Annotated in this window: 103 protein-coding genes, 1 other RNA gene and 2 riboswitches (1 of these 106 running past the window's edge); of the genes, 43 read left to right on the forward strand and 61 right to left on the reverse strand. The window is 60.9% G+C overall.

The features are described from left to right. Positions 1 to 59: 59 nt before the first annotated feature. Together pyrC and M3P88_RS12050 are read right to left on the reverse strand one after the other, a co-directional pair. On the reverse strand, positions 60 to 1091 hold the full coding sequence (gene pyrC / locus M3P88_RS12045) for a dihydroorotase (protein ID WP_249616261.1): 1032 nt from the start codon (positions 1089 to 1091) through the stop codon (positions 60 to 62). A gap of 141 nt (positions 1092 to 1232) precedes the next feature. Then, a complete protein-coding gene (locus M3P88_RS12050) occupies positions 1233 to 1463 on the reverse strand; it encodes a sulfurtransferase TusA family protein (RefSeq protein WP_124734928.1) in 231 nt (76 codons plus the stop codon). 60 nt (positions 1464 to 1523) lie between these two features. On the opposite strand from M3P88_RS12050, the gene M3P88_RS12055 reads away from it, so the two are divergent. The 3 genes from M3P88_RS12055 to M3P88_RS12065 all read left to right on the forward strand — a co-directional run bounded on the left by M3P88_RS12055 (position 1524) and on the right by M3P88_RS12065 (position 3770). After that, positions 1524 to 2318: an NRDE family protein gene (locus tag M3P88_RS12055; protein ID WP_249616262.1), complete on the forward strand. Its 795-nt coding sequence runs from the start codon at positions 1524 to 1526 to the stop codon at positions 2316 to 2318. Continuing rightward, complete coding sequence (locus M3P88_RS12060; RefSeq protein WP_249616263.1) at positions 2299 to 2814, forward strand: CNP1-like family protein; 516 nt, start codon at positions 2299 to 2301, stop codon at positions 2812 to 2814. Before M3P88_RS12055 ends, M3P88_RS12060 begins: the two co-directional genes overlap by 20 nt. A 71-nt stretch (positions 2815 to 2885) precedes the next feature. After that, positions 2886 to 3770, forward strand: coding sequence for a DMT family transporter (locus tag M3P88_RS12065; RefSeq protein WP_249616264.1), 885 nt, complete (start codon positions 2886 to 2888; stop codon positions 3768 to 3770). Between the two features lie 8 nt (positions 3771 to 3778). On the opposite strand, the gene M3P88_RS12070 is transcribed toward M3P88_RS12065, so the two are convergent. The 20 genes from M3P88_RS12070 to gatC form a co-directional block, all read right to left on the reverse strand. After that, positions 3779 to 3961 (reverse strand): hypothetical protein, encoded by a 183-nt coding sequence (locus M3P88_RS12070; RefSeq protein ID WP_249616265.1) that lies wholly within the window; start codon positions 3959 to 3961, stop codon positions 3779 to 3781. 3 nt (positions 3962 to 3964) lie between these two features. Beyond that, positions 3965 to 4876, reverse strand: coding sequence for a UDP-3-O-acyl-N-acetylglucosamine deacetylase (gene lpxC, locus M3P88_RS12075; protein ID WP_249616365.1), 912 nt, complete (start codon positions 4874 to 4876; stop codon positions 3965 to 3967). A gap of 100 nt (positions 4877 to 4976) precedes the next feature. After that, positions 4977 to 6149, reverse strand: a complete 1173-nt coding sequence (gene ftsZ / locus M3P88_RS12080) for a cell division protein FtsZ (protein ID WP_249616266.1) — start codon at positions 6147 to 6149, stop codon at positions 4977 to 4979. A 50-nt stretch (positions 6150 to 6199) separates the two neighbouring features. Then, positions 6200 to 7414, reverse strand: a complete 1215-nt coding sequence (gene ftsA / locus M3P88_RS12085) for a cell division protein FtsA (protein WP_249616366.1) — start codon at positions 7412 to 7414, stop codon at positions 6200 to 6202. A 59-nt stretch (positions 7415 to 7473) separates the two neighbouring features. After that, positions 7474 to 8190 (reverse strand): cell division protein FtsQ/DivIB, encoded by a 717-nt coding sequence (locus M3P88_RS12090; protein WP_249616267.1) that lies wholly within the window; start codon positions 8188 to 8190, stop codon positions 7474 to 7476. Next, a complete protein-coding gene (locus tag M3P88_RS12095) occupies positions 8180 to 9091 on the reverse strand; it encodes a D-alanine--D-alanine ligase (protein WP_249616268.1) in 912 nt (303 codons plus the stop codon). Before M3P88_RS12095 ends, M3P88_RS12090 begins: the two co-directional genes overlap by 11 nt. A gap of 51 nt (positions 9092 to 9142) precedes the next feature. After that, on the reverse strand, positions 9143 to 10540 hold the full coding sequence (gene murC / locus M3P88_RS12100; protein WP_249616269.1) for a UDP-N-acetylmuramate--L-alanine ligase: 1398 nt from the start codon (positions 10538 to 10540) through the stop codon (positions 9143 to 9145). Between the two features lie 68 nt (positions 10541 to 10608). Beyond that, positions 10609 to 11682: an undecaprenyldiphospho-muramoylpentapeptide beta-N-acetylglucosaminyltransferase gene (gene murG / locus M3P88_RS12105; RefSeq protein WP_249616270.1), complete on the reverse strand. Its 1074-nt coding sequence runs from the start codon at positions 11680 to 11682 to the stop codon at positions 10609 to 10611. 100 nt (positions 11683 to 11782) lie between these two features. Next, positions 11783 to 12940, reverse strand: a complete 1158-nt coding sequence (ftsW, locus tag M3P88_RS12110; protein WP_249616271.1) for a putative lipid II flippase FtsW — start codon at positions 12938 to 12940, stop codon at positions 11783 to 11785. Further along, complete coding sequence (gene murD / locus M3P88_RS12115; protein ID WP_249616272.1) at positions 12937 to 14298, reverse strand: UDP-N-acetylmuramoyl-L-alanine--D-glutamate ligase; 1362 nt, start codon at positions 14296 to 14298, stop codon at positions 12937 to 12939. Before murD ends, ftsW begins: the two co-directional genes overlap by 4 nt. A 3-nt stretch (positions 14299 to 14301) precedes the next feature. Next, on the reverse strand, positions 14302 to 15387 hold the full coding sequence (mraY, locus tag M3P88_RS12120) for a phospho-N-acetylmuramoyl-pentapeptide-transferase (protein WP_249616273.1): 1086 nt from the start codon (positions 15385 to 15387) through the stop codon (positions 14302 to 14304). Further along, positions 15388 to 16755, reverse strand: a complete 1368-nt coding sequence (locus M3P88_RS12125; protein WP_249616274.1) for a UDP-N-acetylmuramoyl-tripeptide--D-alanyl-D-alanine ligase — start codon at positions 16753 to 16755, stop codon at positions 15388 to 15390. Then, positions 16739 to 18229 (reverse strand): UDP-N-acetylmuramoyl-L-alanyl-D-glutamate--2,6-diaminopimelate ligase, encoded by a 1491-nt coding sequence (locus M3P88_RS12130; RefSeq protein ID WP_249616275.1) that lies wholly within the window; start codon positions 18227 to 18229, stop codon positions 16739 to 16741. Before M3P88_RS12130 ends, M3P88_RS12125 begins: the two co-directional genes overlap by 17 nt. Next, positions 18226 to 19977 (reverse strand): peptidoglycan D,D-transpeptidase FtsI family protein, encoded by a 1752-nt coding sequence (locus M3P88_RS12135; RefSeq protein WP_249616276.1) that lies wholly within the window; start codon positions 19975 to 19977, stop codon positions 18226 to 18228. Before M3P88_RS12135 ends, M3P88_RS12130 begins: the two co-directional genes overlap by 4 nt. Further along, positions 19977 to 20249, reverse strand: coding sequence for a cell division protein FtsL (gene ftsL, locus M3P88_RS12140; protein WP_249616277.1), 273 nt, complete (start codon positions 20247 to 20249; stop codon positions 19977 to 19979). Before ftsL ends, M3P88_RS12135 begins: the two co-directional genes overlap by 1 nt. After that, positions 20246 to 21208 (reverse strand): 16S rRNA (cytosine(1402)-N(4))-methyltransferase RsmH, encoded by a 963-nt coding sequence (gene rsmH, locus M3P88_RS12145; protein WP_249616278.1) that lies wholly within the window; start codon positions 21206 to 21208, stop codon positions 20246 to 20248. Before rsmH ends, ftsL begins: the two co-directional genes overlap by 4 nt. Then, complete coding sequence (gene mraZ / locus M3P88_RS12150; RefSeq protein WP_249616279.1) at positions 21205 to 21651, reverse strand: division/cell wall cluster transcriptional repressor MraZ; 447 nt, start codon at positions 21649 to 21651, stop codon at positions 21205 to 21207. Before mraZ ends, rsmH begins: the two co-directional genes overlap by 4 nt. Before the next feature lie 289 nt (positions 21652 to 21940). Beyond that, positions 21941 to 23368, reverse strand: coding sequence for an Asp-tRNA(Asn)/Glu-tRNA(Gln) amidotransferase subunit GatB (gene gatB, locus M3P88_RS12155; RefSeq protein ID WP_249616280.1), 1428 nt, complete (start codon positions 23366 to 23368; stop codon positions 21941 to 21943). 70 nt (positions 23369 to 23438) lie between these two features. Beyond that, positions 23439 to 24890, reverse strand: coding sequence for an Asp-tRNA(Asn)/Glu-tRNA(Gln) amidotransferase subunit GatA (gene gatA, locus M3P88_RS12160; RefSeq protein ID WP_249616281.1), 1452 nt, complete (start codon positions 24888 to 24890; stop codon positions 23439 to 23441). A gap of 70 nt (positions 24891 to 24960) precedes the next feature. Beyond that, the gene (gatC, locus tag M3P88_RS12165) at positions 24961 to 25248 is read right to left on the reverse strand and encodes an Asp-tRNA(Asn)/Glu-tRNA(Gln) amidotransferase subunit GatC (protein ID WP_249616282.1); all 288 of its coding nucleotides are present in this window, start codon (positions 25246 to 25248) and stop codon (positions 24961 to 24963) included. A 194-nt stretch (positions 25249 to 25442) separates the two neighbouring features. Between gatC and M3P88_RS12170 the strand changes: the two genes are divergently transcribed. The 6 genes from M3P88_RS12170 (at position 25443) to M3P88_RS12195 (ending at position 31967) form a co-directional block, all read left to right on the forward strand. Then, positions 25443 to 26486: a rod shape-determining protein gene (locus M3P88_RS12170; protein WP_124734905.1), complete on the forward strand. Its 1044-nt coding sequence runs from the start codon at positions 25443 to 25445 to the stop codon at positions 26484 to 26486. A gap of 47 nt (positions 26487 to 26533) precedes the next feature. Next, entirely contained in the window at positions 26534 to 27421 is an 888-nt protein-coding gene (gene mreC, locus M3P88_RS12175) for a rod shape-determining protein MreC (protein WP_249616283.1), read from the forward strand. 6 nt (positions 27422 to 27427) lie between these two features. Then, a complete protein-coding gene (mreD, locus tag M3P88_RS12180; RefSeq protein WP_249616284.1) occupies positions 27428 to 27928 on the forward strand; it encodes a rod shape-determining protein MreD in 501 nt (166 codons plus the stop codon). 12 nt (positions 27929 to 27940) lie between these two features. Next, positions 27941 to 29929, forward strand: a complete 1989-nt coding sequence (gene mrdA / locus M3P88_RS12185) for a penicillin-binding protein 2 (protein ID WP_249616285.1) — start codon at positions 27941 to 27943, stop codon at positions 29927 to 29929. After that, on the forward strand, positions 29910 to 31007 hold the full coding sequence (gene rodA / locus M3P88_RS12190; protein WP_249616286.1) for a rod shape-determining protein RodA: 1098 nt from the start codon (positions 29910 to 29912) through the stop codon (positions 31005 to 31007). The genes mrdA and rodA overlap by 20 nt, the downstream gene beginning before the upstream one ends. A gap of 90 nt (positions 31008 to 31097) precedes the next feature. Further along, complete coding sequence (locus M3P88_RS12195; protein WP_249616287.1) at positions 31098 to 31967, forward strand: sterol desaturase family protein; 870 nt, start codon at positions 31098 to 31100, stop codon at positions 31965 to 31967. Between the two features lies 1 nt (position 31968). Here M3P88_RS12195 and M3P88_RS12200 read toward each other — a convergent pair whose 3' ends face one another. Together M3P88_RS12200 and M3P88_RS12205 are read right to left on the reverse strand one after the other, a co-directional pair. Then, complete coding sequence (locus M3P88_RS12200; protein WP_249616288.1) at positions 31969 to 34464, reverse strand: putative bifunctional diguanylate cyclase/phosphodiesterase; 2496 nt, start codon at positions 34462 to 34464, stop codon at positions 31969 to 31971. After that, entirely contained in the window at positions 34451 to 35593 is a 1143-nt protein-coding gene (locus M3P88_RS12205; RefSeq protein WP_249616289.1) for an FIST signal transduction protein, read from the reverse strand. The genes M3P88_RS12200 and M3P88_RS12205 overlap by 14 nt, the downstream gene beginning before the upstream one ends. Positions 35594 to 35903: 310 nt before the next feature. Here M3P88_RS12205 and M3P88_RS12210 point away from each other — a divergent pair, with 310 nt between their 5' ends. Beyond that, complete coding sequence (locus M3P88_RS12210) at positions 35904 to 37220, forward strand: sodium-dependent transporter (protein WP_249616290.1); 1317 nt, start codon at positions 35904 to 35906, stop codon at positions 37218 to 37220. A 211-nt stretch (positions 37221 to 37431) separates the two neighbouring features. Then, a complete protein-coding gene (locus tag M3P88_RS12215; protein WP_249616291.1) occupies positions 37432 to 38745 on the forward strand; it encodes a sodium-dependent transporter in 1314 nt (437 codons plus the stop codon). A 28-nt stretch (positions 38746 to 38773) separates the two neighbouring features. Here the strand turns inward: M3P88_RS12215 and M3P88_RS12220 are convergent, their stop codons facing one another. Then, positions 38774 to 39070: a hypothetical protein gene (locus M3P88_RS12220; protein WP_249616292.1), complete on the reverse strand. Its 297-nt coding sequence runs from the start codon at positions 39068 to 39070 to the stop codon at positions 38774 to 38776. Positions 39071 to 39233: 163 nt separating this feature from the next. Between M3P88_RS12220 and M3P88_RS12225 the strand changes: the two genes are divergently transcribed. Then, positions 39234 to 39635, forward strand: a complete 402-nt coding sequence (locus M3P88_RS12225; protein WP_249616293.1) for a VOC family protein — start codon at positions 39234 to 39236, stop codon at positions 39633 to 39635. 10 nt (positions 39636 to 39645) lie between these two features. Here the strand turns inward: M3P88_RS12225 and M3P88_RS12230 are convergent, their stop codons facing one another. Next, positions 39646 to 40290, reverse strand: a complete 645-nt coding sequence (locus M3P88_RS12230) for a MarC family NAAT transporter (protein ID WP_124734886.1) — start codon at positions 40288 to 40290, stop codon at positions 39646 to 39648. A gap of 186 nt (positions 40291 to 40476) precedes the next feature. Between M3P88_RS12230 and M3P88_RS12235 the strand changes: the two genes are divergently transcribed. Then, complete coding sequence (locus tag M3P88_RS12235) at positions 40477 to 40941, forward strand: copper chaperone PCu(A)C (RefSeq protein WP_249616294.1); 465 nt, start codon at positions 40477 to 40479, stop codon at positions 40939 to 40941. Between the two features lie 50 nt (positions 40942 to 40991). Here the strand turns inward: M3P88_RS12235 and M3P88_RS12240 are convergent, their stop codons facing one another. Further along, a complete protein-coding gene (locus M3P88_RS12240) occupies positions 40992 to 42146 on the reverse strand; it encodes a glycerophosphodiester phosphodiesterase (protein ID WP_249616295.1) in 1155 nt (384 codons plus the stop codon). 490 nt (positions 42147 to 42636) lie between these two features. Between M3P88_RS12240 and M3P88_RS12245 the strand changes: the two genes are divergently transcribed. Together M3P88_RS12245 and dinB are read left to right on the forward strand one after the other, a co-directional pair. Beyond that, the gene (locus M3P88_RS12245) at positions 42637 to 42930 is read left to right on the forward strand and encodes an Rdx family protein (RefSeq protein ID WP_249616296.1); all 294 of its coding nucleotides are present in this window, start codon (positions 42637 to 42639) and stop codon (positions 42928 to 42930) included. A gap of 4 nt (positions 42931 to 42934) precedes the next feature. Next, positions 42935 to 44002: a DNA polymerase IV gene (gene dinB, locus M3P88_RS12250; protein WP_249616297.1), complete on the forward strand. Its 1068-nt coding sequence runs from the start codon at positions 42935 to 42937 to the stop codon at positions 44000 to 44002. On the opposite strand, the gene M3P88_RS12255 is transcribed toward dinB, so the two are convergent. The 4 genes from M3P88_RS12255 to bioH all read right to left on the reverse strand — a co-directional run bounded on the left by M3P88_RS12255 (position 43999) and on the right by bioH (position 47489). Then, positions 43999 to 44664 (reverse strand): glutathione S-transferase family protein, encoded by a 666-nt coding sequence (locus M3P88_RS12255; RefSeq protein ID WP_249616298.1) that lies wholly within the window; start codon positions 44662 to 44664, stop codon positions 43999 to 44001. The genes dinB and M3P88_RS12255 overlap by 4 nt on opposite strands. Before the next feature lie 103 nt (positions 44665 to 44767). Then, complete coding sequence (locus M3P88_RS12260; protein WP_249616299.1) at positions 44768 to 45748, reverse strand: patatin-like phospholipase family protein; 981 nt, start codon at positions 45746 to 45748, stop codon at positions 44768 to 44770. Positions 45749 to 45783: 35 nt separating this feature from the next. Continuing rightward, positions 45784 to 46677, reverse strand: coding sequence for a malonyl-ACP O-methyltransferase BioC (bioC, locus tag M3P88_RS12265; protein ID WP_249616300.1), 894 nt, complete (start codon positions 46675 to 46677; stop codon positions 45784 to 45786). Beyond that, positions 46674 to 47489: a pimeloyl-ACP methyl ester esterase BioH gene (gene bioH, locus M3P88_RS12270; protein ID WP_249616301.1), complete on the reverse strand. Its 816-nt coding sequence runs from the start codon at positions 47487 to 47489 to the stop codon at positions 46674 to 46676. Before bioH ends, bioC begins: the two co-directional genes overlap by 4 nt. A gap of 293 nt (positions 47490 to 47782) precedes the next feature. On the opposite strand from bioH, the gene M3P88_RS12275 reads away from it, so the two are divergent. Beyond that, the gene (locus M3P88_RS12275; RefSeq protein WP_249616302.1) at positions 47783 to 49342 is read left to right on the forward strand and encodes a CHASE4 domain-containing protein; all 1560 of its coding nucleotides are present in this window, start codon (positions 47783 to 47785) and stop codon (positions 49340 to 49342) included. A gap of 89 nt (positions 49343 to 49431) precedes the next feature. On the opposite strand, the gene M3P88_RS12280 is transcribed toward M3P88_RS12275, so the two are convergent. The 3 genes from M3P88_RS12280 to bioB all read right to left on the reverse strand — a co-directional run bounded on the left by M3P88_RS12280 (position 49432) and on the right by bioB (position 54563). After that, positions 49432 to 52275 carry a putative bifunctional diguanylate cyclase/phosphodiesterase gene (locus M3P88_RS12280; protein ID WP_249616303.1) on the reverse strand — a complete coding sequence of 948 codons (2844 nt, stop codon included), beginning with the start codon at positions 52273 to 52275 and terminating at the stop codon, positions 49432 to 49434. Positions 52276 to 52323: 48 nt separating this feature from the next. After that, a complete protein-coding gene (gene bioF, locus M3P88_RS12285; protein WP_249616304.1) occupies positions 52324 to 53463 on the reverse strand; it encodes an 8-amino-7-oxononanoate synthase in 1140 nt (379 codons plus the stop codon). Between the two features lie 116 nt (positions 53464 to 53579). Beyond that, a complete protein-coding gene (bioB, locus tag M3P88_RS12290; protein WP_249616305.1) occupies positions 53580 to 54563 on the reverse strand; it encodes a biotin synthase BioB in 984 nt (327 codons plus the stop codon). 66 nt (positions 54564 to 54629) lie between these two features. Here bioB and M3P88_RS12295 point away from each other — a divergent pair, with 66 nt between their 5' ends. From M3P88_RS12295 to M3P88_RS12305, 3 genes are read left to right on the forward strand one after another with little or no spacing between them, the layout of a single operon-like run. Beyond that, entirely contained in the window at positions 54630 to 55325 is a 696-nt protein-coding gene (locus tag M3P88_RS12295) for a ComF family protein (protein WP_249616306.1), read from the forward strand. Positions 55326 to 55364: 39 nt separating this feature from the next. After that, positions 55365 to 55829, forward strand: a complete 465-nt coding sequence (gene trmL / locus M3P88_RS12300) for a tRNA (uridine(34)/cytosine(34)/5-carboxymethylaminomethyluridine(34)-2'-O)-methyltransferase TrmL (protein ID WP_249616307.1) — start codon at positions 55365 to 55367, stop codon at positions 55827 to 55829. A 36-nt stretch (positions 55830 to 55865) separates the two neighbouring features. Then, positions 55866 to 56738: a septal ring lytic transglycosylase RlpA family protein gene (locus M3P88_RS12305; RefSeq protein ID WP_283773198.1), complete on the forward strand. Its 873-nt coding sequence runs from the start codon at positions 55866 to 55868 to the stop codon at positions 56736 to 56738. A 49-nt stretch (positions 56739 to 56787) separates the two neighbouring features. Here M3P88_RS12305 and pgi read toward each other — a convergent pair whose 3' ends face one another. Together pgi and zwf are read right to left on the reverse strand one after the other, a co-directional pair. Next, positions 56788 to 58437 carry a glucose-6-phosphate isomerase gene (gene pgi, locus M3P88_RS12310; protein ID WP_249616308.1) on the reverse strand — a complete coding sequence of 550 codons (1650 nt, stop codon included), beginning with the start codon at positions 58435 to 58437 and terminating at the stop codon, positions 56788 to 56790. Between the two features lie 211 nt (positions 58438 to 58648). Then, positions 58649 to 60106, reverse strand: a complete 1458-nt coding sequence (gene zwf, locus M3P88_RS12315; RefSeq protein WP_249616309.1) for a glucose-6-phosphate dehydrogenase — start codon at positions 60104 to 60106, stop codon at positions 58649 to 58651. Positions 60107 to 60239: 133 nt separating this feature from the next. On the opposite strand from zwf, the gene edd reads away from it, so the two are divergent. Next, a complete protein-coding gene (gene edd, locus M3P88_RS12320) occupies positions 60240 to 62075 on the forward strand; it encodes a phosphogluconate dehydratase (RefSeq protein ID WP_249616310.1) in 1836 nt (611 codons plus the stop codon). 10 nt (positions 62076 to 62085) lie between these two features. Further along, positions 62086 to 62715 (forward strand): bifunctional 4-hydroxy-2-oxoglutarate aldolase/2-dehydro-3-deoxy-phosphogluconate aldolase, encoded by a 630-nt coding sequence (gene eda / locus M3P88_RS12325; protein WP_249616311.1) that lies wholly within the window; start codon positions 62086 to 62088, stop codon positions 62713 to 62715. 3 nt (positions 62716 to 62718) lie between these two features. Here the strand turns inward: eda and M3P88_RS12330 are convergent, their stop codons facing one another. After that, on the reverse strand, positions 62719 to 64080 hold the full coding sequence (locus tag M3P88_RS12330; protein WP_249616312.1) for a sensor histidine kinase: 1362 nt from the start codon (positions 64078 to 64080) through the stop codon (positions 62719 to 62721). 10 nt (positions 64081 to 64090) lie between these two features. Further along, complete coding sequence (locus tag M3P88_RS12335) at positions 64091 to 64768, reverse strand: response regulator (protein WP_249616313.1); 678 nt, start codon at positions 64766 to 64768, stop codon at positions 64091 to 64093. Positions 64769 to 64837: 69 nt separating this feature from the next. Here M3P88_RS12335 and M3P88_RS12340 point away from each other — a divergent pair, with 69 nt between their 5' ends. From M3P88_RS12340 to M3P88_RS12365, 6 genes are all read left to right on the forward strand, one after another. Then, positions 64838 to 65941: an ABC transporter substrate-binding protein gene (locus M3P88_RS12340; RefSeq protein ID WP_249616314.1), complete on the forward strand. Its 1104-nt coding sequence runs from the start codon at positions 64838 to 64840 to the stop codon at positions 65939 to 65941. An 81-nt stretch (positions 65942 to 66022) separates the two neighbouring features. Beyond that, on the forward strand, positions 66023 to 66976 hold the full coding sequence (locus tag M3P88_RS12345) for a Bug family tripartite tricarboxylate transporter substrate binding protein (RefSeq protein ID WP_249616315.1): 954 nt from the start codon (positions 66023 to 66025) through the stop codon (positions 66974 to 66976). Between the two features lie 3 nt (positions 66977 to 66979). Then, positions 66980 to 67459, forward strand: coding sequence for a tripartite tricarboxylate transporter TctB family protein (locus M3P88_RS12350; protein WP_249616316.1), 480 nt, complete (start codon positions 66980 to 66982; stop codon positions 67457 to 67459). Continuing rightward, positions 67459 to 68961 carry a tripartite tricarboxylate transporter permease gene (locus tag M3P88_RS12355; protein ID WP_249616317.1) on the forward strand — a complete coding sequence of 501 codons (1503 nt, stop codon included), beginning with the start codon at positions 67459 to 67461 and terminating at the stop codon, positions 68959 to 68961. The genes M3P88_RS12350 and M3P88_RS12355 overlap by 1 nt, the downstream gene beginning before the upstream one ends. A gap of 152 nt (positions 68962 to 69113) precedes the next feature. After that, the gene (locus M3P88_RS12360) at positions 69114 to 70790 is read left to right on the forward strand and encodes an AMP-binding protein (protein ID WP_249616318.1); all 1677 of its coding nucleotides are present in this window, start codon (positions 69114 to 69116) and stop codon (positions 70788 to 70790) included. Between the two features lie 353 nt (positions 70791 to 71143). Next, the gene (locus M3P88_RS12365) at positions 71144 to 72847 is read left to right on the forward strand and encodes an AMP-binding protein (RefSeq protein WP_249616319.1); all 1704 of its coding nucleotides are present in this window, start codon (positions 71144 to 71146) and stop codon (positions 72845 to 72847) included. Positions 72848 to 72983: 136 nt separating this feature from the next. Here the strand turns inward: M3P88_RS12365 and M3P88_RS12370 are convergent, their stop codons facing one another. Continuing rightward, the gene (locus tag M3P88_RS12370) at positions 72984 to 74861 is read right to left on the reverse strand and encodes a ribonuclease catalytic domain-containing protein (protein ID WP_249616320.1); all 1878 of its coding nucleotides are present in this window, start codon (positions 74859 to 74861) and stop codon (positions 72984 to 72986) included. Positions 74862 to 75025: 164 nt separating this feature from the next. Continuing rightward, positions 75026 to 75793, reverse strand: a complete 768-nt coding sequence (locus M3P88_RS12375; RefSeq protein ID WP_124734867.1) for a DeoR/GlpR family DNA-binding transcription regulator — start codon at positions 75791 to 75793, stop codon at positions 75026 to 75028. Positions 75794 to 75887: 94 nt separating this feature from the next. Between M3P88_RS12375 and glpK the strand changes: the two genes are divergently transcribed. Next, complete coding sequence (gene glpK, locus M3P88_RS12380; protein WP_249616321.1) at positions 75888 to 77366, forward strand: glycerol kinase GlpK; 1479 nt, start codon at positions 75888 to 75890, stop codon at positions 77364 to 77366. Positions 77367 to 77417: 51 nt separating this feature from the next. Here glpK and M3P88_RS12385 read toward each other — a convergent pair whose 3' ends face one another. From M3P88_RS12385 to M3P88_RS12395, 3 genes are all read right to left on the reverse strand, one after another. Continuing rightward, positions 77418 to 78968: an EAL domain-containing protein gene (locus tag M3P88_RS12385; RefSeq protein WP_249616322.1), complete on the reverse strand. Its 1551-nt coding sequence runs from the start codon at positions 78966 to 78968 to the stop codon at positions 77418 to 77420. A 170-nt stretch (positions 78969 to 79138) separates the two neighbouring features. After that, positions 79139 to 80518 carry an argininosuccinate lyase gene (gene argH / locus M3P88_RS12390; protein ID WP_249616323.1) on the reverse strand — a complete coding sequence of 460 codons (1380 nt, stop codon included), beginning with the start codon at positions 80516 to 80518 and terminating at the stop codon, positions 79139 to 79141. 102 nt (positions 80519 to 80620) lie between these two features. Continuing rightward, entirely contained in the window at positions 80621 to 81871 is a 1251-nt protein-coding gene (locus tag M3P88_RS12395) for a rhodanese-like domain-containing protein (protein WP_249616324.1), read from the reverse strand. A gap of 153 nt (positions 81872 to 82024) precedes the next feature. On the opposite strand from M3P88_RS12395, the gene M3P88_RS12400 reads away from it, so the two are divergent. Then, positions 82025 to 82828 (forward strand): mechanosensitive ion channel family protein, encoded by an 804-nt coding sequence (locus M3P88_RS12400; RefSeq protein WP_249616325.1) that lies wholly within the window; start codon positions 82025 to 82027, stop codon positions 82826 to 82828. Positions 82829 to 83114: 286 nt separating this feature from the next. Next, positions 83115 to 84515: a DEAD/DEAH box helicase gene (locus tag M3P88_RS12405; RefSeq protein WP_249616326.1), complete on the forward strand. Its 1401-nt coding sequence runs from the start codon at positions 83115 to 83117 to the stop codon at positions 84513 to 84515. Between the two features lie 54 nt (positions 84516 to 84569). Here M3P88_RS12405 and rpoS read toward each other — a convergent pair whose 3' ends face one another. Continuing rightward, positions 84570 to 85496: an RNA polymerase sigma factor RpoS gene (rpoS, locus tag M3P88_RS12410; RefSeq protein ID WP_249616327.1), complete on the reverse strand. Its 927-nt coding sequence runs from the start codon at positions 85494 to 85496 to the stop codon at positions 84570 to 84572. Positions 85497 to 85870: 374 nt separating this feature from the next. Here rpoS and M3P88_RS12415 point away from each other — a divergent pair, with 374 nt between their 5' ends. Together M3P88_RS12415 and M3P88_RS12420 are read left to right on the forward strand one after the other, a co-directional pair. Further along, positions 85871 to 87163, forward strand: a complete 1293-nt coding sequence (locus M3P88_RS12415) for a GGDEF domain-containing protein (RefSeq protein ID WP_249616328.1) — start codon at positions 85871 to 85873, stop codon at positions 87161 to 87163. A gap of 19 nt (positions 87164 to 87182) precedes the next feature. Then, a complete protein-coding gene (locus tag M3P88_RS12420; protein WP_249616329.1) occupies positions 87183 to 87893 on the forward strand; it encodes a pseudouridine synthase in 711 nt (236 codons plus the stop codon). A gap of 146 nt (positions 87894 to 88039) precedes the next feature. On the opposite strand, the gene M3P88_RS12425 is transcribed toward M3P88_RS12420, so the two are convergent. The 5 genes from M3P88_RS12425 to leuS form a co-directional block, all read right to left on the reverse strand. Continuing rightward, entirely contained in the window at positions 88040 to 89242 is a 1203-nt protein-coding gene (locus tag M3P88_RS12425) for a heme biosynthesis HemY N-terminal domain-containing protein (protein WP_249616330.1), read from the reverse strand. Further along, on the reverse strand, positions 89239 to 90273 hold the full coding sequence (locus M3P88_RS12430; protein WP_249616331.1) for a uroporphyrinogen-III C-methyltransferase: 1035 nt from the start codon (positions 90271 to 90273) through the stop codon (positions 89239 to 89241). The genes M3P88_RS12425 and M3P88_RS12430 overlap by 4 nt, the downstream gene beginning before the upstream one ends. Positions 90274 to 90737: 464 nt before the next feature. Further along, on the reverse strand, positions 90738 to 91742 hold the full coding sequence (gene holA, locus M3P88_RS12435) for a DNA polymerase III subunit delta (RefSeq protein ID WP_249616332.1): 1005 nt from the start codon (positions 91740 to 91742) through the stop codon (positions 90738 to 90740). Next, a complete protein-coding gene (locus M3P88_RS12440) occupies positions 91723 to 92268 on the reverse strand; it encodes an LPS-assembly lipoprotein LptE (RefSeq protein WP_249616333.1) in 546 nt (181 codons plus the stop codon). Before M3P88_RS12440 ends, holA begins: the two co-directional genes overlap by 20 nt. Positions 92269 to 92364: 96 nt before the next feature. Next, entirely contained in the window at positions 92365 to 94983 is a 2619-nt protein-coding gene (leuS, locus tag M3P88_RS12445) for a leucine--tRNA ligase (protein WP_249616334.1), read from the reverse strand. Between the two features lie 126 nt (positions 94984 to 95109). Beyond that, positions 95110 to 95323: riboswitch (cobalamin riboswitch) on the forward strand. 156 nt (positions 95324 to 95479) lie between these two features. Between leuS and M3P88_RS12450 the strand changes: the two genes are divergently transcribed. From M3P88_RS12450 to M3P88_RS12480, 7 genes are read left to right on the forward strand one after another with little or no spacing between them, the layout of a single operon-like run. Continuing rightward, positions 95480 to 96490, forward strand: coding sequence for a FecCD family ABC transporter permease (locus M3P88_RS12450; protein ID WP_249616335.1), 1011 nt, complete (start codon positions 95480 to 95482; stop codon positions 96488 to 96490). Next, positions 96484 to 97254 carry an ABC transporter ATP-binding protein gene (locus tag M3P88_RS12455; protein WP_249616336.1) on the forward strand — a complete coding sequence of 257 codons (771 nt, stop codon included), beginning with the start codon at positions 96484 to 96486 and terminating at the stop codon, positions 97252 to 97254. Before M3P88_RS12450 ends, M3P88_RS12455 begins: the two co-directional genes overlap by 7 nt. Then, a complete protein-coding gene (cobO, locus tag M3P88_RS12460) occupies positions 97251 to 97865 on the forward strand; it encodes a cob(I)yrinic acid a,c-diamide adenosyltransferase (RefSeq protein ID WP_249616337.1) in 615 nt (204 codons plus the stop codon). The genes M3P88_RS12455 and cobO overlap by 4 nt, the downstream gene beginning before the upstream one ends. Beyond that, a complete protein-coding gene (gene cbiB / locus M3P88_RS12465) occupies positions 97859 to 98815 on the forward strand; it encodes an adenosylcobinamide-phosphate synthase CbiB (protein ID WP_249616338.1) in 957 nt (318 codons plus the stop codon). The genes cobO and cbiB overlap by 7 nt, the downstream gene beginning before the upstream one ends. Next, positions 98812 to 99804: a threonine-phosphate decarboxylase CobD gene (gene cobD, locus M3P88_RS12470; protein WP_249616339.1), complete on the forward strand. Its 993-nt coding sequence runs from the start codon at positions 98812 to 98814 to the stop codon at positions 99802 to 99804. The genes cbiB and cobD overlap by 4 nt, the downstream gene beginning before the upstream one ends. Continuing rightward, the gene (locus M3P88_RS12475) at positions 99801 to 100673 is read left to right on the forward strand and encodes a cobalamin-binding protein (RefSeq protein ID WP_249616340.1); all 873 of its coding nucleotides are present in this window, start codon (positions 99801 to 99803) and stop codon (positions 100671 to 100673) included. The genes cobD and M3P88_RS12475 overlap by 4 nt, the downstream gene beginning before the upstream one ends. After that, positions 100670 to 102118 (forward strand): cobyric acid synthase, encoded by a 1449-nt coding sequence (locus M3P88_RS12480; RefSeq protein WP_249616341.1) that lies wholly within the window; start codon positions 100670 to 100672, stop codon positions 102116 to 102118. Before M3P88_RS12475 ends, M3P88_RS12480 begins: the two co-directional genes overlap by 4 nt. 13 nt (positions 102119 to 102131) lie before the next feature. Here the strand turns inward: M3P88_RS12480 and M3P88_RS12485 are convergent, their stop codons facing one another. Continuing rightward, positions 102132 to 103715 carry a methyl-accepting chemotaxis protein gene (locus M3P88_RS12485; RefSeq protein WP_283773199.1) on the reverse strand — a complete coding sequence of 528 codons (1584 nt, stop codon included), beginning with the start codon at positions 103713 to 103715 and terminating at the stop codon, positions 102132 to 102134. Positions 103716 to 104049: 334 nt separating this feature from the next. Between M3P88_RS12485 and M3P88_RS12490 the strand changes: the two genes are divergently transcribed. Further along, positions 104050 to 105678 (forward strand): methyl-accepting chemotaxis protein, encoded by a 1629-nt coding sequence (locus M3P88_RS12490; protein WP_249616343.1) that lies wholly within the window; start codon positions 104050 to 104052, stop codon positions 105676 to 105678. 92 nt (positions 105679 to 105770) lie between these two features. Here the strand turns inward: M3P88_RS12490 and M3P88_RS12495 are convergent, their stop codons facing one another. The 10 genes from M3P88_RS12495 to M3P88_RS12540 form a co-directional block, all read right to left on the reverse strand. Next, positions 105771 to 106151 carry a hypothetical protein gene (locus tag M3P88_RS12495; RefSeq protein ID WP_249616344.1) on the reverse strand — a complete coding sequence of 127 codons (381 nt, stop codon included), beginning with the start codon at positions 106149 to 106151 and terminating at the stop codon, positions 105771 to 105773. A 10-nt stretch (positions 106152 to 106161) separates the two neighbouring features. Beyond that, positions 106162 to 106968: a sulfite exporter TauE/SafE family protein gene (locus tag M3P88_RS12500; protein ID WP_249616345.1), complete on the reverse strand. Its 807-nt coding sequence runs from the start codon at positions 106966 to 106968 to the stop codon at positions 106162 to 106164. Then, on the reverse strand, positions 106968 to 107432 hold the full coding sequence (locus M3P88_RS12505; protein ID WP_249616346.1) for an EVE domain-containing protein: 465 nt from the start codon (positions 107430 to 107432) through the stop codon (positions 106968 to 106970). The genes M3P88_RS12500 and M3P88_RS12505 overlap by 1 nt, the downstream gene beginning before the upstream one ends. A 78-nt stretch (positions 107433 to 107510) precedes the next feature. Further along, complete coding sequence (locus tag M3P88_RS12510; protein WP_249616347.1) at positions 107511 to 107963, reverse strand: anti-virulence regulator CigR family protein; 453 nt, start codon at positions 107961 to 107963, stop codon at positions 107511 to 107513. Positions 107964 to 108003: 40 nt separating this feature from the next. Beyond that, positions 108004 to 108615, reverse strand: a complete 612-nt coding sequence (locus tag M3P88_RS12515; protein WP_249616348.1) for a 5-formyltetrahydrofolate cyclo-ligase — start codon at positions 108613 to 108615, stop codon at positions 108004 to 108006. A 10-nt stretch (positions 108616 to 108625) separates the two neighbouring features. Beyond that, positions 108626 to 108812: non-coding RNA, 6S RNA (gene ssrS, locus M3P88_RS12520), on the reverse strand. A gap of 25 nt (positions 108813 to 108837) precedes the next feature. After that, positions 108838 to 109143, reverse strand: coding sequence for a cell division protein ZapA (locus tag M3P88_RS12525; RefSeq protein WP_124734841.1), 306 nt, complete (start codon positions 109141 to 109143; stop codon positions 108838 to 108840). Continuing rightward, positions 109136 to 109378 carry a hypothetical protein gene (locus M3P88_RS12530; protein WP_235930066.1) on the reverse strand — a complete coding sequence of 81 codons (243 nt, stop codon included), beginning with the start codon at positions 109376 to 109378 and terminating at the stop codon, positions 109136 to 109138. Before M3P88_RS12530 ends, M3P88_RS12525 begins: the two co-directional genes overlap by 8 nt. A 24-nt stretch (positions 109379 to 109402) precedes the next feature. Further along, positions 109403 to 109930, reverse strand: a complete 528-nt coding sequence (gene cobU, locus M3P88_RS12535) for a bifunctional adenosylcobinamide kinase/adenosylcobinamide-phosphate guanylyltransferase (RefSeq protein ID WP_249616349.1) — start codon at positions 109928 to 109930, stop codon at positions 109403 to 109405. Positions 109931 to 109933: 3 nt separating this feature from the next. Next, a complete protein-coding gene (locus M3P88_RS12540) occupies positions 109934 to 111772 on the reverse strand; it encodes a TonB-dependent receptor domain-containing protein (protein ID WP_249616350.1) in 1839 nt (612 codons plus the stop codon). A 124-nt stretch (positions 111773 to 111896) separates the two neighbouring features. Then, positions 111897 to 112084: riboswitch (cobalamin riboswitch) on the reverse strand. Between the two features lie 81 nt (positions 112085 to 112165). Here M3P88_RS12540 and cobT point away from each other — a divergent pair. From cobT to cobS, 3 genes are read left to right on the forward strand one after another with little or no spacing between them, the layout of a single operon-like run. Continuing rightward, positions 112166 to 113203, forward strand: coding sequence for a nicotinate-nucleotide--dimethylbenzimidazole phosphoribosyltransferase (gene cobT, locus M3P88_RS12545; RefSeq protein WP_249616351.1), 1038 nt, complete (start codon positions 112166 to 112168; stop codon positions 113201 to 113203). Next, positions 113200 to 113802, forward strand: coding sequence for a histidine phosphatase family protein (locus M3P88_RS12550; protein WP_249616352.1), 603 nt, complete (start codon positions 113200 to 113202; stop codon positions 113800 to 113802). Before cobT ends, M3P88_RS12550 begins: the two co-directional genes overlap by 4 nt. After that, positions 113790 to 114515: an adenosylcobinamide-GDP ribazoletransferase gene (cobS, locus tag M3P88_RS12555; protein ID WP_249616353.1), complete on the forward strand. Its 726-nt coding sequence runs from the start codon at positions 113790 to 113792 to the stop codon at positions 114513 to 114515. The genes M3P88_RS12550 and cobS overlap by 13 nt, the downstream gene beginning before the upstream one ends. Positions 114516 to 114561: 46 nt before the next feature. Here the strand turns inward: cobS and speB are convergent, their stop codons facing one another. Beyond that, a protein-coding gene (gene speB / locus M3P88_RS12560) for an agmatinase (protein WP_249616354.1) crosses the window boundary here: on the reverse strand, positions 114562 to 115343 show its 3' portion. The gene runs 184 nt beyond the window's last position; only the last 782 of its 966 coding nucleotides appear in the window; its start codon lies off the right edge, out of view; it ends in the stop codon at positions 114562 to 114564.

Below are 115343 nucleotides of genomic sequence, written 5' to 3' on the forward strand. Positions count from 1 at the left end.
ACTCCCTACTCCCTACTCCCTACTCCCTACTCCCTACTCCCTACTCCCTACTCCCTAAATCAAGCCATCTTCCACGCGATGGTCTCGCCGGCACGCAGCGGCACCAGGGTGTCGTCGCCATAGGCTAGTGCCGCCGGTACGGTCCAGGCGTCTTTCACCAGGGTAATGCTGTCGCTATTGGCCGGCAGACCATAGAAGGCTGGGCCGTTCAGCGAGGCAAAGGCTTCCAGCTTGTCCAGTGCGCCGGCGGCTTCGAAGGCTTCGGCATACAGCTCGATCGCGGCATGCGCGGTATACATGCCGGCGCAGCCGCAAGCGGCTTCCTTGGCATGGCGCGCATGCGGTGCGCTGTCGGTGCCGAGGAAGAATTTGCTGCTACCCGAGGTCGCCGCCTTGATCAGCGCCTGGCGGTGGATCTCGCGCTTGAGCACCGGCAGACAGTAGTGGTGCGGACGGATGCCGCCGACAAACAGCGCATTGCGATTCATCAGCAGGTGATGGGCGGTGATGGTGGCGGCGATATTGGCCGGTGCGGCGGCCACATATTCGGCGGCCTGCTGCGTGGTGATGTGCTCGAACACCACTTTCAGCGTCGGCAGGCGTGCGATCAGCGGCGCGAACACCTGCTCGATAAACACCGCCTCGCGATCGAAAATATCGATATCCCCATCGGTCACCTCACCATGCACCAACAGCGGCAAGCCGACTTCGGCCATGGCTTCCAGCGCCGGCATGGCCTTGTCTATCGACGACACGCCGGCATCGGAATTGGTGGTGGCACCGGCCGGATACAGCTTGACCCCGTGTACGAAACCGCAGGCCTTGGCGCGACGAATTTCATCGGGCGAAGTGTTGTCGGTCAGGTACAGCGTCATCAAAGGCTCGAAATTCGAGCCGGCCGGACGCGCAGCCAGAATGCGCGCGCGGTAGGCAGCAGCCAGTTCAACCGTGGTCACCGGCGGCTTGAGGTTGGGCATGATGATGGCGCGGCCCATCTGGCGGCAGGTGTCAGGCAAAACGGCGGCCAGTCCTTCGCCATCGCGTACATGCAGATGCCAGTCGTCAGGGCGGATCAGGGTCAGAGTGTGCATGGGGGCTCTTTTGTTTAGAGGGAATGAGGGTGGAGAGTCGGGAGAGGTAAGTCGTGAGTCGTGAGTGGGGAGTGGGGAGTGGGGAGTGACACTCCCTACTCCCTACTCCCCACCCCCTAATTTCTACTCCCGTTTCTCCCTTTACTTCCTGCGCAATACCATACGGAACTTACCCTCGGGCGTGGTTTCCGAGCTTTCCAGCGCATTGCCGGTCTGGCGGCAGAAGGCTTCGAAGTCGCGCGGGGCACCGGGATCGGTGGCGATCACTTCCAGCAGGGTGCCGGACTCCATATCGGCCAGCCCTTTTTTGGCGCGCAAAATGGGCAAGGGGCAATTGAGGCCGGAGAGGTCGAGCGATTTGGCTATCGGCATAAGGCGGTCCCTGAGGCATTCACGGTACAATGAGAACGCCATTTTAACGCGAGCCCCGCCATGTGTGTCATTGCTCTTGCCTACCAGACCCGCCTGCTCGGCCCGCTGGTGCTGATCGCCAACCGCGACGAAGCCTATGCGCGCGCCTCGGCACCACTGGCATGGTGGGAGGATGCGCCCGATATTTTAGGCGGCCGCGATCTGGTGGCCGGAGGCAGCTGGCTGGCGCTGGACAAGCGCGGGCGCTTTGCCGCCATTACCAATGTGCGCACCGGCCGGCCGCACACCGGCATGCGTTCGCGTGGCGAGCTGGTCACGCGCTTTATTTCCGGAACGCATAGCGCACCGGCTTTTGCCCGACTGCTGTCACAAGAGCGCGGCAACTATGCGCCTTTCAATCTCTTGTTTGGCGAAGTACGCGATCTCTACCACTACAACAGCCAGCACGATAGGCTCAGCCGGCTGACTCCGGGCATTCATACCCTGTCCAATGCCACGCTGGACACGCCCTGGCCCAAGTGCCGGCGTCTGGCACAAGCCCTGACCGAGGCGATGCACCCGCCCGATGCCGGCACGGCCTTTAGCTGGCTGGCCAACCGCGACATACCGGCTCATGCCGAGTTGCCCAATACCGGCGTGGGTCTGGCACTGGAAAAAATGCTGGCGCCGGTGCTGATTAGCGGTCGCGACTACGGCACGCGCAGCTCGACCCTGCTCGTAGCCCAGCCGCGTGGTGATATCAGCCTGAGCGAATTGACACGCCTCCCGGGCGGCAGCGCGGGACAGACCCGCCATTTCACGCTGCGCCCCGACCCGAACTACAGGAAACCCGTTTGTGAAGAAAACCCTGCTTAGCCTGATGCTACTGACCCTGAGCGCTACCGCTGTTGCCGGTAGCGACAATAATGCCCACTTCCAGCGCGCCACCGCCAATGCCTTCGATGACGAAACGCCATGGGCCGAACAAGAAGAAGCCCTGCCCGCCTATCCGCAGGCCCCCGAGTGGCTGAACTTCAGCGGCGGCAATCTGGAACGCAATCAGCTGGCACTGGATGCCCAGTCCCTCACGCTGGGCAAGGACGGCGTCGTGCGCTACAGCTTGCGCGTACTCACGCCCGGCGGCGTCAGCAATATCAGCCGCGAAGGCATGCGCTGCCAGACGCAGGATGTACGCAGCTACGCCTTTGCCGACACCATCGCCCAAAGCTGGATCGCGTCAATGAAGCCGGTCTGGCGGCCGATACGGCGCGAAGACAATATCAGGCGCGCCCTGAAAGACCTGCTGTGTGATGGCGGCACGCCGCGCCGCTCGGTAGACGCGACGCTGGACTACATCCGCAAACACCCATAAAGCGGCAATAAAAATGCATATGGGGTAAATAGGGTTTAGAATCCGCCTCACATTTTGCTGAACGGATGGCTATGCTCCCCTCCCGAAAAGGCGCTTTGCTGGTGGTACTGGCCGGTGCCTGCTATGGTGCCATCCCGGTTTTTGCCCGGATGGCGCGAGCAGATGGCGTCGACAGCGCCAGCATGGTGTTTCTGCGCTTTGCCCTGTCCGCCGCCGCGCTGATGCTGTGGATGCACTGGCAAAAACTGGCGCTGCCGCGCGGACGTACCCTGCTGGCGCTGATCGCCATGGGTGCCATCGGCTACAGCGGCATGTCGCTGTGTTTCTTTGCCGCACTCAAGACCGTACCGGCCGGTACCGTATCGCTATTGCTCTATCTTTATCCTGCGCTGGTGCTGCTGCTGTCCGCCTTGCTGTTCGGCGAAGCATTAAGCCGCACGCGCATGGCGGCGCTGCTGCTGTCTTCGCTGGGCATGATCATTACCGTAGGCGCCGCATTTTCCGGGGCGTTGTCAGGGTTGTTGCTGGGCGTGGGGTCGGCGCTGTTTTACGCCGCCTATGTCATTACCGGCGGACGTTACGCCTGGCGCGTCCATCCGCTTGCCGCCACCACCGTGGTCATGGCCTCGGGGGCAGTCAGTAATGCGCTGCTGCAACTGATGGGGCAGGATTTTCACTTGCCGGCGTCTGCCGGCGGCTGGCTGGGCGTATTGCTGCTAGCCGGCGTCTCGACCGTCGCCGCCACCGCGCTCTTTCTTGCCGGCATGGCGCGGGTCGGTGCCAGCCGCGCGTCCTTGCTGTCTACCAGCGAACCGCTGTTTACCCTGCTGCTGGCGGCCGCCTTTCTGGGCGAGGCGCTCAACGCCACCCAAATCGTGGGCGGCGCGCTGATTATCGGCGGGGTCGTACTGGCAGCGGCGGAGAAGGCAAAAAAGCTGCAGCCGGTGAGCGGGTAAGCGCCTGCTTATCTCAATAGCCTAAGCAGCAGCCAGATGGCAAAAATGGCGCCGGCAAGGTAGAGCGAGCCGCGCCAGGCAGCGCGGGCTTTCATCAGATAGCCACGGTTGCCCGTCAGCTTATAGCTCAGGATGGCCCAGCCCAGAAACAGGATCAGGCCGATCAGCCACAGGCGCAGCAAACCGAACACGGTTTACTCGGCCAGCGGCAGGCGATGGAAGCTGGAAGGCACATCGATGGCGTCGGCAAAGCTGACAAACTCCCAGGCTCTCGGTGTGGCCAGCAGTTTGCGCAGCAAGGCATTATTCATCGCATGGCCGGACTTGTGGCCGGAAAAGGCCGCGATCAGCGGGTGGCCGACGATATACAAGTCGCCAATGGCGTCCAGAATCTTGTGGCGCACAAACTCGTCGGGAAAGCGCAAGCCTTCCGGGTTAAGCACATATTCGTCATCAATCACGATGGCGTTATTGAGGTTGCCGCCCAGTCCCAGACCCTGGCTCTTCATATACTCGACTTCATGCATGAAACCGAAGGTACGCGCCCGCGAGATTTCATCGATATAGGAATGGCCGGAAAAATCTATCTTGACCTGCTGCGGCGCACGGTTGAAAGCCGGATGGTTGAACTCTATCGACAACTCGACCGAAAAGCCCGCATATGGCTCGAGCTTGACCCACTTATCGCCCTCGACCACCTCGATCGGCTGCTTGACGCGGATAAAGCGCTTGGGCTTAGCCTGATCGACAATGCCGGCGCTTTGCAAGAGATAGATAAAGGGCGCAGCGGAGCCATCCATGATGGGCATTTCCGCCGCGGTGACTTCAATCACCAGATTGTCTATGCCCAAGCCGGCAAAAGCCGACATCAGATGCTCGATCGTGCCGATACGCACGCCAGCATCGGTCACCAGCGTCGAGGAGAGACGCGTATCGTTGACCAGCGCAGGCTCGGCACGTACATCGACCACCGGATCAAGATCGGTACGGCGAAACACGATGCCGCTATCCGGCGCGGCCGGGCGCAGAGTCAGCTTCACCCGTTCACCGGAATGCAGACCGACGCCGGTCGCCGTGACCGCTTGCGCCAGCGTTCTTTGCAAGATCATGTTTCGCCTTTTATTGCAGTTTGGACGGGCGAAAGTCTAGCACAGCGACTCGCGCCGGCCAGTTGATTCCTCCACACCGTCCAATAGGCTAACGCTATCAGTCTGCCTGCTTGCGCAAAAAGGTCGGGATATCGTAGCTGTCGCCGACTTCGGGATTAGAGAAGTCGGTCGAGGCCGGTGCACGGCGGGTACGGCGGCTCACGCCACCCAAAGGATCGCTATCCGCATACGGGGCAAAATCATCGGTGCCGGTCTTGACGATCTTGAGGAATTCCGGACGCTCTTCGCGCTGCACCTTCTTCTGGCCCAGGCCGGTGGCGATCAGCGTGACGCGGATCGCGTCTTCCGGCATATCGTCGACTTCGGCGGTGCCGAATTTCACCTGTGCGTCTTCATCCGCATACTGGCGCACGATGGCCATGATTTCGCGGTACTCGCTCATTTTCAGGCAGCCCGGTGCGGTCGAGATATTGACCAGTACGCCGCGCGCGCCGTCCAGCGTGATATTGTCCAGCAGCGGGCTGGCGACCGCCTGCTCGGCCGCGATGCGTGCACGGTCCAGGCCGGAGGCGCTGGACGAGCCCATCATGGCCAGACCCATCTCGCCCATGACCGTACGCACGTCGGCAAAGTCGACGTTAATCACGCCGGGGCAGGTAATCACTTCGGCAATACCGGCTACCGCGCCTTTAAGCACATCATCGGCGGCACGGAACGCTTCGCGCATGGTGATGTCCTCACCCAGCACTTCCATCAGCTTTTCGTTCGGAATCACGATCAGCGAGTCGACATGCTTTTTCAGGTCTTCGATCCCCTGCTGCGCGACCTTGGTACGCTTGCCCTCGTGCTCGAACGGACGGGTCACCACACCAACGGTCAGAATACCCAAGTCCTTGGCCACTTCCGCGACCACAGGCGCGGCACCGGTGCCGGTACCGCCGCCCATGCCGGCGGTGATAAACACCATATGTGCGCCCTTGAGCATTTCGGTAATGCGGTCGCGGTCTTCCAGTGCGGCATTGCGGCCCACTTCCGGATTGGCACCCGCTCCCAGACCCTTGGTCAGACTCAGACCCAGCTGCAGTTTCTGTGGTGCCTGATTGCGCTTGAGGGTTTGTGCATCGGTATTGGCACAGATGAATTCGACGCCGATCACCTTATTGCTGATCATATTGTCGATGGCGTTACAACCACCCCCACCCACACCGATCACCTTGATCACGGCATCGGATGCGGAATCCTGGATCACCTCAAAAACCATATTGCTCATTTCTCTCTCCTCGAACTCAAAGATGAGCGTATTAAAACCGTGGACCCGGTTCAGAAGCTATTCGCGAACCAAGCCTTCATTTTTCCGAAAAACTGTCCTACGCCTGCGTTCTCCAGCTTAAGCGGAGAGCGCGTCAGCGATAGCTGCTCCTTGCCGTACAGCAGCAAACCGACGCCGGTAGAGAATCGTGGCGTTTTAACCACTTCAGCTAACCCACCTACATATTTTGGCACACCGACACGCACCGGCATGTGGAAAATCTCTTCGGCCAGTTCGACCATGCCCGGCATCAGGCTGGCGCCGCCGGTCAGAACGATGCCGGACGACAAAATATCTTCGAAGCCGGAGCGGCGCAATTCCTGCTGTACCAGCTGGAACAGCTCCTCCACCCGCGGCTCGACCACTTCGGCCAGCGTCGCGCGCGACATCTGGCGCGGCCCGCGTTCACCCACGCCGGGCACTTCTATCATTTGTGCAGGATCCGCCATGGAAACCAGACACACACCATGCTGAATCTTGATTTCTTCGGCTTCTTTGGTCGGTGTGCGCAGCGCCATGGCGATATCGTTCGTCACCTGATCGCCGGCAATCGGAATCACCGCCGTGTGGCGGATCGCGCCATTGGTATAGACGGCGATATCGGTGGTACCGCCACCAATATCGATCAGGCACACGCCCAGGTCTTTTTCGTCTTCCGACAAAACGGCAATTGCCGAAGCCATAGGCTGCAACACCAGATCCGATACTTCCAGACTGCAGCGGCGCACGCATTTGGCCACATTCTGCGCGGCAGACACCGCGCCGGTGACGATATGCACGCGCGTCTCCAGACGCACACCACTCATGCCCAAAGGCTCGCGCACGCCTTCCTGGCCGTCAATACTGTATTCCTGGGTCAGGATGTGCAGCACCTGATGGTCGGGCGGGATCGTCACCGCACGCGCAGTCTCGATCACGCGATCGATATCCATCTTGGTGACTTCTCTATCCTTGATCGCCACCATACCGTGCGAATTGACGCTCTTGATATGGCTGCCGGCGATACCGGTAAAGACTTCATTGATCTTGCAGTCGGCCATCAGTTCAGCCTCTTCCAGCGCACGCTGGATCGCCTGCACGGTATGCTCGATATTCACTACCATGCCGCGCTTGAGGCCTTTGGATGGCGTCTGCCCCATCCCGATAATATTCAGCTGGCCATCATCCAATACCTCGGCCACGATCGCGACGATCTTCGATGTCCCGATATCCAGGCCGACCAGCATGTTCTTGCTCTCTTTGGGTTTACTCACCTAATAAGCTCCGCGGGACTGCTATGGCTGTTTTACTTTGCCGCAGGTGCCTTGTAATCAGGCATTTTTACGGCATATCCGTTAGGGTAACGCAAATCTACGGTGTCTACCTGATAAGGTAAGACAGACAGCGTAGTCTTCCAGTTTTGGGCGAAACGATGTATCCGTTCGTCCACAGCGCCGCGCCCCAACTCCAGCACAACGCCGTTATCCAGCTCGACGCGCCAGGCGCGACGCTCGTTCATCCACAGGCGCAGCGGCTTCAAGCCGCTGGGTGCCAGCGCTGCAGTGAAGCGCGCCAGTGCCTTCGCCATTTCGCCTTCGCTGCCTTGCGGCCCGAACAACACCGGCAGGCTCTGGTCGCTGGCGGCATCAAACCACTGGCCATCGGTACCGATCAGGCCGTTTTCACCCCAGCGCGCCAGTGCCTTATGCTCTAGCACCATAATATCGAGCTGATCCGGCCAGCGCCGCCTCACCTGCGCCTCGCGCACCCATGGCAGTTTGCCGAAAGCGGCGCGCGTCTGATCAATGTCCACGGTAAAAAACGTGCCGCTTAGCTCGTTTTCAGCGATATAACGCAACTGCACCGGCGTCACACGCGCCATCTGCCCCTGAATATTGATCTTGCGCACCGGAAACAGCGGCGAATGCACCAGATAAAATAGCCCGGCAAACAGCAGCGCCAATACGGCAAGCCAATTCAGACAGGTTGCGATGAACCCCAACGCCCGGTGATTATCCCACATGGGCCGCTGCTAGGATTTGCACGCACAAATCCTCGTACGACAAGCCCTGCACCCGTGCCGCCATCGGCACCAGACTGTGGCTGGTCATGCCCGGTGCGGTATTCACTTCCAGCAAATAGATGCCGCCAGCCTCATCCATCAGAAAATCGACCCGCCCCCAGCCACGACCGCCCAGTACACGGAAAGCCTTCTGGCACAGCGCACGAGCCTGAGCCTCGGTCGCCTCATCCAGACCCGACGGGCAGCGATAAACGGTGTCATCGCGGAAATACTTGGCCTGATAATCGTAAAACTCGGTCGCCGGCTCGATCTTGATGGTCGGGTAGGCTTCGCCATCGATAATGGCGCAGGTGTACTCGCCGCCACCGATAAACTGTTCGGCCAACACCAGTGGATCGAATTTCTGCGCTTCGCGGAAGGCCGCTTCCAGCTCGCCCGCCTGCTTGACCTTGATCACGCCGATACTGGAGCCTTCGGTCGCCGGCTTGACGAACAGCGGCAGCCCCAGACGCACTTCGACCGCGGCAAAGTCGCTGGCCTCATCCAGCATCTCGAATGCAGGAATGGGCAGGCCGGCACCCTGCCACAGCAGCTTGGTGCGCCATTTATCCATGCCGATGGCCGAAGCCATCACGCCGCAACCCGTGTAAGGGAGATGCAGCGTTTCCAGCGCGCCTTGCAGCGTGCCATCTTCGCCAAAGGGGCCGTGCAGGGCGATGAATACCCGGGCAAAGCCCTCATCCTTAAGCGCCGACAAGGGTTTGTCGGCCGGATCGAAAGCATGCGCGTCCACGCCGCGCGACTTCAGTGCGGCCAGCACGCCATTGCCGCTCATCAGGGACACTTCCCGCTCGGAGGACTTGCCTCCCATCATCACTGCTACTTTGCCAAACTGCTGCATGTCTTTAGATCCTGAATACTGACTTTTAGCCCGTCGTTAAAACAGGCACGTTTACTTGCAAGCGGCAACCAGCTTGCCTGGCACCGCACCGATGGAGCCTGCCCCCATGGTGATCACCACGTCGCCATCACGGGCAAAAGAGGTAATGGTTTCCGGCATATCGGCAATATCGGCGACAAACAAGGGCTCGACCTTGCCGGCGACACGCACGGCGCGTGCCAGTGCACGACCATCGGCCGCCACAATCGGCGTTTCACCGGCGGCATAGACCTCCGCCAGCAACAGTGCATCCACACCAGACAGAACGGAGGCAAAATCTTCGAACAGGTCGCGGGTACGGGTATAGCGGTGCGGCTGGAAAGCGAGCACCAGACGCTTGGTCGGGAAGGCACCTCGTACGGCAGCAAGGGTTGCGGCCATTTCCACCGGATGGTGGCCGTAATCATCGACCAGTGTGTAACTGCCGCCGCCTTGCGCCGGAACTTCACCGTAGCGCTGGAAGCGGCGACCGACACCGGCAAAACCGGCTAGGCCCTGCTGAATGGACTCGACGCTGGCGCCGCATTCTAGCGCGATCGCGATCGCAGCTAAAGCATTCAGCACATTATGGTGGCCCGGCGTATTGAGCTCGACGGCAAAGCGCTGTCCGCCCTCGCCTTTCACCACCACATCGAAGTGCATGCAAGGACCCGCCGCACGCACATTTTCAGCGCGGATATCGGCGTCACAGCTCTCGATGCCATAGGTTGTGACCGGACGCGTCACCCGCGGCAGGATCTCACGCACATTGGCGTCGTCTATGCACAGCACGGCACGGCCATAGAAGGGCAGACGCGACAAGAAGTCGATAAATGCCTGCTTGAGCTTGTCGAAGCTATGGTCGTAAGTGTCCATATGGTCGGCGTCGATATTGGTGACGACCGCCATCTCGGGCGACAGATAGAGAAAAGAGGCATCCGACTCGTCGGCCTCGGCGACCAGATAGTCGCCCGAACCCAGACGCGCATTGGTGCCGGCGGCGGTCAGCTTGCCGCCGATGACAAAAGTCGGGTCAAGACCGGCCGCACCCAAAATGGAGGCGGTCAGACTGGTCGTCGTGGTCTTGCCATGGGTGCCGGCAATGGCGATGCCCTGTTTGAAACGCATCAGCTCGGCCAGCATCAGCGCGCGCGGAATGACCGGAATATGGCGCGCCTTGGCCGCCAGCACTTCAGGGTTGTCAGCCTTGACCGCGGTCGAAGTCACCACCACATCCGCATCGGCCATATGCTGCTCATCATGACCAAAGAAAATACGCGCGCCCTGCTGGCTCAGGCGCTGGGTCGCACTATTCTCGGCCATATCCGAACCGGTCACGGCATAACCGAGGTTAAGCAAAACCTCGGCGATACCGCACATCCCGACGCCACCGATACCCACAAAATGAATGTGTTTGACCCTGTGTTTCATCTTCTATTTCTCAGTCTATTGCATTGAATCCGCCGCTACGGCCAGCCGTGAGCGGCAAAAGTCCACCATTAATCCTCGCGCACCAGCTGCTCGCACACATCGGCCACCTGACGCGCGGCATCAGGCAAGGCCAGCACGCGTGCAGCTTCGGCCATCAGCAGGCAATCGGCCCGCGTCAGCGATTGTAACAAGCTTGCCAGCATGGCGGCATCCAGCGTGTCTTGCGGCAGCAGGCGCGCCGCGCCAGCATCGCTCAAAAACCGGGCATTTCCCGTCTGGTGGTCATCCACCGCATGCGGGTAAGGCACCAGAAGGCTGGCGACACCAACGGCCGCCAGCTCGGCCACGGTCAGGGCGCCGGCACGGCACAGCACCAGATCGGCAGCGGCATATTCGCCAGCCATATCATCGATAAAGGCACGGCAATCGGCCTGAACCCCGGCCTTGGCGTAATTGTCGCGCAGCGCGTCTATCTGCTTGGCGCCTGCCTGATGCACCACCTGCGGGCGCTGATCTTCCGCCAGCAAAGCCAGCGCCGCCGGCACGGTATCATTGAATACCTTGGCCCCCAGCGAGCCGCCGACTACCAGCACCCGCAAAGGCCCGCTGCGCCCGGCAAAACGAGCCGCCGGCGCAGCCTGCGCCACAATTTCACTACGCACCGGGTTGCCAACCAAGCCGTCCTTAGCGGCAAAAGCGCCGGGAAAGGCATACAGGGTACGGCTGGCAATATGGGCGAGCAGACGATTAGTCAGGCCGGCCACCGAATTTTGCTCATGTATTACCAAGGGCTTCAGGCATAGCCGCGCCATCACCCCGCCGGGAAAGCCGGTATAACCCCCAAAGCCTATGGCTATGTCCGGCCGGTGACGGAAAATCACCCCGGCAGCACCGGCAAACGCCGAAGCCAGCATCAGGGGCAGGGACAACCAGCGCTTAAGGCCGTTGCCACGCATACCACGCATGCTAATGGTTTCAATGGTAAAGCCGTGTTGCGGCACCAGCCGCGTTTCCATCCCACCCTCAGCCCCCAGCCAGACGACTTTCCAGCCACGCGCCTGCAATTCACGCGCCACCGCCAAGCCCGGGAAGATATGCCCCCCGGTTCCGCCGGCCATGACCATGATGGTTCTGTTTTTCATGCTATCCATTTCGCTTTTAATGGGGGGAGGAGACTCCCTACTCCCTACTCCCTACTCCCTACTCCCTACTCCCTACTCCCTACTCCCTACCCCGCCCCAATCACGCCTTGTAGCCGCGAATGACGCGTCTGTTTTCGTAATCGACCCTGAGCAGCACCGCCAGCGCGATGGTATTCATCAGCATGGCCGAGCCGCCGAAAGACATCAGCGGCAGGGTCAGCCCCTTGGTTGGCAACATGCCCATATTCACGCCGATATTGAAAAAGGTCTGGATACCCAGCCAGATACCGACGCCCTGTGCCACCAGCGACGGGTAATAACGTTCCTGCTTCTTGGCCGTCATGCCGATCTGAAAAGCGCGCACCACAATCCAGGCATACAGCCCAATCACCACGCAGATGCCGACAAAGCCAAACTCTTCGGCGATGACCGCCATAATAAAGTCGGTATGCGCCTCGGGCAGGTAGAACAATTTTTCTACACTGGCACCCAGACCGACGCCGAACCACTCGCCGCGGCCGAAAGCAATCAGGCTGTGGCTTAACTGGTAGCCCTTGCCATAAGGGTCATCCCACGGGTCCATAAAACCGGTCACCCGCTTTAAGCGGTAAGGCGACAGCACAATCATCGACACGACCGCCAGCACGGCTGCCAGTGCCATGCCGGCAAAAATGCGGATATTGATGCCGGCCAGAAACAAAATGGCCATGGCAATCACCATCACCACCATCAGTGCGCCAAAGTCCGGCTCCAGGAGCAGCAGGCCAGCCACGACCACCATCACACCGAACATGGGCACAAAACCCTGCCAGAAGCTGTGCAGCTTGTGCGCCTTGCGTACGGTGTAGTCGGACACATAAATAATGGCCGCCAGCTTCATCACTTCCGATGGCTGCAGATTCACCACAAACAGGTTGATCCAGCGGCGCGAACCGTTGACCACCCGGCCGATGCCCGGTATCAGGACCAGTACCAGCAACACCAGTGCCAGCAAGAAAAATTTGCCCGCGTATTTCTGCCAGATGCTGCTCGGCACCTGGAAAGCAACAAAACCGGCCGCCAGCGCCACCACCATAAAGATGGAATGGCGCACAAGATAGAAGCTCTGGCTTTGCGTCGCCGCATCGGCTTCGGCATAAGCAATGGAGGCCGAGTACACCATGACCAGACTGATGGACAAAAGCAGCGCCACCGCCCACATCAAGGCCTCATCCAGCACCGTGACCGTCTGATAGCGCTCACGCGAGCTCTCTATCATGCGCCGCGCTCCGCCTTGACGCAGGCGACCGTGTCGACAAACACCTGGGCGCGGTGGGCATAATTTTTAAACATATCGAGGCTGGCACAGGCCGGCGACAGCAACACCGCATCGCCCGGGCAAGCCAGCGCCGTCGCCTGGCGCGTGGCCTCTTCCAGCGTGGCGCAGTCATGCAGCGCCACACCACTGGCCGCCAGCGCCGCACGCAGCGCCGGCGCGTCGCGTCCGATCAGCAAGACCGCACGGCAGATGCGCGCAACAGCAGGGGCCAAAGGCGAAAAATCCTGCCCCTTGCCATCACCACCGGCAATCAGGACGACCGGTTGCGTCATGCCGTTCAGCGCCGCTTCGGTGGCGCCAACATTGGTGCCTTTGGAGTCGTCGATAAACAGCACGCCGGAAAATTCGCTGATTTTTTCTACCCGGTGCGCCAAACCGTGAAAACTTTTTAGGCCGGCAAGCAAGGCGCTACGCGCCAAACCGGCGGCCTCACAGAGCGCCAGCGCCGAGAGCGCATTGGCTGCATTGTGCAGGCCGGTGAGCTGCATGTCGGCAAAGTCCAGCAGCGGCTCGCCAGCGGCACACAGGCGGTAATGCGTGCCATCCTGCTGCAAAGCATAATCGGCGCGGCCATCCTGCAGCGAGAACCAGCGCACCGCCCTGCCCTCGCGCCGCATGGCGCGGCAAAATACATCGTCGCGGTTCAACACCTGCACGCCTGCGCCGCTAAAAATCGCGCTCTTGCTGTGCGCGTAGTCGAGCAGGTCGTGGTAGCGGTCAAGATGGTCTTCGGAAATATTCAGTACCGTCGCCGCGTCGGCGGCGAGGCTACGGGTGATCTCCAGCTGGAAGCTGGACAATTCGACCACCCAGATGTCGGGTGCGCGCCCCTGGCGCTGGGCCAGTGCATCCAGTACCGGCAGGCCGATATTGCCGGCCACCACGGTGTCAAGACCTGCGCTCGCGCACAGATGGCCAACCAGACTCGTGACCGTGGTTTTGCCGTTGGAGCCGGTAATGGCGATGACTTTCGCGCCGCTGCCGGCAATGGCACGCGCCCACAGCTCGACGTCACCCACCACCTCGCCCCCTTTTGCCTGATACGCAGCAATGGCGGGGTGGCGACTGGAGACGCCCGGGCTCATCACCACCATATCGGCATCGGCAAAGGTCGCTGTGGAAAACGCCCCCAGGCGCAGACCGGCGTCCGGCAGCGCCGCCGCAAGTGCCGCGCGTTGCGGCGGGGCCTCGCGGCTATCGGCCACCGTGACCCGTGCGCCCTGTGCGGCACAGTAACGCGCGGCAGACAGGCCCGAATCGCCCAGGCCGACAACAATGATATGGCGGTCGCGCAACATGGCTTATCTCAGTTTCAGCGTGGAGAGGCCGGCGAGCACCAGCATCATGGTCACAATCCAGAAGCGCACCACCACCTGCGTTTCTTTCCAGCCCTTCAGTTCATAGTGGTGATGCAAGGGCGCCATGCGGAACACGCGCTTGCCGGTCAGCTTGAAACTGCCGACCTGTATCATCACCGACAGCGCTTCCACTACAAACAGGCCGCCCATGATAAACAGCACCACTTCCTGGCGCACGATCACCGCGACCGTGCCCAGCGCCGCGCCCAATGCCAAAGCACCGACGTCCCCCATAAACACCTGGGCCGGATAGGCGTTGAACCACAAGAATCCCAGACAGGCACCACAAATCGCCGCACAGAACACCACCACCTCATGCGCACCCGGCACGAAAGGCATGCCCAGATACTTGGCGAACACCGCATGGCCGGCTACATAGCCGAATACCGCAAGGCCCCCAGCCACCAGCACGATAGGCATGGCCGCCAGACCATCAAGACCATCGGTCAGATTGACCGCATTGCTGGTGCCGACAATCACCAGATAGGTCAGCACGCAAAAACCGATGGCACCCAAGGGGTAAGCTACATGCTTGAAGAACGGCATGATGAAGGTGACCGTGGCCGGCAATTGCGCAGTCGTCAGCAGGAAAATACCGGCGGCGATGGCGATACTGGACTGCCACACCATCTTGAAACGTGCCGATACGCCTTTCGGGTCCTTGTACACCACCTTGCGCCAGTCGTCGTAAAAGCCCAGCGCGCCGGTACCAAAGGTCACCCCCAACAGCAGCCATACATATTTGTTCGACAGGTCAGCCCACAATAAGGTGGTGACCCCGATGGACAGCAGAATCAGCGTACCGCCCATAGTCGGGGTGCCGGTCTTGACCAGATGGGTCTGCGGGCCGTCGGAGCGCACCGCCTGGCCGACCTTGAGTGCGGTCAGCTTGCGGATCACCCATGGCCCCAACAACAGGGAAATGCCGAGCGACGTCAGCGCCGCCATCACCGCACGCAGCGTGACATAGTTGAAAACATTAAAGGCGCGGACGTACTCGCCGAACCACTCTGCCAGCCATAACAGCACTTAAAACCCCTTTACATTCTTGTTATTGTTGGCCGAAAGCGCCGCGACCACGCGCTCCATGCGCATAAAACGCGAGCCCTTGACCAGCACGGTGCCGTTCTGATCCAGCGTCGCGTCCAGATACGCCAGCAGCGCATCGATATCGTCAAACGCCTGAGCCCCCTCGCCAAAGGCCGCTACCGCATGGCGCGACAATTCGCCCAGCGTCAGCAAAGCCTCGATGCCTGCCGCGCGCGCGGCCGCGCCTACTTCGCCGTGCAGGGCCGGTGCATCCTCGCCCAGCTCGCCAATGTCGCCCATCACAAAGATGCGCGGCGCGGGGTAGCCGGCCAGCACACGAATGCCGGCCTTCATCGAGTCGGGGTTGGCGTTATAGCTGTCGTCGATCAGGCGCGCGCCGCAAGCGGCACGCCCCAGCTGCAAACGCCCTTTAACCCCGCCAAAGGCGGCAAGGCCGGCGGCAATGGCAGGCAAAGGAACGTCCAGCATTAAAGCCAGCGCCGTGGCCGCCAAGGCGTTGCGCACATTGTGCTCTCCGGCCGCCGGCAGATCGATGACCGCCTCGCCTTGCGGCGTCAGCAGGGTAAAGCGGCTGGATTCCACCCCCAGCACCACGTCGCGCGCACCAATATCGGCATCGGCAAGGCCGAACGACAGGGTATGGCGGCCGGCGGCCGCCTCGCGGAACAGGCTGCAGTTTGCGTCATCGGCATTCACGATGGCCGTGCCGTCATCGCCCAGCCCCTGGAAAATCTCGGCCTTGGCGCGCGCCACTTCCAGCGTGGAGCCGAAATGGCCGATATGGGCACGCATGGCATTATTAACCAGCGCCACTTCCGGCCGCGCCAGACGCGTCAGATAAGACAGCTCGCCGGCATGATTCATCCCCAGTTCGAGCACCGCATAACGGTGGGCCGGCGTCAGCCCCAACAAGGTCAGCGGCAGGCCGATATCGTTATTGAAATTGCCGGCGGTCGCATGCACGGCGGCTTCGCCGGCGTAGCTGCGCAAAATGGCGGCGACCATTTCCTTGACCGTGGTCTTGCCGTTGGAGCCGGTAATGGCAATGCGCCGCGCCGGCAACTGTGCCGCCCACGCGCCAGCGAGTTGCCCCAGCGCCAGACGGGTGTCGGGCACTTGAATAAGCGCGGCACCAGGCAGGACAAAGTCCTCGCGCACCATGGCGCAAGCGCCCTTGGCTACGACCTCGGCGACAAAATCATGCGCATCGAAGCGCTCGCCTTCGAGCGCGACAAACAAGTCGCCCGGCCCGGCCGCGCGGCTATCGGTCACCACACGCAAGACGCGCTGATCATCCCCAATCAATACACCGCCGGCGAGGCGGGCCGCTTCAGACAGCATCAGCATGCGCTTGTCCCCACACCGTCAGTGCGTCTTCTGCTACGCGAAAATCGGAGAAGGCATGCTTGACGCCCATTACATCCTGATATTCCTCATGCCCCTTGCCGGCGATCAGCACGATGTCACCGGCGCGCGCCTGCGCCACCGCCCAGGCAATGGCTTGGGCGCGGTCGATTTCGATATGGCCGGGCGAGCGCATGCCGGCCACAATGTCGTCCAGAATCCCTTGCGGGTCTTCGGTGCGCGGATTATCGCTGGTCACCACTGCCACATCGGCTACGCGCTCGGCGATGGCCCCCATCATCGGACGCTTGCCACTGTCGCGATCACCGCCGCAGCCGAACACCACAAACAGGCGCGAGCCTTGCGGGCGGATTTCTGCCAGCGTAGTGGCGGCCTTGTCCAGCGCATCCGGCGTATGGGCGTAATCGACCACAATCAGCGGCTCGTGCTCGCCGCCTACGCGCTGCATGCGCCCGCGTGCCGGCTTGATCCGGCCCAGCACATCGCAGGCATCGGCCAGGCTGACGCCGCCGGCACACAGAGTGGCAAGACAGGCCAGCATATTCGACGCATTAAAACGCCCCAATAGCGGCGAACGTATTTCACCCTCGCCCCATGGCGTGGTCACGCGCATCTGCAGGCCGTCAAGATTGGCGGCCAGCGACAGCGGGCGCACATCGCCCTGCTCCAGCCCAAAGCAGATCACGCGGGTACGCGCCGCATCGATGCCGGCAGCCAGCTCGCGACCGAACTCGTCGTCGGCATTGATCACCGCATGCTTCAGACCCGGCCAGTGGAACAGGCGCGCCTTGGACGCGCCATAGGCCGCCATCGAGCCGTGATAATCGAGGTGGTCACGCGTCAGGTTGGTAAACACGGCGGTGTCAAACTCGACACCATTGACGCGAAACTGATCGAGGCCATGACTGGAGACTTCCATGGTCACCACATTCGCCCCCTGGCGCTGGTACTCGGCCAGACGCTGCTGCACTGTCACCGGGTCAGGCGTGGTATGGGTGGTTTCAGTCAGCTCGCCATAAAAACCATTGCCGACGGTGCCGATCAGTGCGGCCTTCTGCCCCAGCAGACTGTAAGCCTGCGCCAGCCAATGCGAAATCGAGGTTTTGCCATTGGTGCCGGTAATGCCGACCACGCTTAGCGCACGGCTAGGCAAGCCATAGGCGTAAGCCGCCACCATGCCAGCGCGTTCGCGCAGTGCCGGCACCGCCAGGTTGGGCACAGCCCATTCGTCTTTCCACACAAAACCGTCGGCCGGATCCCACAGCACGGCCGATGCGCCGCGCGCCAAGGCGTCAGCAATATAGTTGCGTCCGTCGGCATACTCGCCACGGCAGGCAAGGAATACATCGCCCGCGCCCACACGGCGGCTATCGGTTTCAACCCGGGTCAGCTGGATGCCGGACCCGGCCAGTGCCGCCGGATCCCAGTCCGGCAGCGGTGTCAGCAAGCTATTCATGTTTCTTCTCGTATTTCCGGAATCTGGTTGACCGGTATCAGCGTGTTATTGGCCGGCGCATCGGGCTCGACGCCCAGCACCCGCAAGCCCCCCCCCATCACGGCGGAAAAAGCCGGGCCGGCGACGGTGCCGCCGTAATAACTGCCCCCCTTGGGCTCATCCACCATGACCGCCACAATCAGGCGCGGCCGGGTTGCCGGTGCAAAACCGACAAACAGGCCGATATGCTTGTCCGCCGCATAGCGGCCATCCACCAGCTTGCGCGCGGTGCCCGACTTGCCGCCAACATTGAAGCCCAGCACTTGGGCGCGTACGCCGGTACCGCCGATCTCGGTCACTCTGGTCATCATGTCGCGCATTTTTTGCGCAGTATCCGGCGTGATCACCTGCTGGCCCGCCGGCGGTGCCGGCACGCGGCTAAACGACACCGGCAGTAAATGGCCATCGGCGGTAAACACCGTATAGGCCCGCGCCAGTTGCAGCAGGCTGACCGATACCCCATAGCCGAAAGACATGGTGGCCTGTTCGAACGGGCGCCAGTTTTTCCATGCCCGCAAACGCCCGCTGACCTCGCCGGGGAAGCCGGCACGCGGATTGCGGCCGAAACCGACCGCGTCATACATGGTCCACATCTGTTCCGGCGGGAACAGCAGCGCCATCTTGGAGGTGCCGACGTTGCTCGACTTCTGGATCACTTCGGTGACCGTCATCACCGGTTTGGGATGCGTGTCACGCACCGTGCCCGAGCCGACCTTATAGGTATGGGTGTCCATCACCGTAGTCGGCTTGACCTTGCCGCTTTCTATCGCCATGGCGACCGGAAACGGCTTCATGGTCGAGCCCGGCTCAAACATATCGATCACCGCGCGATTGCGGCGCATTTCCGGGTCCAGACGCATGCGGTTATTCGGGTTGAACGACGGATAATTGGCCAGCGCCAGAATCTCGCCGGTCTTGCCGTCCAGCACCACAATGCCACCGGCCTTGGCCTTATTCACCTCGACTGCGTTTTTCAGCTCGCGGTAGGCCAGATACTGGATACGGCGGTCGATCGACAAGGTCATGGTCTGACCGTCCTTGGGCGGCTCGATCGCGGCCAAATCGTCGATGATGTAACCGCGGCGGTCGCGCAGCACCACCCGTTTGCCATGCTTGCCCGACAACATGGTGTCGCGTGCCAGCTCCAGCCCTTCCTGCCCCTTGCCGTCTACACCGGTAAAACCGACGATATGCGACAGCATCTCCCCTGCCGGGTAATAGCGGCGGAATTCCTGCTGTTTGGCCACGCCGGGAATACCCAGCTCCATCACGGCATTGGCCTGCTCCGGACTGATCTGGCGTTTGAGATAGACAAATTCGCGTTTCTTGTCGGCCAGCCGGCTGCGAATTTCAGCGGCCGGCACTTCCAGCAAGCGCGCCAGCTGAGATAGCTGGGCTTCGCTCACCTCAGGCATACCGGCAGGACTGGCCCAGATGGTCTGCACCGGCGTGCTGATGGCTAGCGGCTCGCCATTACGATCGGCAATCACACCGCGGGTCGCCTCCAGCGTCATGGCGCGGCGAAAACGCGCATCGCCCTGGTTCTGCAGGAAATCCTGCTGGGCAACCTGCAGATACAGCGCGCGCAACAGCAGCAGCAAGAATAGAAAGCCCAAACCGCCCAGCACCACCGACACCCGTCCCGGCGCGATGCGCATGGCGGGCTTGGATGCGGCACGGTCATGCAGCGAATAGGCACGGGGCGACATCACTGCCCTCCCTTGCCGAAGACAACCTGTATTTCACGCGGCTCGGGCGCATGCATGCCCAGGCGCTCGGACGAGACTTTCTCGATCAGCGCCTGCGCCCCCCAAGTACTTTGTTCCAGCAGCAGCTGGCCATACTCAACGCCATACATCTTGGTCTGCTTCTGTTCTTTTTCCAGCTCGCTATACAGCTTGCGCGCCATATGCTGCGAGCTCACCACCGACATGGCACACAACACCAGCACCAGCAGCAAAATGGCGTTCAAGCGATTCACGCATCGCGCTCCGGCCAGGGCGTTGCCGTACGCAGCGCAGTGCGCATGATGGCGCTACGCGAGCGCGGATTTTCGGCAATCTCGTCGCTGCTGGCACGCACCGGCTTGCCGATAATCTTCAACGGCGCCTCGCCGATATCGACCGCCCGCACCGCCACCCAGGCAGGCAGCTTATCGGCGGTCGCCGCATCGCGCATAAACAGTTTGACGATACGGTCTTCCAGCGAATGGAAACTGATCACCGCCAGACGCCCGCCCTCGGCCAATACCCGGCCAGATTGTGGCAACACGCGGTTCAGCTCTTCCAGTTCGCCATTGATATGGATGCGGATGGCCTGGAAGGTTCGCGTCGCGGGGTCCTGGCCCGGTTCGCGAGAATGGACGTTTTTCGCGACGAGCAAGGCGAGCTCACGCGTCGTCGTGAGGGGAGACTCATCCCTTTGCGCAACAATGGCTGCTGCGATCTTGCGAGCAAACCGCTCTTCACCATAAGTTTTGATGACCTCCCTGATTTCGGTTTCATCGGCACTGGCCAGCCACTGGGCGGCGGTAAGGCCGCGGCTGGTATCCATGCGCATGTCCAGCGGCGCATCGAAGCGGAAACTGAAACCGCGCCGGCCATCGTCTATCTGCGGCGAGGAAACGCCCAGATCCATCAATACGCCATCGACGGCAGCAATATTCAGCCGGGCAAGCTCGCGCTCCAGCGTCTCAAAGCCCTCGTGCACGATGGTAAAACGGCTGTCCTGCTGCGCCAGCTGTTCCGCTTCGCGGATGGCTTCGGGATCCTTGTCAAAAGCAATCAAACGGCCGTCAGGGCCGAGCTTGGACAGAATCAGCCGGCTGTGCCCACCGCGCCCGAAGGTACAGTCGACATAAACGCCATCCGGGCGGACGGCAAGCGCGTCGACAGCTTCGGCAAGCAGCACCGTGCGGTGCGTAAATACGGTTTGGGTCACAACGTAAAATCTCCAAGATGCTGGGCAAGGTCCGCCGGATTCATATCCAGCGCCTCGCGGGTCTGTTCTTCCCACTTGGCCGCATCCCACAACTCAAAGCGGTTACCCATGCCGACCAGCGTCACACCCTTATCCAGCTGGACCAGGGCACGCAGGTGGGCGGGCAGCAAAATGCGGCCTGCACTATCCATTTCGACCGGTTCGGCATGACCGAGCACCAGACGCTGATAGCGCTGCAATACGGGGTTGCCTGCCGGCATGGCAAGCAGGCGGGCTTCAACTGTGCGCCAGTTCTGTTCCGGGTAGAGCAATAAGAAACGCGCAGAATCCAGGGTCAACATCAGGCGCTTGCCAAAAGCGGACAACAAGGCCTCGCGATGCCGGGCAGGAATCGCCAGACGTCCCTTATTGTCCAGCGACAGGCAGCTGACACCATTGATCATGCTTACGCTTACTCCTTGGCATTCGATGCCGGTTTTGCCCCACTTTTCCCCACTTTACCCCACCTTCCGCCACTATAAAGACTACAGACGGAAACGGTCAATATCACCTTCAAGTAATTCACCTTTTGCGACAATGACTTAGGCAATGTTTGTCCTACTATTTTCTTATCGAATCAGGGAGTTAAAACAGGGACATTCAATAAAGTATTAACAACAAGAGCGGCGCACACAAAACAATAGCGGCCAGATAGTGATCACTCACCATCTGGCCGCTTAAAAGGCAAAACAATCAGGCTAACTTCTGGCGCAGGATTTCCTGTACCTGGGCAGGATTGGCCTTGCCTTTGGAAGCTTTCATCACCTGCCCTGCCAGCGCATTCAGTGCTTTTTCCTTGCCGGCGCGGAACTCCTCCACCGCCTTGGGGTTAGCCGCCAAGGCGTCGTCCACCATTTTCTCGATGGCACCGGCATCGGACACCTGCTTCAGGCCGTCGCGTTCGATAATGGCATCGACCGACAGCTCGCTAGTCCACAAGGCCTCGAATACCTGCTTGGCCAGCTTGCTGGACAGGGTGTTGTCGCTAATACGCCGCACCAGCTCGGACAAGCGTGCCGCCGAAATAGGGCAATCGGCAATGGCCAGGCCTTCCTTGTTCAGGCGCGCGGCAATTTCACCATTGACCCAGTTCGCCGCCAGCTTGCCTTCGCCGGTCGCCTGAGCGACCGCTTCAAAGTAAGCCGCCAGCTCACGGCTGGAGGTCAGCAAGGCCGCGTCATAGGCCGATACCGCGAACGCCTCGACAAAGCGTGCCTTCATCGCCCCCGGCAACTCCGGCATCTCGCCGCGCACGCGTTCGATCTGTTCTTCGCTCAGGCAGATCGGCAGCAGGTCCGGATCGGGGAAGTAGCGGTAATCATGCGCGTCTTCCTTGCTGCGCATCATGCGCGTCTCGCCCGAGTCCGGATCGAACAGCACCGTGCCCTGCACGATGCGCCCGCCGTCTTCCAGTGTATCGATCTGCCACTGGATCTCGTACTCGATCGCCTGTTGCAAGAAGCGGAAGGAGTTGAGGTTCTTGATTTCGCGCCGCGTACCCAGCTCGGTCTGGCCTTGCGGGCGCACCGAGACGTTGGCATCCACGCGGAAGCTGCCTTCCTGCATATTGCCGTCGCAAATACCCAGCCAGGTCACCAGCGTATGCAGGGCGCGGGCATAGGCGACCGCCTCGTCGGCCGAGCACATGTCCGGCTCGGATACCACTTCCAGCAAAGGCGTGCCGGCACGGTTCAGGTCGATGCCGCTCATGCCGACAAATTCTTCATGCAAGCTCTTGCCGGCATCTTCTTCCAGATGCGCGCGCGTCACCCGTACCCGCTTTTCGCTGTCGCCGACCTGAATGGCCAGCGTACCCGGCCCGACGATGGGGTGATCCATCTGGCTGATCTGGTAGCCCTTGGGCAAATCGGGGTAGAAGTAATTTTTGCGCGCAAACACATTCTTGCGGTTGATCTGGGCATCCAGCGCCAGACCCAGGCGAATGGCTTTTTCCACCGCCGCCTTATTCATGACCGGCAATACGCCGGGAAAGGCCAGTTCGACCACCGAAGCCTGCGTATTCGGCTCGGCACCGAAAGCCGTGCTGGAGCCGGAGAAAATCTTGGAGACGGTGTTGAGCTGCACATGCACCTCAAGACCGATAACGACTTCCCATTTCATCTTGTCTTTATCCCTTTATGCGGTCGCGACCAGCGCCCAAGCGGGCACCCGCCGCGACACGGCTATCATTTCACAGGGCCGGCACGCGCTGGTGCCAGTCGGTCGCCTGCTGGAACTGGTGCGCCACATTCAGCATCTTGGCTTCGGCGAAGTAGTTGCCGATGATCTGCAAGCCGACCGGGCGGCCATTGTCGGCAAAACCGGCCGGCACACTCATCGCCGGCAAACCGGCCAGATTGACCGACAGGGTGTAGATATCAGACAGATACATCTGCACCGGGTCACCGGACTTCTCGCCGATATTGAAGGCGGCAGTCGGCGCCACCGGCCCCAGAATCACATCGCAATCGCCAAAGGCGGCGGTGAAGTCATTGGCAATCAGGCGGCGTATCTTCTGCGCCTTGAGATAGTAGGCATCGTAATAGCCGTGGCTCAGTACATAGCTGCCGACCATGATGCGGCGCTTGACCTCGCTGCCAAAGCCTTCGGCACGGGTCTTCTCGTACATCTCGACCAGATCCTTGTACTCGGTCGCGCGGTGCCCGTAGCGCACACCGTCATAGCGCGACAGGTTGGCCGATGCTTCAGCCGGCGCAATCACGTAATAAGCCGGTATCGACAACTCGGTATTGGGCAGGGACACGTCCACTACGCTGGCACCCAGCTTTTTCAGCTCGGCCACCGCCGCGCTAATCACCCGCGCCACATCGGCCGACAGGCCTTCGGCGAAATACTCGCGCGGCAGGCCGACCTTAAGCCCGGCCAAGGGCTGGTTCAGTTCACGGCTGTAGTCTTCTTTGGCGCGCTCGAGACTGGTCGAATCGCGCGCATCAAAGCCCGCCATGACATTAAGCATCAGCGCGCAGTCTTCGGCGGTCTGTGCCAGCGGGCCACCCTGATCCAGCGAGCTGGCGTAAGCCACCATGCCGTAACGGCTGACGACGCCATAAGTCGGCTTGATGCCGCTAATACCGCAATGGCTGGCCGGCTGACGGATGGAGCCGCCGGTATCGGTGCCGGTCGCCACCGGCGTCATGCGCGCGGCAACGGCAGCCGCCGAACCGCCCGAACTGCCGCCCGGAATCGCCGCCAGATCCCACGGGTTTTTGACTGCACCGTAGTAGCTGTTTTCATTGGACGAGCCCATGGCAAACTCGTCCATATTGGTGCGCCCCAGGGACACCATGCCGGCGGCGTCGCACTGCTCGATCACATTGGCGCTATAAGGCGCGATGAAATTGTCGAGCATTTTGGAGCCGCAACTGGTCTTCCAGCCCTGCTGGCAGAAGATGTCCTTATGCGCGACCGGCACACCGACCAAGGCGCCGGCATCCCCGCCGGCGCGGCGTGCATCAGCCGCCTGCGCGGCGGCCAGGGTTTTTTCACGGTCAACGGTAATGAAGGCATTGAGCGCAGGGTTCAATGCCTCGATACGGTCGAGATAGGCGGCAGCAAGCTCGACGGCAGACACTTTTTTGTCTGCCAGCTGCTGCGACAATTGCTTGAGCGTGGCTTGAATCATGTCTTTTTCTAAATCCGGTTAGCATGCATGGCGCACAGGCCATGCGGATCAGACGGCTTTTCGCCTGCGTTTATTCGATCACCTTGGGCACAAGGAACAGGCCCTTTTCCACCAGCGGTGCAACCGCCTGATAAGCATCACGGTGGTTGGTCTCGGTCACGGCATCCTCGCGCAGACGCAGACTGACATCCTGCGGGTGGGCCATAGGCTCGATGCCGTCGGTGTTCACGGCCTGCATCTTCTCGATCAGGCCAAAAATATTATTAAGCTGCGCGCCAACCGCCTCGATTTCCGCTTCGGTCACTGCAATGCGGGAAAGCTGGGCGATACGCGCGACGTCCTGATGCGTCAGCGACATGGCAACCTCGGTCAAAGTCTTTAATTTTTCAAGCGTAATAGGGTATCATAGGCGGTTAGTTTCACCCAAGATCGACGGCGGCGCGGGGCAGTGGAAAATACGCCGGAATAGCAACCCGCCCCTCCGCCTTCGGCATATACAGAATTCATGGGTGCGCCGACACAGGCGTGCCCACACAGATTGCAGGATGACCCATGTTTCGCTCCCTGACCGGCTATTTCTCCAACGATCTCGCCATTGACCTTGGCACCGCCAACACGCTGATCTACATGCGTGGCAAAGGCATCGTACTGGACGAACCTTCCGTTGTGGCCATCCACAGCGACGCGCCCACCAATAAAAAATCCATCCTCGCCGTCGGCATCGAAGCCAAGCGCATGCTGGGCCGTACACCAGGCAGCATCCAAGCAATCCGCCCGATGAAGGATGGCGTAATCGCCGACTTCACCGTGACCGAGCAGATGCTCAAGCAGTTCATCAAAAAAGTGGCACCGAGCCGCTTCTTCTCGGCCAGCCCGCGCATCGTGATCTGCGTGCCTTGCGGCTCGACTCAGGTTGAGCGCCGCGCAATCAAGGATTCGGCACTGGCCGCCGGTGCGCGCCGTGTCGAGCTGATCGAAGAGCCGATGGCGGCCGCCATCGGTGCCGGCCTGCCGGTGGAAGAGCCGACCGGCTCCATGGTGGTGGATATCGGCGGCGGCACCACCGAAGTCGGTGTGATCAGCCTGGGCGGCGTGGTGTACTCCAACTCGGTACGCGTGGGTGGCGACAAATTCGACGAAGCCATCATCAACTACATCCGCCGCAACTACGGCATGCTGATTGGTGAAACCACCGCCGAAGAAATCAAGAAAACCATAGGTTCGGCCTTCCCCGGCGCCGAAGTGCGCGAAATGGAAGTCAAGGGCCGCAATCTGGCCGAAGGCATCCCGCGCGCCTTTACCGTGTCCAGCAACGAGATTCTCGAAGCGCTGACCGAGCCTTTGAACCAGATTGTCTCCGCGGTCAAAATCGCACTGGAACAGACTCCGCCGGAACTGGGCGCCGATATCGCCGACAAGGGTATGGTGCTGACCGGTGGCGGCGCGCTGCTAAAAGACATTGACCGCCTGCTGGCCGAAGAAACCGGCCTGCCTGTGTTCGTCGCCGAAGAGCCACTGACCTGCGTGGTGCGCGGTTCGGGCAAGGCGCTGGACAAGATGGACAAGCACGGCACTATTTTTACCAGCGTACCCTGAGCGAAGCCGGAACAGGGCGCACTCGCTGAGCGCGCCCGCCTTGCCCTATGGAATTTTCCAATACGCCCAGCTTTTTCCATCACGGACCTTCACCGGCGACGCGTCTTGCCATCAGTGTCACCCTGTCTCTCGCCCTGCTGGTCGGCGACAGCCAGTTCGGCCTGATGGAACGCAGCCGCGAAGGGCTGTCGGTCGTGCTTTATCCGCTGCAACAGGCTGTCAATCTGCCTCTGTCAGCGGCACGCCATGTCGGAGATTTTTTTGTCCGTCAGGCCGAGCTCAAAACGGAAAATGACGCACTGAAAAACCGCCAGCTGGCACTCGCGGCGCAAATCGTGCGTCTGCAAGCGGCCGAGCGTGATCTGAACGAGCTCAAAAACACCAATCAGCTGCGCATCAGCCGTAACGACCAGGGCCAAATCGCCGAGGTGCTCTACACCGGACGCGACCCGTTCTCGCACAAGATCATTATCGACAAGGGCGAAGATGCAGGCTTGGCCAACGGCCAGCCCGTCATCGACGAGGCAGGACTGATCGGCCAGATTACCCGGGTACAGCCGCTGTCAGCCGAAGTCACGCTGATTACCGACAAGCACCAGATGGTACCGGTCATGATCCAGCGCACCGGCGTACGTGCCATTCTGTATGGCTACGGTGGCGGCGTAGAAGTACGCTATCTGCCGCCGGCCGCCGATATTCGTGCCGGCGACCTGCTGCAAACGTCGGGTATAGACGGCCTGTACCCGTCCGGCCTGCCGGTCGCCCGGGTCAGCGCTGTCGAGCGCAGTTCGGGTGCATCCTTTGCCCGCATTACCAGTAAACCATTAGGCGGTATCGATCACGGCCGCTTTGTACTGGCGTTACCGGTACGCGCCGTGCCGGCGGTGATACAACCTGCCTCGGCACCGGCCACCGCCACACCGCCTCCAGGATAATGCCGCATGTCGCTTGACCACCCGCAAGAACTGCTCAAACCAGTCAGTCTGCGTCTGATCTATCTGAGCTTTGCGCTGGCCATCATGGCCGAACTGATTCCGCTGCCGGTCGGCTCCACGCGCTGGATGCCCGATTTTATCGGCTTGCTGCTGATTTACTGGGCGATCAACCAACCGCGTCTGGTCGGTGTTGGCACCGGTTTTACCATCGGGCTGATTGCCGACATTGCCACCGCCGGTCTGTTCGGCCAGCATGCGCTGGCCTACTCCATCAGCTGCTATCTGGCACAGATGCGCCAGCGTCAACTGGTGATGTTCAACCTGGGCCAGCAATCGCTGGTCGTGCTCGCACTCTTGCTGACCAACCAGATCATTATGGTGCTGGCACGCATGGCCACGGGTGCCGCTTTTGTCGGCTGGCATTATTTCCTGCCGCCACTGATCGGTGCCTTGCTCTGGCCCTTGCTGACCAAGGTTCTGCTCGCCCCTTACCGCCAGAAGCACTAGGTTACGCGCCACATGCCCCGCCCTACCCGTTTGAAAACACCACGCGCCGACGATAACCAGTTCCAGTTGCGCCTGGTCGTCGCCTACCTGTTCATGCTGTTGATGTTTCTGGTGTTGGCCGGGCGTTTCGTCTGGTTGCAGGTCATGCAGTACGACCACTATTCGACGCTGGCACAAAACAACTCGATCTCGCTGGTACCGGTACAGCCCAACCGCGGCCTGATTACCGACCGCAATGGCGTCGTACTGGCACACAATTATTCGGCCTATACGCTGGAAGTCACTCCGTCCAAAACCGGAGATCTGGAAGCGATGGTGGCCGAACTGGGCAAGCTGGTCGAACTGACCCCGCGCGACATGAAGCGCTTCAGAAAATTTCTCAGTGAAAACAAGAAGTTCGAGCCTTCGGCGCTGAAGATGAAGCTATCGGACGAGGAGGCGGCGCGCGTAGCCGCCAACGGCTACCGCCTGCCCGGTGTCGAAGTCAAAGCCCGTCTGTTCCGCGACTATCCGTATAAGGAGCTGACCAGCCATGTGCTGGGCTATATCGGCCGCATCGGCCCGCGCGACAAAGAAAACATTGCCGAAGAAGAAAAGACCGCCAACTATCGCGGCGCCACCCATATCGGCAAACTGGGGCTGGAAAAAGTCTATGAAGACGAACTGCGCGGCACGCCGGGCTTCGAAGAAGTCGAAACCGACTATCTGGGCCGCGCCATCCGCAGCCTCAAGCGCACCCCGCCCAAAAACGGCAATGACCTCAAGCTGGCACTGGATATCCGCCTGCAGGACGTCGCCGACAAGCTGTTCGGCCAGCGCCGTGGCGCGCTAGTCGCAATAGACCCGCAAACCGGCGGCGTGCTCGCCCTGCTGTCCAAGCCCGGCTTCGACCCCGGGCTGTTTATCGACGGCATCGACACCCAAAGCTGGAAGAACCTCAACGAAGACTGGCAAAAGCCGCTGATCAACCGTGCGCTGCGCGGCCTGTATCCGCCCGGCTCCACTTTCAAGCCGTTTATGGGCATGGCGGCGCTGGAAACCGGCGCCATCGGCCCGAATGAAGTACGCGGCGCGCCCGGCTACTTCACCCTGCCCGGCTCCAGCCACCGCTTTCGCGACAGCAAACCCGCCGGCAACGGCTCGGCCAACCTGGCCAAGGCGATCGCCGTTTCCAGCGATACCTTTTTCTACAAACTGGCGTGGGATATGGGCATAGACCGCATCCATCCGGTACTGGGCCAGTTCGGCCTTGGCAGCCGCACCGGCATCGATCTGGATGGTGAAGCGCCGGGCATCCTGCCCTCCAAGGAGTGGAAAGCCAAACGCTTTGCCAAGATGAAACCGGAGTACCAGCGCTGGATACCGGCCGACGTGGTCAGCATCGGCATAGGCCAGGGCTACAATGCCTACACCCCCCTGCAAATGGCCAACGCCACGGCGATACTGGCCGCCGACGGCAAGGTATTCAAACCCCATCTGGTGCAGACCATCACCGATAGCAAAAGCGGTAAGGTACAGTTGGTCGAAGCGCATCCGCAACGCCAGCTCGCTTTCAAGCAGCAAAACTACGACTACATCAAGCAGGCCATGGAAGGCGTGCTCAAGCCTGGCGGCACCGCCTGGCGTCTGGGGCAAAACCTGAGCTACCGCATGGCCGGCAAGACCGGCACCGCCCAGGTGGTGCAGATCAAGCAAGGTGCCAAATACAATGCCTCCGCGCTGGCCGAGCAGCACCGTGACCATTCATGGTTTATCGCCTTTGCCCCGGCGGAAAAGCCGACCATTGCCGTCGCGGTGATTGTGGAGAATGCCGGCTTCGGTGCCGCCGCCGCTGCACCAGTGGCGCGCGGCGTGATCGACTACTATCTGACCGGCAAAGTACCGGCCGATATCAACGCCCTCCTGCAAACCATGGCACAGCCAGAAACAGCGGACAGCGGCGCAGCAGACGCCAGTGCGCCCGTCGCAAATAAGAAACCCCATGCATCCCCATCCCCTTAAACGCCTGTGGCAGAACATCAGCCAGCCGCTGGACGGCTGGCTGACCCTGTTTCTCGGCCTGCTGTTTGTCCTCAGCCTGCTGGTGCTGTACTCCGCATCCAACGAAACCTTCGGCAAGATAGACAACAAGCTGGTCTATAGCGCGCTGTCGTTCGGCATCTTGTGGCTGCTGGCCTGGAGTCGGCCGCAAACGGTGATGATGTTCGCGCCGCCGGTCTATCTGGTCGGCGTGCTGCTGCTGGTCGCCGTCGAGCTGTTCGGCATTACCGTCAATGGCTCGACCCGCTGGCTGAATCTGGGCTTTATGCGCATCCAGCCCTCGGAAATCATGAAGATCGCGCTGCCGATGATGGTAGCCTGGTACTTCCAGCATAATGAAGGCCAGATCCGCTGGTGGCATTACCTGGTTGGCTTGGCCATTGTGCTGGTGCCCGGCGTCCTCATTCTCAAGCAGCCGGACCTGGGCACCGCCACGCTGATTATGACCTCCGGCCTGTTTGTGCTGTTTTTTGCCGGCCTGTCGTGGAAAGTCATTCTTGGTGCCGGCACCGCGTTTCTGGGCAGCCTGCCCATCGTCTGGAACCTGATGCACGACTATCAGCGCCGCCGCGTGCTGACCCTGCTCGACCCGACCCAGGACCCGCTGGGTGACGGCTACCATATCATTCAGTCCACCATCGCCATCGGTTCCGGCGGTGCCTGGGGCAAGGGCTGGCTGTCCGGCACCCAGACCCACCTCGAATTCATTCCCGAGCGCACCACCGACTTCATCTTCGCGGTATGGTCGGAGGAGTTCGGCCTGGCCGGCAATATCCTGCTGCTGGTGGTGTATATGGCCATCCTCAGCCGCGGTCTGATGATTACCGCCCGCGCCCAGACGCTATACGGCCGGCTGATGGCCGGCTCGATCACGCTGACCTTCTTTATGTATGCCTTTGTCAATATGGGCATGGTGGCCGGCATCCTGCCAGTCGTTGGCGTGCCGCTGCCCTTTGTCTCCTACGGCGGTACCGCGACGGTGTCGCTGGCGGTCGGCATGGGCATGCTGATGAGCATAGGCAATATCGATAGGCGCTAAAGCCGCCCTTCCCACGGCAACCCTTACGTCATACCATGTAGCCAGACCGGCCACCCACGCATGGTGGCCGGCAGACATGAGGAGATGGCCATGGGGTTTGATATCGAGTTGCTGCTACTGGGGCTGACGCCGGTCTTTTTGCTGGCGGTGGCGTGGGAAGTGCGCTACTGGCAGCAACAGGGTCGCGGCGATGTCTACGCTTGGCGCGACAGCCTGTGCAATGCGGCGCTGGGCCTGATGCACCAGGGCGCGGACAAGCTGGCATGGATGCTGGTGATTCCGCTGTATGCCTGGGTCTACCAGCACCGCCTGTTCCATTTCGAGCTGTCGTGGCCGGCATTTTTCGCGCTGTTTGTCGCGCAGGACTTCCTTTACTACGGGTTCCACCGCGCCAGCCACCGCGTGCGCTGGCTATGGGCGGCGCACAGCGTGCACCACAGCTCGACGCGGATGAACTTCAGCACTGCCTTCCGCCAGAGCCTGATGTATCCGGTCGCCGGCATGTGGGCGTTCTGGCTGCCGCTGGCATGGCTGGGTTTTCCGCCACAGGCAGTCGTCGGCATCGTGCTGATCAACCTCGCCTACCAGTTCTATATCCATACCCAGGCCATCCCGCACTTGGGCGCTTTCGAGAAACTGTTCAACACCCCGTCCATCCACCGCGTACACCACGCCAAAAATCCGCGCTATATCGACCGTAACTTTGCCGGTGTGCTGGTGGTGTGGGACAGGCTGTTCGGCAGTTTTGTAGCCGAAGACCCGAGCGAGCCGTGCGACTACGGTACGGTCAAGCCGGTCATGAGCTTCAACCCGATCACGGTCAGCCTGACGGAATGGCGCGATATGCTGCAGGAAGCCTGGTGCGCCCGCCACTGGCGCGACCGTTGGGTCGCCCTGTTCGGCTCGCCGGAGGCGGCCGAAGCGCGGGCCTCAGCGCAGGCACAGCAAGCCGAAGCCTGACTCAAGCATGACTGGCCAGAAAGGCCGCCAGCGCATCTGCCGGAAATGGCCGGCTGATAAAATAGCCCTGGAAAATGTCGCAGCCCTCGCTTTGCAACAGTGCCTGCTGATCCGCCGTTTCTACGCCTTCCGCCACCACCGGCAGGCCCAGGCTATGCGCCAGCGCAATCATGGCGCGCACGACGGGGTAGCCGTTGGCATCGCGGGACAAGTCATGCACAAAGCTGCGGTCTATCTTGAACTGCGTCAGCGGCAATTGCTTGAGATAGGAAAGCGAAGAGTAAGCGGTACCGAAGTCGTCCAATGCCAAGCGTATGCCGGCATTTTGTAACAGCGCCATCCGTTCTATGTTCGCAGGTATATCATCCAGCAACAGCACTTCGCTCAGTTCCAGTTTGAGTCTGGCCGGATCGGCACCCTGTGCCGCCAGCGTAGCCAATAGCTGTACCGCAAAGTCGGGTTCACGAAACTCGCGCGCACTGACATTCACCGCCAGCACCAGTTCCGCCGTCTCCGGCTTCTGTGCCCACGCAGCCAGCAAGACGGCCGCCTGCGTCAACACCCATTGCCCCAGCGGCAAGATCAACCCGGTGTCTTCGGCGAGCGTAAGAAAACTGTCAGGTGCCAGCAGACCGCGCAACGGATGCTGCCAGCGCAGCAAGAGTTCGGCAGCGACCATCTTGCCGGCCATATCTACTTGTGGTTGCAGATAGATGCGAAACTGCCCGTCTTGTATGCCACGGCGCAGTTCCTGCTCGAGTACCACGCGCGCAGCCACCACCGCCTGCATCTCGGCAGCAAAAAAGTGCAGGCAATTACGCCCGGCAGATTTGGACTGGTACATGGCAAGATCGGCTTGTTTCAGCAGCTCGTCCACATCGGCATTTCCACGGCCAAACAGCGTCGCGCCTATGCTGGGCGTCGAGTGGAACGACAAGCCGGCCAGATCATAAGGCGCATTCAGTGCGGCCAGTATCTTGTCACCCACGGTTTCTGCCGCCAGTGCCGCGGCCTCGACCTGTGCCGGCAAATCCTCCAGCAAGACCACAAACTCGTCGCCGCCAAAACGGGCGGCACTGTCGCGCTTACGCAGGCAGGCGCTCAGGCGCGAGGCCACCTGCTGCAATAGCAAGTCGCCCATATCATGACCCTGGGTGTCGTTGAGATTCTTGAAATGGTCGAGGTCGATAAACAGCAAAGCGCCATACCGGCCACTACGCTCGCTGGCCAGTAATGCCTGCCCCAGCCGGTCCAGCAACAGGCGGCGATTGGGCAGGCCGGTCAGCACATCATAAAAAGCCAGCCGGCGGATCTCGTCCTCGCTTTGCTTGCGCAGGGTAATGTCGGATAGCGATGCCACATAGTGCGTCACCCGCCCCCCGCTATCGCGCACCGCACTGACCGACAACCAGGCCGGGAACACCTCGCCATTTTTGCGCCGGTTCCAGAGTTCCCCCTGCCAGAAGCCTCGCCCGGCCATGCTTTCGCGCATGGCACGGTAAAAATCATCATCGTGGCACCCTGACTTGAACAAAGTCGGGGTCTTGCCTATCAGTTCTTCGGCGCTATAGCCGCTGATGCGGCAAAAGGCATGATTGGCCTGCAAAATGGTTTGCGCCGCATCACAAATAAACATGCCCTCTTGCGACTCGAAGGCAATCGCGGCAATGCGTAGCTGCTGCTCGGTTTCCAGGCGCTGGCTGATATCGAAGAAGGTGGTCACCTTGCCCACCATTCGGCCATGCTGCGTCAGATTATGCGACCAGTACTCGACCGGAAAGGCGCTGCCGTCACGCCGCCAAAACCACTCGTCATCCACATGATTGCGCGCCTCGTTCTGGCAAGAGGGCATACTGAGGCATTCATGCGCCGGATAAGGGCGATCATCGGGATAATGGTGATGTATCCGTTCATGGATGGGCTGGCCGACCAGCTCGTCCATATGCTCGTAGCCCAGCAAGCGCAAAGCCGAAGCATTGATGAAGGTACACAGTCCTTGCGGATCGGTACCGAAAATGCCTTCCTCGGCTGAGTCCAGCAGTAACTGGGTGCGCTCGCTGGCGGCGGCCACTTGTTCGGCCTGCTCGCAAGCAAGACAGGCTAGCGCCAGCTTGCCGGCGATGCGCATCATGCCGCCTTGCATGCTGCGCGACAAGGGTAGGCCGGCCTTGCCCAGCAGCAAGAAACCAAAGCCGGGCAAGGGAAAAGCCAGCAGCTTGCGATCACCGAATGCCAACATGCGCGGCAGCGCATCGGAAAATGATTCCCCCCGCAGCGCCTGGCACGCCTGCAGGAATTCCGGCCAGGCATGTGCCGATAGCGGGATGGCCGCCATCAGCCGGGCCTCGTCGCCATACATGCGCACGACTACGCCGCTATGGCAGCCCAGTTTGCTCACCATGATCCACAGGCTGTTTTGCAGCATGGGCACCAATGCCATGCCCTTGCCAACCTCCATAACGATTTCAAAGAGCGTCTGCTGTTCAAGTGCTTTCACTTGGGTCTCCCAGCGCACTCAATACGATCGTCTTGTTATGAAACTCGAGGTATTCCTGACCACGGTTGGCAATTTCGCCCAAGGTAAACGCACCGATCTGCTCACGCGCAGGGGTATGCAGGCAGACCAACTCCTCCGCTATGCGCCCCCCGAGAAAGCTGGCGCGCGAAATGCAATCCACGACAAAGTCGATACCGTGCCAAGACCCGGCAGGCAAGGCTGCATCAGCTTGCCGGCGCAATGTTGCCGCGGCCGCCAGCAGCGTATCGGGATTGCCCTGCATGATATGCAGCAAGATGCCGTGCGGAATATCACCCACACAGCGCAAAGCACCATCCGCTATTAACGCAACCGGGTCGCGCACGACAAACTCGCCGCTTAAGCGGCCGATACCGAAAGGATGGGCGGCGGCATGAGCATAAAAACCCTCCCCCTCGTCCAGCTCCAGTCCTTGCCGCGCCAGCACCTGCCGGTAAACCGCCAAGGCGCTCTCTCCCTCCAGGCTCTCAAGCAAATTACCGTGCGACCGTGTCACCTCGAGGGGGCCGGCTAGACGCTGCCAGCCATGTGCAACATAAACCTGACTCTGCAGCGTGCCGGCGCAAACCACCGCTGCGTCACACAACACGCCTTGCGGCGTAATCAGGCTGGCCGCGCCGGGTAAACCCAAAGCACCGCTGCCCCCTCCCAGATAATTGCTTTGCAAACCGAATACATGAAACAAGGCTTCGACTAACGCCCCCATCCCGGGCGACAGGCCATCGGCAAACACCATCACTGTCCGGCTGTCATGCTGGCGCTGCGCGGAAAAACCGCCAACCAAGTCCTTAAGCAAGGCATGCGGCCGCGCACCGATATCACGCAACACGCACACCTCAAGCTCGAATGCCAGAGGCAGGATGATGTAGCCGCTATCCAGCCTGTGCCCGGCGGCGATCAGTGCCGGAAAAATACCGCCAAATGCCGGAATGGCCAGCTGCTGCAGGACAGGATCCAGGCTGACAGGTGCGGCTCCCATCTGCTCGCTGGCGAGTACCAGCAAGCCCTTGACGCCAGGGCGTGAAGCCAGGGCGGCAAGCGTTGCCGACAGCGCATCCCAGCTACCGTTGGCATCAACGAATGCATGCATCGTGATCTCCCATTACTTTTCCCGTGCTGGGTGCGCGTTTTTGCATCGCCGGATCCTGCCCATAAAAAAGGAAGTGAAATATATCAAACATTGACAATACACGCCCTATCCCTGCATAGTAGCCAAACCATGACAAACACCCATCCTGCCGCGCTGTGCGCTACTTATTATTATCCGGTCTGCGACTTAGCGGCCGGAAGGATTGTGTGCGTCTGATACACCAGAGCATCATGCTACTTAGGCCGCCGCCCAGGCGGCCTTTTTGTTTTTGGCAGCGCGGGTGGTGGCCACTTCTGACCTAGGGGCCATCATGTCTACACGTTCTGCCTGGGGCTCGCGCCTCGGTTTTATTCTTGCCTCCGCCGGCTCGGCCGTCGGGCTTGGCGCCATCTGGAAATTTCCCTTTGTGACCGCCATGAATGGCGGCGGCGCCTTTATCCTGCTGTTTTTACTATTCAGCTTTACGCTGGGCTTTGCCCAGCTCTTGATCGAATTCACACTGGGGCGCGCCGCCCAGACCGGGCCGGTCGGCATGTTCCGCCAGCTGGCCGGCGGATTATGGCCACTAGCCGGCCTGATGGGCATCTTCGCCGCCTTCGTGCTGTACAGTTTCTACAGCGTAGTCGGCGGCTGGACGCTGGGCTATGTCGCACTCGCCATCGAAGGCTCGATGCTGACCACTGATGTAAAAGTCCTCAGCAGCACCTTTACCGGCTATGTCGAACACCCGCTGTGGCCACTACTCAGCCACGGCGCTTTTGCCCTGCTTACGCTGGCTATCGTGCTGGGCGGGGTAGAAAAAGGTATAGAGCGCGCCAGCAAATTCTTGATGCCCTGCTTATTCCTGTTGATGCTGGGGCTGATCGCACGCTCCTTAACCCTGCCCGGAGCCTGGGCCGGTGCGCTCGCTTTTTTTACCCCGGACTTTTCCGCCGTTACCCCGGCCATGGTGGGGGATGCACTGGGCCTGGCCTTTTTCTCGCTGTCGCTGGGTACCGGCGGCATGATTGCCTACGGCTCCTATGTAAAACAGGAAACGCCGGTGATGCACTCGGCCGTCTGGGTGGTGGGCTTGTCCTGTCTGATCGCGCTTCTGGCCGGACTGATGATTTTCCCGGCGCTGACCGCCTTCGGTCTGGACCCGGCGGCCGGCCCCGGCCTCACCTTTATGACCATGCCCATCGTGTTCGCCAGCCTGCCCTTTGGCCAGCTGTTTGCCATCGCCTTTTTTGCCTTGCTGGCCGTGGCGGCACTCACTTCGTCGGTATCGATGCTGGAGCTGATCGCCACGCTATTCCTCGACGAATTCAAGCTGCCACGGCGCAAGGTCGTACTGGGGCTGAGCCTGGCGGTCTTCCTCTGCGGGGTGCCGGCCTCGCTGTCGCTTGGACCATGGTCGGACATCACCCTGTTCGGCAAGAATATCTTTGATGCGATGGATTACAGCGTCAGCAATGTCATGATGCCGGCCTCCGGCATTCTGGTCGCGCTGTTTGCCGGCTGGCGCGTATGGCCCTTGCTGCGCGAGCATGCCGGGCTAAGTGGCCTGCCCTTGTTTGCCCTTAAGTGGAACTGCCGCCTGATCGCGCCGTTGGCCATTGGTGCCATCCTGCTCAAGAATCTTTAATACAGACGATTGTATCCAGCCCTTGACGAATGACGCGCCGACAAGGCATGCTAAAGCCATGAATCCGATGACCGTGACTTTTTCCTGCAACTGGTGGCGCCTCTTTTAAGCGGCGCCCAGGGTCACGACTATCTCCCACAGGCCGCCGCCAAGGCGGCCTGTTTCATTTCCCCTCCTTGTGCGGCGCTTTATTGCAAAACAAGGAGCAAGCATGCAGCGATCACAATGGGGCTCCCGCCTCGGTTTCATCCTCGCCTCGGCAGGTGCCACGGTAGGCCTGGGTTCGATCTGGAAATTTCCCTACGTCACCGCGATGAATGGCGGCGGTGCCTTCTTGCTGGTCTTTATCGCACTGACCTTCACGCTGGGACTGACCCTGCTCCTGGCCGAGTTTGCCATCGGCCGCCATGCCAAGGTCGGCGCGGTCAGTGCCTTTAAAAAGCTGGGCGGCGGTGCATGGCCGCTCATCGGCTACGCCGGCGTGCTGGCCGGTTTTCTGGTGCTGAGTTTTTACAGCGTGGTCGGCGGCTGGACGCTGGGCTATTTGCTGCGGGCCTTTGATGGCCGGGTGATGACGAGTGATCCGGCCGCACTGGCTGCTCTTTTTGGCCAGTATGTTGCCAGCCCGACCGAACCCTTGCTCACCCATGCCGTGTTTATGGCACTGACGCTGGGGGTGGTCATGGCCGGGGTCAAAGGCGGTATCGAGCGCGCCGGCAAGGTACTGATGCCGGCACTGTTTACCCTGATGCTGGTGCTGATGGTGCGTGCGCTGACCCTGCCGGGTGCCGCTGCCGGTGTGGCCGAATTTCTTGCGCCGGACTTCTCCAAGGTGTCGCCGGCCATGCTGGTCGATGCGCTGGGGCTGGCCTTTTTCTCGCTATCGGTGGGCGCCGGCTGCATGCTGGCCTATGGCTCCTATCTCGGTGACGAGATCAAGCTGACCGGCTCGGCCTTGTGGATCACCGGCCTGACGACACTGACCTCCATCCTCGCCGGGCTGATGATTTTCCCAGCAGTCGCAGCCTTCGGCCTTGAGGCAGCCGCCGGGCCGGGCCTGACCTATATGACCATGCCCATCGTATTCAACCACCTGCCCTTCGGTCAGGGCTTTGCCATCGCCTTCTTTGCACTCTTGCTGTTTGCCGCCCTGACCTCGTCGGTGTCGCTGCTGGAACTGATCGTCGTGCTACCGATAGACGAGTGGGGCTTCAGCCGTAAACAGGCGACCCTGACCGTCGCCGCCCTGGTCTTTGCCGCCGGCGTGCCCGCCTCGCTCTCGTTCGGGCTCTTGGCCGACTACACGCTATTCGGACGCAATGTGTTCGAATTGATGGACTACAGCGCCAGCAACATCCTGCTGCCTATCGGCGGCATCGGCACCGCACTGTTTGCCGGCTGGAAAGTGTGGCCGGCCATGCGTACAGAACTGGCCCTGTCGCGCAGGCAGCAACAAGCGATGCGCGCCATGTGCTGCCTGATTGCGCCGGCTCTGATCGGGCTGATTCTGGCGTGGAATCTGTAAGTGAAAGACGGCTAGACTAGGGCCGCCGTCAACCGGAGCCGGCATGCGTCTGCGTGCCCGCCTCCAGTACGAGATGCAGTTTATAACTGCGTGGAAACTCCAGCTTGATGACCGGCTTCAGCTCGGCCTCCAGATGACACACCGCGATCATGCGGCAGTCTGAACGAAAGCCAAACTCGCTTAGGCGGCAGTGGCCATCCGCGAGCTTCTCCAGCCAGAAGCCCCGGTCTTTCTTGAAACTGAATACGCCTAAGCGCCCCCGCTCGGGCAGCCGGCGATAACGCAACTGGACAATAGTCATGACTTGGGAAAATAGAATCAGCACGGCAACCGCTCTCTGACAGCAAGCAATGCACTCACCATAGACGGGTGCGCGCATCCTGCGCCTGTCGACAGGAAAACGGAGGGGGCTCTAGCGCGGAAGCGGTGGCCGCTCGCGGCGCGCGCGCGTATCATCGCCCTCCCGCCCAGATCTGGAAAAATCCGCCATGAAACAGCATATCGCCCAATTCGCACTGCTCGTCGACGACTACGACCGTGCCATCGCCTATTACTGCGACGTCCTCGGCTTCGATCTGGCCGAGGATAGCGACTTGGGCGGCGGCAAACGCTGGGTGCGGGTTACGCCACCCGGTGGTGAGACCAGCTTGCTGCTGGCGCGCGCCAGCAATGCCGAACAGGCGCAAGGCATCGGCCATCAGGCTGGCGGCCGGGTATTCCTGTTTTTACATACCGATGATTTCTGGCGCGACTACGCAGCCTACCGCGCACGCGGTGTGACATTTGCCGAAGCGCCACGCGAAGAAGACTATGGCACGGTGGTGGTATTCACCGATCTGTATGGCAACCGCTGGGATCTGCTGCAACTGGGCTGCGCCAAGCGCGGCTAAGGCGATGGCTTCAGGAACCGGCCATAAAAGTACGGATACCGGAGCCGACAAACTGCACGCCGACACAAATCAGCAAAAAACCCATCAGCCGCCCCAGAACTTCGCGTCCGGCGCGGCCCAGCTTTTCCGCAATCAGCGTGGATGAGCGCAGCATCATCCACACTCCGACACTGGTACCGGCAATGGCCAGCAAGGTCATAAACATGGCGGCCGCCTTGGCAGGCCAGCTGGAAAGCTCGGCAATTTCGGTCGACAGGCCGATCACCACCGCAATGGTGCCCGGCCCGCTGATGCCAGGCATGGCAATCGGGAAAAAGGCACAGTCCTCTTCCTCCACCATTTTGTGATTGTGGCCGCTGTCCGGCGGCAAAAACAGCATGCGATAACCAATCACCGCCACCACCAGACCACCGGCAATACGCAAAGCACCGTAGGAAATACCGAAGAACTCGAGAATCAGGTTACCCGCCATCAGCGACACCGCCATGATGGCGGCGGCGTAAACGCAAGCCATGCGCGCCTGCTCGGCACGCTGGGTCTCGCTCATGCCGCGTGTCAGGCTGATAAAGAGCGGTATCTTGGACAGCGGATTAGTAATCACAATCAGGCTGACCAGACCACCGAACAGATACTGCAGGTAAAATTGCTCAAGCATTTGCTTGCACGGGTTGAGACTAAGCCGGCATTCTATCCGTATTACACGTCCTGCCCAGCCTGGCGTCGTTGTCGCGAAAGCCGCTGTCGCCCCCGCAACAAAACACCCCTGCGACATTGTGTCGCATCATTTTTGATGACAAATGTGATAGTTTTCTTCTCATCTTTGCCCTCAGACAAAATCGCCATGAACAAGCTGCTGCTGACCGCCCTGCTCGCTACCCTGCCTTTTACCGCCACCGCGCACGAAACCCGCAGTGCCGACCTGACCATCCAGCACCCATGGAGCCGGGTGATGCCGGCAGCCTCGGTCAATGGTGCCGCCTATTTCCTTATCGAAAACACCGGCAAGCAGGCTGACCGCCTGCTTAGCGCCCAAACCCCGCGCGCCAAAAAGGCCGAGCTGCACACCCATATTCACGACAACGGTGTGATGCGCATGCGCGAAGTCGAAGGCGGCGTGGCCATTCCTGCTGGCCAGAGCGTGAAGTTCGCCCCCGGCGGCCTGCATGTCATGCTGATGGGGCTGAATAGCCCGCTGCAAAAAGGCGAGCACTTTCCGCTAACGCTGAAGTTTGAGCGCAAAGGCGAAGTAAAACTGGATGTGGTGGTGGAAGACGGCATGCCCGCTGCCATGCCCATGCAGCACTAAAACCCAAAAGGGGAAGCAGCATGCTTCCCCTTGGCGATCACCCCGCTAGCTTATTTCAGGCTGCGCGCCTTGAGCGCGGTATCGGCAAAGTCGCTGAAGACCCCGTCCACACCCAGCGCGTAATACGCCTTATATTCTTCCAGCGGATCATTCATGAAATTCGCCGCCAGATATTTTGGCTCGTTGCGGAAGGTATAAGCGTGAACAAATAGCCCGGCCTTGTGCGCATCCCTTACCAAAGTACCAGGCTCCAGCAAGGTACGGTCCTGCATATCGACCACCTTGTCGCCATTCACATCGGCCGCCTGTCCGGTTTTCTTGTCCGCCATGCCTTCGCTGGCCATGATGTAAGGCTTCCACGGGCCAATACCATCGGCAAAGCGGCGGATTTCCTTGAGTGCAGCCGGCTTGGTCAAATCGACAAATGTCCGGCTATCTCCGGACAATACAAAATCATACGGCCGGCCGGCCTGCATCTTGCCATCCACCGTCACATCGTTGCCGTCCAGCAGAAAGACCAGTTTAACCGGAGTCTGTTTACGCAACGCCTTGAGGTTGGCACTCTCGAATGACTGGATAAACACCGGTGCATTCTTGCGGTTCAGGCCATGCTTTTTCAGACCCGCCAGCAAGGCCGGTTCCAGTGCCAGCTGCTGGGCCGCATGCCAGCTTGGATGCTTGGTTTCCGGATAGATGCCAACCTCGCGCCCAGCCTGTTTGCTGAGTTTTTCACGCAGCACGAGAATTTCTTCGAAAGTCGGAATCGGGAACTGGCCGTTGAATTCCTGTGGCCGGTCGGCGCGTTGCTGGACGGCACGCAGGGTCTTGATTTCGGCCAGGGTGAAGTCGGGGGCAAACCAGCCCTCCTCCTCCACCCCGTCAACCAGCAACTTCTTTTTGCGGTCGGCAAACTCGGGCCGGCTCGCCACATCGGTGCTGTCTTTCAGATTGGGCTCATGGCGGGCAATCAATACGCCATCCTTGGTCGAGACCAGATCCGGCTCGATATAATCGGCCCCCAGCTCGACGGCGCGGGCATACGCTTCCAGCGTATGCTCGGGCAGGTAACCCGAAGCGCCGCGATGGGCAATGATTAGTGGCGCCTTGCCGCTCAGCGTCGGATAGGCCGGCGTTTGCGCAGCATAAGCAGGCAGGATCAAACAGCTGGCCAGCAGGCTGGACAACAAGGCTGGGGTTTTCATCATGCACTCCATCGTGGTTTTTGATGGCACGAGTATCCGCATGGAATGTTACGTTAACGTGATGAAAAGATGACAGATTCGTGCTGCTTGCCATTATCCAAGTTCTGGCCTCGACACTGGTGCATGCTACATTTGCCCTGCTTCATCTGCTCCGCCGGCGGATAAACACCCCGACAAAGATCCATAGAACACAAGGCTTTAGCGCCCATTTTCATAGGCGTTGCATGAAAGTAACATCGTGCAACGCAGCATCGTCCGACAACATACAAACTTCTTTACCCAAATACTAATGGCATGCAGACTGCAAAGCGTCGGCGCCTAGCCAGCCCGATCGCGTCGCCCGAGGCCTTGTCTTTACCCTTCGCCAGGTTTTACCTGAATAATAAAGTCGATGGAGGGGCTCCTGCCATGCAGGATGCAAAGAGTCAGGGAAGGGCATGCCCGGCGACGCGCAATCGGCTACCATCGTGCTTTACCCTGACACTGCCGCACGATGACCGCCTCCCCGCTCCCCCGTATTGAAATCCACTATTGCACCGGTTGCCGCTGGCTGTTGCGTGCAGCCTGGATGGCGCAAGAACTGTTGACCACCTTTGAAAAAGAACTGGGCGAAGTTGCGCTCTTGCCCGGCAATGGCGGTGTATTCCGCATCCTGTGCAATGGCGAGACGCTATGGGATCGCACGCGCGATGACGGCTTTCCCGATATCAAGCTGTTAAAGCAGCGGGTGCGCGATGCCATCGCACCGGACAAGGCGCTGGGCCACAGCGATTCGGCTTCCGCGTAAAGTCATGACGGCACCACAACGCAAGATCATTCATGTCGATTGCGATGCTTTTTACGCCTCGGTCGAAATGCGCGATCACCCCGAATGGCGCGATATTGCGCTGGCCATAGGCGGCAGGCCGGAAACCCGCGGCGTGATTGCCACCTGCAATTATCTGGCGCGCCAATACGGCATTCACTCGGCCATGGCTTCGGCCACCGCGCTCAGGCTATGCCCGCAACTATTGATCGTCCGCCCGGATATGGCACGCTACCGCGCTGCCAGCCAACAGATCCATGCCATCTATCAGGCCTTCACCGAACGCATCGAGCCGCTGTCGCTGGACGAAGCCTATCTTGACGTGAGCGGCGTCACCCTGTGTCAGGGTAGCGCCACGCGCATAGCCACGGCCATACGCACGCGCATACGCGAGGAGGTCGGCATTACCGCCTCGGCCGGCATCGCGCCGAACAAGTTTCTGGCCAAGGTCGCCTCCGACTGGAACAAGCCGGACGGGCAGTTTGTGGTACGTCCGCAAGATACGGCCGCCTTTGTCGCGGCCTTGCCGGTGGCCCGCTTTTTTGGTGTCGGCAAGGTGACTGCCGCCAGGCTAAAGGCCTTGGGCATTCATCATGGTGCCGACCTGGCCGCCGCCGATCCGCTGCTGCTGACGCAAGAATTCGGCCGCTTCGGCGAACGCCTGCACCAGCTTGCCCATGGCATTGATAAGCGCGAGGTCGAGCCGGAGCGGGAAAGAAAATCGGTGAGTGTGGAAGAAACCTATGCGCGCGACCTGCCGGATCTTGCCGCCTGCCGCGCCGAATTGCCTGAGCTGCTGGCACAACTGAAGTCGCGCATCGCCCGCGCCGGCGAGCCGCCGCTACGCGCGCTGGTGGTCAAGGTGAAATTCGCCGACTTCAGCCAGACCACGGTCGAGCATGCGGCCAGCACGCTGATGCTGAACGCCTTCGGCCGCTTGCTGGAAACAGGCTATGCCAGAGGACAGGGGCGCGCGGTGCGCCTGTTGGGCCTGGGCGTGCGCCTGGGTCATGGCGACGCCCGCCAGCTTGAGTTTGAATGGGAAGAAGATTAAGCCTGCGCGGCCTTTTTACGCCGTGCCATAAAAGCAGCAACGGCGGCATCACGCCCAGCCCAGCTCTGCGCAATACTGGTGCGTTGACCCAGACGTGCCATATAGCCGGTCTCGTCCAGCAATGGCGCCAACAAATCCTCGGCCAGCACCGTCTGCGTCATCTGCGACACCAAGGGGAAAAAGCTGGCCGCGGCAATATCGGCATAGCTGAAATCTTCACCTGCCAGCCATGGCGAAAAGCGGGTCAGCCGGGTCAGCGCCGCCACCGCGCGGCGGATATCGCTACGCGCCTGCTCGCGGGCATCCTCGTCCAGGGGCGCGCCAAACAACACATGACGCGTCAAAGGCACGCAAGGCGCGGCCAGATACAGCTCTATCATCTGCAGGATTTCGCGGGCGCGGCTGCGGGCATTGGGTGAAGGCGGCAATAGCGCGGCGGTCGGATAGGCATCTTCCAGCCATTCCAGAATGGCGGTGGACTCGGCCAGGGCAAAGCCATTGATCTCGACATAAGGGATCTTGCCCATCGGGCTTTTAGCCAGAAACACTTCATCTTGGGCTGGCGGCGTGAACACCTCTTCGTAATTCACGCCCTTTTCGATCAGGGCAATCTTGACCTTGGTGTAATACGGGGACAGCGCGACGCCATGCAGGATAATCATGCCTAAGCCTCCGGGGCTTGAAATAGGAATAGCATAGCCCCTTCAGGGCAAAATCCGTTGGCCACCCAAGATAGTCCAAAGGAATATTTGGCCGATTATGCCATTATTTGGCAAGCGCCTGCGCTTTTAATGACAAAGCTCTTTTTATTGCCGGCAACGCCATCCGTGCCACACGTTCACCCTCCAGAATGGCGGTATGGCGGTTCTCAAAATCGGTAGCGCCTATTTTGCCTACGCTGGGGCGCAAGGTGACATCCGCATTCTTGAGTTCGGCCTTCAGCGCACTCTGGCTCATAATGTTCAGGCTCTGATCAAGCCGCGAAAAAAAACCGGAACTCCCGCCGCTAGGGCGCGCCGAAATGTCTACCGCAATCACCACCTCTGCCCCCATCTCGCGCGCGGCACTCACCGGCACCGGGCTCACCAGACCACCATCGACATAGCGCTTGCCGTTCATGGATACCGGCTGAAAAACATTAGGAATACTGGCCGAAGCACGTACGGCCGAACCGGTATTGCCACGCTGAAATACAATGCGCTCCCCCGTATCCAGCTCGGTCGCCACCGCGCCAAAGCGTTTGGAGAGTTTTTCCAGCGGCTTGTTGCGCACCTCGCGATTAACAAACTCGGCCAGTTTTTCACCCTTGATCAGACCGGACGTCGACAGGGTGTAGTCGGCGAGCGAACTCTCGTCCAGTTTCATCGCCTTCAGCTGCAACTGGTAAGGACTGATGCCCGAGGCGTATAGCGCGCCCACCACCGCACCGGCACTGGTACCGGTCACGATGTCGGCCTTGATGCCGTTCGCTTCCAGCACCTTGATTACGCCGATATGGGCAAAACCCTTAGCCGCTCCCCCACCCAGCGCAAGGCCTATTCTGGGCTTGCGCACGACTTTGGCCTGCTCCGGCGCAGGCGATACCGTGACAGACGGAGGCACCGACACGGAAGTAGACGGCTTGGCCGCATGACTAGCCGATGGTGGACTCGCGGGAGACACAAGAGGGGAGGTAGGACTGACACTGCTGCAAGCACTTAACAGCAAGACTGCCAACAGGCCGGTACAACGTGAAGGATAAAACATGTTCGGGAACGACTCTTTCTTAAGCGAAATACGGCTCAGGACTTTTTAAATTCAATAACCTGAAGGCCATCGGGCAAATGCCCGGCTTTAGCCTTGGGCTCGCCGCGCCAGGCATGGCCATAGACCACTTCATAAGTAGCTGGCAGGCTGCCATCACGCCGGTAGGCTTCGTACGCCGCTTCGACACGCTGCCAGAAATGCTTGCCGGTCAGACCAGCCTTGCGCCCGGCGGTGACATTATGCGCGCCGATGGACTTGAGGTCTTGCATCACATCACGCACCCGGCCATAAGTCAGCACGATTTTTTCCATATCCATCACCGGCAGGGCAAAACCGTTACGCACCAAGACATCGCCCAGATCATGCATATCGATGAAATGGTTAACATGGGTCGCGGAATCCTGCCCGGCAAAAGCGGCCCGCAATTCAAACAGCGTATCCGGCCCCAGCGTGGAAAACATCAGCAAGCCGTCCGGTTTGAGCACACGGCGGAATTCGGCAAAAACGCCATCCGGCTCGTTCAGCCACTGAATGGCCAGATTCGACCACACCATATCCACACTGCCATCCGCCAGCGGCAGCGCCTCGATATCGGCACACACCTGCCAAGGCTGGGCTCGCCCCAGCAAACGGCCAAAAAAGCCGGCGCCCTCCTGTTGCTTGGCCTTGGATGCCTTAAGCATAGAGGCGGCAATATCCAGCTCGATCACGCGCGCCTCCGGGTAGCGGCGGCGCAATTCGGCGGCGCCATAGCCGGTGCCGGAGCCGGCATCGAGTATCGTCAGCGGTGCATTCTTGATGACATCCAGACGCTCGGCCATGCGGTCGGACACTTCGCGCTGCAAGACGGCCGCGCCATCGTAGCTATGAGCAGCACGCTCGAAAGCAGCGCGGACTTTGGCCTTATCGGTATAAAACGCTTCACTCATGCGTGTCGGTCCAGGTGGGAAAGCAACAGGGTCAGGAAATCATGCTCGTGCGACAAAAACGGCGCATGCGAGGCTTGTTCGAATAGATGCAAGCGGGCATCCGGCAGCATCTGTGCCAGCCAGCGACCGGCGCCGATAGGGGTAATACGGTCACGCGCACCGAAAAACAGCGCCGTGGGCGCATGAATCTGTGCGGCCAGTGCACGGGCATCCGCCTGCAACAGGCAGTCCAGCGCCGGCAACAGGCCATGCGGGCGGCCATGGGCAAACAATTGGCTACTCAGCGCCTTGAGCGTATCACGCGCATGCGGCGCACCCAGCATTTGCAGGGCCAAAAAGTTTTTCAGGGTCAGCTCGAAAGCCTTATGCAGATTCGCGCCGACCTCTGCGATGGCTGCCGCACTCTGCCCGAACGCCCAGTCTGGGCCTTGTACAAAGCGCGGACTGGTCGACACCAGCGCCAGGCTGCGTATCTGGGATGCAGGCTGCACCGCCCAGTGCTGCGCCACCAAGCCACCCAGCGACCAGCCCAGCACATGCACCGGCAGGGGAAATTGCCGCGCCAGGTCCGCCGCCACTTCGGCAGCATCAAAATATTCAACGGCCGGCGAGGCGCCATGGCCGGGCAAATCCACCATGTGTACACAGTAATGCGCGGACAGCGCCGCCGCGACACGCTCGAATACGCCACCATGCAGGCCCCAGCCATGCAGCAAAACCACATCCGGCCCGCGCCCTTGTGTCTCGACGTAACAGTTCATATCGGCATGGCCATCGGCAAAGGGCGCCATTTTCGCAAGAGTGTCGGCCAAAGGAAAGCCCACATTGTTTTGACATAGAAAGGCAGGCGAAATAAGCACTGATACATGGCAGCTATGTGCTTCTTCTATCGGCCAATCAGGACTCGAATTTGGCGTATCTGCCACCGGTTTTGCTTGTACGCCACAATCGGCCAACTTTGATGAGGTTTGAACATGCACTTACTGGACTCTCGGTGGCATCCTCCTTTACATTCACCCAATGCACATAAGATGCACATAATTCAAATTATAAAAGCATGCCTGATGATATATACATCACCGGCTATTGCGACGGGGGAGAGGCTTTGTCAATTTTTACCAGATTCCTGCCTAGCAGGCTCGCGCACCGTATCGCGCTCATTCTGACCATGCTGTCGCTGCTATTAGCCGGTTCGGTCTGGCTTTATGGGCGGCTTACACTGATCCCGTCCATTGAGCAGTACGAGCAAACGGCCGCACGCACTCAGGCTGCCGGCACACGCAACGCTTTTCTGGAGAGCGCCGCGACAGTTGAACGTCTCGCCTTGAGTTGGGCCAACTGGGACGATACATACAACTATGCAACCGGTGGCGATACATTGCGTCTGGATGCGTACTTGCAAGGACAAAAAGTCAACACGCTGGGCATCGACTTTCTCGCCATTTTTGATCGCAACGGCGGACTGCTGACCACCGCGGAGTGGGATGGCATGTCGGCGCAACGCGACGATCTGGCGCTGGTACGCGAGCTTTCCCCCGCCACCGAATTTGGCCGTCAACTATCCAGCGCCATCGAACACCGCGTCAGCACAACCTCCGGCATCGTCCGTCTGGCGCGCGGCCCACACTTCGTCACCATTATTCCTATCCGCACAACCAACCGCACCAGCCCTATTGGCGGTTATCTGGTCATGGGGGTTTCGGCAGACAAACTGCTACTGCAAGGAAAAGGCCCGTTTAGCGCCGCGCAGTCCAGTGCCCTGTCTATTACTTCGCGCGATCTGCCGGATGCCGTGCAACGCTGGATAAACAAAGGCATCGAGAATGAAGACCTGCTGATTCTGGGCAGTGACGACAAAATCGAAAGCTGGGGGGTCGTAAATAGCCTGAGCGGCAAGCCGGCGCTGCTACTGGGCAGTAACCAGCCACGCGACATGAGCCGTCTGGCTTCGTCCTCTTTGCAACAACTGGCCCTGTTCTCCGTGATTGGCACCCTGCTGCTTGGCCTGCTGGCCTGGTGGGTTGTGCATGCCAATATCAGCACCCGTCTGGGTTGGTTGCTGCAAAGCATACATGGCATGGTACGCCCCGGCCGCGTCGCCGTGATCGAAACCCACGGCAACGATGAAGTCTCCTATCTGGCGCGAGCGATCAACCATCTGGCCATGGGCAAGAATGCCTCGATCGAGGCGCAGCGCACGGCCGAACAGCAACTGGACATGGTGTTCTCACAGGCACCAGGTGCCATGATGCAACTGCGTGATGGTCAGGTCACCGACCTGAATGCTGCCGGTGCCGCCCTATACAAGGCACCACACGCAGCGACGCTGGTTGGCTTGCATCTGTCCGAGCTATTGGAAACCAACGATGCCACGGCCAAGCGTTTGCTACTGCTGACGCAATCGAAGAAAGCCATGGCCCAGAGCGTGCGCTTACTGTGCCGCATACGCTGCCGCGACGGCAGCCAGCGCCCATGCGAAATCACCGCGCTGAGCATGCCTCAGGCCGGCCTGCCGATTGTGCACCTCTATATCACGCCGCTGTCCTCAGCAGACGAAGATACGCGCCCGGATAGCACAGTAAGTGAAACGAATACGCAGGCCGATAAAACGGAAAGCAATCCGCGCCTGATTTCCATCAAACGCGCAAGCTCGAAGCACGCCTGACCTAGAGCGGAAATACCAAGCACAAGCCCCGCTATGCGCGGGGCTTGTGCTTTTTCAGCCCGCAAACGGCGGCGATATGACCAACCGGGTCAGTGGCAATAATCACTTTCTTGCGCCAAAGCCTGTAAAGACGCCCATGCAATAGCAGCCGCAGGCTGTGGCCGGGCAAAATAATAGCCCTGCAACTTGGGACAACCCAGCTCGCGCAAGGCCGACAGCTGGCTGAGCGTTTCTACCCCCTCAGCCACAACATCCAGATGCAGGGCCTGCGCCAAGGCCAGAATGGCCCGCACAATGGCGCGGGACTCGGTATGGACATCCACTTCACGCACAAAAGCCTGGTCTATTTTCAGCACGTCAAACTGGTAACGATGCAGATAGGCCAGAGCCGAGTAGCCGGTACCAAAATCATCCAGCGCAAGGCGTACGCCCAGCTGATGCAGGGCATGCATCACTTGTGCGGCGACTTCAGGCATATCGATCAGCGCGCTTTCTGTTACCTCCAGATAAAGCAGCGCCGGCGGCAGCGCCAATCGAGTCAGCAAAGCCTCAAGCCAGGATGGCAAGCTCATGTCGCGCAGATTTTCAGACGACAGATTGATATGCAAGGACAAAGAATCGCCGCCATAGCCCTCATCATGCCAAGCCGCCAGCTGGGTACAGCCCTGCTCTATCATGTAACGATCCAGCCGCCTGATCAGACCCGACTCCTGCGCCATGGGCAGGAACTCGGCCGGAGAAATCATCCCCCGCTCGGGATGATGCCAGCGCACCAGCGCCTCGAAACCGGTCAAGTGCTGGCTATGGCTATCGATGAAAGGCTGGTAGTACGGGATCAACTGGTCATCGACATCCAGCGCCCGGCGCAGATCAGCCTCCAGCGCCAGCAAATCGGCCTGATTCTCGCGAAAATGGTGGTTAAACAAGGTATAGCCATGGCGGCCGCTTTGCTTGGTGCGGTACATGGCCAGATCCGCATCGCGCAGCAAATCCTCCGCACTCTGATAATACTGGCTGTCGGCCAGCACCGCGCCGACACTGACCGTCGCAAACACTTCACGCCCGCCCAGCAGCATGGAGCGCTCAAATTCATCCACGATACGCTGCGCGATCTGTTCACAACGCGCGGTCGACTCTACCCGCTGCAAAATCAGGGCAAACTCGTCCCCGCCCAGCCTGGCCAAAAAATCATGCGGCCGCAGACAATGGCATATACGGGCACCGGCCTCATGCAGCAAGGCATCCCCAGCCTGATGTCCCAGGGTATCGTTAATCAGCTTGAAACGATCCAGATCGATAAACAAGACGGCAAAACACTGGCGCCCATCACGGCTATAAGCCTGCCAGTTGGCCTGCAGCGTCTGATTGAAATAAGCGCGATTGGGCAGGCCGGTCAGTACATCATGCAATGTATCGTGCTTGAGCCGGGCATTGACGGTATCCAGCGCCAGTGTTCGCTCGCGTACGCGTTCTTCCAGCGCACTATTGGCCAGTTGCAAGGCCTCGCTCGCCTGTAGCTGGGTCAGGGCGCCGCCGATATGATCGGCCACACTCTCCAGCAACTCCTGCTCGCGATAGCTGTAACGCAAATTACTGTCGCGGCTGAACACCGCCATCACGCCCTTAAGCTCCCGGTTGCTATATACCGGCACACCCAGCCAGCTCACCAAGCCTTCTCCGGCTTTGCCGGAAATAGACCTTAACAAGGCGCTGCCATTGAGCAACAGCGTGCGGCCGCTATGCAGGACCTGCTCGACCGGGCCTGCCCGCAGCGTCATCATGGGATCATTCGGGACGAAAGCATCCGCACCATAAGGGAAGGTGAGCCTATCCTGCTCGCCATCATACAGGGCGACCATACAGCCGCTGCAACTGAGCAAACCCTGCAGCTCCCGATGTACTCCGGCCAGAAAAGCCGACAGCGACAAGCTGCTATTGGATAGGTTGGCGATGGCAAACAAAGCCCGCATCAATTTTTGTGCATGATGGCGCTCGCCCTGCTCTGCATGCAGGCGCAGACGGTTGGCTTCCAGCTCATGCTCAAAGCAGCGCGCCGTCCGAAGCAGGCGGTGGCGTTCGCTGACATGGCCGAACAATGACGCAATATGCCGCGCCAAACGCAAAAACAGGCTTAATGACTGCCGGTCGTAACGCTGCGCCGGATCGAAAACCTGTACGGTTACCACGCTATACGCCTGATCGCCGGCAATGAGCAGGGGCAGACAAAGACAGAAGCGCGGCAGGCGAGCAAGCGATGGCAGACCTGCTTCAGCACAAAATGCCAAGATGCGGCGCGTATCCAGCAATCTGGGCTTGGCAGCTTGGCACACGACTGCGGCCAAGGCACCCGCCAACTCTGCAGGTCGTGCGGCAAAGGCCTTTGGCCTGAGCTCATCCAGCGCCGGTAACGGTGCCAGATACTGCAAGCCACCACCCTCATCGGACAGGGTCAATAGCAGATCACAAGCGGGAATCAGGGGGGATAGCAAACCTGGCAGGCGGGCAAGAAAGGTCTCCATACTTTGGGCATGGCTGGCTAGCGCCGCCACATCCAGCAGGATGTGCTGCTCCAGGCGCGACTGTGCCAACGCCAGATCCAGCACGGCGCCCTCAAGCCGGCTCAGCAACAGCTGGCCCGCCATCCGGCACAAGGGTGACTGCAGCAGATGCGCGCCACCATGCCACAACAACATGACACCATAGCGACTGTTCAGCGAAAGCTCATGCCGCACCGTGCCTGCGGGCAAGGATGCCTGTGCGGGGTGGGAACATAATGCCCCCGCACCATCGCCGGCCAGGCAATGCCAGTAGCGCCCTTGCCTGAGCCAGATGGCCGCCGTATCCAGCGGGCCGGCCTGACGCAATAAAGCCAAGGCTTCCCCTGCTCCCTCGATGAGCCGCCCATTGTTTTCCAGCGCATCCATCATTCGCATTATTCTCGTTATCTATCTGCTGCAGAAGGGTCATACATTCACCGCCGGCTAAGGCCGGCACAGCGCCGCCAGCAGCGCCTCAATATCCTGTTCGCTATGTGCAGCCGACAGCGAAATACGCAGCCTGGCCGTGCCTGCAGCCACCGTTGGCGGGCGGATGGCAGGCACCCACACGCCAGAACCAGCCAGACGCGCGGCCAAAGCAAGCGCGGCACTATTCGTGCCAACCATCAGCGCCTGTATGGCAAAGCGGGAAGGCAGGACGGGATAAGGCAAACTGGCCGCCTGCACCCTGGCAATATGCCCAGCCAGACGCGCACGCCGCCAAGCCTCATCCCGGATCAGGCCGACCGCACGGCTGACCGTCACCGCCAGTGCCGGCGGACTGGCCGTGGTGTAGATATAAGCGCGCGCGCGATTGACAAGCCAAGCACACAGCTCACGGCTGCCGGCCACCACCGCGCCGGAGACCCCCGCCGCCTTACCCAGCGTTGCCATATAGATGACCCGCGGGTCATGCAGGGCATACTCGGCAAGCGCCCCGCGCCCGCCACCGCTGATGCCGAAACCGTGCGCATCATCGAGAAACAGCCAGGCATCGTAACGGCGCGCCAGATCAAGCAAGGCAGGCAGAGGCGCCTCATCCCCATCCATGCTGTACACCGCATCGACCACAATCATGCGGGTGCGGGCACGGCTGTTCTGCAACAGGCTTTCCAGCTGGGCAAGATCGTTATGGCGAAAGCGGCGTAAACGCGCCCGCGACAACAAAGCACCGTCATTCAGCGAGGCGTGATTAAGCTTGTCGGCAAACACCTCGTCATCCCGGCCGAGCAGCGCCGTAATCACCGCCTGATTGGCCAGATAACCGCAACCGAACAGCAGTGCATCCGGCGTACCTATCCAGTCGGCCAGCACCGCCTCGGCGTCCTCATGCGCCGCGCTATGCCCGGTGACCAGATGCGATGCCCCCGCCCCGACCCCCCAGCGCAGCATCGCGTCACGCGCGGTGTCAACCAGCACTGGATGATTGGCCAGCCCCAGATAATCGTTGCTGGCAAAAGACAGCGTCTCGCCCCCGTTCAGGCTGACATGCACACCCTGGGGGCTATCCAGTCGCACGCGCTGCCGGTATTGCTGCCGCTGCTGCAACGCCGCCAACTGGGCAGCTAACTCATGGTGTTGCATAAAAGGATACTCTCCGCACGGCACGCAATACAATGCAATAGCTTTAAGCTTATCAATACTCGCCTATCTTATAAACAAAATACCGAAAATCGGCAAGCGCCGCCATATTCTGCGGCCTATAGGGCAGACAGATCCAGCTTGTCCATCAGCGCACGATCTGCGGCCACATCCGGGTTACCGGTCGTCAGCAGCTTGTCGCCATAGAAGATGGAGTTGGCACCGGCAAGAAAGCACAGCGCCTGCATCGCCTCCGGCATGCCGCGCCGCCCGGCCGACAGGCGGACATAACTCTTGGGCATGGTCAGGCGTGCCACCGCAATCGCCCGCACAAACTCGGTCCAGTCTATCTCTTCGGCGTCCGCCAGCGGCGTGCCGTCCACCTTGACCAGATTATTGATCGGCACCGACTCCGGCTGCGGATCGAGGTTGGCCAGCTGGGCAATCAGGCCGGCACGATCCTGACGCGTCTCGTCCATGCCGACAATGCCGCCACAGCACACATTCAGCCCGGCCTTGCGCACCTTGCCCAAGGTATCCATGCGGTCTTGGTATTCGCGGCTGTGGATAATATCGCCGTACTTGTCGGGCGAGGTATCGAGATTGTGGTTGTAGTAATCGAGCCCGGCAGCCTTAAGCTGCTCGGCCTGACCGTCGGCCAGCATGCCGAAGGTGGCGCAGGTTTCCAGCCCCAGTGCTTTAACTTCGCTCACCATGGCTAGCGTCTTTTGCAGGTCGGCATCCTTGGGACCGCGCCAGGCAGCGCCCATGCAGAAGCGGCTGGCGCCGTTTTCCCTGGCGATACGCGCCACCTCAACCACCTGCTCGGCACTGAGCATGGGCTGGTTATCGACCGGCGTTTCGTGATGCACCGATTGCGGGCAATAGCCGCAGTCTTCCGGACAGCCACCGGTCTTTATCGACAGCAAGGTAGACAGCTGCACCTTGTTCGGGTCGAAAAACTGGCGGTGAACTTCGGCGGCGCGAAACACCAGCTCCATAAATGGCAGGGCAAACAAGGCTTCGATCTCTTCGACCTGCCAAAGCGCACTTTGTGGATGCGGGCTGGCCGGACGCTGGAAAACAATCGTGCTGTGGGTCATGGCGATGAAATCTATCTTGATGGAATCAAGGCATCATCAGCGGGGGCATCCATGCCGTCAAACTTCATGGCCCATATTATTGACAATTGCCTACCGTTTAAGCAGGTTTGTCTGTTTTGTGCCGCACCCGGCACCCGCCACGGCGTTTGTGCTGCCTGCCTGGCCGATCTTGTCCGCCTGCCGGCCGAAGTCTGTCCGCGCTGTGCCCAAGCCTCGCCCTTTGCCCAGATCTGCGGCCGCTGTCTGCGCCAGATGCCCGCCTTTGATGCCTTGCACGCCGCCTTGTTATACGACTATCCGCTGGATGGCGTGATACAGGCCTTCAAGTACGGCAAACGCCTGGACTTGGCCGGTAGCCTGGCATTTTTGCTGGCCGAACTGGCACCGCCCGCCATCGTGGCACCGGATCTGGTCGTACCGGTGCCGCTGGCCGATGCAAGACGCATGGAGCGCGGCTTCAACCAGAGTCTGGAGCTTGCCCGCGCGTTCGCTGGTAGAATAAACGCCCCGCTCAACAGCACGCTATGTGAGCGGATACGCAACACCCCGCCTCAGGCCCGTCTGAACCAGCGCCAGAGACGACACAATGTCAGTCATGCTTTTCGTGTAAAGCACCGTGTAGACGGGCTTTGCGTCGCCATTGTCGACGATGTCGCCACCAGTGGCGCCACGCTTTCCGAGCTGGCCCTCAGCCTCAAAAAACAGGGGGCAAAGCGGGTCGAAGCGTGGGTACTGGCTAAGGTTTTTTACTCGAAAACTTGACCAACCTTTTGAATTCTTGGAACAATCCAGGTCGCAACGATGTTTACTGTTGTTCTTTACCAGCCGGAAATACCGCCCAATACGGGCAATGTGATCCGTTTATGTGCCAATACCGGTTGCGAATTGCACCTGGTCAAACCGCTGGGTTTCCCCCTCGATGACGCGAAATTGCGCAGGGCCGGACTCGACTATCACGAGTACGCGCGCATGGTCGTGCACGAGGATTGGGAAGCCTGTCAGGCAGCCTTGCACGGGCGGCGAATTTTCGCCGCCACCACCAAGGGTGCCACGCGGCACGACCAGGTGGCTTTCGAAGCAAATGATGTGCTGTTGTTCGGCCCCGAGTCGCGCGGTTTGCCGGAAGACCTGCTTGCAGGCTTCCCGACCGAGCGCCGGGTGCGATTGCCAATGCGGCCCGAGTCACGCAGCATGAATCTGTCCAATGCCGTCGCCGTTATGGTGTTCGAGGCGTGGCGGCAGATCGATTTTGCCGGAGGAAGTTAAGATTCGCAGCTAGGCACTCCGCATAAAGGAGCTCCGATGCAATCTGTTCTTCGATGGTTGTGGCTGACAATTGTCAGCCTGGTGCTGGTGGCTTGTTCCACTACACAACCAGCCAACGCCAAACTTCAACACGTGGCCAAAACGCCACAAAAAACCAGCAACAAGGGCGGGGCCTATTTCCAGAACGACGGCCCGGCCAGAATCATCCCGGCCAACCTCAACCTGCTACCCAATGCCGTACCGCAGGATGAACCGCTGATACGTTCGGCCAATCTGCCTTATAGCGCGCTGGGCATGCGTTTCCGCCCGGATACCAGCCACGAAGCCTTTCAAACCCGCGGCAAAGCGTCGTGGTATGGCAAGCAGTTCCACGGTCGCAAGACCTCGTCCGGCGAACGCTACGATATGTTCGCCATGACCGGCGCCCATCCGACGCTGCCGATTCCGTCTTACGCCAAGGTGACCAACCTGAAAAACGGCCAGTCGGTGATTGTGCGCATCAATGACCGTGGTCCTTTTCACAAGAACCGGGTGATGGACCTGTCGTATGCAGCAGCACACCAGTTGGGCTACATCAAGTCTGGCAGTGCCGACGTGCTGGTCGAGCGCGTATTCCCGGCCGGTGACGGCGAGCGTATCGCCACCCGCCCGGCCAAGCAGCTGGCCAAGTCGGACAAACCCATCTATCTGCAACTGGGCTCCTATGCGACCAAGGTCAAGGCCGAGGCACGCATCAAAAAGCTGATGGCCAAGTTGCCGGATCAGCATGACGAGAAGCTGACCATCGTCAAGCAGCTGGGCGCTTACCGCGTGCAGATGGGGCCGTTCGAAACCCCGGCGGCGGCGCAAAAAGCCGCCAGCGATACTGCCAACCGGCTTAACACCGGCAAAAAGATCGTCATGACCTGAGCCTGATCCATTCAGCCACAAAAAAGCGAAGCCTCAGGCTTCGCTTTTTTCATGCCTGTTGCCGGCTTTGCAAATAGAGCCGGATCAGGCGTTCGGTCGAACTATCGTGCATGCCTGCCGGCCCCTGTCCGGTCAACTCGCCATGTATGGTGCGCGCCAGCTGTTTGCCCAGCTCCACCCCCCACTGGTCGAAACTATTGATGCCCCAGATCGTGCCCTGCACGAAAATCTTGTGTTCATACAAGGCCACCAGCGTGCCCAGATTGCGCGGATTCAGCTGCGCCAGCAGCAGCGTATTGCTCGGGCGGTTGCCGGCAAACACCTTGTGCGGCAGCAAGCGCGCCAGCGCATCCTCCGGCAGGCCTTGCGCTGCCAGCTCGGCACGCACTTCCTCCGCCGTCTTGCCGCGCATAAAGGCCTCGGCCTGGGCAAAGACATTGGCCAGCAGGATTTCATGATGCCCGGGCAGGCCGGCCCTATTTTCCAGCGTCGCGATCAAATCGATAGGCGAGATATGCGTGCCCTGATGCAGCAGCTGGAAAAAAGCATGCTGGCCATTGATGCCGGTCTCACCCCAGATAATGGGGGCGGTTTCCACCCCGACCGGGCAGCCGTCGCGGCATACCTGCTTGCCGTTGGACTCCATGTCCAGCTGCTGGATAAAGGCCGGCAAGCGATGCAGATATTGGTCGTAAGGCGCGATCACATGGCTGCCGCCGCCGTAGAAATTGATATACCAGATGCCGATCAAGGCCAGCAGCACCGGCATATTGGCACCCAGCGGCGCATGGCGGAAGTGTTCATCCATCAGGTGGGCGCCATCCAGCAACTCGCCGAAATTTTCCTCGCCCAGATATAGCATGATGGGCAAACCGATGGCCGACCACAGCGAAAAACGCCCCCCCACCCAGTCCCAGAACTCGAACATATGCGCAGGATCGATGCCAAACTCGGCCACCGCCTGGCGGTTGGTCGACACCGCAACAAAATGCTGTGCCACCGCTGCCGGGTCGCCGGCATGCGCGACAAACCACTCGCGCGCGGTGAGCGCGTTGGTCAGCGTCTCCTGCGTGGTAAAGGTCTTGGAGGCCACCACGAACAGCGTGGTTTCCACATGCACCTGCCGCAACGTCTCCTTGAGCTGCGCACCATCGACATTGGACACAAAGTGCATGCGCAAGCGCGGATGACCGAAAGGCTTGAGTGCCGAACACACCATCAGCGGCCCCAGATCGGAGCCGCCTATGCCGATATTCACCACATCGGTAATCGGCTGGCGGGTATAGCCCAGCCAGTCGCCACAGCGCACCGCATGGCAAAAGCGCCCCATGCGCGAGAGCACGGCATTGACGCCCGGCATCACATCATGCCCATCGACAGCGATCGGGCGGTTGCTGCGGTTGCGCAGCGCCACATGTAGCGCCGCACGCCGCTCGGTGCTATTGATCTTGTCGCCACGAAACATGGCGGCAATCTGCTGCGGCACACCCGTCTGCCGGGCCAGCGCCAGCAGCGCCGCCAGAATCGGATCGTTGATGCGGTTTTTGGAATAGTCGAGGAAGAGCCCGCCCACATTCAGCGCATAGCGCTCGGCCCGCGCCGGGTCCTCGGCAAACAGCGTACGCATATGTACATGCTGGCTGTCATCAAATAGCTGCCACAGAGCAGCCCAGGCCGGCAGCTTGGTCAGGTGGGTCATGGCGTATTCCTTTGGTGGACTCGGAAATGGGGACTCGGGACTCGGGACTCGGGACTCGGGAGTGGAGAGTGGAGAGTGGAGAGTGGAGAGTGGAGAGTGGAGAGTGGAGAGTGGAGAGTGGCGAGTGGCGAGTGGCGAGTGGCGAGTGGCGAGTGGCAGGATCTTACTCCCTACTCCCTACTCCCTACTCCCCACTCCCGTTCTATCCACATCAGCACTCCTCATGCCAGGTCACGCCATCGCGCGCCGGCAGGGCGCTCGCCGCAGGCGGCCCCCAGGTGCCGGCTGGATAGGGTCGTGGCAGCGCCTTGCCCTGCTGCCAGGCATCCAGAATAGGCTCGACCCAGCGCCAGGCTTCGATCAGCTCTTCGCGGCGCATAAACAGCGCCAGACGCCCGCGAATCACATCCAGCAGCAGGCGTTCATAGGCATCAACCCGGCGCACGCGGAAGGTTTCGTGAAAATCGAGATTGAGAAAAACCGGCTGCAGATTCATGCCATCGCCCGGCTCCTTGGCCTGAAACCACAAGCGCACGCTTTCCTCCGGTTGCAGTTCGATCACCAGCCGGTTGCCGCTGCGGCAAGTCGGTGCCAGCGGAAACAGCTTGTGCGGCACATTGTGAAAGGTGATGACGATTTCGGCCACGCGCTGCTGCATGCGCTTGCCGGTACGCAGGAAAAACGGCACGCCGGCCCAGCGCCAGTTATCGATCTCGGCCTTGAGCGCGACAAAGGTTTCGGTATGGCTATGCGGTGCAATCCCCTCCTCGGCCTGATAGCCCGCCACCAGCTGACCGGCCACCGCACCGGAACCATACTGGCCGCGCACCGTCTTGGCGGCGACGTCTTCGGGGCTGAACGGCCTGAGCGCCTTAAGCACCTTGAGCTTCTCGCCGCGAATGGCATCGGCGTCCAGACTGGCCGGCGGCTCCATCGCCACCATGCACAAGAGCTGCAGCAGATGGTTCTGCATCATGTCGCGCAGTGCGCCGGTGCGGTCGTAAAACTCGCCGCGCCCCTCCACTCCCAGCTCCTCGGCAATGGTGATTTGCACGCTCTGCACCCACTCGCGCCGCCACAAAGGCTCGAACAGGACATTGCCAAAGCGCAGCGCCATCAGGTTCTGCACCGACTCTTTGCCCAGATAATGGTCAATGCGGTACAGCTGCTCCTCGCCAAAATGCCGGGCCACCGCATCATTGATGGCATTGGATGAAGCCAGATCATGCCCCAGCGGTTTTTCCAGCACCACGCGCACCTGCTCGTGATTGAGTCCGACCGCGGCCAGCTGCTGGCAGACTATGCTGAACAGCGCCGGCGCGGTGGCCAGATAACACACCACCACCCGCGCCGGATCGCGACCCAGTTTGGCGGCCAGCGCCGGGTAATCCTCGGGCCGATTCGCATCCAGTTGCTGATAATCCAGCCGCCCGCAAAAATCCAGCCAGGCGGTTTCCGTGTCGCCTTCCAGATGGGGCCGCACCAGGGAAGACGCCAGAACCAGATAGCCGTCACGCGTCAGCACCTGCCGCCCCAGCGCCAGAATGCGCCCGCTCTTGGCCAGCAAACCGGCCCTGTGTGCGTGGTAAAGCGCCGGCAACAGCTTGCGCATCACCAGGTCGCCGGTGCCGCCAAACAGCACCATGTCAAAATCAGGGTTTGTACTCATTTCCCGCCTCCCGCTGCCAAGCATTCCGGTCTTCATCTTATCCCAGACCATCGATAAAGTAGCGGCAAGCGGCTTGCCTTGATCCGGCGGCGCACCTAGCATAAGCGGCATGCCCAGCACACCAGGCGCCATCATGCATCTGCACCCCGTCGTTCATCGTGTCACCCAGCGCATACAGGCACGCAGCGCCGCGACGCGCCAAGCCTATCTGGCACATCTGCAAAAAGCCGCAGCCCAGGGCAAGGTCGCGCGTAGCGAGCTGTCCTGCACCAATCTTGCCCATGGCTTTGCGGCCATGGCACCCGAACCCAAGATCCGGCTCAAACAGCTGGACGTGCCCAATCTCGCCATTATTTCGGCCTACAACGATATGCTGTCGGCGCACCAGCCGCTGCAGGACTTTCCGGCCTGGATCAAGGAAGAAGCACTGAAGGCCGGTGCCACGGCACAATTTGCCGGCGGCGTGCCAGCCATGTGCGATGGCGTGACCCAGGGCATGCCCGGCATGGAGCTGTCGCTGTTCTCGCGCGATGTGATTGCACAGGCCACCGCCATCGCGCTGGCACACCGCATGTTCGATGCCGCGCTGTTTTTGGGCGTGTGCGACAAGATCGTGCCCGGCCTGCTGATCGGTGCGCTGGCCTTCGGCCATCTGCCGGCGGTCTTCGTGCCGGCAGGCCCGATGACCTCCGGCCTTGCCAATGACGACAAGGCCGAAGTACGCAAACTGTTTGCCCAGGGCCTGATCGGACGCGATGTGCTGCTGGAGTCCGAGGCACAAAGCTATCATGCGCCCGGAACCTGCACCTTCTACGGCACCGCCAACTCCAACCAGCTCATGATGGAAGTCATGGGCCTGCATCTGCCGGGCAGCGCCTTCGTCAATCCCGGTACTCCCTTGCGCGAAGCGCTGACCCGCGCCAGCGCGCATGCGGCACTGGCCATCAGCGCACAGAGTTCACGCTTTACCCCGCTGGGCGAGATGGTGGACGAGCGCGCCATCGTCAACGCCATCGTCGGCCTGCTCGCCAGCGGCGGCTCGACCAACCACACCCTGCATCTGGTCGCCATCGCCCGCGCCGCCGGCATTGCCATCAACTGGGACGATTTTTCCGAGCTCTCGGCGGTAGTGCCGCTATTGATGCGCGTCTACCCCAACGGCAAGGCCGATATCAACCATTTTCATGCCGCCGGCGGCATGGGCTTTGTAATAGGCGAGCTGCTGGACGCCGGCTTGCTGCATGCCGACGTGACCACCATTCTGGGCCAGGGTCTGGCCCGCCATACGCAGGAGCCATGGCTGGATCAAGGGCGGCTAAGCTGGCGCGATGCGCCCTTACACAGCCGCGACGAGAGCGTGCTGCGCCCGGCCAGCCAGCCCTTCCAGGCAGATGGCGGCCTCAAGCTGCTAAGCGGCCGGCTCGGACGCGCCGTAATCAAGGTTTCGGCCGTCAGCCCAAAGCGGCGGCGCATACGTGCGCCGGCGCGGGTATTCAATGACCAGGGCGCACTGCTGGATGCTTTCCGGCGCGGCGAGCTTGAGCAGGATATGGTCGCCGTCGTGCGCTTTCAGGGGCCGCGCGCCAACGGCATGCCGGAATTGCACCAGCTGACGCCGGCACTGGCGGTGTTGCAGGACAGGGGGTTTCAAGTGGCGCTGGTAACCGACGGACGCATGTCGGGTGCCTCGGGCAAGGTGCCGGCAGCAATCCATGTGACGCCGGAAGCGGCCGCCGGCGGGCCGCTGGCGCGGGTATGCGATGGCGACATCATCCTGCTGGATGCCGATCAGGGCATACTGGAAATCGAAGTGGCACCCGACGCGTGGGCTGCGCGCACGGCAGAAGCCGCCGATCTGGCCCACAATGACTACGGCAGCGGACGCGAACTGTTTGCCGGCCTGCGCCAGCTGGCCGACGAGGCGGAAAAGGGTGCCGCCACTTTTAGCCACCCCTTGTGGCCATCCTGAAGGAGGGAATATGGACGAACTGACACTACTGCGCCAGGGACCGGTGGTACCGGTCATCCAGATCAGCGATCCGGCACTGGCCGTGGATCTGGCCCATGCGCTGGCCGATGGCGGCATCCGCGTACTGGAAGTGACACTGCGCACCAAGGCGGCGCTGTCCGCCATCCGCCTGATCCGCGATCAGGTGCCGGGCGTGATCATCGGTGCCGGTACCTTGCGCAACCGCGCCCATGTCGAGGCGGCAGTCGACGCCGGCGCCATGTTCGGCATCAGCCCGGGCTTTACCCCGGAGCTGGTCGCAGCCGTGCGCGCACTGGAGCTGCCCTTTATTCCCGGCATCGCCACCCCGTCCGAAGCCATGCACGCCCATGATGAAGGCTTCTTTATCCAGAAACTGTTCCCGGCCGATGCCATCGGCGGCATCAAGCTATTGAAGGCACTGGCCAGCCCCCTGCCCGAGCTGCGCTTTTGCCCGACCGGCGGCATCCATGCCGGCAATGCCGCCAGCTATCTGCTTCTGCCCAATGTCCTGGCGGTGGGCGGCTCATGGCTGACCCCGGAAGACGCCATCGCCGCGCAGGACTGGCCGCGCATCACCGCGCTGGCCAATGAAGCAAGAATGCTGGCACCGCTGCACTGAAAGCTAAAAGCGGATTTTCAGTGCAGCTCCGCCCTCGGCAGCCGTTTCTACGCCTACCGTGGCGCCATGGCGCTTGGCAATCTCTTCGACAATGGCCAGCCCTAAGCCGCAACCGGCGCCATCGACCCGGTCGCCACGGTTGAAGCGCTCGAACACATGCCGGCGTTGGGCGAGTGCGATGCCAGGCCCGCTGTCGGCCACACACAGGCAAGACCCGCTTTCATCACGCGCCAGGCTTACCGTCACCACGCCGCCCGCCGGGGTATAACGCAGCGCATTGTCGATCAGATTGCCCAGCATCTCGCGCAACATAAGCGGGTCACCGTGCAGCCACAGGCTCTGCTCGCCCTCATAACCAAGATCAATGTCGCGTGTCATCGCCTCCAGCACAAAGTCCCCGCTGACGTCACGCACCAGACGCGCCAAGTCCAGCGCCTGCCATGCTGCCGGATGCCCTCCCGGCTCAACCCTGGACAAAGCCAGCAACTGCCCGGCCAGACGGATAAGCTGGTCGGTCGAGCCTTCCAGCGCCATCAGGGCACGGAGGCGAATAGCCTCGTCGCCCTGACTGGCGGCAAACTGCGCCTGTGTCTTCAGCAGGGTCAGCGGGGTGCGCAATTGGTGGGCGGCATCGGCGATAAAACGCTGCCGCACAGCAAGTTGCTGCTGCAATTGCTCCAGCGCATGATTCAGCGCATGTACCAAAGGCTTCAGCTCCTGCTGTACCGTATCGGGAGACAGCCGTAAAGCCGGATCTGCCGCGTGCTCGTCCAGCGCCTGCCCCAATGCCCGTACCGGCTGCAATACATGCCGGATACCGATGGCAACAAACAGCGCCGCCACCGCAGTCAGCCACAGTTGCTGCAACAAGGACGCGCGAAACAAGGCACCGGCCAGCGCCTGTCGCGACAAGGTGGTTTCTCCGACCTGAACCGCAATCAAGCGGTTGCTGCCGCCGTAATACAGCGGAAAGACATAGGCGGCCACACGCACTGCGGCATCGCGATAGCGTACATCATAAAAAGCGGTATCAAATGCCGCAGGTAAAGGAGAGGGCAGCGGCAAGGCAGCATTGCCGCTCAGCTCTCGCCCTCCAACAAAAGCGATGCGATAAAACACGCGATCCTGAAAATGGGGATCAAACATCTCCAGGGCAGCCCGTGGAATATCGACGGTCAGTTCCCCATCAAGCACGCCTACTCGCTCGGCGATACTACGAGCCGATGCCTGCAAGGTGCGGTCAAAAGCCTGATCGGCCGCGCTACGCGCACTTTCACGCGCTAACCAGCCATTAATGATCAGCAAGGGGAAAAGCGGTAACACCACCCATAACAGCAGCTGGCGGCGCAAGCTGGTACGCAGCACCTTTCCCGCCTCAGGCCGCGGCCACATCTTCGTCCAGCAAATAGCCCAGGCCACGCAGGGTCTGAATACGCACGCCGCTACCGGCAAGCTTCTTGCGCAAGCGGTGGATATACACCTCCATCGCATCGCTGCTGATGTCCTCGCACAGGCCGGCGACCTGTTCGGCTAACGCATCCTTGGTCACCGGACGCCCCTGGCGGTACAGCAAGACTTCCAGTACCGCCATCTCGCGCGGCGTCAGCGCCAGCACATTGCCGTCTATACGGTGGCAGCGGCTGGCCACATCAAACTGCAAGCGCCCGCAACACAGCTGTCCGCTTTGCTGTACCTGACCACGGCGCAGCAAGGCGCGTACCCGCGCCTTAAGTTCGTCCACGTCAAACGGCTTGCCCAGATAATCGTCCGCCCCCAGATCCAGCCCGGCGATGCGCTCACCGACACCACACTGTGCCGTCAACATCAACACCGGCAAACGGCTGCCGCTGCGCCGCAGGCGGCGCAATACCTCAAGTCCGTCGCGTCGCGGCAGGCCGACATCAAGAATAGCCAGCATATAAGGTTCACTTTCCAGCAACTGGCTGGCGACGATGCCATCCGCCGCATGGTCAAGCGCATGGCCGGCACTGGACAGCACCATCATCAGCCAGGCCGCAAGTTCGGAATTGTCTTCGGCCAGCAGGATGCGCATAGGTGAAAGCGATTTGAAAGGTTGGCAATTCTAGAATGCTAACACTAAATTCACGCCGGATATCCATACATGCTAAACAGTGCGCGCTTGATGCTATGTCTTTTGCTAGCCGCCATGCCATGGCCGGGGCTGGCGCAGGCATCCTGCCCGCCGGCACACTATCCAAAGTCTTACCAGCGCATCGTGGAGGCGGCCAGGCAAGAAGGCGCGCTGACCATTTTTTCCACCACCGATCAGGAACAAGTCAGCGCCTTGCTGGACGACTTCCGCCGCTGCTACCCCTTCATTCAAGTCGCGTACCATGAGTTGCCCGCCAGCGAGATAGACAGGCAAGTACGTCTCGAGGGCATCCGGGCCAAGCCGCAAGCCGATGTGGTCTGGAGTTCGGCCATGGATCTGCAGGTCAGACTGGTCAACGACGGACTCAGCCAGCGCTATGTCAGCCCCGAACGCAATGCCCTGCCGGACTGGGCGCACTGGCGCGATGAAATATGGGGCACCACCTTCGAGCCGGTGGTCTTCGCCTGGAACCGCAAGCGCCTCTCCGATGCCGAAGCACCGGTCACTCATGAGGCACTGCAGCGCATGCTACCCGGCATGCGCAAGCGCTGGCGCATCACCAGCTACGATGTAGCCAGCTCGAGCGTCGGTTACCTTTTTCTCACTCAGGATGCACGCCACCATCCGGCGTTCTGGGCGCTCGCCGCCGAACTGGCCCACACACCCGGGACACGCGAGACCAGCAGCCGCGCCATGCTCTCCCGCCTGGCCCGCGGCGAAGCCGATTTTGCCTACAACGTCATCGGTCCCTATGTGGCCCAATTTGCCCGCCTCAACCCGCATCTGGGCTGGCGCATTCCGGAAGATTACGCGCTCATTGTCAGTCGCCTGGCCCTGATCACCGCGGCCGCCCCCCATCCCGCCGCCGCCCGCTTGTGGACCGATTATTTGCTATCGCTACGCGGTCAGCGCCAGCTCTGGGCTGGCAGTGCCCTGCCTCCCGTACGCAAAGGGCTGCCACGGCGCCTGGGACAGATCGACCTGAACACCTTAAGCGATCGCCTGCGCCCCATTCAGGTTGGCACCGGTTTGCTGGTTTACCTCGACCAGGCCAAAAAACGCCTGTTTTTACAGCGCTGGCACAGTCGCGCGCAAACACCGCCGAATGACTGAAAGCCCCCCCCTTTTCGATCAGCCCAAGCTGACAAACGCCCGACTGCGCGGTAAGCAGTCCCACAACTAAGGAGACACACCATGCAACTGAAGACCCTGATTACCAGTTTGATGCTGGCACTAAGCCCGCTTGCTGCCCATGCCGAAGTGGAGCAGATGAAGATCATGGCACCGGCCAACCCCGGCGGCGGCTTCGATACCGTAGCCCGCACGCTGGGCGATGCGCTCAAGGCCGCGGGCCAGGCTAAAAACGTGATCGTGGAAAACAAGGCAGGCGCCGGCGGCACCATAGGCATGGCGCAGTTCATCAACACCGACAAGGGCAACCCCAATGCGCTGCTGATTGCCGGTGCGGTTACCGTGGGCTCCATCGAGACCAATAAATCACCGGTCAATTTCAGCATGGTGACCCCCATTGCACGCTTGATGGGCGAGTACAACGTGCTGGTGGTACCGGCGGATTCACCCTACCGCTCACTGAAAGAATTGATGGCGGCCTATAAGGCCAAGCCCGGTTCCATCAGCATGGGCGGAGGCTCGGCCGGCGGCATAGACCACATCATGGCGGCGCTGATGTCGGAGAAGGTCGGCGTGGATCCGGACAAGCTCAACTACATCCCTTACGCCGGTGGCGGTGAAGGCAAGGCTGCCGTACTGGGCGGCCAGATCAGCGCCTATATCAGCGGCTATGGCGAACTGGCCGACCTGATCAAGGCCGGCAAGGTGCGTGCACTGGCGCTGTCCGCCGACAAGAAACAAGCCGACATCAATGTGCCGACCCTGAAAGAGCAAGGCGTAGATGTCGTGCTTTACAACTGGCGCGGCGTGTTTGGCGCCCCGGGCATCAGCGCAGCACAGAAAAAACAGTTGGGCGCGATGGTGCAGGCGGCCGTACAAAACCCGAGCTGGAAAGACAAGGCCGCCAAGCTCGAATGGCTGGATCTGTACCAGAATGCGGCACAGTTCACCCCCTTCCTCGATGCTGAAATCAAGCGTACGGCGCAGGTAGTCAAGAAGCTGAAGCTGGGGAATTAAGCCATGATACGCCGCGTCAATGGCGAGCAATGGCTCGCCGTCGCGGTGATCGTGCTGGGGCTGATTATGGCCTGGCAGATCACCGCCATTCCGGCCGATGCCGGTTATGCCGGCATCGGGCCGCGCTTTTTTCCAACGCTGATTGTCACGGGTCTGGTGATGTGCGGTGGCATCCTGCTATTGCAGTCCAGCAAGCCCCCCGCCGCCCCGAGCACCGAAGAGGAAAATGAAGGGCCGCGCGCCGATGCCGACTGGAGCCAGTTTGTACTGCTGTCCGGCTCGCTGCTAGCCCATATGGCACTGATAGGGCTGATCGGCTTTACCCTGGCCGGCACCATGCTCTGTTTTGGCGTATGCCGTGCGCTGGCTTCGACGCGGCCGTGGCGTGATGCCCTGCTGTCTTTTTTGCTCGTCTTCGGTCTGTTCCACCTATTTGCCTGGCTGGGTCTTAACCTGCCGGCACTGATTCCGGGAGTACTGTAATGGAATCCCTGCACGCCCTGTTTTCACTGGGCTTCGCCACCGCGCTGACCCCAAGCAACCTGATGTGGGCGCTGGTCGGCTGCACACTGGGCACGGCCATCGGCGTCCTGCCCGGTGTCGGCCCGGCGGTGACCGTCGCCCTGCTACTGCCGGTCACCCACAGCATCGAGCCGACCGGCGCGCTGATCATGCTGGCCGGCGTCTATTACGGTGCCATGTTTGGCGGCTCGACGACCTCTATTTTGCTGAATACGCCGGGCGAAGCCGGCAGCATCGTCTCGGCGCTGGAGGGCAACAAGATGGCACGCCGTGGCCGCGCCGGGCCGGCCTTGTCCACCGCCGCCATCGGCTCCTTTATCGCCGGCAGCATCGCCACGGTACTGCTGACCCTGCTGGCACCTTTGGCGGCCTCCATGGCGCTCAAGCTGGGGCCGGTGGAGAATTTTTCGCTGATGGTGCTCACCTTTGCCGCCGTGTCTGCCGTATTGGGCAACTCGCCCAGCAAGGGCATGACTGCGCTGTTTTTCGGTCTGGCGCTCGGCCTGATCGGCATCGAAGAGCAATCCGGACAGGCGCGCTTTACCTTTGGCCAATTGCCGCTGATCGACGGCATCGATATCGTGGTGGTGGCGATGGGGCTGTTTGCCATCGGTGAAACGCTCTACACCGCCACCTATGAAAACAATAGCCAGACCCGGCTGGAAACGGTCAAAGGCTCGGTGTGGATGAGCAAATCCGACTGGCAGCGCTCATGGAAGCCCTGGCTGCGCGGTACGGCCATCGGTTTTCCCTTCGGCACCATCCCTGCCGGCGGTACGGAAATGCCGACCTTCCTCTCCTATTCGGTGGAAAAAAAGCTGGCCAAAGGCCAGCGTGGGCAGGAGTTTGGCCACGGCGCCATTGAAGGCGTCGCCGGTCCGGAAGCGGCCAATAACGCCGCCGTCACCGGCACGCTGGTGCCCCTGCTGACGCTGGGCATTCCGACTTCGGCCACCGCCGCCATCATGTTGTCGGCTTTCCAGCAGTACAACATCGTCCCCGGCCCCTTGCTGTTTGATAGCTACCCCGAACTGGTCTGGGGCCTGATCGCCTCGCTGTATATCGGCAATGTGATGTTGCTGGTACTCAACCTGCCGCTGGTCGGGCTATGGGTGCAACTGCTGAAAATCCCGCGCCCGCTGCTCTATGGCGGCATTGTGGTGCTGGCGACCATGGGCGCTTATGCTCTGCGCCAAAGCTGGTTCGACCTGTTGCTGCTGTATCTGATCGGCCTGGTTGGCTTCGCGATGCGCCGCTTCGACTTCCCGGTCGTACCGCTGATTGTCGGCCTGATTGTCGGCCCGATGGCAGAGAAACAGTTCCGCCGTGCCATGGCTATCAACGAGGGCGATGCCTCGGTGTTTTTCACCCAGCCCGTTTCGCTCGCCATACTCTGCGTCACCGCCGCCATCATCCTGATTCCGCCATTACTCAGGCGACGGCAGGCGCTGCTGGCCAACTGAATCAATGGCATACCGGCATATCCGCCCAGCTCGAATGGAGATGCCGTTGCGGCATCTCCACAAATGCCAACAAACGTTTGAATTTGTTTGCCTTGCCTGCAGCAAAGATGCAATCTGATTAAAACGCACGGTAAATAATAAGGAGAGAGCAGATGGATAGCCGCCATAGCCACCCAAACACCGCACTCGAGCTGGACCGCTTTGCCTCGCTGGGCGATATGCTCGCCGCCAGCGTCAAGCAATATCCGGCACGAACCGCTTTTTGCAATATGGGCGCCACGCTCAGCTACCGCGAACTGGACCGTCTGTCCGCCGCCTTTGCCGCCTATCTGACCCAGGAGCTGGGGCTGAAGCCGGGCGAGCGTGTCGCGCTGATGATGCCCAATTTGCTGCAATATCCGGTCGCGCTTTATGGCGTACTGCGCGCCGGCCTCGTCGTCGTCAATGTCAACCCGCTGTATACCCCGCGCGAGCTGGAACACCAGCTTAAGGACTCGGGCGCGCGCGCCATGGTGATTGTGGAAAACTTCGCCGCCGTGCTGCAGCAAGTCATCGCCAACACCCCGGTAGAAAAGGTGATTGTCACCGCCGTCGGCGACTTGCTGGGGCCGGTCAAGGGCGCACTGGTCAATATGGTGCTGCGCCATATCAAGAAAATGGTGCCCGCCTGGTCGCTGCCGGACGAGATCCGCTTCAATGCCGTGCTGGCACAGGGACTGAAACTGCCGTGGCAGGATGCCAAAGTGCGGCAGACCGACATTGCCTTCTTGCAGTACACCGGCGGCACCACCGGCCTGTCCAAGGGCGCCATCCTCACCCACGGCAATCTGCTGGCCAATATGGAGCAGACCTATCTGGTCGTGCATCCGGCGCTGGGCGAAGACGGCAAAGTGGTGATGGCCACACCGCTGCCGCTTTATCATATTCTGGCGCTGGCCATCAATTGCCTGCTGGTCACCCGCGCAGGCGGCACCAGTGTCTTGATGAGCAATCCGCGCGATCTGCCCGCCGTTATCAAGGATCTGGCCCGCCACCCGATCACCTGCATGACCGGGGTCAATACCCTGTTTAATGCGCTGGCCAACCACCCCGATTTTGCCAAACTGGATTTCTCGCGCTGGAAGATCACCGTAGGCGGCGGCGCCGCCATTCAGCAGGCGGTGGCCGAACGCTGGAAAGCGGTGACCGGCCTGACCCTGATCGAAGGCTATGGCCTGACCGAAACCTCGCCGCTGGTCAGCGCCAACCCGGTGCTGCTGGGGCGCTACACCGGCAGTATCGGCCTGCCGATTCCGGGCACCGAGATTGCACTGCGCGATGAAGAGGGCCGCGATGTCGCCAGAGGAGAGCCGGGCGAGTTATGCGTGCGCGGCCCGCAGGTGATGCAGGGTTACTGGCAGCGTCCGGATGAAACGGCCAAGGTATTCCATGCCGACGGCTTCCTTGCCACCGGCGATATTGCCCAATTGACCGAGCAGGGCTTTTACAAGCTGGTGGACCGCAAGAAAGACATGATTCTGGTGTCCGGCTTCAACGTCTATCCGAACGAGATCGAGGATGTGGTGGCACGCCACCCCGAGGTACTGGAGGCCGCCTGTATTGGCGTACCGGACGAGCGCACCGGCGAAGCGGTCAAAATTTTCGTGGTCAAACGCCACCCGGGACTGACTGAAGAAGCATTGATCAAGCACTGCCGCACCCACCTGACCGCTTATAAAGTGCCGCGCCAGATCGTCTTCCGCGACGAGTTGCCCAAGACCAATATCGGCAAGATATTGCGCAGGGATCTCAGGGAGGAAATGCCGGCACAGGCAACAGCAAATGCCTGAGCACACTGCATCGCAATAAATTGCGGCCATCCCCCGCCACGGCAAAAGCGCACGGCTTCAGTGCGCTTTTGCCGTACGCCGCCGTAAAAAACTCAATAAACCATTGAGATGGTTCCACTTTCAGTCAGAAAATCCCTCCCTTCAAGCCTCAGCAAATCAAGCATCCGTCGCAGAATGCGCCGACACAGCAAGCCAGAAAACACCCCCTGTTGTTTTTATCGCCACATATCGAAAGACGAAGAGTCCTCCAAAGCAAAGTCGGGGAAAAACGCTTTATGGGTAATATTTATGCGTGCATTATTCAATTCGGGAAGACGATAGCGGCTAAAAAATAAAAACAGGGGGAGAACAATATGACCATGGACACTGCATCACCGCAAACGCCAGCCTTGCGCCCTTTGATGCATACATCACTGGGGGCGATGCTGGCCGACAGCGTCAAACGCCATCCGGAGCGGGATGCGTTTTGCAATATGGGCGCCAAGCTGAGTTACAAAGAGCTAGACCGGCTATCGGCCGCCTTTGCCGCCTATCTGACCGGCGCGCTGAGAATGAAAAAGGGTGACCGCATTGCACTGATGATGCCCAATCTGCTGCAGTACCCGGTTGCACTTTATGGTGCGCTACGCGCCGGGATGATTGTCGTCAACATCAACCCGCTCTATACCCCGCGCGAACTGGAGCACCAGTTACAGGACTCGGGCGCGACGGCCATTCTGATTCTGGAAAATTTTGTTGGCGTGTTGCAAGAAGTGCTGGGCAATGTTCCGGTACAGCACGTGATGGTGACCTCGGTTGGCGATCTGCTGGGCCTGATGCGCGGCGCGCTGGTCAATGCCGTGTTGCGCCACTTCAAAAAAATGGTACCGCCATGGTGGCTGCCCGGCTCCATCCAGCTCAAGGCGGCACTGAAAGAGGCCCAGAATAAAGCCTGGCAGGATCCGGTCTTGCGCCGCGAAGATATCGCGCTGCTGCAATACACTGGCGGCACAACAGGGCTATCCAAGGGCGCGGTACTGACCCATGGCAATGTGCTGGCCAACCTTGAGCAAAGCGCGATGGTGGTCGAGCCGGCGCTGACTGATATTTCGCCCATCATCATGGCCTCGCCCCTGCCGCTGTATCACATCCTGGCACTGACCATGAACTGCCTGCTGATTACGCGTCTGGCCGGCACCTCGGTTTTAATCACCAATCCGCGCGACATTCCGGCCGTGATCAAGGATCTGGGGCGTTATCCGGTCAACTGCATCACGGGCGTCAATACCTTGTTTAATGCGCTGGCCAATCACCCCGACTTTGCCAAGCTGAACTTTTCCAGCTGGCGCCTGAGTGTGGGCGGCGGCACCGCCATCCAGCAGGCCGTGGCAGAAAAATGGCTGAAAGTCACGGGCCTGCCACTGATAGAAGGCTACGGCCTGACCGAAACCTCGCCGCTGGTTTGTACCAACCCGATCCAGAGCAAGCAATACACCGGCACCATAGGCCAGCCGATACCGGGCACCGAGATCGAACTGCGCGATGAAGAAGGCAATATCGTGCCCTTCGGGCAAGCGGGTGAGCTGTGCGTGCGCGGGCCACAGGTCATGAAATGCTACTGGAAACGACCGGCAGATACCGCTCGCGTGATACAGGAAGACGGCTTTTTGGCGACCGGCGACATCGCCTATCAAACCGAGAGCGGGCTATACAAGCTGGTGGATCGCAAGAAGGACATGATTATCGTGTCCGGTTTTAATGTGTTTCCTAGCGAAATCGAAGATGTGGTTACGCTGCACGAAGATGTGCTGGAAGTCGCCTGCATCGGCGTGCCGGATGCACGGACCGGCGAAGCCGTTAAGCTGTTCGTCGTCAGCACCAATGAGAGCCTGAACGAGGCGGCCTTGCTCAGCTACTGCCGGGAAAGGCTGACCGCCTATAAAGTGCCGCACCAGATCGAATTCCGTCAGGATTTGCCGCGCTCCAACGTCGGCAAAATCCTGCGTCGTGAATTGCGTGAAGAAGAACTCGTCAAACAGCAGCAAGCAAAAGAAATGGACGAAGCCGAAATCGCTTAACAAAGACGCGATTCTTCGTCTTTCAACCCTGCTGCCGGTTCGCGGGTGCTCTGCATCAAAATGCCGGCCGGCATCCATAAGAAAACCCCCGACGCTGCAACGCAGCGCCGGGGGTTTTCTATCACAGCGTTAAAGCTCAGCCTTCCTCCTCTTCGCTGGGCTCGGCCTCGATATGCCCGACCTTGCCGACAAAGCGGAATTCGATTTCCAGCAGCAGCTCGTCGATGCGTATCACCTGCAGGCGGATCTGGTCGCCCCGATTCAGCTCGGGCAGGCCCGGAATGCGCGTGCGCATAGGCAGGCCGTCGATGCGCACCAGATCTTCCTTGATATGGGTGGCAGTGATTTCGCTCACGCCTTCCTGGCCGAACCAGCGCAAGCACCAGTAGTGCTCCATCTTGTCCTGGAAGCCCAGATAGGAAGAATAAGTCGCATCAAAGTCGCGCAGCAGCGCGAACATCATGGCGTCGCCCTGGGCAAACTCCGGCTTCTCGCCACGGATCAGGGAGACAATCTGGCGCTGGTTGACCCAGTCGGCGGCGCGGCGCAGCGGCGATGTCGACCATGCGTATTGCGGTACGCCCAGACCGACATGCGGCTCGGGACGGGTGGTCATGCGCACCTTGCCCATGCTTTGCGCGCGGTACATGCCCGGCACGCCGGCTTCGCCCAGCTGGCGCCCCCATTCGCAGTTGGCCAGAATCATCATTTCCGACACCAGCTTGTCGATAGGCGAGCCGCGCTTGCGCAAGGTGATGCTGACTTTGCCTTCACTCACGGCAAAGTTGTAATCGACGCCTTGCGGGCGGGTCGGATCATACTTGCCGCGGAATTTTTCGCGGGCCACGGCAAAATCATGCAGCCACAAAAGCTCGCGCTTGAACGGGTAATCGACGCCGGGGTCGTTAGCGATGGTGTCTTCGTTGAACAAAGGCTCCAGCGTATGGTGGCGCAGGTTGGCGGCGATCTCGACACTCTCGATACGGTTTTCGTAGCCGACGATCTCGAATTCGGGCGTCACCTCCACATACAGGCTGAGCGCCGGGCAAGGCTTGCCCTCGTCCAGGGTAAAGGCGCTGACCACATCGTCCGGCAGCATGGTGATCTTGTCGCCGGGGAAGTAGACGGTGGACAGGCGCGCGAACACCAGCTTCTCGATATCGGAACCCGGCTCCACCCCCAACGTCGGTGCGGCAATATGGATACCGATCCGCTTGTTGCCGTTGGAGAGCTCGCTCACCGACAACGCATCATCGATTTCCGTGGTGGCGGCGTCATCAATCGAGAAGGCTGCCACGCCAGCCGCCGGCAAATCGGTGGGCGTCGTGGCCGGCATGTATTTGCCAAAGCCGGTGCCCTTGGGAAAGCACTCCATCTCGAAACCGGCCATCAGATAGGCCGGCACCGACGGAATGCCGCCCACTTCACGCGCCAGCTTGACGGGTGCCAGACCCGTCGCCTTGCTGGCGGCATCGAAAGCCTTGTACTCCAGCGTATTCTTGTCCGGGCGCCACAGCAGGCTCATCAGCTGCGAGCGGATGGCATCGGGCAGCTCTCTGGCCTTGAGTTCTTCCACCCAGGCATCGATCTGCGCCTGTTCGCGCTTTTTCTTTTCGATACCGGCCAGCGCAGCCTTAAGCGCCTCTTCCGGCGCGGCCTTGAAGCGGCCCTTGCCCTTCTTGTAGAAATACATCGGCGCGCTGGCGAGCGTCATCACCGTGGCGGCCAGCTGCAGCGGGGTCGGCTTGGCGCCCCAGTATTCGACGGCGAGGGCGTCGAAATCGAATTCTTCACTGCCGGCCACTTCCCACAGGAAGTCCAGCTCCAGCTCGGCGGCCAGGCCATGCGCCTCGTCCAGGAAGCTGGCCAGCGGGCTGGTAAATTCAAGCAAGACATTGGCCTGCTTGAGTTTGACACGCTTGCCATGCTGGGTGTCGACCTGCAGGCTGGCGTCAGTCTTGGACACCACGCTGCCCGTCTTGAAGCTGCCGCTTTCTTCGTAAAAAACGTTCATATCAGGCACAGGGGGCGAGACGCCCGTCACTCAGGATAAAGAGGCGGGATTATAACAGCAGGTGGCGGCGCGGGTGGGGAAGGGTACAGAAAGCACGCGGGAACAAAAATAGGGAGTGGAGAGTGGGGAGTCAACTCCCTACTCCCTACTCCCTACTCCCCGCCTCAAGCCTCGGCCAGTTGCAGCTCGACGTTGTGTTCCTGCATCAGCTTGCCCAGCGCCGCAGGCGGCGCCGCATCGGTAAAGACGGTATGGAAGTCGCTGATATGGCCCATGCGCACCAAGGCATTGCGGCCGAACTTGCTGTGGTCGACGGCAAGGAAGAGATGGCGCGCATTGGCCATCATCGCCTGCGCCACGCGTACTTCACGGTAATCGAAGTCCAGAAGCGAACCGTCGGTCTCGATGCCGGCAGCACCGATCACCGCATAATCGACCTTGAACTGGTTGATGAAGTCCATGGTCGCGACGCCGGTAATGCCGCCATCGGACGCGCGCACCACACCGGAAGTGATCAGCACGGTAAAATCGGGGTTGGCCGACATAATGGACGCGACGTGGATATTATTGGTAATCACGCGCAAGCCCTTGTGACTCAGTGTCAGCGCCTGGGCAATCGCCTCCATGGTCGTGCCTATGCTCATAAAGAGCGAAGCATGGTCGGGAATGCTTTCGGCCAGCAGACCGGCAATATGGGCTTTCTCGCTTTGCAGCTTGCCCTTGCGCGCGAAATAGTCTTCATTCTCGACGCTATTGCCCAGCGCGGCACCACCGTGATAACGGCGCAGCAGATTGGCTTCGCACAGCTGGTTGATATCGCGGCGTATCGTTTGTGGCGTCACATCCAGCAGGCGTGCCAGCTCTTCGATCGGCATAAAACCGCTTTCGCGTACCAGTTGCAGGATTTTGTCGTGACGGGGTGATCGGCTCATGATGGTTCGGAAACGAAAATACAAGCTCCAGTCTTTAACATAAAAAAGCCGTTTTGCGCAAATTCAGCCGGCTAAAATTGCCAAGGAAACCACAATGCCGCCACGTCTGCTTGTCATCGATCAAGGCACGACCAGCACCCGCGCCATGCTGTTTGACCAAAACGGTGCGGTACTTGCCCGCGCCCAGACCGAACTGCCGCAGATTTTTCCGGCACCGGGCTGGGTCGAGCACGACCCCGAGGTGATCTGGAACCATACGCTGATGCTGTGCCGCCAGGCGCTGGCCACCCCTGGCGCGGCTGCCGCACCGATTGCCGGCATCGGCATCGCCAACCAGCGCGAAACCACCGTACTGTGGGACAGGGCCACCGGCCGGCCGGTCTATCACGCGATCGTGTGGCAAGACAGGCGCACCGCCGCCTTATGCGAGACGCTGGCCACGCCGGACAATAGCGCGCTGGTCACAGCGCGTACCGGGCTGGTACTCGACCCCTATTTCTCCGCCAGCAAAATACGCTGGCTGCTGGACACCGTACCCGGCGTGCGCGAACGCGCAGAGCGCGGCGAACTGGCTTTTGGCACCATAGACAGCTTCTTGCTATGGCGCCTGACCGAAGGGCGGGTGCATGCCACCGATGCAACCAATGCCGCACGCACCTTGCTGTTCAATATCCATACCCAGCAATGGGATGCCGACTTGCTGGCGCTGTTCGGCATTCCGGCCTCGCTCTTGCCCGAGGTGCGCGACAATGCCACACAGTTTGGCGTCACGCGCCTGTTCGGCGCGCCCATCCCCATTACCGGCATGGCCGGCGACCAGCAGGCGGCCACCGTGGGCCAGGCCTGCTTCGCCCCGGGCATGATCAAATCCACCTACGGCACCGGCTGCTTTATGGTGCAAAACACCGGCGCGACGGTCGTCGCCTCCAGTCACCGCCTGCTGTCTACCGTGTGTTACCGCCTGCAGGGGCAGACCACCTATGCACTGGAAGGCAGCATCTTCATCGCCGGCGCGGCGGTACAGTGGCTCAGGGATGCGGTCAGGCTGATCGATCACGCCGGCGAAGCCGAAGCGCTGGCGCGCCAGGTGGACAGCACCGGCGGCGTATATCTGGTGCCGGCCTTTACCGGACTGGGCGCCCCCTATTGGGATCCGCTGGCGCGCGGTGCCATCATCGGCCTGACCCGCGACTCGGGCATTGCCCATATCGTGCGGGCGGCGCTGGAGTCGGTGTGTTACCAGACCCGCGACTTGATGGCGGCGATGCAGGCCGATGGCGTATGTGCGCCGGCAGCACTCAGGGTGGATGGCGGCATGGTCGGCAATGACTGGATGATGCAGTTTCTGGCCGATATGCTGGACGTGACGGTCGAGCGTCCGCAAGTGACCGAAACCACGGCACTGGGTGCCGCCTATCTAGCCGGCCTGGGGGCCGGCATCTTCGAGTCGCTGGACGAACTATCCGGCCAATGGCAGCTACAGGCGCGCTTCACGCCGGGGATGGACGGACAAAGACGGGAACAGCTCTATCAGGGCTGGAACGAGGCAGTAGGCAGGACATTAAGCCGCTGAGCATGGCTGGGGTGTACGTCCGCTACGCGGACGTATTGCGCTTGCCGTGGCTTAAACGGATTCACCCGGCTCGGGCAGTGTCCGGATAAAGTCGGCCAGCGGCATGGGACGGGCCAGCAGATAGCCTTGCAGCAGATCCACACCGGCCGCTGCCAGATAATCACGCTGCGCTTCGGTTTCGACCCCCCCGGCTACCAGTTTGAGCTTCAGCTCCTGCCCCAGCGAAATGATGGCATCCAGCACAATTTTGCCCAGCGAGTCACGGCCAATGGCGTCGACAAAGGTACGGTCTATCTTCAGCGTATCTACCGACAGCTCGTGCAGATAGGCAAGACTGCTCTGGCCGGTACCGAAGTCGTCGATGGCAAGCTCGATGCCCTCGGCGCGCAGCCGGGCAAAGACATCGGCGTGCAGGTGCCCATCAAAGGCCTCGCGCTCGGTCAGCTCCAGCGTCAGCCTAACCTTGCCCTGCGGAAAGGCGTCAATAAACCGGCGGCAATCAATCAGCAACTGCGGGTCATTCAGCTGCTCGGCATCCAGATTGAAAGCCAGGTGAAACCCGTCAGGCAGGCGCTCGGCATAAGGCGCCAATGCCGCCGCCACATCAAGCAACAACTGGCGGGTGATCTCGCCCATCTGCCCGCTACGCTCGGCCTCTTCGATAAAGGTGGCCGGTGACAGCAGGCCGTAACGCGGATGCATCCAGCGCACCAGCGCCTCGGCTCCGCATACCCTGCCACTTTGGGCGTCAAACAAGGGCTGTAAAAACGGCATAAACTCGCGGCGTGCTACCGCGTCGCCAATAATGCGTGCCGGCAATTGCGGTTTTTGTCCCCACTGATAAACGCCCCAGCCGGCCGCTAAGCCCAGCAGCAATACCAGTACCAGCATGGGCTGATATTCTTCCCAACTGGCGCGTAAAAAGGTGGGCCACGCCACGGAAGCCAATACCGTAAACGGATATTTGGTATCCGTGCGCCTCACTTGCAGCACCATGCTGCGTGGCGGCGCGCCATCATGCACGTCGCCGTTACTATCCATCCAGCGCGAGCCAATCTGCAGCTGCACCCCTTCAGACAACACCCCGTGGCGCAAAGCCAGACGCAAATGCCCGCCCGAAACACCGACGACCACAAAATCGCCATTCTCTGTGGCCAAACGGTAAGACAACACCGCCTGATCCGGCGTCACACTATTACCGGGACGCAAGCGGGTGCGGCCATCAACATAAGCATCCATATCGGCGGAGCGAATAGTACGTCCAAACAGCGACGAGCAGTAATAATGGTCGCCACGCCCGAGACTGATAGAGCGCACATACAGCACCGTCGTAACCAGCTCGCGCATGCGAAACAGCGCCTGTTCGTCGCAGGGCTTACCGACCAAGGATAAGGAGGCCCTGGCGGCCTGTTCGGAACTTTCAAAAACATGTTCAACCCCATGATGGGCCTCATTGACCGCCCCGACCAAACGGGCGTGCAGCGCGTGATAGCTGGTCCACAAGGTAATCCCCCACCCCAGCATGGCAGGCAATAACACGGCCAAAAGCGCCAGCACAAGGCGACGCGGGTGCGAGGCGATTCGGGATTCGGTAAGAGGCATAATGCAGTCGGGGTTTGCAGCAGTCGGCAATTTACCACTATGGGTGATAAAAAAGATAGATGCCACTTCCTAAAGATGAGTACAGGCTGCCGGTTTGGGTTGCCATGCTGACATGATGGCCCCCGTACAAGCCGCCACTCAAGGACGAGCGGCAGCCTGGATGCTTTAACTTAAGCGGGCAACTGACGCTGGCGGGCAATGGCAGCGCGCACTTGCGCCGGCGCAGTGCCGCCGACATGGTCGCGCTGGGCAAGGCTGCCTTCCGGTGTCAGTACCGTATACACATCATCGGCAATCAGTGCGCTAAAGCCTTGCAAGGTCGCCAGATCCAGCTCGGCCAGATCAACCCCCTGCCCTTCGGCATGACGCACGGCCAAGGCCACCACTTCATGGCTGTCGCGGAACGGCAAACCCTTTTTCACCAGATAGTCGGCCAGATCGGTCGCGGTGGCGAAGCCTTGCAGCACCGCGGCGCGCATCGCCTCTTTTTTCACGGTAATGCCGCGCATCATGTCGGCGTAGATGCGCAAGGTGTCAATCAGGGTATCGGCCGTATCAAACAAGGGCTCTTTGTCTTCCTGATTGTCCTTGTTGTAGGCCAGTGGCTGCGCCTTCATCAGCATGATCAGCGCCATCAGATGGCCGACCACGCGCCCCGATTTGCCGCGCACCAGTTCAGGCACGTCCGGGTTTTTCTTCTGCGGCATGATGGAGGAGCCGGTGCAGAAGCGGTCGGCGATGTCGATAAAGCCGACGCGCGGGCTCATCCACAAAATCAGCTCTTCCGACAGGCGCGAGAGGTGCACCATCACCAAGGACGCGGCGGCGGTAAATTCGATGGCAAAGTCGCGATCAGACACCGCATCCAGCGAGTTGTGGCATACATCGTCAAACCCGAGCAGCGCGGCGGTGTAATGGCGATCAATCGGGAAGGTGGTGCCGGCCAGCGCCGCCGCGCCCAAAGGCAGGCGGTTGACGCGGCGGCGGCAGTCACTCATGCGCTCAGCGTCGCGCGACAGCATCTCGACATAGGCCAGCATATGGTGGCCAAAGGTCACGGGCTGCGCCACTTGCAGATGGGTAAAGCCCGGCATCACCGTGTCGGCATGCTGCTCGGCCAGATCCAGCAAGCTGGTTTTCAGCGCGCCAATCAGCGGCACGATGGCATCGATCTGGGCGCGCAGCCACAGGCGGATATCGGTGGCAACCTGATCATTACGGCTACGCCCGGTATGCAGGCGCTTGCCGGCATCGCCTATCTTGTCGGTCAGACGCCGCTCGATATTCATATGCACGTCTTCCAGATCCACGCGCCAGTCAAACTCGCCGGCGCGAATCTCGCTCAGAATGTCCGCCATGCCGCTGCGGATGGCCGCCAGATCGGCATCCGACAAGACGCCGGCCTTGTGCAGCATGGTGGCGTGCGCCAGCGAGCCTTCGATATCGAATTCGGCCAGACGCAGATCGAAATGAACGGAAGCGGTATATTTTTTGACCAGTTCGGAGACCGGCTCGGAGAAGCGGCCGGACCAGGCGTGTTGCTCTTGCATGATGGTTTCCTGTGTTCTTATTACGAATGGGACACACGCTACCATGCCATACGCAAGCAAAATACGAAAGCCGCCTGCGCATGCTGCACAGACGGCCACGGCTTAAGGCTTGATCGGACGCTCGCCGCGCACCACCGGATTAGCCGGGTCGCTGCTCCACTCCATCCAGCCGCCGTCATACACGGTCGGCTGTTTCCAGCCCATCAGATAAGCGTAGAAAAAGGCTTCGGAAGCACGCCAGCCGGTGCCGCAATAAAACGCCACGCGCTGCTCGGGCAGGATGCCGGCTTCGCGCCAGAAGGCGGCGATTTCGTCGGCCGAACGCATGGTGTGATCCGGATTGCGGAAGTCGCTCATATCATTGGCGTTCACCCCGCCATGGCCCCAGGCCGCACCGGGGATATCACCCTTGGGCTTGATATAGCTGTAACCCGAGGTCTCGCCGGTAAATTCGGCCCAGCTGCGTATGCTGGCCAGGCGTCCGTTGGGTGACTTAAGCAGCGCCTTGGCTTCGGCGGTGGACACCAGCCACTCGGGGTGCGCCGGAAACGGCCCACCCCAGGAACTAGCCGCCTTGACCGACGGGGGCAAACCGCGCGCCACCGGATAGTCTGCCGCACTCCAGGCCGGATAGCCGCCATCGAGGATGCGCACATCCTTCACACCCGCCAGCATCAGGATATGCGCCGCGCGCGCCGCCATCAGCGTATCGCGCCCGTACAGAATGACCGGCGTACTGCTGGTGATGCCCTGCGCCAGCAAAGTGGCTTCCAGCTGTTTGTCCTCCACCTTGTTCCACAGCGGCTCGGATTCCAGCGTATTGGTATCGATATAAGCTGCACCGGGAATATGGCTTAGCAGATAAGCCTTGGGCGCGCCCCAGCCCACCTCGAACAGCTTCCAGCCCTTGGCCGGCGCAGCCGTAACCGGTTTGCCCTGCTGCAAATCATGCAGCCAGAATGCAGGCACCAGAGCCTGATAATTAGGCAGGGCTTTCAGTTTGGCCGTGTCGGCCAAGGCATGCGGCAGATAGCTGATATGGCGATAACCCAGCTTGCCCAGACGCGCGGCCACCGCCTGGCTGCCCGCGCCATAAAGACCCAAGGGCTGCTGCACGGCAATGCCCTTGCGCGCTAACAGCGCCTGTAACTGCTTATCGTCCAGCTTGCCCAGCCAGCCGGCGGCCAGATTGACCGCGCCGGGGTAATGCCCGCCCTGTTTGGCGCCCGCCTCCGGCCAGCCATTGAAATAAGCACTGGCCCGCGTATCCAGCGGCAATACCTGACTGGCGGCCTGCGCCAGCGTCCATGGCAGCAAACAGGCTGCCAACGCGTAAAAAGTACGTGTTTTCATAGTGGTCCCAAAAATTGCCTGCGACCCCGCGATAAGGAGGTGCAGCAGCAAAGGAGGCGCAGCTTAACAAGCCGGCCTTGACCGTGGCAATGCGCTTGCATGAGCAAGCCCAGCTTCTATGCTGCAACTTCACCCACCTTGCAGGAGCATGTCATGCCACAAGTCAACTGGAGTCACTGGACCGATATCGCTGTCAGCATAGGGCTGAATATTCTGGCCGCCATTGCGCTATGGATAATCGGGCGCTGGCTGATCAATCTGGCCTGCCGTCTGGTCAGCGACCAGCTGATTCGGCGCAATATCGATGCGACCTTGCAGCGCTATGTCCACTCCTTCTTATCGGTGTCGCTCACCATCATTCTGATCATCGGCATTCTCGGCTACTTCGGCATGCAGACCACCACCTTTGCCGCCGTGATTGCCGCCGGCGGCATCGCCATCGGCATGGCTTGGAGCGGGCTGCTGGCCAACTTCGCGGCCGGCATTTTTCTGGTGGTGCTGCGCCCGTTCAAGGTCGGTGACTATATCTGTGCCGGTGGCGTGACCGGCACGGTGGAAAATATCGGTCTGTTCGCCACCACCTACAACACGCCGGACAATGTGAAGACCCTGGTCGGCAACAACAAGATTTTCTCCGACAATATCCAGAACTACTCGGCCAACGGCTACCGCCGTGTCGATTTGTGTGCCCAGCTGGCCAATTCGGCCGACTACGCACTGGCACAAACCCTGCTGCGGGAAAAAATCGCCACCATCGCCAATGTAATGACCACGCCAGCACCCGATGTCGAGATTCTGGAATTCAACGAACGCGGCCCGGTGCTGGCGGTACGGCCCTACTGCCACACCGACCACTACTGGCAAGTCTACTTCGACAGCAACCGCGCCATCCGCGACACCCTGACCGCAGCCGGCTTCCCGCTACCCGAACAACCGGTGGTGGTGAGGCAGGGCTAAACGGGGAACGGGGAACGGGGAACGGGGAGCGGGGAGCGGGGAGCGGGGAGCGGGGAACCTACTCCCTACTCCCTACTCCCTACTCCCTACTCCCTACTCCCTACTCCCTACTCCCTACTCCCTACTCCCTACTTCCCACTCCCTATATATCGCCACGCTCCCGCCCGCCGTATAGGCTATACTCTGCCCCCGCACTGGCCGCCATCCGCCGGTGCTTTTATTTTGACTCTACCGCAGTCGGCGCGGATGGATGCCGGACACCGGCTCGCCGCCGCAAGGAAACCGCATGACCACCTTCGCCGAACTCGGCCTGATCGAACCTATTGCCCGCGCCGTTGCCGACGCAGGCTATACCATCCCGACGCCTATCCAGCTGCAGGCCATTCCACAAGTCTTGAAGGGCGGCGACCTGCTGGCAGCCGCGCAGACCGGCACCGGTAAAACGGCCGGCTTTACCCTGCCCCTGCTGCAGCGCCTGGCGACCACGCCGGCCAATACCCGTGCCGGCCGCCCGCGCGCGCTGGTACTGACCCCGACCCGTGAACTGGCGGCGCAGGTCGCCGAATCGGTCAAGACCTATGGCCAGCACCTGAAACTGTCTTCGATGGTGATGTTCGGCGGGGTCAGCATCAACCCGCAATATGCCCAGCTGCGCAAGCCTATCGATATCGTGATCGCCACCCCGGGCCGTCTGCTTGACCATGTACAGCAGAAGACCATTGATCTGTCGGCGGTCGAGATTCTGGTGCTGGACGAAGCCGACCGCATGCTGGACATGGGCTTTATCCGCGACATCAAAAAAATCCTGGCCATCATGCCGCCGCGCCGACAGAATCTGCTGTTCTCGGCCACCTTCTCCGACGAGATCCGCACGCTGGCCGACGGCCTGCTGGACAATCCGCAGCTGGTGGAAGTCGCACGCCGCAATACCTCGAGCGAGCTGGTGACCCAGCGCGTGCATCTGGTGGACCGCGATAAGAAAACCGATCTGCTGATCAAGCTGATTCAGGACAATAACTGGCATCAGCTTCTGGTCTTCACCCGTACCAAACACGGCGCCAACCGCCTGTCGGAAAAACTGGACAAGGCCGGCATCCGCTCGGCCGCGATCCATGGCAATAAGAGCCAGGGCGCGCGCACCAGTGCACTGGCCAACTTCAAGTCGGGCGACTTGCAAGCACTGGTCGCCACCGATATCGCCGCGCGCGGCCTCGATATCGACCAGCTGCCGTTTGTGGTCAACTTCGAGCTGCCGAATGTGCCGGAAGACTATGTACACCGTATCGGCCGTACCGGCCGTGCCGGCTCCAGCGGTGAAGCGGTGTCTTTGGTCTGTGTGGACGAGCTGAAACTGCTGAAGGATATCGAGCGCCTGATCAAGAAAGACATCGAGCGCTTCGAAGTGGCCGGCTACAAGGCCGACCTGTCGGTCAAGCCCGAACCACTGCTCAAGCCGCGCCAGCCGCAAGGCCGTAGCCAGGGTGGCAGTCAGGGTCAGGGACAAAATGCCGGCAATCAAGCGCGCCGCGGCGCACCGGCCCAGCAAAAACAAAAAGCGGCCCATGCGCATCAGGCCAAGCCGCACGGCCATGACGCACCCAAGCCACAAGGCGCCAAGCCGGCCGGGCAAGGACGCAGCAAACAGGCTCGCCCGCAAGCGGCACTCTTTAGCCAGCCCAAGCGCTAAAACCTGAACCGGCCCGCATTCGCCACCTAAGACGAAGCGGGCCGCTTTGCGGTATTAAGCCAAAATGGTATCGGCCTCTATGCCTTGCATGCTGGCAATCTGCTTGAGGCGGGCCAGGCTTTCAATCTGGATCTGGCGCACCCGCTCGCGCGCCAGCCCCAGCATTCTGGCAACTTCTTCCAGCGTACTGATCTCGTTTCCGTTCAAGCCATAGCGGTGCTCGACGACCAGACGCTGCTTGCTTGGCAACTGTGCCAGCCATTCTTGCAAATAACTCATTAATTCTGCATTGTTCAGCGCCTCGTCCGGCTCGGCCTGTTCGGTGTCGGCAATCGCCTCGCCCACACTCAAGCCCGGATCCCTGTCCAGCGGTGCATCCAGCGACATCATGCGCGGATTCTGTTCCAGCAGGCGGCGCACATCGGCTACCGGCTTGCCCAGATGCCAGGCAATGTCTTCCATACTCGGCTCGATACCGTTGCGGCTCTCCAGCTCGCGGGCAGCACGCAAACAGGCATTCAATTCCTTGACCACATGAACCGGCAACCGGACGGTGCGCGACTGATTCATGATGGCGCGTTCGATATTTTGCCGTATCCAGCAGGTCGCATAGGTCGACAAGCGAAAACCGCGGCTGACATCGAATTTTTCCACCGCATGCATCAGCCCCATATTGCCTTCTTCTATCAAATCCAATAAAGGCAAACCGCGGTTGAGATAGTGCTTGGCAATGCTGACCACCAGACGCAGATTGTGTTTGACCAACAAAGCCTGCGCGTCACGGTCGCCCCCGGCCATGCGCAATGCCAGTGCCTGTTCGTTTGCCGCGCTGAGTAGCTTGCAGCTACCGATATCCTTCAGATAAATCTGGGTGATATCGACCAGATCCTCAAAAGCGACCTCCGCATCAATCCGTGGATGCTCTTCACTCAGAAAATCTTGTCCCTCTACTTCGGCCCACGCCTCAACGACTCCACGCATCATCATTCCCGCTATCGAAATATCGCATTATTCCTGCATGAACAATAAGTTAGCCATGCACCAAAGTGATACCAATTGGCTAAATCACTCTATATAGTTAATTTACGGCATATTAGATATTAATAATAATGAAATATATCGATACAAGGCATGCAAAAATGGCATGCCGCACCATGCAATTCCCGAGATGCAGCAAGAGAGAGCATCTATCCATCCACGCTGCCCGCAAATGGTCGCTAACGGCTGATGTGGAGATACAACAGTCAGCCCTGGCGGCAAAAAAGCCGCATGCAAGCACTACCCAAGCCCATGAAAACAAACTACCCTAAGCTATACGCATATGAACTAACACAAGGCATATCCAAGTGGCCAGTATGAAAAGTTCAAAATACCGGCAAGCCGCATTGCTGCTGGCCTATGCCGCCTGTGCGTGGCTGGGCTATTACGGCACCATGCCGCTTCCGCTGCAGGCCGGCTTGCTGCCAGCGGCCTGTCTGGCTCTGGTCGCGACACTATATTTAGGCTGGCGGGCACTCCCGGCCTGGCTGCTGACGGCCGGGGCGGCGGCTTTTTTACAGCAGCACAATCTGCAGGCGGCAGCGCTGGCTCTGTTGCCCTATGTTTGCGTTTTGTTACCCGCCGCCTTGCTGGGTGAAAAATGCCGGCGGGCCGCCATCAAGGCCAAAAGTGCGCCCCTTGATAGCGCCCAAAAAACAGCCCTCGACTACCATGCCATCGTCGACGCGACGCCCTTCCCCCTGCTATTGAACCGTATCGGCGACGGCGTCATCCTGTATGCCAACCCGCGTGCCAGACAGCGCCTGTTCGGTACACTTGCGCCGGACGAAACGCGCCGGGTACAGGACTTCTACGCTCATGCAGTCGACCGCGAGCGCAAGAGCGCCACCTTGATGAATGCCGGCGCGCAATCCGACCTGGAAATCGAACTGGTCGATGCCTCAGGCCAGCGCTTCTGGGCGCTGGTTTCCAGCAATCTGCTTCGCGTTCAGGGCGAGTTGCTGGTACTGACCGGCATCAACGACATCGGCGAGCGCAAGCAACTGGAAATGAGACTGCAAGAAAACCATATAAAAATGCAGCGTCATGTAGGAGAAATCGAGCACCTGCAAAAAGGGCTGCGCGAGCAGGCATTTGGCGATGCGCTCACCGGCGTGTTCAATCGCCGCTACCTTGAAGCCGTGCTGCCCAACCTGCTGAAAAACATGCACCGCGAAAGCCGGCCATTGGGGCTGATGATGTTCGATGCCGATCACTTCAAGAAGGTCAACGATACCTATGGCCATAAAAGCGGCGACCTGGTGCTGGCCGCCATAGGTAAAACCCTGCGCAACACCTTCCGCGGCAACGACATTATCTGCCGCTATGGTGGCGAGGAATTTGTCGTGCTGCTGCCCGGCTCCACGCTGGACGACACCGAGATGAAGGCCGGCCTGCTACGACGCAAAATCGAACAGCTGCAAGTCATCAGCGCCGATGGCAAGCACACCATCCGCTTTACCGTCTCCATCGGCGTCTCAGCCTATCCGCTGCATGGCGAGAACAATGACAGCCTGTTGCGCGCGGCCGATGATGCCTTGTATCGCGCCAAAGAAGCCGGCCGCAACCGTGTCCAGCGCGCCAGCGCGTCCATTCAGCTTCACCCCTGAGGCGTGCTAATATCGCGCCATGGAACTCTACCGCTTCTTGCAACAACAAGGCTTCGGCAGCCGCAAGGAATGCCGCAAGCTGATCGAATACGGCCTGGTTGAAATCAACGGCGAGATGGCCGAAAACTGGCGTGCCGAGGTACAGCCGGATGAGCTTCACAGCTTAAGCGTGGATGACGAACCGTGGCAGATAGTGCGCAGCCCGGTCTACCTGATGCTGAATAAAGAGGCGAATACCGAAACTTCGCACAAGCCCATCCACCACCCCAGCGTCTACTCGCGCCTGCCCCTGCCTTTCAGCAATCTGGGCGTCAGTGCGGTGGGGCGGCTGGATGCGGATACCACCGGCCTGCTGCTATTAACCACCGACGGCCAGTTTATCCACGCGCTAACCTCCCCCAAAAAGCAGGTGCCCAAGTGCTACCGTGTCACGCTCAAGCATGCGGTGAGCAGCACGCTGCTCGCGCAATTGCAAAGCGGCGTACTGCTCAGGGATGAAGACGAAACACTGGCGGTCGATGCCGTCCTGCAGGTGGATGAATACACCATCCATATGACCATCAGCCAGGGGCGCTACCATCAGGTCAAGCGCATGATCGCGGCCGCCGGCAACCGGGTCGAGGCGCTGCACCGCATCGCCATCGGCCCGCTGGCGTTGGGCGATCTGGCGCCCGGACAGTGGCGCTTTCTGACTCCCGCCGAACTCGCCGCACTGGGTTTTGCCGGCTAAGAGCGTGTTCACGATCTCGCGAGCGAGGGCGAGACAAGGCGATGCTCTGCTGACAAACGGGTAGTGCCGGGCTTTGAGTTGATGACTACGATATCGCCATGAAAAAACCCGCCGCAGCGGGTTTTTTCATGGCTAAAGATCGGCTTTCAAGCCGTCGCCAGCGCAATTTCCAGTGCCTGCTGACGATAACGTTCGGCCGCTTCCGGCTTCTCCAGTTCGAACAGCAGGCTTGCCAGTTTGGCACACGCTTGCAGGGTCGGCGTGACCGACAGGCTGGCCTCCAGATAGCTCTGCGCCTTGCCCCACAACTTCTGCTCCTGCGCGAGGCAACCCAGAGCAAACAAGAGCAGATGGTCACGCGGACGCGATTTCAGCCAGGCTTCGGCTTCTTTCATCAGGCTGATGCGCTGCGCCGCGCTGATCTGCCCGGCCATGTCCGCCAATGGCAACGCCAGCTCGGAAGCATCCTCATCCGCCGACAAAGCACCGGCCAGCAAGCTGGCAGCCGCATCCGCGTCACCCAACGCCAGCATGCGCTGCGCCACTTGGGCCACCAGCTCGGCATTGCCGCGCTCGACTTCGGGAATCTTGCGCCACCAGGCACTGATTTCTTCGCTACCGGCAAAACCGGCCAGCTGCTGGGCATAGGCCGCCAGGCGGTAACGCCTGGCCTGCGCCGCATCCAGCGCATCCGACTTCAGCAGCTTCTCGCTCAGTTGCAGCACCGCTTCCGGCTGCTTGAGCTTGAGGCGAATCTTGAGTTCGAGCTTCAGCGCCGAGGTCAGGCTGGACGAAATAGCCCGCGCACGCTCGATCGCCGCCAGCGCTTCCAGCGGCTGCTTGGCTTCATAATGCAGCTCGGCTTCCAGCATGTGGCGCGCCAGCTGCAAGCGCTCGGGCAAGCTTTCAAGCTGGCTCAGATACGCGTCGCGATGGGCAATATCGTTGGTCTGAGCCGCCGCACGCGCCGCAATCATCAATGCCAGCGCCCGGTTTTCAGCGGCAAACTCGTCTTCCACCGCCTTATTCGCCTCGCGCTCGGCCTTCTGGTAACGCCCTTCAAAAAAAGCCAGTGCCGCTTCACGCAGCGCATGGCGCGAGGCCTTGAGCTTTTTCTGGCGCTGAAACTGACGGACTTCTTCCGGCAAGCGTGCCGCCAGCGCGATCAGGCGCAAAGCGCCATGCGCCAGCAGAATCAGCACGATAATGGCCACGATCAGCAGATTGAACGAGACCTCCATGCGGTAAGGCGGCACAAACAAAATGGCGTAGCCGGTATTGACGGTTGCCGCCAGGCCCAGCAATACCGCCAGCGCAAACAGGCCGATAATCCACAGCACAAACTTCACGGCGTCACCTCCACGCTGCCTTGTGCATCGCGCACTGACTTGAGGCTGGCGGCCAGATCCGGCAAGGCGACATCCAGCGGCGCATCCTTGACGCCATTCAGCGTCGCCAGCCATTGCTGGGTCGCCGGGGCATCGCGATCAAAATAACGTTCTACATAGCTGCGTGCCGCGCTGATATCGGCACTGAAGGTTCCGCCCAGACGGCCTTGCAAGGCCATGCGCGCGTCCAGCAAGCGCATTTTCAGGTTTTCACGCAGGAAAAAGGCCTGCTCGGGCGACAGCAGCAAGGCTTCGGGCTTATCCATACGGCGGATATGGACCAGCTCGCCGATGCTGCCCGACAAATCGGACAGCGCCCGCTCCCACCACGACGCATTCGCCGGCAAGACGTGACGCGCCCCGGCCACCGGTGCCAGACGATGATGGTCGACCGCCAGCGGCAGGGTGTCCACCGACAGCATCAACTGGTCCAGCTTGAGGGTAATGCCGACATTATCGAGATAAGGCAGCGCCTTGAGCTCGATCAGGTCCTTATTGATCGCCTTTTTCAAACCGATCAGCTGCGGACTGTCAAAACGGGCCAGACGGGTATCCAGCATTTCCAGCGCCGAAACGGCCGCCGACACATTACCTGCCAGCTGCAACTGCTGGCTGGCGATGGACAGCGTGTGTTCGACCTCGGCCAGCAACCAGTCACTGCGGTTACGCGTCAGCTCCTGATACATGCCCTCCAGCGTGGCATATTGCCCGGCAGACTGGTTTACACGCGCCTCCAGCAAAGCCAGCTTGGCATCGGTTGCCTTGAGTCCGCTTAAGGTCGCCGTATTTTGTTCACGCAGTACACGGGCGGAGCCGCCGGCATCGGCCAGACTTTGTGCCAGCGACAAACGAGCCTGATCCAGCGTGACGCGGGTTTCATAGTATTGCCAGCCGGACAGGCCCAATGCCGCCAGCGCGACAATCAGCGCAAGATTGCCGGCGCCTGAGCGCTTGGCCGGGATGGGGGTATCGGTAATCGGGGTGTCGCTCATGAATAGTAAAGACCACGCTGAGGTTCGACGAAGCGGAACAGATGCCCGCACTAGATTCCATTGTAACGTCAAGCCTATGACGGCGGCCAGCATGGACCGCCACCGGATGCGCCATTGTGGTATTGGGGAGTGGGGAGTGGGGAGCGGGGAGCGGGGAACTGGGAACTGGGAACTGGGAACTGGGAACTGGGAGCCGGGAGCCGGGAGCTGGGAGCTGGGAGCCGGGAGCTGGGAGCTGGGAGCTGGGAGCTGGGAACTGGGAACTGGGAACTGGGAACTGGGAACTGGGAGCCGGGGCGGGAAACTGGGAACTGGGAGCCGGGGCGGGAAACTGGGAGCAAGGCCTTTACCCCCGAATCCCGAATCCCGAGTCCCGAATCCCGAATCCCGAATCCCGAGTCCCGAACCCAGAACCCAGAACCCCGAATCCCGAGTCCCGAACCCCGAGTCCCAAGTCCCCACAACTACCCCGCCAACAGCATCGCCACCCTGAGCAGGCCCTGCCACGGCTCACCCTGTGCCGCGCCCTTGATCTGGCGGTCGACTTCGGCACACTGGGTCAGCGCATCCATCAGTTTGCGCGGGCCGATGCGGCGTAACGCCGGCTCGGCCAGTTTCTGCCGCTCGCCCCATAGCTTGAGCTCGCGCGCCATTTCGCGGGCATTGCGCCCGTCCTTGATGCCTTGACGCAGCTTAAGCAGCATACGGATATCTTCGGCCAGCGCCCACAACACCAGCACCGGTGCCTCGCCCTCGGCCTCCAGCCCTTCCAGCATGCGCGCCACACGGGGCGCATCGCCTTGCAGCCAGGCCGACGACAGATGAAATACATCGAAGCGCGCCACATTGGCCACCGCCTCGCGCACATCGGCCAGCTTCAGTTCGCCTTGCGGATACAGCAAGGCCAGCTTGTCGACCTCCTGGCGCGCGGCCAGCAGATTGCCCTCGACCCGGTCGACAAAAAAGGCCAGCGCCTCGCCTTCCATGCTCTGCCCCTGCGCCTTCAGGCGCCGGATCACCCAGCCGGGCAAATCGGCGCGGGTCACCGCCTTGGCATCGATCTCCAGCGCGGCCTTTTGCAGCGCAGTAAACCACTTGGCCTGCAGCTGCACCCGCTCCAGCTTGGGCAGAATCACCAGCGTCACCGTGTCCGGCGGCAAATGAGCCGCCAGTTTTTGCAGCGCCTCGCCGCCCTCGGCACCGGGCTTGCCCGACGGAATGCGTACTTCCAGCAATTTAAGCGACGCGAACAGCGACACGCTATGCATGGCATTGGCGAGGCTGGACCAGTCAAAGCCGGGCTCGACCGTCAGCACCTCGCGCTCCAGATAGCCGGCCTTGCGCGCCGCTTCGCGAATGGCATCGGCCGCTTCCAGCGCCAGCAGCGCCTCTTCCCCGTGAATCAGGTAGAGCGGCGCCAGATTGCGCCCGAGCAAGGCTTTGAGTGCCTCAGGGTTTGCCTGGGGCATCAGTCTTTCCCGTTGCCGGCAGATCGGCCTCTGGCGGTTTGATATAGGCCAGGCGGCGCACCAGCTGGCTGGCCGCTTCACGCTGCATGCCGGCCCACAATTGCGCCTCTTCCTGCTCCTTACCCAGCACCACCTGTTCCGAGTACGACATCTGGCGCCGCACCGTGACCGAAACCGGCACCGGCGCGTCCGACTGGCGGAAGGTCAGCAAGGCGTTCTGGCGCAGCGTCAGCTGATACTCGCTCACTTTACCGGCGCGGTTGACGGTCAGCACATCCTTGCTGGTGGACTCAGGCGCAATCACCAGCAAGGCATCGGCTGCCACCCCCTTGGCCGGCAGGCTGACACGGCCATCGCGCTTAAGCTCGACCAGCACCTGCTGATAAACCGGCCCGGCACCATCGACCGACAGGCTGGCAAACGGCATCACCTTCAGCGGGCCGCCCAGACCACGCAGATGAAAGCCGCAAGCGCCAAGCGACAGCGTCATCAAGGCGGCGGCGCTCCAGGCAAGCATACGATTCATGTTTTTCCCCTGATCAAAAAGCCATGCCGCGGCAGCATGCTGCCGGGCATTGCCCGAAAAAAACCGGGTTGCCCCGGCTTCTCTATTGGCTTGTCGTTAAACGACAATGTTTACCAGACGGCCCGGCACCACAATCACCTTCTTCGCCGGCTTGCCTTCCATAAACTTCTGCACATTCTCATGCGCCAGTGCCGCCGCTTCGATCGCATCGCGGCCGGCATCGGCGGCCACCACCACGCTACCGCGCAGCTTGCCACACACCTGCACCATCAATTCGATCTCGCTCTTCACCAGCGCAGCGGCGTCAACCTCCGGCCAAGCCTGATCCAGCAAAGCGGTGCCCGGCTTGAGTTCAACCCACAAGGCTTCACAGATATGCGGCACGATAGGTGCCAGCAGAATCACCGCCGCTTCCAGCACTTCCTGCGCCACGGCACGGCCGGCGGCATCGCTGCAATCGGTCTTGTCGTAGGTGTTCAGCAGTTCCATCACCGCAGCAATCGCGGTATTGAACTGCTGGCGGCGGCCGTAGTCGTCGGCCACTTTCTGGATGGTAGCGTGCAGCTTGTAGCGCAACTCTTTCAGGTTGGCGGACAACTCGCCCGCCACATACTTGTCGGTCACACCGGCGGCAACATGCTCGCCGCTCACGCGCCACAGACGCTTAAGGAAGCGGAACGCGCCTTCTACGCCGGCATCCGACCATTCCAGACTCTGGTCTGGCGGGGCGGCAAACATCATAAACAGACGCGCGGTATCGGCACCGTACTGTTCGATAAAGGCCTGCGGGTCGACGCCGTTGTTTTTCGACTTGGACATCTTTTCGACGCCACCGACCACCACCGGCTGGCCATCGACGCGGTGCTTGGCCGCCACAATCTTGCCCTTGCCATCGCGCTCCAGCACCACATCGGCCGGGGCGATCCAGTCTTTGGAACCGTTAGGCAGCTCGCGGTAGAAGGTTTCGCAGATCACCATGCCCTGGGTCAGCAGGCTCTTGAACGGCTCGCTGGACGACACCAGGCCCTCGTCGCGCATCAGCTTATGGAAGAAGCGCGCGTACAATAGGTGCAGGATGGCGTGTTCGATACCGCCCACATACTGATCGACCTGCAGCCAGTAGTCGGCGGCCTTCTTGTCCACCATGGCGCTGTCGCAATGCGGGCTGGCGTAGCGTGCGTAGTACCAACTGGACTCGACAAAGGTGTCCATGGTGTCGGTTTCGCGCTTGGCCGCACCGCCGCACTTAGGGCAGCTGGTTTCGTAGAATTCCGGCATTTTGGCCAGCGGGCTGCCGGCACCATCCGGGATCACATTCTCCGGCAAGACCACCGGCAGGTCTTTTTCCGGCACCGGCACATCGCCGCAGCACGGGCAATGGATGATAGGAATCGGGCAGCCCCAGTAACGTTGGCGGCTGATGCCCCAGTCGCGCAGGCGGTACTGGGTTTTTTTGCTGCCGGCAGCCTTGGCTTCCAAAGCCGACACGATGGCATCGAAAGCCGCCTGGAAATCCTTGCCGTCGAATGCGCCGCTGTTCAGCGTGGCCAGCGAGCCATCCTTGGCGGCGTACCAGTCTTTCCATACGCTTGCATCGAAATCGTTGTCACCGTCCTTGGGGGCATACACCTGCACGATAGGCAGCGCGTACTTATTGGCAAAAGCGAAGTCGCGCTCGTCGTGTGCCGGCACTGCCATCACCGCGCCTTCGCCGTAGCCCATCAGCACATAGTTGGCGACCCATACCGGCAGCTTCGCGCCGGTCAGCGGGTGCAGCACGAACAAGCCGGTGTCCATGCCCTTCTTTTCCATGGTCGCCATATCGGCTTCGGCCACCGAGCCGGCCTTGCATTCGGCGATAAAGCCCTGCATTTCTGCGTCACCGGCCGCAGCCTGTGTCGCCAGCGGGTGTTCGGCAGCAACGGCGACATAGGTTGCGCCCATCAGCGTGTCCGGACGGGTGGTATAGACCTTGAGCTTGCCGGCGTGACCGATCGAGGTTTCGTCGTAGGCAAACTCGATATCGGCGCCGAAGCTCTTGCCTATCCAGTTGCGCTGCATGGTCTTGACCTGTTCCGGCCAGCCATCCAGCGTATCTAGATCCGCCAGCAGCTCTTCCGCGTACTGGGTGATGCCGAAGTAGTACATCGGGATCTCGCGCTTTTCCACCAGCGCATCCGAGCGCCAGCCGCGCCCGTCGATCACCTGCTCGTTGGCCAGCACCGTTTGGTCGACCGGGTCCCAGTTGACCACGCCGTTTTTCTTGTAGATCACACCCTTGTCAAACAGGCGGGTGAACAGCCACTGTTCCCAGCGGTAGTAGTCCGGCTTGCAGGTGGCCAGCTCGCGCTCCCAATCGATGGCAAAGCCCAGGCTGTCGAGCTGGGTCTTCATATAGTCGATATTGGCGTAGGTCCAGGCCGCCGGCGCGCCGCCGCTCTTCATCGCGGCATTTTCGGCCGGCAGGCCGAAAGCGTCCCAGCCCATAGGCTGCAATACGTTGTAACCCTTGAAGCGCATAAAGCGCGCCAGGGCGTCGGTGATGGTGTAGTTGCGCACATGACCCATGTGCAGCTTGCCCGACGGATACGGGAACATCGACAGCGCGTAATACTTGGGACGCGAGCTGTCTTCGGTGGCACGGAAAGCGTGGCTCGCTTTCCAGTTTTCTTGTGCGGCGGCTTCAAGCTCGCGTGGGCTGTAGTGTTCTTGCATGGCGATCGCTGATATGAAAGGAGGAAATACAGAATCGGATCATTATAGCGATGGTGTCATGGGGTGCATACGGCCAAGGCATGCTATCCGGCAACAAGCTGCTACGATCCGGCCATCCGCATGCTAAAATCGCGGCTCTTTGCTGGCGCTCTCCCGCGTGAGAGCCCATCGGGAAACAGCAGGGAATACCTCCCTAGCTGTGCTGCCCCCGCAACGGTAGGCATCCGGCCAAGGCTTTGCGCCTTGGCACGCCACATCAAAACCCACGGTGAACGATTCACGGGAAGGGGATGTGGCGCGGATGAGAGCCCGGACACCGAACCAGCAAAACGGCCGCATGCGGCTACGCAAGGGGAAGTGCTGCGGTGGGCGGCCTGTCTTCAGCCTCGATACCTTATGTATTGCCGTGCTTCCCTGAATCTTTACACCGGTGCGTTTTAACGCTCTGGCCCGGGAAGCACGGCATGACTTCTTTTTTCCGCGTGAACAGCCAGCCATGCCGCTGACTGCCCGCCGCGCCCATCTTGTTTTGCTGCTACTGGCTGCGCTATCGCTGGCCAGCTTGCTTGCGTCCGCCACCACAGGCTCGGTCGCGCTAAACGGCAGCGAATTATGGCAAGGGCTATCGGCCCTGATCAGCGGCCAGAACAGCACGCTGGCCGCCACCTTGCTTGAATTGCGCCTGCAGCGCGCGCTGGTGGCCTGGGTGACCGGCGCTTCGCTAGCGCTGGCCGGGGTGATGATGCAGGCACTGCTGCGCAATCCGCTGGCCGACCCTTATGTCCTGGGCGTGTCCGGCGGCGCCTCTGCCGGCGCACTGCTGGCCATGCTATTGGGTGCAAGCATCTGGCTCGTCGATATGTCGGCCGTCGCCGGTGCCGTCGCCATCAGCCTGCTCTTGCTGCTGCTGGCGCGCGACGAGTTGCGTAGCGGCGGCGGCTCGCCCCTGCTCTTGCTCACCGGGGTGATTCTGGCGTCCGGCTGCGGCGCGCTGGTGACGCTGATGCTGTCCATCGCACCGGACAGCAGCTTGCGCGGCATGGTGTTCTGGCTGATCGGCGACTTGTCCGGCAGCGAATTGCGCCTCTTGCCCTGGCTGGTACTGGCCATTGCGCTGGCCTTCAGCCTTCAAGCCGCGCGCGGCATGAATCTTCTGGCCTTGCATGGCGAAATGGCCTCGACCTTCGGCATCCGCGTCAGCCGGCTGCGCTATGGCCTGTTCGGCTTCGCTGCCCTGCTCACCGCCAGCGCCGTCACCGGTGCCGGCAGCATCGGTTTTCTCGGCCTGATCGTGCCGCATGCCTGCCGTTTCGCGCTGGGCCCCGACCACCGCCTGCTCTTGCCGGCGGCCGCCATCAGCGGCGGCCTGCTGCTGGTGCTGGCCGATACCCTGTCGCGCACCCTGATTGCGCCCCAGCAGTTGCCGGTCGGCGTGATTACCGCCCTGATCGGCGTGCCGGCCTTTTTGCTGCAGCTGCGCCAGGTACGCAGGAGCGGCACATGCTGACGACCCGCGCGCTCGCCCTGCAAATCGGCCCGCTATGCCTGCTCAAACAACTGGACTGGCAGGTCGATGCCGGCCAAAGCTGGGTCATTATCGGGCGCAATGGCGCCGGTAAAAGCACCTTGCTGCGCACGCTGGCGGCACTGCAAAGCCCGGCTGGCGGCGAAATCCTGCTGCAAGGACGCCGCCTTACCGACTGGCCCGCCAGCGAACGTGCCCGCGCACTGTCCTATCTGCCACAGGGGCGCAACGATGCCTTCGGCTACCGTGTGTTGGATGCGGTACTGGCAGCGCGCCATCCGCACCAGCATGCTTACTGGGAGTCGGCCAGCGACCTCGAAGCGGCACGCGATGCCTTGTCTGCGCTGGATATCGGCCACCTGGCCACACGCGACATCCGTACCCTGTCCGGCGGCGAGCGCCAGCGCGCGGCCATTGCCACCTTGCTGGCACAAGACACGCCGCTGATGCTGCTGGACGAGCCGGCCAGCGCGCTGGATCTGGCACACCAGATCAGCCTGATGGAGCTGGTTGTGCGCCTGACGCGCGAACAGGGCAAGGCGCTGATTATGGTCAGCCACGAACTCAACCTGACCTTGCAGCATGCCAGCCACGCGCTGCTGTTGTTTGAAAACGGCCACTGGCAGGCCGGCCCGGTCAGCGCCTTACAGGCCGATGATCTTGGCCGCTGTCTGGGCTACCCGTTGCAGGCTATCGTGCATGATGGCCATACCCTCTATCTCCCGCAAACCAGGCTGACACCATGACCCAGCAACAAGACGACATTAATCAGCGCCACCAGACACGCATGCAGCGCAAAAAAGCCATCATCGACCAGCATATCGCGGCCGCCGACGGCAAAAAGGGGCTGCTTATCGTCAACACCGGCAACGGCAAGGGCAAGAGCTCCAGCGCCTTCGGCATGGTGATGCGGGCGCTGGGCCATGAAATGCAGGTTGGCGTGGTGCAGTTTATCAAGGGCGCCATGTCCACCGGCGAAGAGCGCTTCCTGCGCCGTTTTCCCGATGAAGTCCGTTTTCACGCCATGGGCGAGGGCTATACCTGGGAGACACAGGACCGCGAGCGCGATATCGCCAAAGCCACGGCGGCATGGGCATTGGTGCGCGACTTTCTGGCCGACCCGGCCATCGGCCTGGTGGTGCTGGACGAGCTGAACATCGCGCTCAAATACGGCTATCTGCCGCTGGAAACGGTGCTGGCCGATCTGGCTAAACGCCCGCCCATGCAGCATGTGATCATTACCGGGCGCGGCGCGCCACAAGCGCTGATCGATGCGGCCGACACCGTCACCGAGATGCAGGCCATCAAACATGCCTATCAGGCAGGCATAGGCGCGCAGGCGGCCATCGAATGGTAACGAGCGTACCGCTGCTGGTGTTGGCTGCCCTGATGGGACTGGGCCTGCTGCTCGACCTGCTGCTGGGCGAGCCGCGCCGCTTTCACCCGCTGGCCGGCTTTGGCAGGCTGGCGGCGGCGCTGGAGCGCAGGCTGAATCAGGGCCGCGCATGCCGCGCCCGCGGTCTGCTGGCCTGGGCGTTGGCGGTGCTGCCGCTGCTGCTGCTCGGCGTCTGGCTGCTCGCACTGGCCCATGCCCGTTGGGGTGCATGGGCATGGCTGGGTCACGCGCTGCTGCTCTACGGCGCACTGGGCCTGCGCAGCCTGCGCGACCATAGCGCGCCGATTGCACGGGCACTTTATGGCGGCGATCTGGCCGGCGCGCGGCGCATGACGTCCTATATCGTCAGCCGCGACACGCAAGAAGCCAGCGAAAGCGATCTGGCCAAGGCGGGGGTCGAGTCGCTGCTGGAAAACGGCAGCGATGCGGTATTCGGCACCCTGTTCTGGTTTGCCATTGCCGGCGGCCCCGGCGCCTTGCTGTTCCGGCTGGCCAATACGCTGGACGCCATGTGGGGCTACCGCACGCCGCGCTTTGCCGCCTTCGGCTGGGCGGCGGCGCGCATGGACGATGTACTGGGCTTTATCCCGGCGCGTCTCACCGCGCTGACTTATGCCCTGCTTGGTCATACCCGCTGCGCCTTGCGCTGCTGGAAAACCCAGGCACCGGGTTGGCCCAGCCCCAATGCCGGGCCGGTGATGGCGGCCGGTGCCGGTGCGCTGGGCCTGACGCTGGGCGGCAAGGCTCGCTATGACGGCGAAGACGAAATGCGCCCGCCGCTGGGCGAGGGACGCCATGCCCGCGCCACCGATCTGGCCCGCGCCTGGGCGCTGGTCGCCAAGGGCAGCGTGCTCTGGCTGCTCGTCTTCAGCCTGATCGCCGCGCTGGCTACACCGGAGCTATGGCCATGAGCCGTCTGACACATGGCGGCAACCTCAACGCGGCGAAAGCCCGTTTCGGCGGCGCTAACTGGCTGGATCTGTCGGCAGGTTTATCGCCTTACGCCTATCCCGTTCCATCCTTGCCGGCCGATGCCTGGCAGCGCCTGCCAGAAGACGATCCGGCGCTGATTCAGGCGGCCTGCGCCTACTACGGCGCACCGCAGATGCTGGCCGTGGCCGGCACCCAGGCGGCCATTCAGGCCTTGCCGCGCCTGCGCGCGCCCTGTCGCGTCAGCATCGCCTCGCCCACTTATGCCGAACATGCGGCCAACTGGCGCGCAGCCGGCCATACGGTGCAGGAAGTGGCCTGGGATGCGCTAGACACCCATCTTGCAGCAAGTGATGTGCTGATTGTGTGCAATCCCAACAACCCGACCGGCGAACACATCGCACCGGCGCGGCTATTGGGCTGGGCAGAATGCCTGGCCGCGCGCGGCGGCTGGCTGATCGTGGATGAAGCCTTTGCCGATATGGTGCCCAGCTTGTCTGTCGCCGCTCACAGCGGCCAGCACGGGCTGATCGTGCTGCGCTCGGTCGGCAAATTCTTCGGCCTCGCCGGCCTGCGTCTGGGTTTTGTTGCCGCAGAAAGCGGCGTGCTGGACAGGCTGGCCACCCTGATCGGCCCGTGGTCGGTCAGCGGGCCGGCACAAACCATAGGCTGCGCGGCACTGCAAGACCGCGGCTGGCAGGCCGCGATGCGCACACAACTGCAACAGGACGGATTGCGCCTGCAGCAGTTGCTGGCCGCTTACGGTATTCAAAGCCAGGGCACGGCGCTATTTCGCTGGTGGCCAACGCCCAACGCCGAAGCCTGGCACACCCATATGGCACGCCAGCAAATCTGGGTACGGCTGTTTCCCCAGACCGCCCGCGGCATTCGTCTGGGCCTGCCGCCACACGAAGACGCCTGGCAGCGGCTGACGCGTGCACTGGCGAGCTATTGCAAGGACACACCATGAAAATCCTGCTGTTACTTGCCGGGCTGCTCGCCCTGCCCGCCCATGCCGCCGTCAGCGCGATAGACGATGCCGGCCATAGCGTGACCCTCGCGCGCCCGGCACAACGGGTGATCAGCCTGGCGCCACACGCAACTGAGCTGATCTATGCCGCCGGTGGCGGCGCGCGCATGGTGGGGGCGGTCTCGTATAGCGACTACCCGCCGGCGGCGCTCAAGCTGCCGCGCATCGGCGACAACCGCCAGCTCGATCTGGAGCGCATCATCGCGCTCAAGCCCGATCTGCTGGTGGTGTGGCTGCACGGCAATGCCGAGCGCCAGCTGGCCCAGCTGAAAAAACTCGGCATACCGCTGTTTTACAGCGAACCGAAAAAACTGGCCGATATTCCGGGCTCGCTGACGCGGCTGGGGCATCTGCTGGGCAGCGAAGCGGCCGCCAGCACCGCCGCCACGCGCTACCAGCAGCGGCTGGATGCGCTAGGCCGGCGCTATGGCAAGCAAAAACCGGTTAAGGTGTTCTATCAGGTGTGGCACAAGCCGCTGTATACGCTGAACAACAGCCATATCGCCAGCGACGCCATCCGCCTGTGCGGCGGCATCAATGTCTTTGGCCAGTTGCCGCTGACCGCGCCGACGGTGAATGTAGAGGCGGTACTGGCCGCCAACCCGGATGTGATCGTCGCCGGCAGCGACGACAGGCGCAGCACCGAGCTGGAGATGTGGAAGCGCTACCCCACGCTGAACGCGGCCCGCCACCAGCAGCTCTATACGCTGGACAGCTCGCTGCTATCGCGCTCCGGCCCGCGCATTCTGGATGGTGCCACTTTGCTATGTGAAAAACTGGATCAGGCGCGCCAAGCGAAACAACCATGACCTTCCCCTACCATACCCTGATGGTGCAAGGCTGCACCTCGGATGCCGGCAAAAGCACCGTCGTGGCCGCCCTGTGCCGCCTGCTGGCGCGCGACGGCGTGCGCGTGGTGCCGTTCAAGCCGCAAAATATGGCACTCAATAGCGCCGTCACCACGGACGGTGGTGAAATCGGCCGCGCCCAAGCGCTGCAAGCCATCGCCGCCGGCATCCCCGCCCATAGCGATATGAACCCGGTACTGCTCAAACCCTCCAGCCATACCGGTGCGCAAATCATCATTCACGGCAAGGTGCGCGCCGATATGCATGCCCGCGATTACCACCACTACAAACCGCGCGCGATGGCTGCGGTGCTGGCGTCTTACCAGCGCCTGCGCGCACAGTATCAGGTGGTGTTGGTCGAAGGCGCCGGCAGCCCGGCCGAAGTCAATTTGCGCGCACGCGACATTGCCAATATGGGCTTTGCCGAAGCAGTGGATTGCCCGGTGATTCTGGTGGCCGACATCGACAAGGGCGGTGTGTTCGCCCACCTGATCGGCACCTTGGCCTGTTTGTCGGACAGCGAGCGCGCGCGCATTATCGGCTTCGTCATCAACCGCTTTCGCGGCGACGCGAGCATGCTAAGCGACGGTCTTGACTGGCTGGAGCGGCAGACCGGCAAGCCGGTGCTGGCGGTATTGCCCTATCTGCAAGGGCTGACGCTGGACGCCGAAGATGCGGTAGACACCGCGCAGCAGCACGGCCACTTCCGCGTAGTGGTTCCGCAGCTGCCCAGCATCAGCAACCATACCGACTTTGATGCGCTGCGCGCCCACCCGGATATCGACCTTATATTTGCCCGCCAGGGCGAGGCCCTGCCCGGCGCCGATCTGATCATTCTGCCCGGCAGCAAGAACACCCGTGCCGACCTTGCGCGGCTGCGGGAAAATGGCTGGGATGCGGCCATCGAGCGCCATCTGCGTTATGGCGGCAAGGTGATCGGCATTTGCGGCGGCTACCAGATGCTGGGCCGGCATATCCATGATCCGGACGGGCAAGAGGGGCCAGCCGGCAGCAGCGCGGGCTTGGGTCTGCTGGAGATGGAAACGCGGCTAACCGGCGACAAGCGACTGGAAAACGTCAGCGGCCATTGTGCTTTTGCCGATGCGCCCGTCAGCGGCTACGAAATCCATATGGGCCGCTCCAGCGGTCCTGCGCTGGCGCATCCGGCTTTTATCGTACAGGGAGAAGCTGAAGGCGCGATCTCGGAGGATGGCCAGGTGCTGGGCAGCTATCTGCACGGCCTGTTCGACCACCCGGCCGCCGGCCATGCACTTCTGACCTGGGCCGGGTTAAATCACGCGCAAGGCGTCGATCTCAACGCCTTGCGCGAAGATAGCATCAACCGCATTGCCGATGCCAGCTGGCCGCTGTATCAGGCCCTGCAGGCACAGCCCGGAAACGGCTGACACCCGGACAAAGTCAGAGACTACGCTCGAAGTGCCCGACCAGAACATGCAGCGCCTGTGCATCCCCATCCAGCGCACTCACCAGCGCACCGGTCTTGTTCAGGCTATGGGCATTACTCTCTGACGAAGCGCTGATCCCTTCCATACTGCGCGCCACCTCATTCGAAGCCTGCCCTTGCTGGTCAAGCATGACTGCCACATCACGCGCGGCTGCCGAGACGACCTCGGCCGAGCTGCGGATCTGTTCGAACACGCTGCGGCTATCGCGAATCAGGAGGCTGCTCTCGTTCACACCAATGGTTGCTTCCTGTACTGCGGACAAGGCGGCTCCTGTTCGATGGATAATGCGGTCTATCGTGGTCCCGATTTCCAGCGTACTCTGTGCCGTTCTCTCGGCCAGCTTGCGCACTTCATCGGCCACGACGGCAAAACCACGCCCGGCCTCACCGGCGCGTGCCGCCTCAATCGCCGCATTCAGTGCCAGTAAATTGGTCTGATCGGCAATTTCCTTGATCGTCTGGGTAATCAAGCCGACGGCGGCGACATCGTCGTCCAGCTGATTCATCAGTCCCCGGGTGGTCTGCATTTTCGGCTCTAGGGCTTCCGTCACGGCCATCGTCGTCAGCATCGCCTGCTGGCCACGCTCAACCAGCGCCTTGGTCTCCTCGGCATGACCGGCACTGCGACCCGTAGCCTCATGGATCTCGCGCACCGATGCCGACAACTGCTCAAGCGCAGCCGCAACAGAAGAAATCCCATCCGACTGGCGCATCTCCCGCTCAACGACCTCTTCGACCCCCTGATTCGCCTCGGTTGAGCGCACCCGCATGCGCTCAGCACCAGAAACAACATCGGCAATGATCGCCCGCAAGCCCACCTGCATCGACTTCATTTCAATCAACAACGCAGAAAACTCTCCACTGGTCCGCGTATCGATATCAAAACGGAAGTTGCCCTCACCCAACTGCTGCAATGCATGGCGTAGCGTAAACACGGGCGCGCTAATGCCAGCCCAGCACCATGCGCCAAGGCCGGTCGCAAGCCCCAAGCCCAGCAGCCCGGCAAGCCAGAGCTCAGCCCCCGCCTGACTTGCCCCCAGTGCCGCCAGTGTTGGCAACACTGCCAACAGCCCGCCCCGCAACCGCAATGATGCTTGCGTCCGGTAGCGGGTGACGGGAAAAGCGGCCTGTTTGCTTTTGACCGCGGCGTAAAGCTGCTCAGCCTGACGAACTTCATTCAACTGCGGCAGATTGCGCACCGAACGATAACCTACCTTCTGCCCTGCTTCGAACAAGGGCGTCACATAGGCCTCAACCCAGTAGAAGTCCCCGTTTTTGCAGCGGTTTTTCACAATACCGCGCCATGGCAGATCTGCCTGCAGGGTCTGCCACATATCGGCAAATGCCTCTGGCGGCATATCTGGGTGGCGAACCATATTGTGCGACTGGCCGATCAACTCTTCCTGAGTAAATCCGCTAATTTCAATAAAGGCAGGGTTCACATAGCTGATCCGCCCCTTCAAATCCGTCTTGGAGACAATAGGAAATCTTGGGTTGAGCTTATGTTCGACGTCAGAGACAGGAAGATTAAGCTTCATGACTAACCATGGAATGCATTTAAAAGTCGCATACTAAGCACATAAAAGCATACAAACAACCATGATATAAGCATGGCATTGCATGTAAACGACACTTCACTGCCATGCAATGCGCAGATGAAGAGAATGCCAATTCATAAGCAGTGTGTTCATTCAACTGATGTGAACCCTACAAGCAGCGGTACAGAGAGAAAGCGGTATGCCCCATCTTCTTGATAATTATGATTTTTAAAATAGCTATTTTTATATAGATATGAGTTTATTGATTTAGATCTGTCGGCATGACAAACAGCCATGATATGTTCAGGACATAACATGTAAATGGACATCCCTCATGCCGCAAGTCACCTCCTTAAAAATCAGATTGCTGGTGATGATTGCCAGCATTGTGCTGCTGGTCTGTGCGCTTGGCGCCATGCTGCTGTTCAGCCAGTACCGACAGATGATGGATGACCGCGGCGTGATGATTCGCGGCCAGGTAGAGAATGCCATCAGTCTGGTAGACAGCTATGAGCAGCGGGCCAGCCGTGGTGAGCTGAATCAAGAACAAGCCCAGCAATTGGCCAAGCAGGCTCTGACGGCCCTGCGCTTTGACGGCAAGGAGTATTTCTTCGTCGGCGACAAGTCCCTGCACTGGATTGCGCACGGCGTAAATCCAAAGCTCATCGGCAAGGACATGCACGGCGTCATGACGGCTGACGGTCAGGATCTGGGGCGTTTGTTTGATAGCGTACTGGCCAAAGGGGGCGGGCTGGCCGAGTTCTATTGGGACAAGCCCGGCAGTGACGAGCCGCAAGCCAAGCTCAGTTATGTGCAGGCCAGCCCGGACTGGGGCTGGATGATAGGTACAGGCCTGTATCTGGATGATATTCATATCACCCTGCAACAAAAGCTGCTGCAAATGGCCGGCATCATCTTGCTCATTGCCGCGATTGTTTCGCTGCTGGGCTGGCGTTTACTCAAGGGGGTCATGGCACAACTTGGCGCGGACCCGGCAATCGCTGCCAATATCGTGCACCAGATTGCCGAAGGCCGGCTGGATGTCAACGTCACCCTCGCTCCGGGAGACACGCACAGCCTGATGGCCAGCATTGCCCATATGCAAAAGCAACTGCAGCAGACGGTAGGCGAAGTCATCACCAGTGCCCGTGAGCTGGGGACATTAAGCACCGAAGTCGCGGGTGGAGCCGATCAGGTTGCCGACAATTCGAGCCGGCAAAGCGAGGGGGCGACCGCCATGGCCGCTTCGGTCGAAGAGATGACAGTCAGCATCAGCCATATTTCGGACAGTGCACAGGACGCCCAGCAAATATCGACCCGCTCCAATCAGCTATCCGGTCAGGGCGGCGAAGTACTGGGGCAAGCCATTGCCGAAATGACGCATATCGGCAGCATGGTCGATCAGGCTGCCGGCAGCATCACCGAACTGGTCGGCAAGACGCAGAATATCGCCAACATCATGCAGGTGATCAAGGATATTGCCGACCAGACCAATCTGCTGGCACTGAATGCGGCCATCGAGGCCGCACGCGCCGGTGAGGCCGGGCGTGGTTTTGCCGTCGTGGCCGACGAGGTGCGCAAACTGTCCGAGCGCACCGCGCAGGCGACCCAGGAAATTGCCGGCATGATAGACGAGATCCGGCACAGCTCGAATACCTCGCAAGGCAGTATGAATGAAGCGGTCGAGCGGGTGAAACTGGGGCGTGAACTGGCGGAAGAGGGAGGCAAAGCCATCGGCCTGATCCGTGACAGCTCGGCCCAAGTGGTGGCTGCCGTCGAGGATATTTCGCATGCACTACGCGAACAGGGCATGGCCAGCCAGGAAATTGCCAATCATGTAGAACAGATCGCCCAAATGGCCGGCACCAATGCCGAGACGACCCAGTCTGCCGTCAAGCAAGTCCAGCGCATGCATACGCTGGCCGAACAGTTGCGCAGCAGCGTGGCCTATTTCCGCGTATAAGCGCTCTGGACAAGCATAAAAGCCGCCTCGAACCGGAGGCGGCTTTTATTTGGCGAGGCCCCGCTGACAAGTCGGTGCGCCGCCCCATCCATTTACTGACAAGGCCGCACGCCCCAACCTTCGCGGCCGCGATAGCAGGCAAAATCTTCCCGCACGCTGTCTATGCGCCAGCGCCCGTCGCTGGCGCGATTCACATCAAAACGCCAGCGGTTGCCGCGCACGCTGTCGTCCAGCAACCCCTCGCGCACCACGCTGATGCGGGCATGATCGAAGGCTTCGGGCCGGCTGTGCTGCTCGATTTTCAGCGTCGCATACTCGAAGCGTCCTTCCTGCCCCAGACGGTGACCGAGAAAATCGGTCACCACCTGTAGCGGCAACTGCCCAGCCTGGCCGGTATAGGGCAGACGGCCTTCATCGGTATAAGCCCAAGCCGGCAATGAGCAGGCCAGCAATAGAAGCAGCGCGTTTTTCATCCTCATCCTTTCAGTGCAGCAAGGTCCACAGCATCTGGGTCGCCATCACCGCCATCAACAGCGCGAACGCCTTTTTCAGTTTGGCCACCGGCAGGCGATGGGCGGCACGCGCGCCGACCGGCGCCAGCAAGACCGTCATCACCATCAGCGTCAGCATGGCCGGCAGATAAATAAATCCGAGCGAGCCCCATGGCAAGCCGGTCTGGCCCCAACCGCTAGCCAGATAACCGATAGCGCCGGACACGGCAATCGGCCAGCCCAGTGCGGCGCTGGTGCCTATCGCCGTATGCACCGGCACATTGCACCAGCTCATAAACGGTACGCTCATCGAGCCGCCGCCTATGCCGACCCAGCTTGAAATCACGCCGATCACGCCCCCTGCCCCCCATTGACCGGCCACACCCGGCAGCGCGCGGCTGGCCGGCGGCTTGGCGCCGAGATACATCTGCAGCCCGATTACATAGGCGTAAATCACGAAAAACCAGCGCAGCTCGCGCCCCGGTATCCAGCCGGCAATCAGGCTGCCGGCCAGCGTGCCCAACACCATGGCCGGCGCCATGCGCCTGACGATAGCCCAGTCCACCGCGCCCCTTTGCTGATGGGCGCGCACGCTGGAAATACTGGTAAACACCATCACCGCCAACGACGTGCCTACCGCCAGATGCTGCACATGCGCGCCGCCCAGATGCGCGGCCGACAGCACGCCCACCACCACCGGCACGATGACCAGCCCCCCCCCCACGCCCAACAGGCCGGCCAGAAAACCGGCAATGGCACCGAAACCCAGCAAAACGGCAAACAGCGATAAAGACAGCATCAGCCCAGGTGCTCCATGATAATGGCCCACTGCTGCGGGCTGACGGGGGTAATGGACAGACGATTGCCGCGTTTGAGCACCACCATCTCCTCAAGACCAGGGATGGCGCGCAAGGCGGCAGGACTCAGTAACGGTGTTTTGGCGACAAAACGCACATCCACACAACACCAGCGCGGCGCATCGGCGCTGGATTTGGGATCGAAATAGGGCGATTCAGGATCAAACTGCGTGGCGTCGGGATGAGCCGACGAAACCACTTCGGCCACACCGGCAATGCCCGGTGCCGGGCAACTCGAATGCCAGAACAGTACCTGATCGCCGATCTGCATCGCGTCGCGCATCATATTCCGCGCCTGATAATTGCGTACCCCGCTCCACGCGAATACGCGCTGCGGTTCGCGCGCCAGATCATCAATCGACGTGTCATCCGGCTCCGACTTCATCAACCAGTAACGTTCCTGCACACAGCACTCCATAAAAAAAGCCGGCAATATGCCGGCATTGTGCGGGTGATGAACCATTCAGGCAATCAGGGTTGACGGTCAGAACACATCCCGCAGGATATCAGCCACGATGGCGCTGCCGATCGCCAGCAGCACCAGATCGCGCCCGGCTACCGTCCACTCGTAACCGGGATAGTGCGGCAGGCTTTCGAGCAGGGGCAGCGGCACCCCCCGCTTCGCGATACCCGGCGGCAGTGGTTTGCCGCGCGCCAGATTCTTGCGTATGCCCGGCGGCAAGGCCGCATAACTGCCAAGATCGATATGGCGTTCGCGGATAATGGACTGCACCACGGCGGCGGTAATGCCGGCACGCACCAGCGCGCGCGTGCTGTCGCCATCGTAGCCCGATTCATGCTTGGGCTTGCCGTGCATGGACGAATGCGGATGCTTGTCCGGCTTGCCCTTGCCTTCGGGCGGGGCGGCCAGTGCCGGCATGGCGCTCAAAGCGCTCATCAGCAGCGTGCACAGCACGCCATGAAAATAACGAGTCATCAACAAATTCCTCCCACCATGGTCAAGACAAGATAAGACTTTAACACCAGCGCCGCCAGCCCTGTGCCGTCATACGGTACAAGCCGGACTCGGTCACCAGCGCATCCAGCCTCACATCCCATGCTTCGCGCGGCACGCAAGCCACGCGCTGGCAGTCGTAAGCCACACCGACCAGCAAGGGACGCGCCGCAGGGCGCAAGCGGCGAAACGCCAGCGTCGCATCATAAAAACCGCCACCCTGGCCGATGCGAAAACCCGCCTCATCGATGCCCAGCAGGGGAATAAACAGAATATCCAGCTGCTCGGCACGGCACTCGGGCCCGGCATATTCGGTGATGTGATAACGCGGATGCTGCACCCAGCGGTCGGACGCACCGACACGGGAAAACCACAAACGGCGCGCGCGCAGCGGAATGCGCGGCAAAAACAGCGCGGCGCCGCGAAATAGCGCGGCACTCATCAAGGGTTCGAGATCGAGTTCGGAGCCGGCGGCAAGATAGCCGCCGATGCGCTTGCCGCGCCCGAGCAGACGCGAGGCATGGCGCAAAACGGCAAGCGCCGCGCGCCCGCGTTCGGCGCGCGACACGGCCATGCGCCGGCGGCGCAATTCACGCCGGAGCAATTGTTTATTGTGGACAACGGGGAGATTCATCTTGGAAGAGGAACCCCCCGCGAGTGGCGATCCGGCAAAATCCGCTTGAACCCTGAACAAAGGGGGTCACGGGTCTTGTGTTTCGGGCGCTTCCGGCAAGCCGGAGCGACACACCCACACATGTTAAAAACCTGCAACCAAAGCGAACACATTGGTTCAAGGAAATTTGTGAGCCTTCTCGCACACCGCAGGGGGATTTAAACCTTGCAGTGACCGGCCTGACTAGCTGGGCCGGCTCTGATCAAGCGCCGTATCGGCCGCTTCAATCATGGAACGTATTTTACGTTGGAATTGCGCGATCTCCAAGCCCTCACCGACTTTTATCTTCAAAAGATCATGCGCGATATTCAGTGCCGCCATAATGGCGATCTTGTCGGTATCCATAATGCGACCGGCACCCTGAATCGCATCAATCTTGCCGCTAAGCAGACGCACCGCTTCTTGCAGCGTTTCCTGCTCCTCCGGCGGCGTCGCAATCGCGAACTGGCGGCCCAGCAGGTTAACGTCGACGTGAACCAGATTACTCATCGTCAGCTTCTCCCGGCAAGCGTGCGATCAAGGCTTCGACCCGCAAGCGCGTCTCTTCGACGCAGAACTTGAGTTCGGCATTTTCTTTCAGCACTTCGGCCAGCACGCTGGCCATGCGCTCATTCTGGCCATCCAGCTCGTGGATGCGTGCAATCAGCGCGGCAACCCGGCCTTCCAGCGATTCGAATTCGGTTTCCATGACGGCGAGAATAGCCAAGCCCGGCAAGGCCGTCAAACACTGCCCTTGCACAGGCCTACCTTATGGCGTTTTCAGCACCAGCGGCAAGCCGCAGGCTACCAGCGTCACCCGCTCGCATACCGCCGCCACATCCTGATTCAGCCGCCCCAACTCGTCGACAAAACGCCGTGTCATCGCATCAGCCGCCACCACGCCCCAGCCGGTCTCGTTCGACACCAGCAATACCGTGCCGGGCAAGGCCGGCAAGGCGGCCAGCAAAGCCGCCTTCTCCGCGGCAAAAGCCGGTTCATCCAGCAGGCCATCGTCGCCGAAAAAGCGCATCAACCACATGCCGAGGCAGTCGACCAACAGCAGGGCGTCTGCTGACGCACCCGCTTGCAACACCGCTGCCAAATCGCGCCCGCTCTCAAGCAAGGCCCAAGCGGGCGGGCGGCGCGCCTGATGGTGCGCCACCCTTTGGCCAAACTCGCCATCACGCACCTGAGCCGTGGCGATATACGTCACCGGCCCCACATGCGCATGCGCCAGCGCTTCGGCAAAACGGCTCTTGCCGGAACGGGCACCGCCCGAGATCAGATGCGTGGTCATGGCTTATTTCGGCTGGTAGCGCACGCCGACAAACCAGGTACGGCCGCCGGTGTTGTAGCCGTAAGCATTCTCGTACTCACGGTTAGTCACGTTCTCGATACGGGCGGTTGCCGTCCAGTCACGCGCGAGCTTAACGTCTGCATACAGGTTTACCTTGGCATAACCAGGCAATTCCGCATCGAAGTCAGGGCGGCTAGCGGTGACATGATATTCGGCACCACCAATCCAGTTACCCCAGTCATAAGCTGCATTCAGCTGGGCAAAAGCATGCGCACGGCGTATCAACTGCTTGCCTGTATTGCGATCTTCCGGATCCTGCCATGTGGCTGAACCGGACAGGGTCAGTGCCCCCATACTGGACTCGCCGGCTAACGTTACCCCCTCGATACGGGCATCGCGATTGACGGCGCCCATATTATTGCCCCCACCCTGATAGATGATCAGGTTATCAATAGTGTTCTGAAACCAAGTCAACTCAGCGCGGCTGCGGGCAGAGCTCCAGCGCAGGCCTGCCTCATAATTGGTAGCCTCTTCCGGCTCCAAATTAGGGTTAGGTTTGTAAGACCCGTACAAATTATTGAAAGTCGGAGCTTTAAAGGCCGTTCCATAACCTGCACGTGCCAGCCAGCCATCGGCAAAACGGTAGCCATAAGAAGCCTGACCTGTCGTTTTCCCTCCAAACTGGGAGTCATCATCGTGACGTAAACTGGCTTGCAACAAATGGGGGCCAAAGTCGCCGGTATAGCCGGCAAAGGCGGCCTTATTCGTGCGGCGCGTTACCGTGAAACCATTAGGCATGTATGTGGAAACACCATCTACATTCTGCTCGGTATGCACCAACCCCAATTGCAGGGAGCCCAGCTTGGTCATCACGTCGTTTTGCCACAGCCATTCATCCTGTGTGGTTTCAAACAAACTAGCGCGTACATCCATCAGCCCATCATCAAAGCCTTCCTGCTTATCCTGCGTACGGGCAAAACGCAAAGTGCTGTTCCAGTTATCGTTCAGCTTATTTTGCAGTTCTATGCTCTGGCCCGACAGCTTCCCCCGAATCTCATCCTGATTGACTTCGCTGACATCGTATTCGACATTGCTGAACGTCTGGAATGCGCGTGCGGTCAAGACATGCCCGGGAGCCAGAGTTTGCGCCAAATAAGCTGAATAGGCATTTTCACGATAAGCATCTCGATCCGGATTATGCTTACCCCACTCTGAATCAGAGTGGGCATTCTGTGCGGAGAAGCCACGCGTGGACTGATGGCTCAGGTTCACACCAAAAGCCGTGTCACCCACCGAGCCATTCATGCCTAGACCCGCGATGGTGGTACCACGTTCGCCAAACCCCAAATTTGCATTGAACTTCGGTGCGCCCTCGCCCTTGCGGGTAAAGATCTGGATCACACCGCCAATGGCATCGGCACCGTAAAGACTGGATGCCGGCCCGCGCAAGATTTCAACACGGTCAATCAACTCCAGTGGAATCTGCTGCAAGGCGGTCGTACCAGCAGAGGCCGATACAATACGCATGCCATCCACCAAAATCAGCGTGTGATTAGAATTGGCACCACGCATAAAGACTGAAGAGCTCGTACCCATTCCGCCATTACTTACAACCTCTACCCCCGGCTGGCGCGCCAACAGTTCGGTCAGCTGGGTCGCACCAGTTTCTTCGATCTCTTCTCGCGTAATTACGGAAACATCGGACAGCACTTTAGACACCGGCGTAGCAGTGCGGGTGGCGGTGACCACCACTTCTTCGGTTTGGACAGGCGACTCGGCGGCAAAAACGGCCGGGGACAACGCAAGCGCAACGAGCGCGGCGATGGATTTCTGGTGAAACATGAACGGCACCCCTCAAAATAAAAATCGAGAAGGAGTGCAGGAAGAAATGCGCACATGGCGCGCACCTTAAAAACGACAATGGTCGTTATCGCCTCCCCGCGATACTCCAGCTAAGGACGCCAGTTCCAGCGGCGTCCGTGCAGGCTGGTCTCCGGGCTGGGCCAAACCAGCTTCGCGCCTTCCCGCCGAATATCGACAGTGGCTGTTGCGAAGCCTGCGTATCATCCACCATGAATGATACGAAACCTTACCGTTGCGGGGGCAGCGCCGGATTTACACCGGCTTCCCATAACCTGCGGCGCGCAGTATATCTGGGTAAGCCGATTCCTTCCACGCCATTTGCGTCTTGCCTTATATTCCCTGACCATATAGCCCCCATACGAAAAGCCCATCATGCCGACCTCGCTCCCCATCCCCGACCATGTCGCCCTGCTCGCCGCCCAATCCCGCCAGAACCGGCTGACCAAACCCACCGGCAGCCTGGGCATGCTGGAAGACATTGCCTGCCGTTTTGCAGCCTGGCAGCAACGTGAAATCCCGCAGCTGCCACATGCGGCCATCACCGTGTTTGCCGCCGATCATGGCGTCACGGCCGAAGGCGTGTCAGCTTACCCGTCAGCCGTCACCGCCGAGATGGTGAAAAATTTTGCCGCCGGTGGCGCTGCCATCTGCGTACTGGCGCGCCAGCATCAGGCGCGGCTGGAAGTTGTCGATGTCGGCGTAGCCAGCACCTTGCCGCCCTTGGGTGAGCAGGTGGTGAACGCCAAGGTGATGGCCGGCACGCACAATCTGGCGCGACAAGCCGCCATGAGCCGCGGGCAGGTGCAAGACGCGCTAGAGGCCGGTCGTGCCGCCGCGCGCCGCGCCGTAGCGGCGGGAGCCACGCTGCTGATTGCCGGCGATATGGGCATAGGAAACACCACCGCCTCTGCTGCGCTGATCTGCCGGTTTTGCGCGTTGCCGGCTGCAACCGTGGTCGGGCGCGGCACCGGTGTGGACGATGCCGGCGTTCAACTCAAGACGCGCGTTGTCGAGGCGGCACTGGCGCGCCTGACACCGCAGGCCGAGGCGCAGGCGGTACTGGCCGAAGTGGGCGGACTGGAAATCGCAGCCATGGCCGGCTTCTATCTGGAGGGCGCACGTTTGGGCGTACCCAGCCTGGTCGACGGTTTTATCGCTGCGGCGGCGGCGCTGGTCGCACAGGCACTGGAGCCCGACAGCATCCTGTGGCTGATGGCCAGCCACCGCTCGCAGGAAACTGGCCATCTGGCTGCGCTGGAGCATCTTGGCCTGATCCCACTGGTCGATTTCCGCCTGCGTCTGGGCGAAGGATCAGGCGCGGCTTTGGTGTTGCCGCTGATTGCCTCCGCCATTTTGCTGCACGGTGAGATGGCGACCTTTGACAGCGCCGGCGTGTCGGATAAGGCATGAGTGCCTATACGCTCACGCTGCTGCGCCACGGCGAGATCGATCACGCCGGCCGCCTGATCGGCCGCACCGATCTCGCGCTCACGGCTCAAGGCTGGCAGCAGCTGCACGCAAGCTGGGCCAGCTTAAGCCGCAGCGCACCAGTTACCGCACTGGCCAGTTCGCCCCTGCAGCGCTGCCACGGTTTTGCGCTGGAATCGGCCAGCGCCTGCGCCTTGCCGCTTTATGTTGCGCCCGGCTTTGCCGAACTGGATTTCGGCGACTGGGATGGCCAGCCCTCGGCTCGGCTAGAGGCGCAGCTGCCGGGCTGGGGCCTGCGCCTGGCCGCCGGCGAGCTCTGTCCGCCCGGCGGCGAAGACTACGCCGGCTTTCGCCTGCGCATTTTGGCGGCGCTGGCGCAGTGGAATACACAAGCCACAGGCAATCACCGCGTACTGATCACCCATGGCGGCGTGATTACCCTGCTCCTGGCCGAATTGCTGGGCCTGCCGTTTAGCGCCGCACGGCTGATCTCGGTACCACGCGGCGGTTTCGCCCAGCTCTCCCTGCTCGCAGGCCATCCGGCCTATCTCACCCGCCTGGAGTCACCATGCGTAGCCTGATTCTGGCGGTGCAGTTTCTGACCCGCCTGCCCACCCCCCAACTCAAGCACTTCGATCCGGCATGGCTGGCCGATGCCGCGCGCTGGTTTGCCGTGGTCGGCCTGCTGGTCGGCGCGCTGATTGCCTTACCGCTGTTTGCGCTAGGCCAGATCGAGCCCTGGCTGGCGGCACTGGCTGCACTATTGCTATGGGTATGGGTGACCGGCGGCCTGCATCTGGACGGACTGGCCGATCTGGCTGATGCGCTGGGGGCGGCACACAGCTCGCCGCAGCGCTTTATGGAAGTGATGAAAGACCCGCATGTCGGCAGCTTCGGCGTCATCGTGCTGGTCTGCCAGCTTGCCGCCAAACTGGTGCTGCTGATGCTGGTCGCCAGAGCCGGCTTATGGGCCGCCCTGCTGCTGGTGCCGGCCTGGGCGCGGCTGTTTGCCGTGGCCTGGTCGGCCACCCTGCCGCCCTTGGCCGCCGGCAGTGGCGAGCGCTTTGCCTGGCGCAGCCACTGGCCTTCGTTTTTTCTGGCGGCGGCGGCGCTGGCCGGCCTGTCGGCATGGCTCTCCCCCGCTTTGCTGGCGGCACCGCTGGCGGGCCTGCTCTGGTGGGCGTATCTGAAAAATAAGCTGGGCGGAATGAGCGGTGATTGTCTGGGGGCGGGGATAGAGGTGAGCGAGACGCTGCTGCTCGTGCTACTGATCGGCGCCACACTGATCAGTTAAAAAACTAAGGGCATCCATAACGGATGCCCTTTTACTTAGCGATCAATTACAGCTTGCCGGCCACCTTGCGCTGGCGCAGCACGCATAACAGATCGCACGCAATATGTGCAGCAGCCAGGGCGGTGATTTCGCTCTGGTCAAACGGCGGCGATACTTCCACCACATCCATCCCCACCAGATTCACGCTCTCCAGACCGCGCACGATCTGCAGCGCCTGCGCGCTGGTCAGCCCGCCCGGCACCGGCGTACCGGTACCCGGTGCAAAGGCTGGATCGAGACAGTCGATATCAAAGGTCAGATAAGTCGGGTTGTCACCCACGATGGCCTGAATGCGGCGCAGCGTTTCGGCAGCGCCAATCTCGTGCACCGTCGGCGCATCGATACGCGGGATGCCCATAAAGTCGTCATTCCAGGTACGCAAGCCGACCTGAACCGAGGTGTTCGGATCAATCAGCCCGTCTTTTACCGCCTTGTAGAACATGGTGCCGTGATTGAGGCTGTCCGGACTATCGTCGGCCCAGGTGTCGCAATGGGCATCGAAATGGATCAGGCTCAGGGGCTTGCCATACTTTTCGGCGTGCGCGATCAACAGCGGATAAGTAATGAAATGGTCGCCGCCAAAAGTCAGCATCTTGGCGCCAGAAGCGAGGATGGTGCGCGCGTGCGCAATAATCGCGTCCTTGATGGTCAGCGGGTTATGCGCGTCAAACCAGCAGTCGCCATAATCGATCACGGCCAGATCTTCAAACGGATCAAAACCCCAGGGAAAGGGCTTGAGTTCCGCCAGTTGCACGCTGGCGGCACGCACCGCCGCCGGCCCCAAACGCG

The organism is Craterilacuibacter sp. RT1T (genome assembly GCF_023502145.1).
GTDB lineage: Bacteria > Pseudomonadota > Gammaproteobacteria > Burkholderiales > Chromobacteriaceae > Craterilacuibacter.

What these genes read in the sequence shown, in the direction of transcription:
- M3P88_RS12235 (WP_249616294.1), top strand. Translation starts at nt 40,477, where the DNA reads ATGAACAAGCTGCTGCTGACCGCCCTGCTCGCTACCCTGCCTTTTACC.
- M3P88_RS12055 (WP_249616262.1), top strand. Translation starts at nt 1,524, where the DNA reads ATGTGTGTCATTGCTCTTGCCTACCAGACCCGCCTGCTCGGCCCGCTG.
- ftsW (WP_249616271.1), bottom strand. Translation starts at nt 12,940, where the DNA reads ATGATAGAGAGCTCGCGTGAGCGCTATCAGACGGTCACGGTGCTGGAT.
- pgi (WP_249616308.1), bottom strand. Translation starts at nt 58,437, where the DNA reads ATGACCCACCTGACCAAGCTGCCGGCCTGGGCTGCTCTGTGGCAGCTA.
- M3P88_RS12345 (WP_249616315.1), top strand. Translation starts at nt 66,023, where the DNA reads ATGCAACTGAAGACCCTGATTACCAGTTTGATGCTGGCACTAAGCCCG.
- M3P88_RS12280 (WP_249616303.1), bottom strand. Translation starts at nt 52,275, where the DNA reads ATGCGAATGATGGATGCGCTGGAAAACAATGGGCGGCTCATCGAGGGA.
- ftsA (WP_249616366.1), bottom strand. Translation starts at nt 7,414, where the DNA reads ATGCTGGTCGGCCTGGATATCGGGACATCGAAGATCGTCGCGATCGTG.
- M3P88_RS12170 (WP_124734905.1), top strand. Translation starts at nt 25,443, where the DNA reads ATGTTTCGCTCCCTGACCGGCTATTTCTCCAACGATCTCGCCATTGAC.
- mreD (WP_249616284.1), top strand. Translation starts at nt 27,428, where the DNA reads ATGTCGCTTGACCACCCGCAAGAACTGCTCAAACCAGTCAGTCTGCGT.
- holA (WP_249616332.1), bottom strand. Translation starts at nt 91,742, where the DNA reads ATGCCCCAGGCAAACCCTGAGGCACTCAAAGCCTTGCTCGGGCGCAAT.
- trmL (WP_249616307.1), top strand. Translation starts at nt 55,365, where the DNA reads ATGTTTACTGTTGTTCTTTACCAGCCGGAAATACCGCCCAATACGGGC.
- edd (WP_249616310.1), top strand. Translation starts at nt 60,240, where the DNA reads ATGCATCTGCACCCCGTCGTTCATCGTGTCACCCAGCGCATACAGGCA.
- gatB (WP_249616280.1), bottom strand. Translation starts at nt 23,368, where the DNA reads ATGAAATGGGAAGTCGTTATCGGTCTTGAGGTGCATGTGCAGCTCAAC.
- murG (WP_249616270.1), bottom strand. Translation starts at nt 11,682, where the DNA reads ATGAAAAACAGAACCATCATGGTCATGGCCGGCGGAACCGGGGGGCAT.
- M3P88_RS12395 (WP_249616324.1), bottom strand. Translation starts at nt 81,871, where the DNA reads ATGAAAACACGTACTTTTTACGCGTTGGCAGCCTGTTTGCTGCCATGG.
- mreC (WP_249616283.1), top strand. Translation starts at nt 26,534, where the DNA reads ATGGAATTTTCCAATACGCCCAGCTTTTTCCATCACGGACCTTCACCG.
- M3P88_RS12245 (WP_249616296.1), top strand. Translation starts at nt 42,637, where the DNA reads ATGACCGCCTCCCCGCTCCCCCGTATTGAAATCCACTATTGCACCGGT.
- gatC (WP_249616282.1), bottom strand. Translation starts at nt 25,248, where the DNA reads ATGTCGCTGACGCATCAGGACGTCGCGCGTATCGCCCAGCTTTCCCGC.
- bioC (WP_249616300.1), bottom strand. Translation starts at nt 46,677, where the DNA reads ATGAGTGAAGCGTTTTATACCGATAAGGCCAAAGTCCGCGCTGCTTTC.
- M3P88_RS12225 (WP_249616293.1), top strand. Translation starts at nt 39,234, where the DNA reads ATGAAACAGCATATCGCCCAATTCGCACTGCTCGTCGACGACTACGAC.
- M3P88_RS12125 (WP_249616274.1), bottom strand. Translation starts at nt 16,755, where the DNA reads ATGCTGATGCTGTCTGAAGCGGCCCGCCTCGCCGGCGGTGTATTGATT.
- M3P88_RS12365 (WP_249616319.1), top strand. Translation starts at nt 71,144, where the DNA reads ATGACCATGGACACTGCATCACCGCAAACGCCAGCCTTGCGCCCTTTG.
- M3P88_RS12370 (WP_249616320.1), bottom strand. Translation starts at nt 74,861, where the DNA reads ATGAACGTTTTTTACGAAGAAAGCGGCAGCTTCAAGACGGGCAGCGTG.
- M3P88_RS12215 (WP_249616291.1), top strand. Translation starts at nt 37,432, where the DNA reads ATGCAGCGATCACAATGGGGCTCCCGCCTCGGTTTCATCCTCGCCTCG.
- M3P88_RS12515 (WP_249616348.1), bottom strand. Translation starts at nt 108,615, where the DNA reads ATGAATCTCCCCGTTGTCCACAATAAACAATTGCTCCGGCGTGAATTG.
- M3P88_RS12065 (WP_249616264.1), top strand. Translation starts at nt 2,886, where the DNA reads ATGCTCCCCTCCCGAAAAGGCGCTTTGCTGGTGGTACTGGCCGGTGCC.
- M3P88_RS12375 (WP_124734867.1), bottom strand. Translation starts at nt 75,793, where the DNA reads ATGAGCCGATCACCCCGTCACGACAAAATCCTGCAACTGGTACGCGAA.
- M3P88_RS12050 (WP_124734928.1), bottom strand. Translation starts at nt 1,463, where the DNA reads ATGCCGATAGCCAAATCGCTCGACCTCTCCGGCCTCAATTGCCCCTTG.
- mraZ (WP_249616279.1), bottom strand. Translation starts at nt 21,651, where the DNA reads ATGATCAATGGTGTCAGCTGCCTGTCGCTGGACAATAAGGGACGTCTG.
- mrdA (WP_249616285.1), top strand. Translation starts at nt 27,941, where the DNA reads ATGCCCCGCCCTACCCGTTTGAAAACACCACGCGCCGACGATAACCAG.
- M3P88_RS12405 (WP_249616326.1), top strand. Translation starts at nt 83,115, where the DNA reads ATGACCACCTTCGCCGAACTCGGCCTGATCGAACCTATTGCCCGCGCC.
- M3P88_RS12540 (WP_249616350.1), bottom strand. Translation starts at nt 111,772, where the DNA reads ATGTTTCACCAGAAATCCATCGCCGCGCTCGTTGCGCTTGCGTTGTCC.
- M3P88_RS12415 (WP_249616328.1), top strand. Translation starts at nt 85,871, where the DNA reads ATGAAAAGTTCAAAATACCGGCAAGCCGCATTGCTGCTGGCCTATGCC.
- M3P88_RS12205 (WP_249616289.1), bottom strand. Translation starts at nt 35,593, where the DNA reads ATGCATGCATTCGTTGATGCCAACGGTAGCTGGGATGCGCTGTCGGCA.
- argH (WP_249616323.1), bottom strand. Translation starts at nt 80,518, where the DNA reads ATGCAAGAGCAACACGCCTGGTCCGGCCGCTTCTCCGAGCCGGTCTCC.
- cbiB (WP_249616338.1), top strand. Translation starts at nt 97,859, where the DNA reads ATGGTAACGAGCGTACCGCTGCTGGTGTTGGCTGCCCTGATGGGACTG.
- M3P88_RS12335 (WP_249616313.1), bottom strand. Translation starts at nt 64,768, where the DNA reads ATGCGCATCCTGCTGGCCGAAGACAATTCCGAACTTGCGGCCTGGCTG.
- M3P88_RS12305 (WP_283773198.1), top strand. Translation starts at nt 55,866, where the DNA reads ATGCAATCTGTTCTTCGATGGTTGTGGCTGACAATTGTCAGCCTGGTG.
- cobD (WP_249616339.1), top strand. Translation starts at nt 98,812, where the DNA reads ATGAGCCGTCTGACACATGGCGGCAACCTCAACGCGGCGAAAGCCCGT.
- M3P88_RS12260 (WP_249616299.1), bottom strand. Translation starts at nt 45,748, where the DNA reads ATGTTTTATCCTTCACGTTGTACCGGCCTGTTGGCAGTCTTGCTGTTA.
- M3P88_RS12440 (WP_249616333.1), bottom strand. Translation starts at nt 92,268, where the DNA reads ATGAATCGTATGCTTGCCTGGAGCGCCGCCGCCTTGATGACGCTGTCG.
- M3P88_RS12210 (WP_249616290.1), top strand. Translation starts at nt 35,904, where the DNA reads ATGTCTACACGTTCTGCCTGGGGCTCGCGCCTCGGTTTTATTCTTGCC.
- M3P88_RS12450 (WP_249616335.1), top strand. Translation starts at nt 95,480, where the DNA reads ATGCCGCTGACTGCCCGCCGCGCCCATCTTGTTTTGCTGCTACTGGCT.
- M3P88_RS12240 (WP_249616295.1), bottom strand. Translation starts at nt 42,146, where the DNA reads ATGATGAAAACCCCAGCCTTGTTGTCCAGCCTGCTGGCCAGCTGTTTG.
- dinB (WP_249616297.1), top strand. Translation starts at nt 42,935, where the DNA reads ATGACGGCACCACAACGCAAGATCATTCATGTCGATTGCGATGCTTTT.
- M3P88_RS12475 (WP_249616340.1), top strand. Translation starts at nt 99,801, where the DNA reads ATGAAAATCCTGCTGTTACTTGCCGGGCTGCTCGCCCTGCCCGCCCAT.
- eda (WP_249616311.1), top strand. Translation starts at nt 62,086, where the DNA reads ATGGACGAACTGACACTACTGCGCCAGGGACCGGTGGTACCGGTCATC.
- M3P88_RS12230 (WP_124734886.1), bottom strand. Translation starts at nt 40,290, where the DNA reads ATGCTTGAGCAATTTTACCTGCAGTATCTGTTCGGTGGTCTGGTCAGC.
- murD (WP_249616272.1), bottom strand. Translation starts at nt 14,298, where the DNA reads ATGTTGCGCGACCGCCATATCATTGTTGTCGGCCTGGGCGATTCGGGC.
- bioF (WP_249616304.1), bottom strand. Translation starts at nt 53,463, where the DNA reads ATGCAACACCATGAGTTAGCTGCCCAGTTGGCGGCGTTGCAGCAGCGG.
- M3P88_RS12455 (WP_249616336.1), top strand. Translation starts at nt 96,484, where the DNA reads ATGCTGACGACCCGCGCGCTCGCCCTGCAAATCGGCCCGCTATGCCTG.
- M3P88_RS12295 (WP_249616306.1), top strand. Translation starts at nt 54,630, where the DNA reads ATGGCCCATATTATTGACAATTGCCTACCGTTTAAGCAGGTTTGTCTG.
- pyrC (WP_249616261.1), bottom strand. Translation starts at nt 1,091, where the DNA reads ATGCACACTCTGACCCTGATCCGCCCTGACGACTGGCATCTGCATGTA.
- M3P88_RS12485 (WP_283773199.1), bottom strand. Translation starts at nt 103,715, where the DNA reads ATGAAGCTTAATCTTCCTGTCTCTGACGTCGAACATAAGCTCAACCCA.
- M3P88_RS12135 (WP_249616276.1), bottom strand. Translation starts at nt 19,977, where the DNA reads ATGTCGCCCCGTGCCTATTCGCTGCATGACCGTGCCGCATCCAAGCCC.
- M3P88_RS12350 (WP_249616316.1), top strand. Translation starts at nt 66,980, where the DNA reads ATGATACGCCGCGTCAATGGCGAGCAATGGCTCGCCGTCGCGGTGATC.
- cobU (WP_249616349.1), bottom strand. Translation starts at nt 109,930, where the DNA reads ATGACCACGCATCTGATCTCGGGCGGTGCCCGTTCCGGCAAGAGCCGT.
- zwf (WP_249616309.1), bottom strand. Translation starts at nt 60,106, where the DNA reads ATGAGTACAAACCCTGATTTTGACATGGTGCTGTTTGGCGGCACCGGC.
- rpoS (WP_249616327.1), bottom strand. Translation starts at nt 85,496, where the DNA reads ATGCGTGGAGTCGTTGAGGCGTGGGCCGAAGTAGAGGGACAAGATTTT.
- M3P88_RS12510 (WP_249616347.1), bottom strand. Translation starts at nt 107,963, where the DNA reads ATGACTCGTTATTTTCATGGCGTGCTGTGCACGCTGCTGATGAGCGCT.
- leuS (WP_249616334.1), bottom strand. Translation starts at nt 94,983, where the DNA reads ATGCAAGAACACTACAGCCCACGCGAGCTTGAAGCCGCCGCACAAGAA.
- M3P88_RS12400 (WP_249616325.1), top strand. Translation starts at nt 82,025, where the DNA reads ATGCCACAAGTCAACTGGAGTCACTGGACCGATATCGCTGTCAGCATA.
- M3P88_RS12480 (WP_249616341.1), top strand. Translation starts at nt 100,670, where the DNA reads ATGACCTTCCCCTACCATACCCTGATGGTGCAAGGCTGCACCTCGGAT.
- bioB (WP_249616305.1), bottom strand. Translation starts at nt 54,563, where the DNA reads ATGACCCACAGCACGATTGTTTTCCAGCGTCCGGCCAGCCCGCATCCA.
- M3P88_RS12355 (WP_249616317.1), top strand. Translation starts at nt 67,459, where the DNA reads ATGGAATCCCTGCACGCCCTGTTTTCACTGGGCTTCGCCACCGCGCTG.
- M3P88_RS12340 (WP_249616314.1), top strand. Translation starts at nt 64,838, where the DNA reads ATGCTAAACAGTGCGCGCTTGATGCTATGTCTTTTGCTAGCCGCCATG.
- cobS (WP_249616353.1), top strand. Translation starts at nt 113,790, where the DNA reads ATGCGTAGCCTGATTCTGGCGGTGCAGTTTCTGACCCGCCTGCCCACC.
- M3P88_RS12550 (WP_249616352.1), top strand. Translation starts at nt 113,200, where the DNA reads ATGAGTGCCTATACGCTCACGCTGCTGCGCCACGGCGAGATCGATCAC.
- M3P88_RS12500 (WP_249616345.1), bottom strand. Translation starts at nt 106,968, where the DNA reads ATGCTGTCTTTATCGCTGTTTGCCGTTTTGCTGGGTTTCGGTGCCATT.
- M3P88_RS12495 (WP_249616344.1), bottom strand. Translation starts at nt 106,151, where the DNA reads ATGAAAAACGCGCTGCTTCTATTGCTGGCCTGCTCATTGCCGGCTTGG.
- M3P88_RS12255 (WP_249616298.1), bottom strand. Translation starts at nt 44,664, where the DNA reads ATGATTATCCTGCATGGCGTCGCGCTGTCCCCGTATTACACCAAGGTC.
- rodA (WP_249616286.1), top strand. Translation starts at nt 29,910, where the DNA reads ATGCATCCCCATCCCCTTAAACGCCTGTGGCAGAACATCAGCCAGCCG.
- M3P88_RS12130 (WP_249616275.1), bottom strand. Translation starts at nt 18,229, where the DNA reads ATGAATAGCTTGCTGACACCGCTGCCGGACTGGGATCCGGCGGCACTG.
- M3P88_RS12095 (WP_249616268.1), bottom strand. Translation starts at nt 9,091, where the DNA reads ATGCAGCAGTTTGGCAAAGTAGCAGTGATGATGGGAGGCAAGTCCTCC.
- M3P88_RS12360 (WP_249616318.1), top strand. Translation starts at nt 69,114, where the DNA reads ATGGATAGCCGCCATAGCCACCCAAACACCGCACTCGAGCTGGACCGC.
- gatA (WP_249616281.1), bottom strand. Translation starts at nt 24,890, where the DNA reads ATGATTCAAGCCACGCTCAAGCAATTGTCGCAGCAGCTGGCAGACAAA.
- ftsZ (WP_249616266.1), bottom strand. Translation starts at nt 6,149, where the DNA reads ATGAGCAATATGGTTTTTGAGGTGATCCAGGATTCCGCATCCGATGCC.
- M3P88_RS12490 (WP_249616343.1), top strand. Translation starts at nt 104,050, where the DNA reads ATGCCGCAAGTCACCTCCTTAAAAATCAGATTGCTGGTGATGATTGCC.
- cobT (WP_249616351.1), top strand. Translation starts at nt 112,166, where the DNA reads ATGCCGACCTCGCTCCCCATCCCCGACCATGTCGCCCTGCTCGCCGCC.
- M3P88_RS12385 (WP_249616322.1), bottom strand. Translation starts at nt 78,968, where the DNA reads ATGCCTCTTACCGAATCCCGAATCGCCTCGCACCCGCGTCGCCTTGTG.
- M3P88_RS12195 (WP_249616287.1), top strand. Translation starts at nt 31,098, where the DNA reads ATGGGGTTTGATATCGAGTTGCTGCTACTGGGGCTGACGCCGGTCTTT.
- M3P88_RS12420 (WP_249616329.1), top strand. Translation starts at nt 87,183, where the DNA reads ATGGAACTCTACCGCTTCTTGCAACAACAAGGCTTCGGCAGCCGCAAG.
- cobO (WP_249616337.1), top strand. Translation starts at nt 97,251, where the DNA reads ATGACCCAGCAACAAGACGACATTAATCAGCGCCACCAGACACGCATG.
- glpK (WP_249616321.1), top strand. Translation starts at nt 75,888, where the DNA reads ATGCCGCCACGTCTGCTTGTCATCGATCAAGGCACGACCAGCACCCGC.
- M3P88_RS12430 (WP_249616331.1), bottom strand. Translation starts at nt 90,273, where the DNA reads ATGAGCGACACCCCGATTACCGATACCCCCATCCCGGCCAAGCGCTCA.
- M3P88_RS12525 (WP_124734841.1), bottom strand. Translation starts at nt 109,143, where the DNA reads ATGAGTAATCTGGTTCACGTCGACGTTAACCTGCTGGGCCGCCAGTTC.
- M3P88_RS12090 (WP_249616267.1), bottom strand. Translation starts at nt 8,190, where the DNA reads ATGTGGGATAATCACCGGGCGTTGGGGTTCATCGCAACCTGTCTGAAT.
- murC (WP_249616269.1), bottom strand. Translation starts at nt 10,540, where the DNA reads ATGAAACACAGGGTCAAACACATTCATTTTGTGGGTATCGGTGGCGTC.